This is a genomic window from Pseudomonas sp. PvP001, from assembly GCF_040546375.1.
GTDB lineage: Bacteria > Pseudomonadota > Gammaproteobacteria > Pseudomonadales > Pseudomonadaceae > Aquipseudomonas > Aquipseudomonas coleopterorum.
Window position 1 is genome coordinate 4,337,501 of record NZ_JBEPNQ010000001.1, and the last position, 114,462, is coordinate 4,451,962.

The 114,462-nt window shown below is 62.0% G+C and carries 98 protein-coding genes, 1 tRNA gene, 2 rRNA genes and 4 pseudogenes (2 of these 105 only partly in view); 56 read left to right on the plus strand and 49 right to left on the minus strand.

The annotated features are described in order from the left end of the window. Both ABMD26_RS19940 and rrf read left to right on the plus strand, forming a co-directional pair. Positions 1-1,814, plus strand: a 23S ribosomal RNA gene (locus ABMD26_RS19940); it begins 1,080 nt to the left of the window's first position. A 147-nt stretch (positions 1,815-1,961) separates the two neighbouring features. Then, positions 1,962-2,077: ribosomal RNA gene (gene rrf, locus ABMD26_RS19945) — 5S ribosomal RNA — on the plus strand. A gap of 120 nt (positions 2,078-2,197) precedes the next feature. Here the strand turns inward: rrf and queD are convergent. Then, positions 2,198-2,554, minus strand: coding sequence for a 6-carboxytetrahydropterin synthase QueD (gene queD / locus ABMD26_RS19950; protein WP_090359068.1), 357 nt, complete (start codon positions 2,552-2,554; stop codon positions 2,198-2,200). Positions 2,555-2,797: 243 nt separating this feature from the next. On the opposite strand from queD, the gene ABMD26_RS19955 reads away from it, so the two are divergent. The 6 genes from ABMD26_RS19955 to mrdA all read left to right on the plus strand — a co-directional run bounded on the left by ABMD26_RS19955 (position 2,798) and on the right by mrdA (position 8,563). Beyond that, positions 2,798-3,106: a PepSY domain-containing protein gene (locus ABMD26_RS19955; protein ID WP_049859836.1), complete on the plus strand. Its 309-nt coding sequence runs from the start codon at positions 2,798-2,800 to the stop codon at positions 3,104-3,106. Next, positions 3,106-3,417 (plus strand): PepSY domain-containing protein, encoded by a 312-nt coding sequence (locus tag ABMD26_RS19960; RefSeq protein ID WP_049859837.1) that lies wholly within the window; start codon positions 3,106-3,108, stop codon positions 3,415-3,417. The genes ABMD26_RS19955 and ABMD26_RS19960 overlap by 1 nt, the downstream gene beginning before the upstream one ends. Further along, positions 3,417-4,085: a response regulator transcription factor gene (locus ABMD26_RS19965; protein ID WP_354311370.1), complete on the plus strand. Its 669-nt coding sequence runs from the start codon at positions 3,417-3,419 to the stop codon at positions 4,083-4,085. The genes ABMD26_RS19960 and ABMD26_RS19965 overlap by 1 nt, the downstream gene beginning before the upstream one ends. Continuing rightward, positions 4,082-5,398, plus strand: coding sequence for an ATP-binding protein (locus ABMD26_RS19970; protein WP_354311372.1), 1,317 nt, complete (start codon positions 4,082-4,084; stop codon positions 5,396-5,398). Before ABMD26_RS19965 ends, ABMD26_RS19970 begins: the two co-directional genes overlap by 4 nt. Positions 5,399-5,497: 99 nt before the next feature. Continuing rightward, positions 5,498-6,571 (plus strand): AI-2E family transporter, encoded by a 1,074-nt coding sequence (locus tag ABMD26_RS19975; protein WP_049859840.1) that lies wholly within the window; start codon positions 5,498-5,500, stop codon positions 6,569-6,571. Between the two features lie 99 nt (positions 6,572-6,670). Further along, positions 6,671-8,563 (plus strand): penicillin-binding protein 2, encoded by a 1,893-nt coding sequence (mrdA, locus tag ABMD26_RS19980; RefSeq protein ID WP_090359064.1) that lies wholly within the window; start codon positions 6,671-6,673, stop codon positions 8,561-8,563. Between the two features lie 4 nt (positions 8,564-8,567). On the opposite strand, the gene ABMD26_RS19985 is transcribed toward mrdA, so the two are convergent. Then, positions 8,568-9,335, minus strand: a complete 768-nt coding sequence (locus ABMD26_RS19985) for an SDR family oxidoreductase (protein WP_354311375.1) — start codon at positions 9,333-9,335, stop codon at positions 8,568-8,570. A 25-nt stretch (positions 9,336-9,360) separates the two neighbouring features. Next, a complete protein-coding gene (locus tag ABMD26_RS19990) occupies positions 9,361-11,025 on the minus strand; it encodes an electron transfer flavoprotein-ubiquinone oxidoreductase (protein ID WP_354311377.1) in 1,665 nt (554 codons plus the stop codon). A 565-nt stretch (positions 11,026-11,590) separates the two neighbouring features. Between ABMD26_RS19990 and ABMD26_RS19995 the strand changes: the two genes are divergently transcribed. The 9 genes from ABMD26_RS19995 (at position 11,591) to ABMD26_RS20035 (ending at position 18,570) form a co-directional block, all read left to right on the plus strand. Continuing rightward, the gene (locus ABMD26_RS19995; RefSeq protein WP_049859844.1) at positions 11,591-12,340 is read left to right on the plus strand and encodes an electron transfer flavoprotein subunit beta/FixA family protein; all 750 of its coding nucleotides are present in this window, start codon (positions 11,591-11,593) and stop codon (positions 12,338-12,340) included. Continuing rightward, on the plus strand, positions 12,341-13,285 hold the full coding sequence (locus ABMD26_RS20000) for an electron transfer flavoprotein subunit alpha/FixB family protein (protein ID WP_354311380.1): 945 nt from the start codon (positions 12,341-12,343) through the stop codon (positions 13,283-13,285). It abuts the gene before it with no gap. A 123-nt stretch (positions 13,286-13,408) separates the two neighbouring features. Then, complete coding sequence (locus tag ABMD26_RS20005; RefSeq protein WP_489314544.1) at positions 13,409-14,236, plus strand: substrate-binding periplasmic protein; 828 nt, start codon at positions 13,409-13,411, stop codon at positions 14,234-14,236. A 9-nt stretch (positions 14,237-14,245) separates the two neighbouring features. Then, positions 14,246-14,599: a DUF4398 domain-containing protein gene (locus ABMD26_RS20010; protein WP_414704761.1), complete on the plus strand. Its 354-nt coding sequence runs from the start codon at positions 14,246-14,248 to the stop codon at positions 14,597-14,599. Positions 14,600-14,613: 14 nt separating this feature from the next. Further along, entirely contained in the window at positions 14,614-15,414 is an 801-nt protein-coding gene (locus tag ABMD26_RS20015; RefSeq protein ID WP_134721899.1) for an OmpA family protein, read from the plus strand. Between the two features lie 111 nt (positions 15,415-15,525). Further along, positions 15,526-16,965, plus strand: coding sequence for an aminotransferase-like domain-containing protein (locus tag ABMD26_RS20020; protein WP_056842215.1), 1,440 nt, complete (start codon positions 15,526-15,528; stop codon positions 16,963-16,965). A gap of 205 nt (positions 16,966-17,170) precedes the next feature. Continuing rightward, the gene (locus ABMD26_RS20025; RefSeq protein WP_354311382.1) at positions 17,171-17,548 is read left to right on the plus strand and encodes a translation initiation factor 2; all 378 of its coding nucleotides are present in this window, start codon (positions 17,171-17,173) and stop codon (positions 17,546-17,548) included. Positions 17,549-17,678: 130 nt separating this feature from the next. Then, positions 17,679-17,930 carry a YkgJ family cysteine cluster protein gene (locus ABMD26_RS20030; protein ID WP_049859850.1) on the plus strand — a complete coding sequence of 84 codons (252 nt, stop codon included), beginning with the start codon at positions 17,679-17,681 and terminating at the stop codon, positions 17,928-17,930. A gap of 37 nt (positions 17,931-17,967) precedes the next feature. Further along, positions 17,968-18,570, plus strand: a complete 603-nt coding sequence (locus ABMD26_RS20035) for an START domain-containing protein (protein WP_354311385.1) — start codon at positions 17,968-17,970, stop codon at positions 18,568-18,570. A 48-nt stretch (positions 18,571-18,618) separates the two neighbouring features. On the opposite strand, the gene gltA is transcribed toward ABMD26_RS20035, so the two are convergent. Beyond that, a complete protein-coding gene (gene gltA / locus ABMD26_RS20040) occupies positions 18,619-19,908 on the minus strand; it encodes a citrate synthase (protein WP_049859852.1) in 1,290 nt (429 codons plus the stop codon). A gap of 350 nt (positions 19,909-20,258) precedes the next feature. Between gltA and sdhC the strand changes: the two genes are divergently transcribed. The 11 genes and pseudogenes from sdhC (at position 20,259) to brnQ (ending at position 35,386) form a co-directional block, all read left to right on the plus strand. After that, entirely contained in the window at positions 20,259-20,645 is a 387-nt protein-coding gene (gene sdhC / locus ABMD26_RS20045) for a succinate dehydrogenase, cytochrome b556 subunit (protein ID WP_177327952.1), read from the plus strand. Continuing rightward, on the plus strand, positions 20,639-21,007 hold the full coding sequence (gene sdhD / locus ABMD26_RS20050) for a succinate dehydrogenase, hydrophobic membrane anchor protein (RefSeq protein WP_049859853.1): 369 nt from the start codon (positions 20,639-20,641) through the stop codon (positions 21,005-21,007). The genes sdhC and sdhD overlap by 7 nt, the downstream gene beginning before the upstream one ends. Before the next feature lie 3 nt (positions 21,008-21,010). Further along, entirely contained in the window at positions 21,011-22,783 is a 1,773-nt protein-coding gene (gene sdhA, locus ABMD26_RS20055) for a succinate dehydrogenase flavoprotein subunit (RefSeq protein WP_049859854.1), read from the plus strand. 11 nt (positions 22,784-22,794) lie between these two features. Then, a complete protein-coding gene (locus ABMD26_RS20060; RefSeq protein WP_043193659.1) occupies positions 22,795-23,499 on the plus strand; it encodes a succinate dehydrogenase iron-sulfur subunit in 705 nt (234 codons plus the stop codon). A 246-nt stretch (positions 23,500-23,745) separates the two neighbouring features. Further along, positions 23,746-26,578 (plus strand): annotated as a pseudogene (locus tag ABMD26_RS20065) (2-oxoglutarate dehydrogenase E1 component). A 42-nt stretch (positions 26,579-26,620) separates the two neighbouring features. Then, positions 26,621-27,869: pseudogene (gene odhB, locus ABMD26_RS20070) on the plus strand (2-oxoglutarate dehydrogenase complex dihydrolipoyllysine-residue succinyltransferase). Positions 27,870-27,969: 100 nt separating this feature from the next. Beyond that, positions 27,970-29,403: a dihydrolipoyl dehydrogenase gene (lpdA, locus tag ABMD26_RS20075; RefSeq protein WP_134721761.1), complete on the plus strand. Its 1,434-nt coding sequence runs from the start codon at positions 27,970-27,972 to the stop codon at positions 29,401-29,403. Between the two features lie 177 nt (positions 29,404-29,580). Further along, positions 29,581-30,747: an ADP-forming succinate--CoA ligase subunit beta gene (sucC, locus tag ABMD26_RS20080; protein WP_049859858.1), complete on the plus strand. Its 1,167-nt coding sequence runs from the start codon at positions 29,581-29,583 to the stop codon at positions 30,745-30,747. Then, a complete protein-coding gene (sucD, locus tag ABMD26_RS20085; protein WP_049859859.1) occupies positions 30,747-31,628 on the plus strand; it encodes a succinate--CoA ligase subunit alpha in 882 nt (293 codons plus the stop codon). Before sucC ends, sucD begins: the two co-directional genes overlap by 1 nt. A 519-nt stretch (positions 31,629-32,147) precedes the next feature. Further along, positions 32,148-33,800, plus strand: coding sequence for a malate dehydrogenase (quinone) (gene mqo, locus ABMD26_RS20090; protein WP_122743418.1), 1,653 nt, complete (start codon positions 32,148-32,150; stop codon positions 33,798-33,800). Between the two features lie 272 nt (positions 33,801-34,072). Beyond that, positions 34,073-35,386 (plus strand): branched-chain amino acid transport system II carrier protein, encoded by a 1,314-nt coding sequence (gene brnQ, locus ABMD26_RS20095; protein WP_134721762.1) that lies wholly within the window; start codon positions 34,073-34,075, stop codon positions 35,384-35,386. 58 nt (positions 35,387-35,444) lie between these two features. On the opposite strand, the gene ABMD26_RS20100 is transcribed toward brnQ, so the two are convergent. From ABMD26_RS20100 to ABMD26_RS20110, 3 genes are all read right to left on the minus strand, one after another. Next, on the minus strand, positions 35,445-35,771 hold the full coding sequence (locus ABMD26_RS20100; protein ID WP_043190613.1) for an Arc family DNA-binding protein: 327 nt from the start codon (positions 35,769-35,771) through the stop codon (positions 35,445-35,447). 383 nt (positions 35,772-36,154) lie between these two features. After that, positions 36,155-36,340 carry a PA3371 family protein gene (locus tag ABMD26_RS20105; protein ID WP_056842221.1) on the minus strand — a complete coding sequence of 62 codons (186 nt, stop codon included), beginning with the start codon at positions 36,338-36,340 and terminating at the stop codon, positions 36,155-36,157. A gap of 10 nt (positions 36,341-36,350) precedes the next feature. Continuing rightward, on the minus strand, positions 36,351-36,578 hold the full coding sequence (locus tag ABMD26_RS20110) for a hypothetical protein (RefSeq protein ID WP_354311391.1): 228 nt from the start codon (positions 36,576-36,578) through the stop codon (positions 36,351-36,353). 299 nt (positions 36,579-36,877) lie between these two features. Here ABMD26_RS20110 and ABMD26_RS20115 point away from each other — a divergent pair. After that, a tRNA-Arg gene (locus tag ABMD26_RS20115) sits at positions 36,878-36,954 on the plus strand. Between the two features lie 153 nt (positions 36,955-37,107). On the opposite strand, the gene dctA is transcribed toward ABMD26_RS20115, so the two are convergent. Together dctA and ABMD26_RS20125 are read right to left on the minus strand one after the other, a co-directional pair. Beyond that, the gene (gene dctA, locus ABMD26_RS20120) at positions 37,108-38,415 is read right to left on the minus strand and encodes a C4-dicarboxylate transporter DctA (protein WP_354311393.1); all 1,308 of its coding nucleotides are present in this window, start codon (positions 38,413-38,415) and stop codon (positions 37,108-37,110) included. 102 nt (positions 38,416-38,517) lie between these two features. Then, the gene (locus ABMD26_RS20125; RefSeq protein WP_122743414.1) at positions 38,518-39,687 is read right to left on the minus strand and encodes a mandelate racemase/muconate lactonizing enzyme family protein; all 1,170 of its coding nucleotides are present in this window, start codon (positions 39,685-39,687) and stop codon (positions 38,518-38,520) included. Between the two features lie 99 nt (positions 39,688-39,786). On the opposite strand from ABMD26_RS20125, the gene ABMD26_RS20130 reads away from it, so the two are divergent. After that, positions 39,787-40,692 (plus strand): LysR family transcriptional regulator, encoded by a 906-nt coding sequence (locus ABMD26_RS20130; protein ID WP_354311850.1) that lies wholly within the window; start codon positions 39,787-39,789, stop codon positions 40,690-40,692. On the opposite strand, the gene ABMD26_RS20135 is transcribed toward ABMD26_RS20130, so the two are convergent. Next, the gene (locus ABMD26_RS20135; RefSeq protein WP_502948349.1) at positions 40,670-41,878 is read right to left on the minus strand and encodes an MFS transporter; all 1,209 of its coding nucleotides are present in this window, start codon (positions 41,876-41,878) and stop codon (positions 40,670-40,672) included. The two genes, ABMD26_RS20130 and ABMD26_RS20135, sit on opposite strands and share 23 nt — an antisense overlap. 167 nt (positions 41,879-42,045) lie before the next feature. Here ABMD26_RS20135 and ABMD26_RS20140 point away from each other — a divergent pair, with 167 nt between their 5' ends. The 4 genes from ABMD26_RS20140 (at position 42,046) to ABMD26_RS20155 (ending at position 47,168) form a co-directional block, all read left to right on the plus strand. Then, positions 42,046-42,975 (plus strand): AraC family transcriptional regulator, encoded by a 930-nt coding sequence (locus tag ABMD26_RS20140; RefSeq protein ID WP_354311397.1) that lies wholly within the window; start codon positions 42,046-42,048, stop codon positions 42,973-42,975. A 394-nt stretch (positions 42,976-43,369) separates the two neighbouring features. Further along, on the plus strand, positions 43,370-43,945 hold the full coding sequence (locus ABMD26_RS20145) for a (2Fe-2S)-binding protein (protein ID WP_236690495.1): 576 nt from the start codon (positions 43,370-43,372) through the stop codon (positions 43,943-43,945). Then, positions 43,945-44,940 carry an FAD binding domain-containing protein gene (locus ABMD26_RS20150; protein ID WP_056842227.1) on the plus strand — a complete coding sequence of 332 codons (996 nt, stop codon included), beginning with the start codon at positions 43,945-43,947 and terminating at the stop codon, positions 44,938-44,940. The genes ABMD26_RS20145 and ABMD26_RS20150 overlap by 1 nt, the downstream gene beginning before the upstream one ends. Continuing rightward, on the plus strand, positions 44,937-47,168 hold the full coding sequence (locus ABMD26_RS20155; protein ID WP_192000462.1) for a xanthine dehydrogenase family protein molybdopterin-binding subunit: 2,232 nt from the start codon (positions 44,937-44,939) through the stop codon (positions 47,166-47,168). Before ABMD26_RS20150 ends, ABMD26_RS20155 begins: the two co-directional genes overlap by 4 nt. A gap of 55 nt (positions 47,169-47,223) precedes the next feature. On the opposite strand, the gene ABMD26_RS20160 is transcribed toward ABMD26_RS20155, so the two are convergent. Both ABMD26_RS20160 and ABMD26_RS20165 read right to left on the minus strand, forming a co-directional pair. After that, positions 47,224-47,550, minus strand: coding sequence for a hypothetical protein (locus ABMD26_RS20160; protein ID WP_354311400.1), 327 nt, complete (start codon positions 47,548-47,550; stop codon positions 47,224-47,226). A gap of 96 nt (positions 47,551-47,646) precedes the next feature. Next, positions 47,647-48,015 carry a histone-like nucleoid-structuring protein, MvaT/MvaU family gene (locus ABMD26_RS20165; RefSeq protein ID WP_049859873.1) on the minus strand — a complete coding sequence of 123 codons (369 nt, stop codon included), beginning with the start codon at positions 48,013-48,015 and terminating at the stop codon, positions 47,647-47,649. 252 nt (positions 48,016-48,267) lie between these two features. Between ABMD26_RS20165 and ABMD26_RS20170 the strand changes: the two genes are divergently transcribed. From ABMD26_RS20170 to hpxO, 3 genes are all read left to right on the plus strand, one after another. After that, positions 48,268-48,678 carry a DUF3597 domain-containing protein gene (locus ABMD26_RS20170; protein ID WP_056842230.1) on the plus strand — a complete coding sequence of 137 codons (411 nt, stop codon included), beginning with the start codon at positions 48,268-48,270 and terminating at the stop codon, positions 48,676-48,678. A 233-nt stretch (positions 48,679-48,911) separates the two neighbouring features. After that, on the plus strand, positions 48,912-50,630 hold the full coding sequence (poxB, locus tag ABMD26_RS20175) for a ubiquinone-dependent pyruvate dehydrogenase (RefSeq protein ID WP_354311402.1): 1,719 nt from the start codon (positions 48,912-48,914) through the stop codon (positions 50,628-50,630). A gap of 169 nt (positions 50,631-50,799) precedes the next feature. After that, a complete protein-coding gene (gene hpxO / locus ABMD26_RS20180) occupies positions 50,800-51,957 on the plus strand; it encodes an FAD-dependent urate hydroxylase HpxO (protein WP_354311404.1) in 1,158 nt (385 codons plus the stop codon). 17 nt (positions 51,958-51,974) lie between these two features. Here the strand turns inward: hpxO and ABMD26_RS20185 are convergent, their stop codons facing one another. Continuing rightward, the gene (locus tag ABMD26_RS20185) at positions 51,975-52,982 is read right to left on the minus strand and encodes a sensor histidine kinase (RefSeq protein WP_354311406.1); all 1,008 of its coding nucleotides are present in this window, start codon (positions 52,980-52,982) and stop codon (positions 51,975-51,977) included. Continuing rightward, positions 52,975-53,415, minus strand: coding sequence for a response regulator (locus tag ABMD26_RS20190; RefSeq protein ID WP_052393423.1), 441 nt, complete (start codon positions 53,413-53,415; stop codon positions 52,975-52,977). The genes ABMD26_RS20185 and ABMD26_RS20190 overlap by 8 nt, the downstream gene beginning before the upstream one ends. A gap of 227 nt (positions 53,416-53,642) precedes the next feature. Between ABMD26_RS20190 and glgX the strand changes: the two genes are divergently transcribed. From glgX to aroD, 3 genes are all read left to right on the plus strand, one after another. After that, the gene (gene glgX / locus ABMD26_RS20195) at positions 53,643-55,817 is read left to right on the plus strand and encodes a glycogen debranching protein GlgX (RefSeq protein ID WP_240050007.1); all 2,175 of its coding nucleotides are present in this window, start codon (positions 53,643-53,645) and stop codon (positions 55,815-55,817) included. A 262-nt stretch (positions 55,818-56,079) separates the two neighbouring features. Continuing rightward, entirely contained in the window at positions 56,080-57,627 is a 1,548-nt protein-coding gene (locus ABMD26_RS20200; RefSeq protein WP_354311409.1) for a diguanylate cyclase domain-containing protein, read from the plus strand. A gap of 94 nt (positions 57,628-57,721) precedes the next feature. Beyond that, complete coding sequence (gene aroD / locus ABMD26_RS20205; RefSeq protein ID WP_354311411.1) at positions 57,722-58,609, plus strand: type I 3-dehydroquinate dehydratase; 888 nt, start codon at positions 57,722-57,724, stop codon at positions 58,607-58,609. A gap of 50 nt (positions 58,610-58,659) precedes the next feature. On the opposite strand, the gene ABMD26_RS22285 is transcribed toward aroD, so the two are convergent. From ABMD26_RS22285 to ABMD26_RS20225, 5 genes and pseudogenes are all read right to left on the minus strand, one after another. Continuing rightward, positions 58,660-58,746 carry a small membrane protein YohP gene (locus ABMD26_RS22285; protein ID WP_442962755.1) on the minus strand — a complete coding sequence of 29 codons (87 nt, stop codon included), beginning with the start codon at positions 58,744-58,746 and terminating at the stop codon, positions 58,660-58,662. 177 nt (positions 58,747-58,923) lie between these two features. Then, positions 58,924-60,151: pseudogene (locus ABMD26_RS20210) on the minus strand (zinc-dependent alcohol dehydrogenase). A 116-nt stretch (positions 60,152-60,267) separates the two neighbouring features. After that, positions 60,268-61,839, minus strand: coding sequence for a sensor domain-containing diguanylate cyclase (locus tag ABMD26_RS20215; protein ID WP_354311413.1), 1,572 nt, complete (start codon positions 61,837-61,839; stop codon positions 60,268-60,270). Between the two features lie 259 nt (positions 61,840-62,098). Continuing rightward, positions 62,099-62,365, minus strand: a complete 267-nt coding sequence (locus ABMD26_RS20220) for a DUF6555 family protein (RefSeq protein ID WP_049859886.1) — start codon at positions 62,363-62,365, stop codon at positions 62,099-62,101. Positions 62,366-62,471: 106 nt separating this feature from the next. Beyond that, positions 62,472-62,732: a hypothetical protein gene (locus tag ABMD26_RS20225; RefSeq protein WP_134721775.1), complete on the minus strand. Its 261-nt coding sequence runs from the start codon at positions 62,730-62,732 to the stop codon at positions 62,472-62,474. A gap of 243 nt (positions 62,733-62,975) precedes the next feature. On the opposite strand from ABMD26_RS20225, the gene ABMD26_RS20230 reads away from it, so the two are divergent. From ABMD26_RS20230 to ABMD26_RS20240, 3 genes are all read left to right on the plus strand, one after another. After that, on the plus strand, positions 62,976-63,185 hold the full coding sequence (locus ABMD26_RS20230; protein ID WP_122743401.1) for a hypothetical protein: 210 nt from the start codon (positions 62,976-62,978) through the stop codon (positions 63,183-63,185). 141 nt (positions 63,186-63,326) lie between these two features. After that, positions 63,327-65,522, plus strand: a complete 2,196-nt coding sequence (locus tag ABMD26_RS20235) for a TonB-dependent receptor family protein (protein ID WP_354311416.1) — start codon at positions 63,327-63,329, stop codon at positions 65,520-65,522. Positions 65,523-65,577: 55 nt separating this feature from the next. Beyond that, positions 65,578-66,147, plus strand: a complete 570-nt coding sequence (locus tag ABMD26_RS20240; protein WP_354311418.1) for a sterol desaturase family protein — start codon at positions 65,578-65,580, stop codon at positions 66,145-66,147. Here the strand turns inward: ABMD26_RS20240 and ABMD26_RS20245 are convergent. From ABMD26_RS20245 to fni, 5 genes are read right to left on the minus strand one after another with little or no spacing between them, the layout of a single operon-like run. Then, entirely contained in the window at positions 66,029-67,027 is a 999-nt protein-coding gene (locus ABMD26_RS20245) for a phytoene/squalene synthase family protein (RefSeq protein ID WP_354311420.1), read from the minus strand. The two genes, ABMD26_RS20240 and ABMD26_RS20245, sit on opposite strands and share 119 nt — an antisense overlap. Beyond that, positions 67,024-68,514 (minus strand): phytoene desaturase, encoded by a 1,491-nt coding sequence (locus ABMD26_RS20250; RefSeq protein ID WP_056842242.1) that lies wholly within the window; start codon positions 68,512-68,514, stop codon positions 67,024-67,026. Before ABMD26_RS20250 ends, ABMD26_RS20245 begins: the two co-directional genes overlap by 4 nt. After that, positions 68,501-69,676, minus strand: coding sequence for a lycopene beta-cyclase CrtY (crtY, locus tag ABMD26_RS20255; protein ID WP_192000470.1), 1,176 nt, complete (start codon positions 69,674-69,676; stop codon positions 68,501-68,503). The genes ABMD26_RS20250 and crtY overlap by 14 nt, the downstream gene beginning before the upstream one ends. Further along, positions 69,673-70,947 carry a glycosyltransferase gene (locus tag ABMD26_RS20260; protein WP_354311423.1) on the minus strand — a complete coding sequence of 425 codons (1,275 nt, stop codon included), beginning with the start codon at positions 70,945-70,947 and terminating at the stop codon, positions 69,673-69,675. Before ABMD26_RS20260 ends, crtY begins: the two co-directional genes overlap by 4 nt. Further along, positions 70,944-71,990 carry a type 2 isopentenyl-diphosphate Delta-isomerase gene (gene fni, locus ABMD26_RS20265; RefSeq protein WP_122743396.1) on the minus strand — a complete coding sequence of 349 codons (1,047 nt, stop codon included), beginning with the start codon at positions 71,988-71,990 and terminating at the stop codon, positions 70,944-70,946. Before fni ends, ABMD26_RS20260 begins: the two co-directional genes overlap by 4 nt. Positions 71,991-72,214: 224 nt before the next feature. On the opposite strand from fni, the gene ABMD26_RS20270 reads away from it, so the two are divergent. Next, complete coding sequence (locus tag ABMD26_RS20270) at positions 72,215-73,120, plus strand: polyprenyl synthetase family protein (protein WP_134721778.1); 906 nt, start codon at positions 72,215-72,217, stop codon at positions 73,118-73,120. 87 nt (positions 73,121-73,207) lie between these two features. Here the strand turns inward: ABMD26_RS20270 and ABMD26_RS20275 are convergent, their stop codons facing one another. Further along, positions 73,208-73,486 (minus strand): hypothetical protein, encoded by a 279-nt coding sequence (locus ABMD26_RS20275; protein WP_049859895.1) that lies wholly within the window; start codon positions 73,484-73,486, stop codon positions 73,208-73,210. A gap of 225 nt (positions 73,487-73,711) precedes the next feature. Between ABMD26_RS20275 and ABMD26_RS20280 the strand changes: the two genes are divergently transcribed. After that, positions 73,712-74,569 carry an SDR family oxidoreductase gene (locus ABMD26_RS20280; RefSeq protein WP_122743394.1) on the plus strand — a complete coding sequence of 286 codons (858 nt, stop codon included), beginning with the start codon at positions 73,712-73,714 and terminating at the stop codon, positions 74,567-74,569. Between the two features lie 114 nt (positions 74,570-74,683). Here ABMD26_RS20280 and ABMD26_RS20285 read toward each other — a convergent pair whose 3' ends face one another. The 4 genes from ABMD26_RS20285 to ABMD26_RS20300 all read right to left on the minus strand — a co-directional run bounded on the left by ABMD26_RS20285 (position 74,684) and on the right by ABMD26_RS20300 (position 78,639). Next, entirely contained in the window at positions 74,684-75,397 is a 714-nt protein-coding gene (locus ABMD26_RS20285) for an ABC transporter ATP-binding protein (RefSeq protein WP_354311427.1), read from the minus strand. Beyond that, positions 75,394-76,230 (minus strand): ABC transporter permease, encoded by an 837-nt coding sequence (locus ABMD26_RS20290; protein ID WP_192000475.1) that lies wholly within the window; start codon positions 76,228-76,230, stop codon positions 75,394-75,396. Before ABMD26_RS20290 ends, ABMD26_RS20285 begins: the two co-directional genes overlap by 4 nt. 4 nt (positions 76,231-76,234) lie before the next feature. Beyond that, entirely contained in the window at positions 76,235-77,212 is a 978-nt protein-coding gene (locus ABMD26_RS20295; protein ID WP_354311429.1) for an aliphatic sulfonate ABC transporter substrate-binding protein, read from the minus strand. Between the two features lie 131 nt (positions 77,213-77,343). Further along, positions 77,344-78,639, minus strand: coding sequence for an MFS transporter (locus ABMD26_RS20300; protein ID WP_134721784.1), 1,296 nt, complete (start codon positions 78,637-78,639; stop codon positions 77,344-77,346). Positions 78,640-78,984: 345 nt separating this feature from the next. Between ABMD26_RS20300 and phnN the strand changes: the two genes are divergently transcribed. Then, a complete protein-coding gene (phnN, locus tag ABMD26_RS20305; RefSeq protein WP_134721785.1) occupies positions 78,985-80,778 on the plus strand; it encodes a phosphonate metabolism protein/1,5-bisphosphokinase (PRPP-forming) PhnN in 1,794 nt (597 codons plus the stop codon). A 163-nt stretch (positions 80,779-80,941) separates the two neighbouring features. Then, on the plus strand, positions 80,942-81,358 hold the full coding sequence (locus ABMD26_RS20310) for a response regulator (RefSeq protein WP_049859902.1): 417 nt from the start codon (positions 80,942-80,944) through the stop codon (positions 81,356-81,358). On the opposite strand, the gene ABMD26_RS20315 is transcribed toward ABMD26_RS20310, so the two are convergent. From ABMD26_RS20315 to ABMD26_RS20330, 4 genes are read right to left on the minus strand one after another with little or no spacing between them, the layout of a single operon-like run. After that, complete coding sequence (locus ABMD26_RS20315; protein ID WP_134721786.1) at positions 81,351-81,953, minus strand: PqiC family protein; 603 nt, start codon at positions 81,951-81,953, stop codon at positions 81,351-81,353. The two genes, ABMD26_RS20310 and ABMD26_RS20315, sit on opposite strands and share 8 nt — an antisense overlap. Continuing rightward, entirely contained in the window at positions 81,950-83,632 is a 1,683-nt protein-coding gene (locus tag ABMD26_RS20320) for a PqiB family protein (RefSeq protein WP_134721787.1), read from the minus strand. The genes ABMD26_RS20315 and ABMD26_RS20320 overlap by 4 nt, the downstream gene beginning before the upstream one ends. Next, positions 83,625-84,239, minus strand: coding sequence for a paraquat-inducible protein A (locus ABMD26_RS20325; RefSeq protein ID WP_122743385.1), 615 nt, complete (start codon positions 84,237-84,239; stop codon positions 83,625-83,627). The genes ABMD26_RS20320 and ABMD26_RS20325 overlap by 8 nt, the downstream gene beginning before the upstream one ends. Next, positions 84,236-84,847: a paraquat-inducible protein A gene (locus ABMD26_RS20330; RefSeq protein WP_056842256.1), complete on the minus strand. Its 612-nt coding sequence runs from the start codon at positions 84,845-84,847 to the stop codon at positions 84,236-84,238. The genes ABMD26_RS20325 and ABMD26_RS20330 overlap by 4 nt, the downstream gene beginning before the upstream one ends. Before the next feature lie 282 nt (positions 84,848-85,129). Here ABMD26_RS20330 and ABMD26_RS20335 point away from each other — a divergent pair, with 282 nt between their 5' ends. Next, entirely contained in the window at positions 85,130-86,329 is a 1,200-nt protein-coding gene (locus ABMD26_RS20335; protein WP_354311434.1) for an aminotransferase-like domain-containing protein, read from the plus strand. Positions 86,330-86,525: 196 nt separating this feature from the next. Here the strand turns inward: ABMD26_RS20335 and ABMD26_RS20340 are convergent, their stop codons facing one another. From ABMD26_RS20340 to puuE, 5 genes are all read right to left on the minus strand, one after another. After that, positions 86,526-87,314 (minus strand): outer membrane protein OmpK, encoded by a 789-nt coding sequence (locus ABMD26_RS20340; protein WP_354311437.1) that lies wholly within the window; start codon positions 87,312-87,314, stop codon positions 86,526-86,528. A 353-nt stretch (positions 87,315-87,667) separates the two neighbouring features. Beyond that, positions 87,668-88,171 (minus strand): ureidoglycolate lyase, encoded by a 504-nt coding sequence (locus ABMD26_RS20345; RefSeq protein ID WP_134721790.1) that lies wholly within the window; start codon positions 88,169-88,171, stop codon positions 87,668-87,670. 24 nt (positions 88,172-88,195) lie between these two features. Further along, entirely contained in the window at positions 88,196-89,191 is a 996-nt protein-coding gene (alc, locus tag ABMD26_RS20350) for an allantoicase (RefSeq protein WP_090358938.1), read from the minus strand. A gap of 76 nt (positions 89,192-89,267) precedes the next feature. Next, positions 89,268-89,783, minus strand: a complete 516-nt coding sequence (uraD, locus tag ABMD26_RS20355) for a 2-oxo-4-hydroxy-4-carboxy-5-ureidoimidazoline decarboxylase (protein ID WP_134721791.1) — start codon at positions 89,781-89,783, stop codon at positions 89,268-89,270. Beyond that, on the minus strand, positions 89,780-90,703 hold the full coding sequence (gene puuE / locus ABMD26_RS20360) for an allantoinase PuuE (RefSeq protein WP_134721792.1): 924 nt from the start codon (positions 90,701-90,703) through the stop codon (positions 89,780-89,782). The genes uraD and puuE overlap by 4 nt, the downstream gene beginning before the upstream one ends. A gap of 326 nt (positions 90,704-91,029) precedes the next feature. On the opposite strand from puuE, the gene uraH reads away from it, so the two are divergent. Continuing rightward, positions 91,030-91,383, plus strand: a complete 354-nt coding sequence (gene uraH, locus ABMD26_RS20365; protein ID WP_134721793.1) for a hydroxyisourate hydrolase — start codon at positions 91,030-91,032, stop codon at positions 91,381-91,383. Positions 91,384-91,388: 5 nt separating this feature from the next. Here uraH and ligD read toward each other — a convergent pair whose 3' ends face one another. Continuing rightward, the gene (gene ligD / locus ABMD26_RS20370) at positions 91,389-93,977 is read right to left on the minus strand and encodes a DNA ligase D (RefSeq protein WP_134721794.1); all 2,589 of its coding nucleotides are present in this window, start codon (positions 93,975-93,977) and stop codon (positions 91,389-91,391) included. 33 nt (positions 93,978-94,010) lie between these two features. Next, on the minus strand, positions 94,011-96,158 hold the full coding sequence (egtB, locus tag ABMD26_RS20375; RefSeq protein ID WP_354311442.1) for an ergothioneine biosynthesis protein EgtB: 2,148 nt from the start codon (positions 96,156-96,158) through the stop codon (positions 94,011-94,013). Positions 96,159-96,966: 808 nt separating this feature from the next. On the opposite strand from egtB, the gene ABMD26_RS20380 reads away from it, so the two are divergent. Then, positions 96,967-97,851 carry a LysR family transcriptional regulator gene (locus ABMD26_RS20380; protein WP_134721796.1) on the plus strand — a complete coding sequence of 295 codons (885 nt, stop codon included), beginning with the start codon at positions 96,967-96,969 and terminating at the stop codon, positions 97,849-97,851. Positions 97,852-98,057: 206 nt separating this feature from the next. Here ABMD26_RS20380 and ABMD26_RS20385 read toward each other — a convergent pair whose 3' ends face one another. The 4 genes from ABMD26_RS20385 to mexE form a co-directional block, all read right to left on the minus strand. Next, positions 98,058-98,627 carry a GNAT family N-acetyltransferase gene (locus ABMD26_RS20385; RefSeq protein WP_049859917.1) on the minus strand — a complete coding sequence of 190 codons (570 nt, stop codon included), beginning with the start codon at positions 98,625-98,627 and terminating at the stop codon, positions 98,058-98,060. A 140-nt stretch (positions 98,628-98,767) separates the two neighbouring features. Beyond that, complete coding sequence (locus tag ABMD26_RS20390) at positions 98,768-100,180, minus strand: efflux transporter outer membrane subunit (protein ID WP_134721798.1); 1,413 nt, start codon at positions 100,178-100,180, stop codon at positions 98,768-98,770. Further along, complete coding sequence (locus ABMD26_RS20395) at positions 100,177-103,356, minus strand: efflux RND transporter permease subunit (RefSeq protein WP_049859919.1); 3,180 nt, start codon at positions 103,354-103,356, stop codon at positions 100,177-100,179. Before ABMD26_RS20395 ends, ABMD26_RS20390 begins: the two co-directional genes overlap by 4 nt. A 12-nt stretch (positions 103,357-103,368) precedes the next feature. Beyond that, entirely contained in the window at positions 103,369-104,598 is a 1,230-nt protein-coding gene (gene mexE / locus ABMD26_RS20400; RefSeq protein WP_049859920.1) for a multidrug efflux RND transporter periplasmic adaptor subunit MexE, read from the minus strand. Between the two features lie 370 nt (positions 104,599-104,968). Here mexE and ABMD26_RS20405 point away from each other — a divergent pair, with 370 nt between their 5' ends. Further along, positions 104,969-106,525 carry a TerC family protein gene (locus ABMD26_RS20405; RefSeq protein WP_134721800.1) on the plus strand — a complete coding sequence of 519 codons (1,557 nt, stop codon included), beginning with the start codon at positions 104,969-104,971 and terminating at the stop codon, positions 106,523-106,525. Between the two features lie 7 nt (positions 106,526-106,532). On the opposite strand, the gene rarD is transcribed toward ABMD26_RS20405, so the two are convergent. The 3 genes from rarD to ABMD26_RS20420 form a co-directional block, all read right to left on the minus strand. Next, the gene (gene rarD, locus ABMD26_RS20410) at positions 106,533-107,417 is read right to left on the minus strand and encodes an EamA family transporter RarD (protein WP_134721801.1); all 885 of its coding nucleotides are present in this window, start codon (positions 107,415-107,417) and stop codon (positions 106,533-106,535) included. A 91-nt stretch (positions 107,418-107,508) separates the two neighbouring features. Continuing rightward, positions 107,509-109,044 carry an EAL domain-containing protein gene (locus ABMD26_RS20415; protein ID WP_354311447.1) on the minus strand — a complete coding sequence of 512 codons (1,536 nt, stop codon included), beginning with the start codon at positions 109,042-109,044 and terminating at the stop codon, positions 107,509-107,511. A gap of 87 nt (positions 109,045-109,131) precedes the next feature. Continuing rightward, complete coding sequence (locus ABMD26_RS20420) at positions 109,132-109,284, minus strand: hypothetical protein (protein WP_167649283.1); 153 nt, start codon at positions 109,282-109,284, stop codon at positions 109,132-109,134. A 140-nt stretch (positions 109,285-109,424) separates the two neighbouring features. Between ABMD26_RS20420 and xth the strand changes: the two are divergent. Beyond that, positions 109,425-110,223, plus strand: a pseudogene (gene xth / locus ABMD26_RS20425) (exodeoxyribonuclease III). A 4-nt stretch (positions 110,224-110,227) separates the two neighbouring features. On the opposite strand, the gene ABMD26_RS20430 reads toward xth, so the two are convergent. Beyond that, positions 110,228-111,325, minus strand: a complete 1,098-nt coding sequence (locus ABMD26_RS20430) for a 3-deoxy-7-phosphoheptulonate synthase (protein ID WP_192066985.1) — start codon at positions 111,323-111,325, stop codon at positions 110,228-110,230. Between the two features lie 554 nt (positions 111,326-111,879). Here ABMD26_RS20430 and ABMD26_RS20435 point away from each other — a divergent pair. Then, complete coding sequence (locus ABMD26_RS20435) at positions 111,880-112,323, plus strand: GNAT family N-acetyltransferase (protein WP_134721805.1); 444 nt, start codon at positions 111,880-111,882, stop codon at positions 112,321-112,323. Between the two features lie 22 nt (positions 112,324-112,345). On the opposite strand, the gene ABMD26_RS20440 is transcribed toward ABMD26_RS20435, so the two are convergent. Next, positions 112,346-112,567 carry a DNA-binding protein gene (locus ABMD26_RS20440; RefSeq protein ID WP_134721806.1) on the minus strand — a complete coding sequence of 74 codons (222 nt, stop codon included), beginning with the start codon at positions 112,565-112,567 and terminating at the stop codon, positions 112,346-112,348. An 81-nt stretch (positions 112,568-112,648) separates the two neighbouring features. Between ABMD26_RS20440 and ABMD26_RS20445 the strand changes: the two genes are divergently transcribed. The 3 genes from ABMD26_RS20445 to uvrC all read left to right on the plus strand — a co-directional run. Then, complete coding sequence (locus ABMD26_RS20445; protein WP_049859928.1) at positions 112,649-113,032, plus strand: helix-turn-helix domain-containing protein; 384 nt, start codon at positions 112,649-112,651, stop codon at positions 113,030-113,032. A gap of 111 nt (positions 113,033-113,143) precedes the next feature. After that, positions 113,144-113,788: a response regulator transcription factor GacA gene (gene gacA / locus ABMD26_RS20450; RefSeq protein ID WP_122743366.1), complete on the plus strand. Its 645-nt coding sequence runs from the start codon at positions 113,144-113,146 to the stop codon at positions 113,786-113,788. Positions 113,789-113,790: 2 nt separating this feature from the next. Next, positions 113,791-114,462, plus strand: partial view of an excinuclease ABC subunit UvrC gene (uvrC, locus tag ABMD26_RS20455; protein ID WP_134721807.1) — the 5' end (the start) only. Its footprint extends 1,152 nt past the window's final position; only the first 672 of its 1,824 coding nucleotides appear in the window; its start codon is at positions 113,791-113,793; its stop codon lies off the right edge, out of view.

The following is a 114,462-nucleotide window of genomic DNA, read 5'->3' on the forward strand; positions in this document are numbered from 1 at the left end:
AGCGTAATAGCTCACTAGTCGAGTCGGCCTGCGCGGAAGATGTAACGGGGCTCAAACCAGGTACCGAAGCTACGGGTATCATCTTTTGATGATGCGGTAGAGGAGCGTTCTGTAAGCCTGTGAAGGTGAGTTGAGAAGCTTGCTGGAGGTATCAGAAGTGCGAATGCTGACATGAGTAACGACAATGGGTGTGAAAAACACCCACGCCGAAAGACCAAGGTTTCCTGCGCAACGTTAATCGACGCAGGGTTAGTCGGTCCCTAAGGCGAGGCTGAAAAGCGTAGTCGATGGAAAACAGGTTAATATTCCTGTACTTCTGGTTATTGCGATGGAGGGACGGAGAAGGCTAGGCCAGCTTGGCGTTGGTTGTCCAAGTTTAAGGTGGTAGGCTGGGATCTTAGGTAAATCCGGGATTTCAAGGCCGAGAGCTGATGACGAGTTGTCTTTTAGACGACGAAGTGGTTGATGCCATGCTTCCAAGAAAAGCTTCTAAGCTTCAGGTAACCAGGAACCGTACCCCAAACCGACACAGGTGGTTGGGTAGAGAATACCAAGGCGCTTGAGAGAACTCGGGTGAAGGAACTAGGCAAAATGGCACCGTAACTTCGGGAGAAGGTGCGCCGGTGAGGGTGAAGGACTTGCTCCGTAAGCTCATGCCGGTCGAAGATACCAGGCCGCTGCGACTGTTTATTAAAAACACAGCACTCTGCAAACACGAAAGTGGACGTATAGGGTGTGACGCCTGCCCGGTGCCGGAAGGTTAATTGATGGGGTTAGCGCAAGCGAAGCTCTTGATCGAAGCCCCGGTAAACGGCGGCCGTAACTATAACGGTCCTAAGGTAGCGAAATTCCTTGTCGGGTAAGTTCCGACCTGCACGAATGGCGTAACGATGGCGGCGCTGTCTCCACCCGAGACTCAGTGAAATTGAAATCGCTGTGAAGATGCAGTGTATCCGCGGCTAGACGGAAAGACCCCGTGAACCTTTACTATAGCTTTGCACTGGACTTTGAATTTGCTTGTGTAGGATAGGTGGGAGGCTTTGAAGCGTGGACGCCAGTCTGCGTGGAGCCATCCTTGAAATACCACCCTGGCAACTTTGAGGTTCTAACTCAGGTCCGTCATCCGGATCGAGGACAGTGTATGGTGGGTAGTTTGACTGGGGCGGTCTCCTCCTAAAGAGTAACGGAGGAGTACGAAGGTGCGCTCAGACCGGTCGGAAATCGGTCGTAGAGTATAAAGGCAAAAGCGCGCTTGACTGCGAGACAGACACGTCGAGCAGGTACGAAAGTAGGTCTTAGTGATCCGGTGGTTCTGTATGGAAGGGCCATCGCTCAACGGATAAAAGGTACTCCGGGGATAACAGGCTGATACCGCCCAAGAGTTCATATCGACGGCGGTGTTTGGCACCTCGATGTCGGCTCATCACATCCTGGGGCTGAAGCCGGTCCCAAGGGTATGGCTGTTCGCCATTTAAAGTGGTACGCGAGCTGGGTTTAGAACGTCGTGAGACAGTTCGGTCCCTATCTGCCGTGGACGTTTGAGATTTGAGAGGGGCTGCTCCTAGTACGAGAGGACCGGAGTGGACGAACCTCTGGTGTTCCGGTTGTCACGCCAGTGGCATTGCCGGGTAGCTATGTTCGGAAAAGATAACCGCTGAAAGCATCTAAGCGGGAAACTTGCCTCAAGATGAGATCTCACTGGAACCTTGAGTTCCCTGAAGGGCCGTCGAAGACTACGACGTTGATAGGTGGGGTGTGTAAGCGCTGTGAGGCGTTGAGCTAACCCATACTAATTGCCCGTGAGGCTTGACCATATAACACCCAAGCAATTTGCGTCGAAGACCAGATTGCGGTGACTGTGGAGATGACACGAACCGAAAGTTCGCAGCAGGACAACCCACAAATATCACATACCCGATTCGCTGGAGTGCCTCCCAAAGGGCATCCCGGCTACAGAATTTCTTGACGACCATAGAGCATTGGAACCACCTGATCCCATCCCGAACTCAGCAGTGAAACGATGCATCGCCGATGGTAGTGTGGGGTTTCCCCATGTGAGAGTAGGTCATCGTCAAGATTCAATTCCGAAACCCCTATCTGCGCGAGCAGGTAGGGGTTTTGTCTTTCTCGAAGCAAAAAACACTGATCCGCACGCAAAAAAAACCACCCAGCAGGGTGGTTTTTCGTAGCATGCCGGTCAGTCGCCGGTGTACTCGCAGCCGCTCGTGCAGGTTTCGTGGATACGGATCTTGGACAATTCGGGCAATAGCGGTTTGAGCTCATGCCAGATCCATTTGGCGAGGTTCTCGCTGGTGGGATTCTCCAGGCCGGGAAGATCATTCAGATAGTTGTGGTCGAGACGCTCGTACAGCGGCTTGAATATCGCCTTGATTTCGGAAAAGTCTCGGATCCAGCCGGTATGGGGATCAACGTCGCCCTTAAGGTAGATCGCGACCTTGAAGGAATGGCCATGCAAGCGACCGCATTTGTGTCCCTCGGGTACGTGAGGAAGCCGATGGGCAGACTCGAAAGTGAATTCCTTGAAAATTTCCACGTTTGTTCCAATTTGTAGGCAAGTCAGTACTGCAGTTTATCAGGTGTCCACCCTGGACGGTAAGTGCGCAGGGGGAGCGTGGTGGGATTGATCCAGCCGGCTGACGCACGGTGGAGCAGAGCCTGCTGCAGCACCGCGATCATTTGAAGGCTAGCGTTGTGCCATTAAGTTTGAGTTAAGTCGCCTTCGGTATTGTGTTTCTCGTAAACCATACATACCTCACACATACACAAGGTGAACCGAATGAAAACGTTGACTGCTTTGCTTCTGGCTTCTTCCATGAGTTTCGTTGCCGTCAGTGCTCAGGCCAAAGATCTTGGCCCGGACGAAGCGCTTCGCTTGCGCGATGCTGGTACCATCCAGTCCTTCGAAAAGCTCAATGCTGCAGCATTGGCGAAACATCCAGGCGGCACTGTTCACGAGACCGAGCTGGAAGAGGAATACGGTAAATACATCTATCAAGTCGAACTGCGCGACAGCAAGGGCGTCGAGTGGGATGTAGAACTTGATGCAACTACTGGCCAAGTGCTCAAAGATCATCAGGATACCTAATGAACATACCGCCAGCGGGTCGCGCACTGATGGTCGGGCTGCTGGCGTTCTGCTCTTTGGCAGTGGCTCGGGATCTAGACCAGGATGAGGCGTTGCGACTCAGACAGGAGGGTGTGATCCTGCCCCTCGAACAACTGCTAGGCCAGGCCATGGCGCGTTATCCCGGTGCTCGTCTGCTGGAGGCTGAACTCGAAGAAAAGCAGCAGAAGCTGGTCTATGAAGTCGAGTTGCTGACCACGGCAGGTGTCGTTCGCGAGATCAAATTGGATGCGGCTACAGGTGATTTGCTCAAAGACGAGGAAGATGACTGATGCGCTTGCTGTTGGTGGAAGACAACGTTCCTCTGGCCGATGAGCTGAGCGCCAGCCTCAGTCGCCAGGGGTACGCCGTGGATTGGCTGGCGGACGGTCGAGACGCGGTCTATCAGGGGCAGTCCGAACCTTATGATTTGATCATCCTCGATCTAGGATTGCCTGGCCTGCCTGGGTTGGAGGTGTTGGCTCAGTGGCGAGCGGCGAACCTTTCCACCCCGGTGCTCATTCTGACCGCGCGTGGCTCATGGGCCGAGCGTATCGAAGGGTTGAAAGCAGGCGCCGATGACTACCTGACCAAACCTTTTCACCCTGAAGAACTTCAGTTGAGGGCCCAGGCGTTGGTGCGGCGGGCGCGAGGCCTGTCGAATATGCCGCGCCTGGAGGCGGCGGGTCTGCACCTGGACGAAGGTCGCCAATGCGTATTGCAGGCCGGGGTCGATATACAGCTCACTGCTGCCGAGTTCCGGCTGCTACGCTATTTCATGCTTCACCCCGACCAGATCCTGTCCAAGGGCCATTTGGCCGATCACCTGTATGACGGCGAAACCGAGCGCGATTCGAACGTGCTGGAAGTGCACGTCAACCATCTGCGGCGCAAACTGGGTCGCAGTGTGATCGAAACGCGGCGAGGGCAGGGTTACCGTTTTGCCGGGATCGTGCAGTGAGATCCATCCAGGCGCGATTGAGCGTCGGACTGATCAGCGTTCTGGTCGTGGTTGGCCTGGTGCTCGCGCAGTTAAGTTTGTGGCTGTTCGAAATGGGTCTGCAGCGCTATCTGGAAGCGGGGCTGCGCAACGAAAGTGAAAACCTTCTGGTGGCCATGCAGCGTGGGCCGCAGGGTTTGCAGCTGGACCAACATCGTATTTCTCCTGCCTACGAACGTCCGTTCTCCGGGCATTATTTCCGCATAGACTTTCCCGAGGGCCACTGGCGGTCCCGCTCGCTGTGGGATCTCGAGCTGCCGGTGCCCGAGCAGTCGGGGTTGTATTCAGGTTTGAAGCTGGGGCCCGAAGGTCAACTGCTGCTGGTGTTGCGGGCTGACTACCGTCGGCTCGGCCAGCCACTGTCCATCATCGTGGCCCAAGACTACACACCGGTTCGTGCCAGCTTTCAGCGGGTACGTCAGATTGGCCTGGGAATGGGTCTGGCCGCATTGATTGCGGTGCTTGTATTGCAACGCATCACGGTCAAACGCTCGCTCAAGCCACTGGAGCGAACCCGGGAGCAGATTGCCCAGTTGCAGCTCGGGCAGCGGTCGCAACTGGACAGCGAAGTTCCGGCAGAGCTTGAGCCGCTAGTGGCGCAGATCAACCACCTCTTGCTGCACACCGAAGACAGTCTCAAGCGTTCGCGTAATGCCCTGGGCAATCTTGGCCACGCGCTGAAGACGCCCATGGCGGTGCTGTTGAGTCTGGCGAGCAGTGAGCGGCTGCGCGACCATCCCGAAGTTGGTCGGCTGTTGCGTGAGCAGTTGGAGCACATCCAGTTGCGGCTGAGCCGTGAGCTCAATCGTGCGCGCTTGGCAGGCGATGCGCTGCCGGGTGTTCAGTTCGATTGCGCAGAAGAGATTCCGGGTCTGTTCGCGACCCTGGAGATGATTCATGGCGGGCATTTGAACCTGAGCTACGAGGTGGCCGCGCATGTGCGTCTACCGTGGGATCGCGAGGATGTGCTGGAGCTGTTGGGCAACCTGCTCGACAACGCCTGCAAGTGGGCGGACGCGCAGGTCTGCCTGACCATCGTCGAGCACGCACAGGGGTACAGTATCTGGGTGGACGACGACGGTCCGGGGATACCCGAGGACGCACGTCAGGCGGTGCTGGATCGCGGCTCTCGCCTGGACGAGCAGGTCGACGGGCATGGTCTGGGGCTGGGTATCGTTCGTGACATCGTGGAAAGCTGGTCGGCTCGTTTGCAGCTGTCGGGAAGTCCGCTGGGTGGGCTGCGCGTAGCGGTCGAGTTGGATAAACGCGTTTAACGCGGATTTATCTTGCCGATGACTAAACTCGCAGGCGGCTGGGAGGACTAACCCACAGGGCCGAATGACGGTTCTGTAGCTTATCGACATGGATCGGACATGAACGAAACCAACCTGCAAAACAAAACCCTGTTGTTACTGTTGATCCTCGTCACCATCGCTTTCATCTGGATTCTTCTGCCTTATTACGGCGCGGTATTCTGGGCCGTGATTCTGGGTATCGTGTTTGCGCCTTTGCAACGACTGGTGATGATGAAGTTGAACCGGCGTCGCAACATCAGTTCGCTGGTCACGCTGACCACGGCGCTGCTGATCGCGATCCTGCCGGTGATCATCATCAGCGCGCTGTTGGTGCAAGAAGGCGCGGTGCTTTACAAGAATATCGAAAGTGGCCAACTGGACGTGGCGGGTTATATCGATCAGTTCAAGCAACTGCTTCCGGCCTCCGGGCAACAATTGCTCGATCGCATGGGCATGGGCGATCTCGAAGGCGTGCGTGACAAAGTTGCCAAGGGCGCCATGCAGGGCAGTCAATATTTCGCGACTCAGGCATTCAGCTTCGGCCAGGGCACGCTGGATTTCGTGATCAGCTTCGGCATCATGCTGTACTTGCTGTTCTTCTTCCTGCGTGATGGCCCTGAGCTGTCGCGCAAGATCCGTACGGCCATTCCGCTGGCCGAACAGCAGAAGCGCCGTCTGCAGTTGAAGTTCAACCGTGTGGTGCGTGCCACGGTGAAGGGCAACCTGCTGGTGGCCGTTACGCAAGGTGCCTTGGGTGGGGTGATCTTCTGGTTCCTCGATATTCCCAGCGCGTTGCTGTGGGCTGTACTCATGGCTTTCCTGTCGCTGTTGCCTGCCGTCGGGGCCGGCATCGTCTGGGCGCCGGTAGCTGCGTACTTCCTGTTGAGCGGTTATATCTGGCAGGGGGTGACATTGACCCTGTTCGGTATTCTGGTGATCGGCATGGTCGACAACGTGTTGCGTCCGGTTCTGGTCGGCAAGGATACAAAGATGCCGGATTACCTCATTCTGGTATCGACGCTAGGTGGCTTGGCGGTGTTTGGCCTCAACGGTTTCGTGATCGGCCCGTTGATTGCGGCGCTGTTCATGTCCAGCTGGGGTATTTTCGTCAGTACCAAGCGCCAGGTGCGTCTGCCTCAGGACCGCACCTGATACACGCCTTACCCGGCTCCCTTGGTCAGCCCGAGGGAGTTGGCGCTTGAGGGCAGGGGCCTGCTTGGTTACCATCGGCGCTTTTTCAGAGCGGTCCGCATGCCCCAGCCCATTCCTCTCAAAGACCATGGCAAGGAACAAGGCCTAGTCAACCGTCGGTTGATCGCCTGCGCGTTGCTGGTGCTGGCCTTGAGCATTGCCTTGGTAGGGCGTCTGTACTTCCTGCAGGTCATCGAGTTCGCCTACAACTCCACGGTATCCGAAAACAACCGGGTGCACGTGCTGCCGATCCCGCCGGAGCGTGGGGTGATCTACGACCGCAATGGCGTGGTATTGGCCGATAACCGACCCAGTTTCAATCTGACCCTTACCCGCGAGCGCGCCGGTAATACCGCGCAGGTGCTCGATGAGGTGGTCAAGGTGCTGGAGCTGAGCGATGAAGCGCGCAAGCAGTTCGATAAGGACTTGAAGCGTGTGCGCCATCCATTCGAACCCGTCACCTTGATGTATGAGCTGAACGAGAACCAGATCGCCAAGATCGCGGTGAATCAATTTCTGCTGCCGGGCATCGATGTGGAACCTCAGTTCGTACGCGAATATCCGCGCAAGGAGCATTTCGCGCACTCGGTCGGCTACGTAGGGCGGATCAACGAGAAGGAATCCAAGACGCTCGATCAGACGCAGTACCGCGGCACGCAGTCGGTGGGTAAGACCGGTGTCGAGCGTTTCTATGAAACGGAGCTGCATGGCCAGGTGGGCTATGAAGAGGTCGAGACCAATGCTCAAGGGCGGGTGATGCGAGTGCTCAACCACCACGATCCGGTGCCGGGCAAGAACATCGTACTGAGCCTGGATGTGCACCTGCAGGAAGCCGCCGAGAAGGCACTGGGCGATCGACGTGGGGCGGTGGTGTGCATCGATCCGGAAACTGGCGACGTGCTGGCCATGGTCAGCAAGCCCAGCTTCGATCCCAATCTTTTCGTCACCGGGATCAGCTTCAAGGAATACGCGGCGTTGCGCGATTCCATCGACCGGCCGCTGTTCAATCGCGTCCTGCGGGGCCTGTACGCACCTGGCTCGACGATCAAACCGGAAGTGGCGATTGCCGGCCTGGATACGGGTGCGGTCACGCCGCAGTCTCGGGTCTTCGATCCCGGTTACTACGAACTCCCCAACTACGACCACAAGTACCGCAACTGGAACCGCACGGGCGATGGCTGGGTGGACATGGATGCCGCCATCATGCGCTCCAATGACACCTACTTCTACGATCTGGCGCACAAGCTGGGTGTGGACCGGATGCACGACTACATGACCCGCTTCGGCCTGGGTCAGAAGGTTTCGCTGGACATGTTCGAGGAAGCGCCTGGCTTGATGCCGTCGCAGCAGTGGAAACGTGCGACCCGACGTCAGGCGTGGTTCCCCGGCGAGACGCTGATCCTGGGTATTGGCCAGGGCTACATGCAGGTCACACCGTTGCAACTGGCCCAGGCCACCACGCTGATCGCCAGCAAGGGCGTGTGGCGTCGGCCGCACCTGGCTGAAACCGTAGGCGGGCTGGCGCCGGTGGACGACAATCCGATCCCCAATATCGTGCTGCGTGACAACCGCGAATGGGATCAGGTCAACCACGGCATGCAACTCGTCATGCACGATCCGCGCGGCATCGCGCGGCAGGCTGCCGCCGGTGCGCAGTATCGCATCGCGGGCAAGTCGGGTACGGCCCAGGTGGTCGCGATCAAGCAGGGTGAGCGCTACAACCGTCTCAAGACCTTGGAGCGCAACCGTGACAACGCGCTGTTCGTGGGCTTTGCGCCGGCCGACCGGCCGAAGATCGTGGTGGCGGTGATGATCGAGAACGGCGAGGCGGGCGGGCGCGTCGCAGGTCCCGTGGTGCGCGAGATCATGGATGCCTGGTTACTGGATGGCGAAGGTCACCTCAAGCCCAAGTACGCGGCGCCCGCGAAGGCGCCTACGGATCCCAAGGTCTGAGCCTTCAGCAGAGAAAACCACCGTCCACGTTCAGGGCGGTTCCTGTGGTGTAGCTGGAAGCCGAGCTGGCGAGGTACAGCACCGCCCCGGCCATTTCTTCAGGCTGGGCAACACGCTTGAGGGGAATCTGCGCGAGCGCGGTCTTGAGGATCGCCTGGTTCTCGACCAGTGCCGAAGCGAAACGGGTGTCGGTCAGGCCCGGCAGCAACGCATTGCAGCGGATGTTGAAGCCGGCGCATTCCTTGGCGAACGCCTTGGTCATGTTGATCACCGCGGCCTTGGTCATGGAATAGACGCCTTGGAACACACCGGGTGACACGCCGTTTATCGACGCCACGTTGATGATGCTGCCGCCACCGTGTTCGCGCATCAACTTGCCGGCTTCGACCGACATGAAGAAGTAACCGCGGACGTTGACGTCCACGGTCTTCTGGAAAGCGCCCAGGTCGACATCCAGGACGCTGCCGAACTGGGGGTTGGTGGCGGCATTGTTGACCAGGATGTCCAGGCGACCGAAGGTTGCGCGGATGCTCGCGAACAAGTCCTGAATCTGCTCGGTTACGCCAATGTGGCAGGCCATCGCGGTAGCCTGGTCGCCGCCAGCGTTGATGCTGTCGGCGACACGTTGGCAGCCGTCCAGCCTGCGACTGACGACGATCACATGTGCGCCCTGCTGGGCCAGCAATCGGGCAATGGACTCGCCGATCCCGCGGCTGGCGCCGGAGACCAGCGCTATTCTGCCGTCGAGGTCGAACATCGTGGTCTTGGGCATATTCGCTCCTGCCGTGGGTGAGAAGTTACATGTTCGGGTAGGTCGGTCCACCCGAGCCTTCGGGTGCTACCCAGACGATGTTCTGCGAAGGATCCTTGATGTCGCACGTCTTGCAGTGCACGCAATTCTGCGCGTTGATCTGGAAGCGCTTGGCACCGTCTTCCTGGGTGACCACTTCATAGACACCGGCCGGGCAGTAGCGCTGAGCAGGCTCGTCGTACAGCGGCAGGTTCTTGCCGATGGGAATGATCGGATCCTTGAGCTTGAGGTGGCACGGCTGCTCTTCTTCATGGTTGGTGCCTGAGATGAACACCGAACTGAGTTTGTCGAAGCTCAATTTGCCATCGGGCTTGGGGTAGTCGATGCGCTTGCTGTCCGCTGCCAGCTTCATGCAGGCGTAGTCAGGCTTGTTGTCGTGCAGGGTGAAGGGGATCTTGCCCTTGAACAGGTTCTGATCGACGAAGTTGAACGCGCCGCCGACGATGGCTCCCCACTTGTGGATGGCAGCCCCGAAATTGCGGCTGGCGAAGAGCTCTTCATACAGCCAGCTAGCCTTGAAGCCGGACACGTAGCCGTCGAGCACGTCTCCGCCTTCCGAGCCCTGGAACAGCGCGTCGGCCACCGCCTCGGCGGCGAGCATGCCGGACTTCATGGCGGTGTGGCTGCCCTTGATCTTGGAGAAGTTCATGGTGCCCAGGTCGCAGCCGATCAGCGCGCCGCCGGCGAAGACCATCTTGGGCAGCGAGTTGAAGCCACCCTTGCAGATGGCGCGGGCGCCGTAGCTGACGCGCTTGCCGCCTTCCAGATACTGCTTGAGGACCGGATGGTGCTTGAGTCGCTGGAACTCGTCGAAAGGTGACAGGAACGGGTTGGCGTAGGACAGGTCGACGATGAGGCCGACCACCACCTGATTGTTTTCCAGGTGATAGAGGAACGAGCCGCCGGTGTTCTCGGTACCCATGACCTCCAGCGGCCAGCCGGCGGTGTGGACCACCAGCCCCGGCTGGTGCTTGGCAGGATCGATGTCCCAGATCTCTTTCAAGCCGATCCCGTAATGCTGCGCGTCGGCATCGCTGTCCAGTTTGAAGCGTTCGATCAGTTGCTTGCCGATGTGACCGCGGCAGCCTTCGGCGAACAGGGTGTATTTGCCGCGCAGTTCCATGCCTGGGGTATACAGCCCTTCTTTGGGCTTGCCTTCACGATCCACACCCAGGTCGCCGGTGATGATGCCGCGCACGACGCCCGTTTCGTCGATCAGTGCTTCTTGTGCGGCAAATCCGGGGTAGATCTCGACACCCAGGTTTTCAGCCTGCTGGGCGAGCCAGCGGCACAAATTGCCCAGGGAGATGATGTAGTTGCCTTCGTTGTGCATGGTCTTGGGCACGAAGGCGTCGGGGATCTTTGTGCCACTCTCGGCGTTCTTCAGGATGAAGATGTCGTCGCGGGTGACGGGCGTGTTCAGGGGCGCACCCAGGGCCTTCCAGTCCGGGAACAGCTCGGTGAGCGCCCGCGGTTCGAAGACGGCACCGGAAAGGATGTGAGCACCGACCTCGGAGCCTTTTTCAACCACGCAGACGCTGATTTCCTGTCCGGCGTCGGCGGCTTTCTGCTTCAGTCGGCATGCGGCGGACAGGCCTGCTGGGCCTGCGCCGACGACGACGACGTCGAATTCCATGTATTCGCGTTCCACGGGTTCTCTCCTACTCAGGGCTCATCAGGCCTTTCTAATGGGTGAAGCGTCCGGAACGGTCATCCGGGGTGTCGCGGTTGGGTGCTGCGTTCATCTGCTCGTGTAGTACCGTGTCTGGACGGCTACAGGCAAGGGCATGCGCGTGCTGCAGTATATCTACACCACTTGGCCGGTCCAATACAAACGTTTGTTTGAATCTGCTCCAGCCCAGTAAAATCAAGGTGGCCAGGGGGCGTGACCGGTGAGTTCCGCGTATTGACCGGTCAGGGCTCAGCGGTCAAGATACGGCCAGCTTCAAGTTCGATGCAGCGCCTGTGTGCAGTACGGGATGCCTCGAATCTCGACCCCGGCACGGCTCATTCATCCATGTCGAACGCCCATCGGGTCGAGTTTACACGTCATACTTGTTGAAGGCTGCCCCGTTTTGTTGGTCAAGGTCTTGAAAAATCAGGTTTTTGCCAGCACTACGCAATGCTGCAAACGTTTCAATGGTGCCCTTGCCGCCCACGTCATCGTCCGGTCTGCCTGGGCGACATTCTTTTCACCGGAGAGTAACGAGGAATCCATGAAGGTTCTTGTAGCTGTCAAACGAGTGGTCGACTACAACGTCAAGGTTCGCGTCAAGGCGGATAACTCCGGCGTTGATCTTGCCAACGTCAAGATGTCGATGAACCCGTTCTGCGAAATCGCTGTTGAAGAAGCCGTCCGCCTGAAAGAGAAAGGCATCGCCAGCGAAATCGTCGTGGTCACCATCGGCCCGGCCACCGCCCAGGAGCAACTGCGCACCGCGCTGGCCCTGGGCGCCGACCGCGCCATCCTGGTCGAGCACGCCGAGGAACTGAACGCCCTGGCAGTGGCCAAGCTGCTCAAGGCGGTGGTCGACAAGGAACAGCCGCAGTTGGTGATCCTGGGCAAGCAGGCGATCGATAGCGACAACAACCAGACTGGCCAGATGCTAGCTGCGCTGAGCGGCTACGCCCAGGGCACCTTCGCTTCGAAGGTCGAAGTGGCGGGCGACAAGCTCAATGTCACCCGTGAAGTCGATGACGGTCTGCAGACCGTTGGCCTGACCCTGCCGGCCATCGTCACCACCGACCTGCGTCTGAACGAGCCGCGCTACGCCTCCCTGCCCAACATCATGAAGGCCAAGAAGAAGCCGCTCGAATCGTTCACGCCCGAGGCGCTCGGCGTGTCGTTGACCTCCACCAACAAGACCCTCAAGGTCGAGGCGCCAGCGACCCGCAGTGCCGGTGTCAAGGTCAAGTCGGTGGCCGAACTGGTCGAAAAACTGAAAAACGAAGCGAAGGTAATCTGAATGACTATCCTGGTTATCGCCGATTATGTAACCGAAGGTCAGGTGAACACTGGCGTTGCACCTTCGACCCTGAACACCGTGGCTGCCGCGCAGAAGATCGGCGGCGACATTCACGTGCTGGTCGCCGGCGTGCAGGTCGACAGCGTTGCGCAAGCCGCCGCGAAGATCGCCGGCGTGAGCAAGGTGCTGGTGGCGGACAATGCGGCCTATGCGCACCAGCTGCCTGAAAACGTGGCGCCGCTGATCGTCGGGCTGGCTTCGGGCTACAGCCACGTGCTGTCCGCTGCGACCGCCAACGGCAAGAACATCCTGCCGCGCGTTGCCGCTGCGCTGGACGTCGACCAGATCTCCGAGATCATCTCGGTCGAGTCGCCGGACACCTTCAAGCGTCCGATCTACGCCGGCAACGCCATTGCCACTGTGCAATCGAGCGCTGCGATCAAGGTCATCACCGTGCGTGCCACCGGTTTCGACGCCGTGGCTGCCGAAGGCGGTTCAGCGACTGTCGAAGCGGTAGGTGCAGCTCACGATACCGGCAAATCGAGCTTCGTTGGCGAAGAGCTGGCCAAGTCCGATCGTCCCGAGTTGACCGCGGCGAAGATCGTCGTCTCCGGCGGCCGTGGCATGCAGAACGGCGACAACTTCAAGCACCTCTACACCCTGGCCGACAAGCTGGGTGCTGCCGTGGGTGCGTCGCGTGCAGCGGTGGACGCCGGCTTCGTGCCCAACGACATGCAGGTCGGCCAGACCGGCAAGATCGTTGCGCCGCAGTTGTATATCGCGGTAGGCATTTCCGGCGCCATCCAGCATCTGGCTGGCATGAAGGACTCCAAGGTGATCGTTGCGATCAACAAGGACGAAGAGGCGCCGATCTTCCAGGTGGCCGACTATGGCCTGGTCGCTGACTTGTTCGAAGCCGTTCCCGAGTTGGAAAAGCTGGTCTGATCCAGCGCTTTGCGCTGCGGTCGAGTCAAGCCTGGTCGCCATCCGTTGCCCACAGGGCAGCGGGCGGGGACCGGGCTTTTTTGCATCTGAATTTGCGTGTGACATGGGCTGGAGAGGTTGAGCATGACCAGACAAGGCAGACTTCGCCGCGCGGGCTTTTGCATGGTCGCGGCGTTGCTACCGCTGGCAGCGCAGGGGGCGGGCAAGTGCGAGCGACTGGTTGCCAGTGGCAGCCCCGACGCGCCGCCCTATCTGTGGCGGGATCCACAGGACCCGGAGCGTCTGATCGGCGTCAATGCCGAGCTGTTGCAGCAGGTGGCGACCCAGATCGGCGTCAAGGTCGACATTCTTTATGCCGGCAAGCGTTCACAGGCGCTGGAAGAGGTGCGTAGCGGGCGAATGGACTTGCTGGTGGATGCACCCCTGAACGTCAGCGAGCTTGATTCCCTGGATTATGTGCATCCTGCCCTGGTCCCGAACGATTACCTGGTATGGACCCTGCGATCGACGCCACTGACCTACCGCAGTCTTGCCGATCTACACGGCCACGCCGGGGCGATCTCGGCCAAGGCGCGACCGACCCAGGCATTCGCCACACTGGCCGCCGAGCATCTGAAGCTGGTCAGTACGGACAATCTGATTCAGGCCTTCGACAAGCTGGTGCTTGGCCAGGTCGAATACGTGATTGCCGGACGCTATTCCGGTGCGGCCATGGCTCAGGCACAGGGCCTGGGCGATCGACTGCAAAGCAGTGAGCTGCCCGTCGACCGGCCGGGGTTGTACCTGGCGTTGTCTCACGACTCCGCGTGCAACGATCCCTGGCTGCGCGGACAGCTGGCGAAAAAAATGACAGAATTGACCGCTTCAGGCATACCTGCCGAGGTGTTTTCCCGCAATGTCGAGCGTTGGAAAGTCCAGCAATCGCTCAAGCCTGCAGTACTTCCACAGTAGGAATCTTTCGTGAACATTCAAACGATGACCGCAGGCGCGATGCTTGCGCTGCTTGCCGGTTGCGCTAACGACCCGGCGCCTACGCAGCAATTGCGTCTGGCTGACCAGACCGTCGAGCAGGCCCGCGCCGTTGGCGCCACAGACGACAACGAGGCCATGAAGATGGCAGTCGACAAACTTGCCCAGGCTCGTGCGCAAATGGTCGATGAAAACTACAAGGGTGCCCGGCTCAACGCCGAACAGGCCGAGTTGGATGCACGTCTGGCGGAAGATCAATTGTTGACTGCCAAGGGGCAGGAGCAGATCAAGGTGCTGGAGGCTCGCATCCAGCGCCTGCGTAAACAATTGGGAGACATGCAGTGAAGCAGTTGACGGGAATGCGCATGGGGCTGGTGCTGGCGGCCGGTTTGATGACAGTGGGCTGTACCGGTCAGCGCGCCAACAGCGAGGCCGTCCAGCGGGCCGAGGTTGCCTTTCAAGCGGTTCGCGATGATTCCAACGTGCTGCGCAGCGCGCCCAAGGATGTCATTCGGGCTGGCGAATCGCTGGCCCGCGCTGAGCGGCTCGCCAGCTATTGGGGCACCGGCAGCGACGCTCAGCATTATGCCTACCTGAGCCAGCGCTACAGCGAGATCGCCCGGGAGCGCAGTCAGCAGATGCTCAATCAGCAGCGCCTGACCAAGCTGCAGATGGACCAGCAGCGCCTGCAACTGGCGTTGCGTGACTCCAAGCTGGAAAGCGTGCAGCAGCAGGGCAAGTGGCTGGAAGAGCAGATTCTGGCGTTGGCCAATGTCGAGGCCGACCGCGGCCTGGTGATGACACTGGGTGACGTGCTGTTCGATACGGGGGAGGCGCAGCTCAAGCCACAGGCCAACCGTACGATTCTCAAGCTCGTGCAGTTCCTGCAACTCAATCCCAAGCGCGTGGTGCGTATCGAAGGCTACACCGATAACACTGGCGAAAAAGCCTTCAACCTGCAGCTGTCGACCGACCGGGCGCAGTCGGTAGCCGACACCCTGGTCGACCTGGGCATCGATGAGTCGCGTATCCAGGTGCAGGGTTACGGCGATGCCTATCCTGTGGATGCAAACGCTTCGGAGCGGGGCAGGGCGCAGAACCGTCGGGTCGAGATCGTCTTTTCCAACGCAAAAGGGGAAATGGCGTTGCCGCGCGGTTGATGGAGAGGTGAATCTGGACAGTGCAGTTGCAGGATCAGCTCTGCTATCCTGCCAGCTGTCCCCGTACAGTTTGCATCTGTAGGGGTCCTGTGGCACATCTGAGGTCCCGCCATGACCAACCTCTTGCTCTACCAGCGTATTGCCCAGCAGTTGGCTGATGACATCCGTCGAGGGGTCTATCAGCCAGGTGAGCGTGTGCCTTCGGTACGCAAGATGAGCGCGCAGCTCAATGTCAGCCACGCCACGGTGTTGCAGGCCTACGCCAACCTCGAAGATCAGGGGTTGATCCGCGCGCGGCCACAGTCTGGCTACTACGTGCACCAGACGCCCGCGCTGACGGCGCCGACGCCTGACATTGCACGGGTAGAGCGTCCGGGGTTGGTGACACGCAGCAGCATCATCCAGCAAGTGCTCGACGAGTCCCGGCGCGAGGGCGTGTTTCCGTTGGGGGCAGCAGTACCCCACGTCGAGTTTCTGCCGGTACGGGCATTGCACCAGCAATTGGCCAAGGTCACCCGCTTCCAGAGTCCACGCGCGTTCAGCTACATGTTCAGCCCAGGCTTCGAGCCGCTGCGCCGGCAGGTGGCGATCCGCATGCGCGATGCTGGCGTGGTGGTCGATCCTTCGGAGATCGTCATCACTCACGGTTGCGTCGACGCGTTGCAGATGAGCCTGCGCGTACTGACCCGACCCGGTGATCTGATCGCGGCCGAGTCGCCTACCTATTACGGTTTGCTGCAACTGGCGGACTTGCTCGGGCTCAAGGTGATCGAGATTCCCAGCGACCCATCCACGGGCATCAGCCTGGAGGCGCTGCAGCTGGCCGCCAATCAGTGGTCGATCAAGGCGCTGGTGCTGACGCCGCGCTTGAGCAATCCATTGGGCGGGACCATGCCCGAGGAGCGCATGAAGCAGCTGTTGCGACTGTCTTCGGACTTCGATATCCAGATCGTCGAGGACGATATCTATGGCGAATTGATGTTCGAGCAAGGCAAGAGCAAGGCGCTCAAGGCGTTCGATCGGCTGGGGCATGTCATCTACTGCTCGAGTTTCTCCAAGACGCTGTCGCCCGGTGTACGGATCGGTTGGATGATCGCCGGTAAATACCAGGCCGAGGTCCAGCGCTTGCAGACGTTCAGCACCCATTCGGCCTGCAGCGTCACGCAGATGGGCGTGGCCAGCTACCTGGAGAACGGCGGCTACGACCGGCACCTGCGTTTCATTCGTCAGGAATACCGCAAGAACCTCAGTGCCTTCCAGTTGGCCGTGCAGCAACACTTTCCCGAAGGCACGCAGATCACGCGGCCCACGGGTGGATTCATCCTCTGGGTCAGTCTGCCGGGCCGGGTCAATACCCAGGAACTGCACGTTCGCGCGCTGGAGCAGGGGATCAGCATTGCCCCGGGGCTGATCTTCAGCAATACAGAGCAGTTCAACCACTGCGTTCGGCTCAATTGCGGCGTGCCGTGGAATCGCGAGGCCGAGCGCGCCCTGGCGACGCTGGGTGTACTGGCCCGGCAATTGTGTCAGGAGTCGGGAGTTTCCTATTGAAACGGCTCAGGGGGCTTGTCAGCTCGACGCCGAACGGGGAGCATAGGGGTCTCTCCGTTGTTGCCGTGCTCTTATGAACGCCACGCGCCGTCTCGCATTGCTGGTCTTCTGCTTGAATCTGGGCGTCTTTGCAGTGCCTTGTGTTCAAGCGCAAACGGCGGACACTCCGTCTGCCGCAATGCGCGTGGCGGCGACTGAAAAGCCTGTGGTCAAAGCCGACGCTGCGGCAAAGAAGGCCGCGGCGAAAAAGCCGGCGGTTCGCAAGAAAGCGGCCAAGAGCCGTTCGCGCAAGGAGTCGGACGTCATCGCCACTCCGGTGCCGGAGGCCAAGCTGGATCTGACCTTGCCCAAGGACATCGTCAAGGACCTCAAGCCGCCTACTCAGCCTGTCAACGCTGCGGTTCAGCCGGCGCCCCTCGCCGAGCGTGCGCCCAAGCCCATTCTGCCCGCCTTCTTCAGTGACAAGGGTAACGAGGACTTCCAGCTCAATGGCCGTTTGCTGAACAACGAAATGCAACTGCAGCGGCGCGGCGACGGTCGTGAAGTCGAGGGCGCGGCGCTGGACTTCAACTTCAAGCAGTGACCACTGCCCGGTAGCGGCGTCCCCGTTACAGTCTGGCTGATCGAATTATCGCCGCGGGCATTTTCAAACGCTCGTTGGGTCACTACCATGGGGCTTCTTCAACCTTTCGTGCCTGTGAGGTCATGACGTCATGAAATGCCGCGAAGGCTGTGGCGCCTGCTGTATCGCCCCTTCCATCAGTTCGCCTATTCCTGGCATGCCTCTGGGCAAGCCGGCAGGGCAGCGCTGTGTCCAGCTGTCTCTGGATAACCTCTGCGCCCTGTTCGGCCTGCCCGAGCGGCCGGCAGTGTGCTCGGCGTTCAATGCCGATCCCGAGGTGTGCGGTGACAGCGATCAGGATGCCGTGCGCATTCTGGGTTGGTGGGAGCAGATGACCGCATAGGCAAGGGCTCCATTCTCGACAACAAGGAACAACAACAATGAGAGCGATGCATTCAATAGCGCTGGTAGCCCTGCTGGGCAGCGTCCACATGTCTGCCCAGGCGGAGCCGTGGGTGGTGGCCAAGGACGAGGAGGGGATCAAGGTCTCCTTGAGCGAGGTCGCAGGCTCCAAGTACAAGGCCTATCGTGGCGAAACCGTCATCAAGGCCAGCGTCGCGAAGCTGCGGGCGATGCAGGAAGACGTCGCGGGCGCGTGCACCTGGATTCACGAGTGCAAGGCGCAGAAGCTGCTCAAGCATCAGGGCGACCAGACCTGGACCTACACTCAGTTCAATACGCCATGGCCGGTGACGCCGAGGGATTCGGTGTTGCACATCACCACGGTGGATGGCAGCGATGGCAGCGTTACCCGCAACCTGGCCGGGGCGGCCAGCTATGTGCCGGAGGAGAAGGGCTTCGTGCGCGTGGCTCAGGTCGAAGGCTTCTGGAAGATGGTGCCTCAGGGTGCCAATCAGACCCAGGTGATCTACCAGGTGCACACCGAGCCTGGCGGCAGCGTCCCTTCCTGGCTTGCCAACAAGTTCGTCGTGGATGCGCCATTCAATACCCTCAAGGCGCTGCGTACCAAGGCGGAACAATAGAAACGCAAAAGGCCGCCCGAGGGCGGCCTTTCGTTGCCAGGTGAACGCTTAGGTGCGGTCGTCCAGCGCCGTGACGTCGCGGCTTTTCTCGCCGGTGTACAGCTGGCGTGGGCGGCCGATCTTGTACGGACTCGAGAGCATTTCCTTCCAGTGGGAAATCCAGCCAACGGTGCGCGCCAAGGCGAAGATCACCGTGAACATGCTGGTTGGAATGCCGATGGCCTTGAGGATGATGCCCGAATAGAAATCGACGTTCGGGTACAGCGAGCGTTCGATGAAGTACGGGTCGGTCAAGGCGATCTCTTCCAGCCGCATGGCCAGTTCGAGTTGCGGATCGTTCTTGATGCCCAGTTCCTTCAATACTTCGTCGCAGGTCTGCTTCATCACCGTGGCCCGTGGGTCGCGGTTCTTGTAGACGCGGTGGCCGAAGCCCATCAGCTTGAACGGATCGTTCTTGTCCTTGGCCTTGGCGATGAAGGCGTCGATGTTGGAAACATCGCCGATTTCATCGAGCATGGTCAGCACCGCTTCGTTGGCACCGCCGTGGGCAGGGCCCCACAGCGCCGCGATGCCGGCAGCGATGCAGGCGAACGGGTTGGCGCCCGAAGAGCCTGCCAGGCGTACGGTAGAGGTGGACGCATTCTGCTCGTGGTCGGCGTGCAGGATGAAGATGCGATCCATGGCCTTGGCCAGCACCGGGCTGATCGGTTTGATCTCGCACGGGGTGTTGAACATCATGTGCAGGAAGTTTTCGGCATACGAGAGGTCGTTGCGCGGGTACATCATGGGCTGGCCCATGGAGTACTTGTAGACCATGGCTGCCAGGGTCGGCATCTTGGCTACCAGGCGTACCGCCGAGATCTCGCGATGCTGGGGGTTATTGATGTCGAGCGAGTCATGGTAGAACGCGGACAGTGCGCCGACCACGCCGCACATGATGGCCATCGGGTGGGCATCGCGGCGGAAGCCGTTGAAGAAGGTCTTCAACTGCTCGTGAACCATGGTGTGGTTCTTGATGTTGCCGACGAACTTGGCCTTCTGCTCGGCAGTCGGCAATTCGCCGTTGAGCAGCAGGTAGCAGGTTTCAAGGTAGTCGGATTGTTCGGCGAGTTGCTCGATCGGATAGCCGCGGTGCAGCAGGATTCCGGCATCGCCGTCGATGTAGGTGATCTTCGACTCGCACGAAGCGGTCGACATGAAGCCTGGGTCGAAAGTGAAGCGGCCCGTGGCAGTCAAACTCCTGACGTCGATTACATCGGGACCAACGGTGCCGGTTAAAATCGGCAGCTCGACGGGGGCTGCGCCCTCGATGATCAACTGCGCTTTTTTGTCAGCCATGTGGCCTCCTATTAATGCTTGAAATCATCAGACAGACCCCCCACGCAGGGCCCGCACCACTATAGTGAGATAAATTCGAATGTCAATTTGCTTAAAGTGAGGCCCCAGAGGGCTTCGAGCGCGCTTTTTTCGCGAAATTCCGCCCCGTTCAAACCTTTTGCCCTGGCTGTGCGATCCGCCGTCCGAGGCCTGCGCGTGCGTTGTCATTAGTATCCTAACTGTCTATACTCGGCAGCCGACCGCCGGGGGCTTTTCCGAGCCATTTCGACGGGGTCGTCACTCCCTGGGTGGTGAGTACCTGACCAGTACACTTCCCTACAACTTGCCCTGCTTGCTAGGGGCTCTTCAGTGTGAAAAAAGCCGTGAATAGCCAACGACCTGTAAACCTAGACCTAAGGACCATCAAACTCCCTGTCACTGCTTACACGTCCATTCTCCATCGTATATCCGGTGTCATCCTGTTCCTGGGCATCGCTCTCATGCTGTACGCATTGGGCAAATCCCTGGGCTCCGAGGAAGGCTTCGGCGAGGTGAAGGCGTATTTGACCAGCCCGCTGGCCAAGTTTGTGATCTGGGCCCTGCTGTCCGCCTTGCTGTATCACCTGGTGGCCGGTGTGCGCCACCTGATCATGGACATGGGCATCGGTGAGACGCTGGAAGGCGGCAAGCTGGGCTCCAAAATCGTTCTCATCATCTCGGTGGTGCTGATCGTTCTGGCAGGAGTTTGGGTATGGTAACCAACGTTACGAACCTTTCGCGTTCGGGCCTCTATGACTGGATGGCACAGCGCGTGTCTGCGGTCGTTCTCGCGGCTTATTTTCTGTTTCTGATCGGGTACATCATTGCCAATCCAGGCATGGAGTACACCCAATGGCACTCGCTGTTCAGCAGCAACTGGATGCGCATCTTCAGCCTCCTGGCCCTGGTCGCCCTGGGCGCCCACGCCTGGGTCGGCATGTGGACCATCGCCACCGACTACCTGACGCCGATGTCATTCGGCAAGTCGGCCACGGCTATACGCTTCCTGTTCCAGGCGGTATGCGGCGTCGCGATGTTCGCGTACTTCGTCTGGGGTGTGCAGATTCTTTGGGGTATCTGATTCATGGCTAACATTAGTACGCTTTCCTTCGACGCCATCATCATTGGTGGTGGCGGTGCCGGCATGCGCGCAGCGCTGCAGCTGGCCCAGGGCGGTCACAAGACTGCCGTTGTCACCAAAGTCTTCCCGACTCGCTCGCACACCGTATCGGCGCAGGGCGGCATCACGTGCGCCATCGCTTCGGCCGACCCGAACGATGACTGGCGCTGGCACATGTACGATACCGTCAAGGGTTCCGACTACATCGGTGACCAGGACGCTATCGAGTACATGTGTTCGGTAGGCCCGGAGGCCGTCTTCGAGCTCGAGCACATGGGGCTGCCGTTCTCGCGTACCGAGCAGGGCCGCATCTACCAGCGTCCGTTCGGTGGCCAGTCCAAGGACTTCGGCAAGGGCGGCCAGGCGGCACGTACCTGTGCTGCTGCCGACCGTACCGGTCACGCCTTGCTGCACACCCTCTATCAGGCGAACCTGAAGGCTGGCACTGTATTCCTGAACGAATACTATGCGGTCGATCTGGTGAAGAACCAGGACGGTGCGATCGTTGGCGTGATCGCCATCTGCATCGAAACCGGCGAAACCTCTTACATCCGTGCCAACGCCACCGTATTGGCGACCGGCGGGGCCGGGCGCATCTATTCGTCCACCACCAACGCCCTGATCAACACCGGTGACGGCGTCGGCATGGCCCTGCGTGCCGGTGTGCCGGTACAGGACATCGAGATGTGGCAGTTCCACCCGACCGGCATCGCTGGCGCAGGTGTACTGGTCACCGAAGGTTGCCGCGGTGAAGGCGGTTACCTGATCAACAAGCACGGCGAGCGTTTCATGGAGCGCTACGCACCGAACGCCAAGGACCTTGCCGGTCGTGACGTGGTTGCGCGCTCCATGGTCAAGGAAATCATCGCCGGCAATGGCTGTGGTCCCGATGGCGATCACGTGATGCTCAAGCTCGATCACCTGGGCGAGGAAGTGCTGCACAGCCGCCTGCCGGGCATCATGGAGCTGTCCAAGACCTTTGCCCACGTCGATCCGGCCGCCGCGCCGATTCCTGTCGTGCCAACTTGTCATTACATGATGGGGGGTGTCGCTACCAACATCCACGGTCAGGCAATCACCCAGGATGCCAATGGCAACGATGCCATCATCCCTGGTCTGTTCGCCGTGGGCGAAGTGGCTTGCGTGTCGGTTCACGGTGCCAACCGCCTGGGTGGCAACTCGCTGCTCGACCTGGTGGTATTTGGTCGCGCCGCCGGTCTGCACCTGGAGCAGGCACTGAGCGAAGGCATCGACTACCGCCGTGCCAGCGACACCGATCTGGAAGTCGCCCTGGCGCGTCTGGACGGCCTTAACGCACGGACTACCGGCGAAGACGTCGCCAGCCTGCGCAAGGAACTGCAGAGCTGCATGCAGAACTACTTCGGTGTGTTCCGCACCGGCGAGTACATGCAGAAAGGTATCGACCAGCTGGCCGGCCTGCGCGAGCGCATCGCCAACGTCAAGATCAACGACAAGAGCCAGGGCTTCAACACCGCCCGGATCGAAGCGCTGGAATTGCAGAACCTGCTGGAAGTGGCGGAAGCCACCGCGATCGCTGCAGAGCATCGCAAAGAGTCCCGCGGCGCTCACGCCCGTGAAGACTATGAAGATCGCGACGACGAAAACTGGCTGTGCCACACCCTGTACTTCCCGGGTGAAAAACGTGTTGCCAAGCGCGCCGTGAACTTCTCGCCGAAAACCGTTCCGACTTTCGAACCGAAAATCCGGACTTATTGAGGGTGGCCGTCATGTTGCAAGTCAGTGTTTATCGCTACAACCCGGATCAGGACGCAGCGCCGTCCATGCAGGAATTCCAGGTCGACACCGGTGGCAAGGATGTGATGGTGCTGGACGTGCTGGCCTTGATCAAGGAACAGGACGAAGGCTTTTCGTATCGTCGCTCGTGCCGTGAAGGCGTGTGCGGTTCCGACGGCATGAACATCAACGGCAAGAACGGCCTGGCGTGCATCACGCCGCTGTCCGCTGTCGTAAAAGGTAACAAGTTGATCGTGCGTCCGCTGCCAGGATTGCCCGTCATCCGTGACCTGGTCGTGGATATGAGCATCTTCTACAAGCAGTACGAGAAGGTGAAGCCGTTCCTGCAGAACGACACTCCGGCTCCGGCCATCGAGCGTCTGCAGACTCCGGAAGAGCGTGAAAAGCTGGACGGTCTGTACGAGTGCATCCTGTGCGCTTGCTGCTCGACGTCCTGCCCGTCGTTCTGGTGGAACCCCGACAAGTTCCTGGGCCCGGCAGCGTTGCTGCAGGCTTATCGTTTCCTGGCCGACAGCCGCGATACCCGGACCAGCGAGCGCCTCGCATCGATGGATGACCCGTTCAGCGTATTCCGCTGCCGCGGCATCATGAACTGCGTCAGCGTCTGCCCGAAAGGCTTGAACCCCACCAAGGCTATTGGCCACGTGCGGAACATGCTGTTGTCCAACGGCGTCTGATTCAACTGCTACACCGCAAGCCGTCACAGCGCGGGATCGATCCTGCGCTGTGACGAAAACCCGAGCGCGGCTGCGTATGGCTTCGCTTTTACTTTCGAAGAAACAAGACCAGCAGGGGCTCCGGGCTGGTACCCGGACTACCAGCGTACAACTCTGAGGTGGCTTGCACGGTCGCTCTACACGGACCGCGTCAATACGCCCAAGGTGTCAGCGCCGGTGGTGTCCCCTAACCGAGGGTGACCAAGCATGCAAGAAAGCGTGATGCAGCGCATGTGGAACAGCGCCCACCTATCCGGTGGTAACGCTGCCTATGTGGAAGAGCTCTATGAGCTTTACCTGCACGACCCTAACGCTGTGCCAGAGGAATGGCGCACCTACTTTCAGAAGTTGCCTGCCGAAGGCAGCACTGCCACCGACGTTGCACACTCCACCATTCGCGATCATTTCGTCCTGCTGGCCAAAAACCAGCGCCGTGCTCAACCGGTTTCCGCCGGGAGCGTGAGCAGCGAGCACGAAAAGAAGCAGGTAGAAGTGCTGCGACTGATTCAGGCCTACCGGATGCGCGGCCACCAGGCAGCCCAACTGGACCCGTTGGGGCTGTGGCAACGGCCTGCTCCGGCAGACCTGTCAATCAACCATTACGGCATGACCAATGCCGATCTGGATACGACCTTCCGTGCCGGCGACCTGTTCATCGGCAAGGAGGAGGCGAGCCTACGTGAAATTCTCGAGGCTTTGCAGCAGACATATTGCCGCACCATCGGCGCCGAGTTCACTCACATCACCGATTCCGAGCAGCGCAGCTGGTTCCAGCAGCGCCTGGAAAGCGTGCGCGGTCGTCCTTCGTTCTCGGCCGAGATCCGCAGCCACGTGCTGGAGCGCGTCACCGCTGCCGAAGGCCTCGAGAAGTACCTGGGCACCAAGTACCCCGGCACCAAGCGTTTCGGTCTGGAAGGTGGCGAAGCCCTGATCCCGATGCTCGACGAGATGATTCAGCGCTCGGGCTCCTACGGCACCAAGGAAGTCGTGATCGGCATGGCCCACCGTGGCCGTCTCAACGTACTGGTCAACACCTTCGGCAAGAACCCTCGCGACCTGTTCGACGAGTTCGAAGGCAAGAAGAAGGTCGAGCTGGGCTCCGGTGACGTCAAGTACCACCAGGGTTTCTCGTCCAACGTGATGACCGCAGGTGGCGAAGTGCACCTGGCCATGGCGTTCAACCCGTCCCACCTGGAGATCGTTTCTCCGGTGGTCGAGGGTTCGGTACGTGCCCGCCAGGACCGTCGCAACGATGCGGTCGGCGACAAGGTGCTGCCGATCTCGCTGCACGGCGACGCTGCATTCGCCGGCCAGGGCGTGGTCATGGAAACCTTCCAGATGTCGCAGACCCGCGGTTTCAAGACCGGCGGTACCGTGCACATCGTGATCAACAACCAGGTTGGTTTCACCATCAGCAACCCGTACGACGCGCGCTCCACCGAGTACGCGACCGATGTGGCCAAGATGATCCAGGCGCCGATCCTGCACGTGAACGGCGATGATCCGGAAGCCGTGGTGTTCGTCACCCAGTTGGCCATCGACTACCGCATGCAGTTCAAGCGGGACGTGGTCATCGACCTGGTGTGCTACCGCCGTCGCGGCCACAACGAGGCCGACGAGCCAAGTGGCACTCAGCCGCTGATGTACCAGCAGATCGCCAAGCAGCGCACCACCCGCGAGCTGTATGCCGAAAGCCTGATCAAGGCCGGCGTGCTCGACGAAGGCAGCGTGCAGAGCCAGATCGACGAGTACCGCAATGCGCTGGACAACGGTCTGCACGTGGTCAAGAGCCTGGTCAAGGAACCGAACAAGGAATTGTTCGTCGACTGGCGTCCTTACCTGGGCCATGCCTGGACGGCGCGTCACGACACGCGTTTCGACCTCAAGACCCTGCAGGAGCTGTCCGCCAAGCTGCTGGAAATTCCCGAAGGCTTCGTGGTGCAGCGCCAGGTGTCCAAGATCTACGAAGATCGCCAGAAGATGCAGGCCGGTGGCTTGCCGATCAACTGGGGCTATGCCGAGACCATGGCGTACGCCACCTTGGCCTTCGAAGGTCATCCGATCCGCATGACCGGCCAGGACATCGGCCGCGGCACCTTCTCGCACCGCCATGCGGTGTTGCACAACCAGAAGGATGCGGCGACCTACATTCCGCTGCAGAACCTGTACAACGGCCAGCCGCGCTTCGATCTGTACGACTCGTTCCTGTCCGAAGAGGCGGTTCTGGCGTTCGAATACGGCTACTCGACCACCTCGCCCAACGCGTTGGTGATCTGGGAAGCGCAGTTCGGTGACTTCGCCAACGGTGCACAGGTCGTGGTCGACCAGTTCATCACCAGCGGCGAGCACAAGTGGGGCCGTCTGTGCGGTCTGACCATGCTGCTGCCGCACGGCTACGAAGGGCAGGGCCCGGAGCACTCGTCCGCGCGTCTGGAGCGTTACCTGCAGCTGTGCGCCGAGCACAACATTCAGGTGTGCGTGCCCACCACGCCTGCGCAGATCTACCATCTGCTGCGTCGTCAGGTGATCCGTCCGCTGCGCAAGCCGCTGATCGTGCTCACGCCCAAGTCGCTGCTGCGTCACAAGCTCGCGGTGTCGACCCTGGAAGATCTGGCCGAAGGTTCGTTCCAGACCGTCATCCCGGAAATCGATACCCTGGACGCCGCCAAGGTGACGCGTCTGGTGCTGTGCAGCGGCAAGGTCTACTACGACCTGCTGGAGAAGCGCCGCGCCGAAGGCCGCGAAGATGTCGCCATCGTGCGTATCGAGCAGCTGTATCCGTTCCCTGAAGACGACTTGATGGAAGCGATCGCTGCCTACACCAATCTGGAGCACGTGGTCTGGTGTCAGGAAGAACCGATGAACCAGGGTGCCTGGTACAGCAGTCAGCATCACTTGCGCCGCAGCATGAGCAATCACAAGAAGACCCTGGTCCTCGAGTATGCCGGCCGTGACGCATCGGCTGCCCCGGCTTGTGGTTACGCTTCGAATGCATGCCGAGCAGCAAGCCAAACTGCTGCAAGATGCCTTCACCGTTTAATGCCAACGCGCACCTGAAACCGAATTTAAGGAATTACTGATAATGGCTATCGAGATCAAAGCCCCTACCTTCCCGGAATCGGTCGCCGACGGCACCGTTGCGACCTGGCACAAGCAGCCGGGCGATGCGGTCAAGCGCGATGACCTGATCGTTGACATCGAGACCGACAAGGTTGTCCTGGAAGTGCTGGCCACTGCCGACGGCGTGCTGGGCGCGATCGTCAAGAACGAAGGCGACACCGTTCTGTCGGACGAAGTTCTGGGCTCCATCGAGGAGGGCGGCGCTGCCGCCGCTGCACCCGCTGCTGCACCCGCTGCTGCACCTCAGGCCGCTGCCGCGCCTCAAACCGCCGCACCACAGGCGGCTTCGGCACCTGCTGCCGGCGACGATGACGCCATCGGTGGTCCGGCTGCACGCAAGCTGGCCGAAGAAAACGGCATCAACCTGAATCAGCGTCAAGGGCACCGGCAAAGACGGTCGCGTTACCAAGGAAGACCTGGTTGCCGCCATCGAAGCCAAGAAGTCGGCACCGGCTGCCAAGCCTGCCATGCCTGCCGCTGCAGCCGCCGTGGTCCAGACCACCGGCGACCGCACCGAGAAGCGCGTGCCGATGACCCGTCTGCGCGCCAAGGTCGCTGAACGTCTGGTCGAAGCCCAGTCGAACATGGCCATGCTGACCACCTTCAACGAAGTCGACATGACCGAAGTCATGGCCTTGCGCTCCAAGTACAAGGACCTGTTCGAGAAGTCGCACAACGGCGTGCGCCTGGGCTTCATGTCGTTCTTCGTCAAGGCGGCCACCGAGGCGCTCAAGCGCTTCCCGGCTGTCAACGCCTCGATCGACGGCTCCGACATCGTCTATCACGGCTACGCCGACGTCGGTGTCGCGGTGTCCAGCGACCGAGGTCTGGTGGTTCCCGTCCTGCGCAATGCCGAGGCCATGAGCCTGGCCGAGATCGAAGGCGGCATCGCCACCTTCGGCAAGAAAGCGCGCGACGGCAAGCTGTCGATGGACGAAATGACCGGGGGTACCTTTACCATCACCAACGGTGGTACCTTCGGTTCGATGATGTCGACCCCGATCGTCAACCCGCCGCAAGCGGCCATCCTGGGCATGCACAACATTCTGCAGCGTCCCATGGCGATCAACGGCCAAGTGGTCATCCGCCCGATGATGTATCTGGCACTGTCCTATGACCACCGCCTGATCGACGGCAAGGAAGCTGTGACGTTCCTGGTGACCATCAAGAACCTGCTCGAAGATCCAGCTCGTCTGTTGCTGGATATCTGACAAGGCAGCCACAGGTAGCGGGATCCGCCATCGAGCCCACGCAGCTTGATCCGGACCCCGTTGGCTGGGCTTCAAGCATGCCGCTAATAGGAATTGTTTTATGACTCAGAAATTCGACGTGGTAGTGATTGGCGCAGGCCCCGGTGGCTACGTCGCTGCCATCAAGGCCGCACAACTGGGCCTCAAGACTGCCTGTATCGAGAAGTATCAAGACGGTGAAGGCAAGCTGGCCCTCGGCGGCACCTGCCTGAACGTGGGTTGCATTCCGTCCAAGGCATTGCTGGACAGCTCGTGGAAATTCCACGAAGCGCAGGACGGTTTCGCCGTCCACGGCATCAACCATGCCGGCGTGACCATGGACGTTCCGGCGATGATTGGCCGCAAGTCCAACATCGTCAAGAACCTGACTGGCGGCGTTGCCGGCCTGTTCAAGTCCAACGGCGTGACCGTGCTGCAAGGCCACGGCAAACTGCTGGCTGGCAAGAAAGTCGAAGTGACCGGCCCCAACGGCGTTGAAGTCGTCGAAGCCGACAACGTCATTCTGGCTTCCGGCTCGCGTCCGATCGACATTCCACCGGCGCCGGTCGACCAGAAGATCATCGTCGACTCCACCGGTGCGTTGGAATTCCAGGAAGTGCCCAAGCGTCTCGGCGTCATTGGTGCCGGCGTGATCGGCCTGGAGCTGGGTTCGGTATGGTCGCGCCTGGGCGCCCAGGTCACCGTGCTCGAAGCGCTGGACACCTTCCTCATGGCTGCCGACACCGCGGTGTCCAAGGAAGCCCTGAAGACCATGACCAAGCAAGGTCTGGACATCAAGCTCGGCGCTCGCGTGACCGGCTCCGAAGTTCAGGGCGAAGAAGTCGTGGTCAAGTACACCGATGCCAATGGCGAGCAGTCGATCACCTTCGACAAGCTGATCGTCGCCGTGGGCCGTCGTCCGGTGACCACGGACCTGCTGGCTTCGGACAGCGGCGTGGACATCGACGAGCGCGGCTTCATCTTTGTCGATGACTACTGCGCGACCAGCGTCCCTGGCGTCTATGCCATCGGTGACGTGGTCCGTGGCCTGATGCTGGCGCACAAGGCGTCCGAGGAAGGCATCATGGTCGTCGAGCGCATCAAGGGCCACAAGGCCGTGATGAACTACGACCTGATTCCATCGGTCATCTACACCCACCCGGAAATCGCATGGGTCGGCAAGACCGAGCAGGCGCTCAAGGCCGAAGGCGTTGAAGTCAACGTCGGCAGCTTCCCGTTCGCGGCCAGTGGTCGCGCGATGGCAGCCAACGATACCGGCGGTTTCGTCAAGGTCATCGCCGATGCCAAGACCGACCGCGTACTGGGTGTCCACGTGATCGGCCCGAGCGCCGCAGAACTGGTTCAGCAGGGCGCCATCGCCATGGAATTCGGCACCAGTGCCGAAGACCTGGGCATGATGGTCTTCTCGCATCCGACCCTGTCGGAAGCCCTGCACGAAGCGGCCCTGGCCGTGAATGGCGGCGCCATCCACATCGCCAACCGCAAGAAGCGTTAAACAATAAGAAACCACGGTGGATTGCCCGTCGCATGCCCTGTACGCAGGGGTGCCGCGGAACGTCCGCCGGACTCGCCTCGTCGGTCAACCGGCGAGTAGCAGTCACAGGTGGCGCGGCACTTCAATCACGAAGCGCAGCGCCGAAAAGCGCAGTACCTAACGAAGACGGTAATAAGCATGAATCTTCACGAGTATCAGGGTAAGCAGCTGTTCGCTGAATACGGCCTGCCAGTATCCAAGGGTTACGCGGTAGACACCCCCGAAGAAGCCGCAGAAGCCTGCGACAAGATCGGCGGCAGCGAGTGGGTCGTCAAGGCCCAGGTCCACGCCGGTGGCCGTGGTAAAGCTGGTGGTGTAAAGCTGGTTCGCAGCAAGGAAGACGCCAAGGCTTTCGCTCAGCAGTGGCTGGGCAAGCGTCTGGTGACTTACCAGACTGATGCCAACGGTCAGCCTGTCACCAAGATCCTGGTCGAGTCCTGCACCGATATCGCCAAAGAGCTGTATCTGGGCGCCGTAGTGGACCGCTCCAGCCGTCGCATCGTGTTCATGGCTTCCACCGAAGGTGGCGTGGACATCGAGAAGATCGCTCACGACACTCCCGAGAAGATCCTCAAGTCCACCATCGATCCGTTGGTCGGCGCTCAGCCGTTCCAGGGCCGCGAGCTGGCATTCCAGCTGGGTCTGGAAGGCAAGCAGGTTGCCCAGTTCGCCAAGATCTTCGTTGGCCTGGCCAAGCTGTTCCAGGACCATGACCTGGCCCTGCTGGAAGTCAACCCGTTGGTCATCAAGGCGGACGGCGATCTGCATTGCCTCGATGCCAAGATCAACATCGACGCCAACGCCATGTACCGTCAGCCCAAGCTGAAGGGTTTCCACGATCCTTCGCAGGACGACCCGCGTGAAGCGCACGCTGCCAAGTTCGAACTGAACTACGTGGCGCTGGAAGGCAACATCGGTTGCATGGTCAACGGTGCCGGCCTGGCCATGGGTACCATGGACATCGTCAACCTGCACGGCGGCAAGCCAGCCAACTTCCTCGACGTTGGCGGCGGTGCTACCAAGGAACGCGTAACCGAAGCGTTCAAGATCATTCTGTCCGACACCAATGTCGCGGCCGTACTGGTCAACATCTTCGGCGGCATCGTTCGTTGCGACATGATTGCCGAAGGCATCATCGGCGCGGTGAAGGAAGTCGGCGTTAAAATCCCGGTGGTTGTGCGCCTTGAAGGCAACAACGCTGAACTGGGCGCTAAAGTACTGGCGGAAAGCGGTCTGAACATCATCGCAGCCACCAGCCTGACCGACGCTGCTCAACAAGTTGTCAAAGCTGCGGAGGGCAAGTAATGAGCGTCCTGATCAATAAAGACACCAAGGTCATCTGCCAGGGCTTCACCGGCTCGCAGGGTACTTTCCACTCCGAACAAGCCATCGCCTACGGCACCAAGATGGTTGGCGGCGTGACTCCGGGCAAGGGTGGTACCACCCACCTGAACCTGCCTGTGTTCAACACCGTGAAAGAAGCCGTGGAAACCACAGGCGCTACCGCCTCGGTCATCTACGTACCGGCTCCTTTCTGCAAGGATTCCATCCTTGAAGCGGCGTTCGGCGGCATCAAGCTGATCGTCTGCATCACCGAAGGCATTCCGACCATCGACATGCTGGAAGCCAAGGTCAAGTGCGACGAGCTGGGTGTCATCCTGATCGGCCCCAACTGCCCAGGCGTGATCACTCCGGGCGAGTGCAAGATCGGCATCATGCCAGGCCACATCCACTTGCCAGGCAAGGTCGGTATCGTGTCGCGTTCCGGCACCCTGACCTATGAAGCCGTCAAGCAGACCACCGACGCCGGTTTCGGCCAGTCGACCTGCGTCGGTATCGGCGGTGACCCGATCCCGGGCTCGAACTTCATCGACATCCTGAAGCTGTTCCAGGAAGACCCACAGACCGAAGCTATCGTCATGATCGGCGAGATCGGTGGTTCGGCCGAAGAAGAAGCCGCTGCCTACATCAAGGCACACGTGACCAAGCCGGTCGTTTCCTACATCGCTGGTGTGACTGCCCCTCCAGGCAAGCGCATGGGCCATGCCGGTGCAATCATCTCGGGCGGCAAGGGCACTGCAGACGAGAAGTTTGCAGCCCTGCAGGACGCTGGTGTGAAAACCGTGCGTTCGCTGGCTGATATCGGCAAGGCCTTGGCCGAGCTGACTGGCTGGGCGGTCAAGTAAGCTTCGCTTGCCTGCACGCGTAGTCGCAAAAGCCACCTTCGGGTGGCTTTTGTGTTTCTGGAAGATGAGTTCGCGGCGACAACGAATCGAGACGATTGTTGCAGGCGCAGTACAAGCTTTCTGCGACTTTGGGATGGTTGCGTTAGCGAGCCTCATGTACTATGTCGACCCGCCAGATTGTCGCAGCTCGCTGAAACGTTAAATCGTCTCTTCCGAGCGTGGTTGACGTCTGTGTCAAGTGGGTCGAATCAAGCGGTTCAAATCAAGTTGGTGGAATTCTGTACGGCCCTGCCTCGGCAGCCGCAGGATTCAGCGTCGCTCAAGTAGCTGAAGACAATATTCAACAAGAAGAAGTCAGCGCAGGAGAGACATGAAAGTGAGACCGAGCACTGTCGTACGGTCTTGTATGTCTGCCCGTCAGTCCCTCTGAATGCCCGTTTGCGCTGGATTTGCCAATGAATGCTGGCTGTTCCGGGTCGCGACGACGGATGGATGACGTTCTATCCTAGGAATTTCTGAATGTTGAAGAAAGCGAACACAGCGCTGCTGGGTCTGGCTCTGTCCATCGGGATGGTGTCGGCACAAGCGGCCGAAGCGAAGAAAGTCGATGTCCTGCTGATCGGCGGCGGTGTCATGAGCGCCACGCTGGGCGTGCTGCTCAACGAGCTCGAGCCGAGCTGGTCGATGGAAATGGTCGAGCGCCTGGACGCTGTCGCCGAAGAAAGCTCCAATGGATGGAACAACGCGGGTACCGGACACTCGGCCCTGGCCGAGCTGAACTACACGCCGGAAGACAAGGACGGCAAGGTCCAGATCGCCAAGGCGATCGAGATCAACGAAGCCTTCCAGATTTCCCGTCAGTTCTGGGCTCACCAGGTGACGGTGGGGGTGTTGAAGAACCCACGCACGTTCATCAACTCCACGCCGCACATGAGCTTCGTCTGGGGCGACAACAACATCGAGTTCCTCAAGAAGCGCTATGAAGCGCTGAAGGCGAGCCCGCTGTTCGCCGGCATGCAGTTCTCCCAGGACCACGAGCAGATCAAGAAGTGGGTGCCGTTGATGATGGAGGGCCGCGACCCCAATCAGAAACTGGCCGTCACCTGGAGCCCGCTGGGTACCGACATGAACTTCGGTGAGATCACTCGCCAGTACGTCGGTCACCTGAAGGGCCAGAAAGGCTTCGACCTGAAGCTGTCCAGCGAAGTTGAAGACATCAAGCGCAATGACGATGGTTCATGGCGCGTGACCTACAAGAACCTGAAAGACGGCACCAAGACTGAAACCGATGCCAAGTTCGTGTTCATCGGCGCCGGTGGTGCTGCCCTGCATCTGCTGCAGGACTCGGGTATTCCAGAAGCCAAGGAATACGGTGGCTTCCCGGTAGGTGGCTCGTTCCTGGTGACCGAGAACCCGAGCGTGGCCATGCAGCACATGGCCAAGGCCTACGGCATCGCATCGACCGGCGCGCCGCCCATGTCCGTTCCGCACCTGGACACCCGTGTCCTGGACGGCAAGCGCGTGGTTCTGTTTGGCCCATTCGCCACCTTCTCGACCAAGTTCCTGAAGAACGGTTCGTACCTGGACCTGCTGACCAGCACCAACCTGCACAACGTATGGCCCATGACCAAGGTCGGCATCGAGCAGTACCCGCTGATCGAATACCTGGCCGGTCAGGTCATGCTGTCGGATGATGATCGCTACGAAGCCTTGAAGCAGTACTTCCCCAACGCCAAGAAAGAAGACTGGCGTCTGTGGCAGGCTGGCCAGCGCGTGCAGATCATCAAGCGTGACGCAGACAAGGGCGGCGTGCTGAAACTGGGTACTGAAATCGTCGTCTCCAAGGACAGCAGCATCGCCGGTTTGCTGGGTGCCTCGCCTGGCGCATCGACCGCAGCACCGATCATGATCAACGTGCTGGAAAAGGCGTTCAAGGACAAGGTCGCGACGCCCGAGTGGCAAGCCAAGCTGCGTCAGATCGTGCCTAGCTACGGTACTGCGCTGAACAACTCGCCGGAAGCCGTGCAGAAAGAGTGGAACTACACCGCCAAGATTCTGCAGCTGGCCGTTGCTCCTCCTGTGATCGACCAGGCCGCTGCCGCTGCCAACCCGATCGAAGGCCAGACGGCACCGAAAGCTGAAAGCAACCCAGCGGCCGACATGGCGCTGTAAGTCCGGGCCTCACGCCTGAGGCTTCTGGAACTAGCTGTATCGTTTCCGCTGAGTCTTGCACCGATGCGACACTCAGGTGCACTCAGCGGACACTTCGCACTGCAACAGTGCGAGGGGCGTCGAATTTCGCTACTCTACGCGCCATTTTGCCGGGCCCGCCCACAAGGCAGCTGCCTGCGCATTCAGTCTGGCCTCATCCGGTCGACCGTGTTTCCCTCAATCCATGGGGAAAACCTCTCTCAATTCCAATCTATTGACGTGGTTTCCTTCCAATGAAAGTGCTTAAAGGCCAGGATATTCTGGCGCTTGGTTTCATGACGTTCGCCTTGTTCGTAGGCGCGGGCAATATCATCTTTCCACCCTTCGTCGGCCTGCAGGCTGGGCCGAATGTCTGGATGGCGGCATTGGGCTTCCTGGTGACGGCGGTAGGTCTGCCGGTGATCACCGTGGTGGCGCTGGCCAGGGTCGGCGGTTCGATGGATGCGCTGAGCAGTCCGATCGGTAAGCTGGCGGGTGGTCTGTTGGCCGCCGTGTGCTATCTGGCGGTGGGCCCGTTGTTCGCAACGCCGCGCACCGCCACCGTGTCGTTTGCCGTAGGCCTGGCGCCCTTGACCGGTGAAACGCCGCTGGCGCTGTTTCTCTATAGCGCGGTGTACTTCCTACTGGTGTACATCGTTTCACTCTACCCCGGACGCCTGCTCGATACCGTAGGGCGATTTCTGGCCCCGCTGAAAATCATCGCTCTGGCCGTATTGGGTATTGCCGCGTTTGCCTTGCCGGTAGGTCCCAGCGGTGATGCGGTGCCCGAGTATGTCGCTGCGCCATTTTCACTCGGCTTCATCAATGGTTACCTGACCATGGATACGTTGGGTGCGCTGGTGTTCGGCATCGTCATCGTCAATGCCATTCGCTCCAGAGGCGTCGAGTCGCCCAAGCTGATCACGCGCTACGCGATCATCGCCGGGCTGATTGCCGGAGTAGGGCTGGCCCTGGTGTACATCAGTCTCTTTCGTCTTGGGTCGGGCAGCCACGCCGTCGCGGCCGGTGCTACCAACGGCGCTGCGGTTCTGCATGCCTATGTGCAGCACACCTTCGGCGGGCTGGGCAGTGGTTTCCTGGCCGTGCTGATCTCGCTGGCATGCCTGGTGACTGCTGTTGGCCTGACCTGCGCCTGCGCCGAGTATTTCAGCCGAGTCTTGCCACTGTCCTACAAGACGCTGGTGCTCTTGCTGGCGCTGTTCTCGCTGCTGGTATCCAACCTGGGCTTGACCAAGCTGATCGCTTTTTCCATCCCCGTGCTGACCGCCATCTATCCGCCCTGCATCGTGCTGGTGGCGCTGAGCTTTTGCGCCGGGTTGTGGTATTCGCAGTCGCGTATTCTTGGCCCGGTCATGCTTGTCTCGTTGCTCTTCGGCCTCATCGATGCGATCAAGGGCGCGGGCCTTTCGCAGTGGTTGCCAGCATCCTTGCTCGACCTTCCGCTGAGTGAACAAGGCCTGGCCTGGCTGGTGCCGTCGGTTGCTGTGCTGCTCGTGGCGGTGGTAGTCGATCGTGTGCTGGGCACGCGCGTTCACGCTGCGGCCTGAGCCTTTCGTCACCCACAAAAAAGCCAGCTCTAGAGCTGGCTTTTTTTTGCGGCGGTGTTCATGACGCTTCGGCTGCGGCCTCGACGTCATGGGCGATCAAGGACACCAGTGCATTTTGCTGTCGGTGCGACAGCTGACGGAAACGCTGCAGGAGCTCACGCTCATGCAAGGACAATTCCGGGCTGTCCATCTTCATGCTCAACTCTTCACCCAAGGCACCTTCCTGGATCAGGCTCTGTTCCAGGCGTGCGATGATCTCAGAGTTCATGCTGCGGTGATGGTTACGAGCCACCTCAGCAATCTGCTCACGCATCCCGTCAGGAAGACGTACTACGAATTTGTCAGCCGTGCGGCTGGAGTAAACAGCCTGTTTGAGTGGGCGCATAGTGATGACCGATAAGTTCAGGGGGAGCGGTTCTTGAAGTAGGCCGCAGGATGTCGGTTAGGACACGCCGATCGGCAAATTGTTCCAGCCTGCCGATGCGGCGCTATGATGCACTAATGCGACATAGCTTTGACGCCAATTCTGTGACAAATAATGATCCGAATCGTGGCATTTTGCCAGCCCCTCCTGCACTGTATTTTGCACAGGCTGGCCGCATCTGCCAGGACACGTTCACATACAGAGTGGAGATCTCTTCAAGAGGTGCTCTGACCCGCTTTGTGCATACTGCGCACAGCACGCGCGAGCTACCTTGGGGGGTAGCATAGTGACATCTGGGCCATTTGCTAGCATTGATTGTCGACAGGTGTCGATCTTGTGGGCGATTAGCGCAACAGGGGATCGAATTTGATCCTGCGACCTTTGATCAGCGCCAGCAACAACGCAAGACTGGCGATACCACCCATGGCTTGCAACGCGATCCCCAAGGCAGACGTGTGTTGTCCGAACGCGAACGCGCTGGTCCAACAGGCTATGGCAATCAACATGAATGCCAAGGCGTATCTCGACATCTGCAACTCCTTAAAAGGTATAGCGTTCAGTGCGCTGGGTCGTGGCGGGCTCGCTGACGCCCTTGGCGGCCGTGAGCGGCGCCTCGGTGCTGGAAGACGCAACGCGAGCGATGGGGGCGGGGATGAAGCGGGCGGCATCGACATGGACCAGCGCAGGATCAGTGGTCTGGCTGTGGAACTGAACGCCAATGAGGATGACCAATGTCATAGCGTTGAGCACCAAGAGGACGCTGTTCATTGAAATTCTCCGCAGCCTGAATGTCGAAGCGTGGTTCAACATCGGATGTAGCAGGCGGCGTGCCAACTTCAGAGATTGGGAAAAACCCAGTGATTTCAGCGGTATGCACAGTGCTCAGGGCAATTTGATATTGCATCCTGCACTGCCGAGTGCAGTTGAGTATTGCAAAATGCATGAACGCTGAAGCTGGGTTTTCCAGCGACTCAACAAGGCAAAATCCTTTCCATGCTGCATGACAAACCGGGCCTGGCTGGGTAACATGCATGCCGTTCGTCGTGCCGCCCGGTACGCCGCTGTGTGTCTCAGTAGCTCAATTGGATAGAGCATCCCCCTCCTAAGGGGAAGGTTGCAGGTTCGAACCCCGCCTGGGACACCATTTTTCACGTGCGATTGTTTATCTGTCGTCAGCCTTTCAGGGCATCCAAAAGCCAGACCGTCACGGCCTAGTGGGTTGTAACAACCTTTCTTCGGTGTACTCAACGGTCCTGCGCCATGAGTCGTGATGCCCGGACGTGGCGAGCACGGCCTCTCACTTTTGCGCCAGCAGCGCTTTTTTCGCGGCCTTTTCGTCTTTCATGGCTGCCAGTTCACGCTGGCAGGTTTCGGCGTCGAACGAGTTGTCCCACTTTGCAATCGCGATGGTGCCGATGCCGTTTCCGATCAGGTTGGTCACCGCGCGGGCTTCGTTGAGGAACCGGTCGATACCCAGCAGCAACACCAGACCCACCAGAGGAATGGAGTGAATGGTGGTCAGCGTAGCCGCCAGCGTGACGAACCCGGCACCTGCCACGCCCGCCGAGCCTTTGGATGTCAGCAGGAACACGGCCAGCAGAATCATCTGGTCGGCGAACGTCAGGGGGGTATTGGTCGCTTGGGCGATGAAGATCGCTGCCATGGTCAGGTAGATGCAAGTGCCGTCGGCGTTGAACGTGTACCCGGTAGGCAGGACCATGCCCACGACCGATTTCCTGCAACCCAGCTTCTCCAGCTTGACCATCATGCGCGGCAACACCGCCTCGGTGGAGCAGGTGCCCAGCGTGATGAGTATTTCGTCCTTGAAGTAGCGCAGAAACTGCATCAACGGCATCCCCGACCAGCGGGCTACCGCGCCCAGCACGACCACGATGAATATCAGCGTCGTGATATAGAGCGCGACCAGCAACTGGCCGAGGGACAGCAAGGTACCGATGCCGTATTTGCCGATGGTGAACGCCATGCCGGCGCCTGCGCCGAGCGGCGCCAGGCGCATGACCATGGCGACGATCTTGAACAGCCCTTGCAGGAAGAGATCGATGGTATTGATCAGCGGCTTGCTGACTTCGCCCAATTGAACCAGCGCGATGCCCATCAGTACCGACAGCAGTATGACCTGCAGCATCACGCCGTTGGAAAACGCACCGACGAAGGTGTGCGGGATGATGTTGAGGAAGAATTCGACCGTACCGCCTTGTTCGCTGGCCGCCTGGCTGTATTTGTTGATGGCACTGGCGTCGAGTGCATTGACGTTGATGTTCATGCCGACGCCGGGCTTGACGATATTGACCACGATCAAGCCTACGACCAACGCAATGGTCGAGAGGATCTCGAAGTAGATCAGGGCTTTCACGCCGATGCGGCCAACCTCCTTGATGCTGCCCATTTTTGCGATGCCGACGACGACGGTACCGAAAATGATGGGTGCCAGAAGCATTTTGATCAGCTTGATGAAACCATCGGCAAAGGGTTGAAGCTTGGCGCCGATGTTGGGGGCGAAATAGCCGATGGCGGCACCGATGACGATGCCGATCAACACTTGGACATACAGCTGGCCGTACCAGCGAGATCTGGAGACTTCCACGAGAGCACCTCATTTTATTGTTGTGATGGGCGTGTGGCGTGGCGTCGGTGTCCGACGCCGGCGTCTGCGGCCTGTTCTGGGCAGGCCGCAGAAGGGCTGCGGTCAGCCTTCGCCCAGTTCGCGCATGACGGCGTACAGGGCCGACTTGGCTTCGAAGCCGACGCCCGGAATGTCCGGTAGGCCTACATAACCGTTTTCGACCTGGATGCCGTCGGCGAAGCCGCCAAATGGCTGGAACACATCCGGGTAGGATTCGTTGCCGCCCAGGTGCAGGCCGGCGGCGATGTTCAGCGACATCTGGTGGCCACCGTGCGGCACCACCCGACGCGAAGACCAGCCCAGCTCTTCCATCACCTTCAGGGTGCGCATGTATTCCACGAGCCCGTAGGACAGCGCGCAGTCGAACTGCAGGTAGTCGCGATCGGGGCGCATGCCTCCGTGACGCAGCAGGTTGCGGGCGTCCTGATGGGAAAACAGGTTCTCGCCGGTGGCCATGGGCAGTTCGTAATGATTGGCCAGTTCGGCCTGGAGGGCGTAGTCCAGCGGATCACCGACTTCCTCATACCAGAACAGGTTGTACTGCTTGATCGCTTCGGCATAGGCGATGCCGGTCTGCAAATCGAAGCGGCCGTTGGCATCCACGGCCAGTCGACGACCATCGCCTACCACCTCGAGAACGGCTTCGATACGGCGGATGTCTTCATCCAGCGGTACGGCACCGATTTTCATCTTGACCACGTCGTAGCCGCGGTCCAGATAGCTTTGCATCTCGGCCTTGAGCTTGGTCTGGTCCTTGCCGGGATAGTAATAACCACCCGCCGCGTAGACCCAGACCTTGTCGTCCGCGACGCCATTACGGTAGCGGTCCGCCAGCAGGCGATACAGCGGCTTGCCTTCGATCTTGGCGACCGCATCCCACACCGCCATGTCCAGGGTGCCGACGGCAACCGAGCGCTCGCCATGACCGCCCGGCTTTTCGTTGGTCATGAGGGTTTTCCAGATGGCGAACGGATCGAGGTTGTCGTTTGCCGAATCGATCAGGGTGTCGGGATCGGCTTCGGCGATGCGTGCCAGGAAGCGGTCACGCATCAGCGCGCCCTGACCGTAACGACCATTGGAGTTGAAGCCATAGCCGATCACCGGCTTGCCATCGCGAATCACGTCCGTGATCACGGCCACCACCGAGCAGGTCATCTTGGAGAAGTCGATGTAGGCGTTGGCAATGGGGGAGGCAATGGAGACGGTCTTTTCACGAATGTCCACGATGCGCATGGAGGGTTCCTCTTGTTGGTTGTGGCCTCACGTTATGCTTTGCGCAGTCACCCGCCCAATGCTATTAATGCCGAACCCTATGCACAGAAGGCATGGCGCGTGGAACTCGTCTGGCTTGAAGATCTTTCGGCGCTTGCCGAATACGGCAGCTTCGTGCGCGCCGCCGAAGCACGTCACATCACCCAGCCGGCTTTCAGCCGCAGGGTCCGTTCGCTGGAAAACTGGATGGGTGTGGAATTGCTCGTGCGCACGCCCCATGGCGCAACGTTGACGGAGGCAGGGCGCAAGATTCTACCCGGCGCGCAGGAGGCGGCCCGGCACCTTTACCGGCTGCGCAACGAGGCTCAGGAAGTGGCGGGCGTGTCGGCCCGGTCACTCAAGTTCGCTGCGACCCATTCGCTGTCGTTCACGTTTTTTCCCAAGTGGCTGCGCAGCTCCGAAACCGGTGCGCCGATCGAAGCGGTCCAGCTTCATTCCGACAGCATGGCCGTCTGCGAGCAGATGCTGATACACGGCCAGGTTCAGTTTCTGCTCTGCCATCGTCACCCCGACGTCCCACCGCTGCTGGCTCCCGACCAGTTCGTCAGCAAGAAGGTGGGTGAGGATGTTCTGGTACCGCTCGCCAGTGCCGGCGTTCATGTCGGTACGTCGCCGGCGGCACTTCCTTACCTGGCCTATACCCATCAATCAGGTCTGGGGCGGATCGTTGCCCACCGCCTTCGGGGCAAGGAGGACTACCTTCATCTGCAGCCTCTGTTCAGCAGCCATCTCGCGGCCGTCCTGATGTCGATGGCGCTGGAAAGCAAAGGCGTCGCCTGGCTACCCAAGAGCCTGACGGAGCAGGAAGTTCTGGAAGGACGCCTGGTAAGGGCGCTCGGCGAAGACTGGGACATACCGCTGGAGATTCATTTGACTCGGCCAAAAGGCCATCTGGGCCAGTCGGCCGAAGCGTTCTGGGCAAGGGCGGGCAGTGATCTGGCACCTAGTCCGTTGCCGCGCGGCTGAAAGCCGATGCACGGGATGTGGCGCGTCCTGCAATCGCCGCCAGAATCGCGGCCATTGCCAGCAACGCTGCGCTGGACTCGAAGGTTGCACGGTAGCCGCTTGCGTCGAAGATCAGCCCGCCGACGATGGCGCCTGAGGCGATGGCCAACTGGATGATCGCCACCATCAGGCCGCCGCCGGCATCGGCGTCGTCTGGCAGTGTCTTCGCAAGCCAGGTCCACCAGCCCACCGGTGCGGCCGTCGCCACCAGTCCCCAAAAACCGAGCAGTACAGCGGTTACCGTCGTCGAGCTGCCGAAGGCAACCAGCGCCAGGGCCACCGCTGACATCAGCAGGGGAATGACGATCAGCGTGCGGTGCAGCCCATGCTTCAGGAAGGCCTCGATCAGGAACGTTCCGGCCAGCCCGGCCACCCCGAGCCCCAGGAGCATCAATGAGAGGGTGGAAACGCTGACGTGCGTGACCGTTTCCAGAAACGGACGCAGGTAGGTGAACAGCATGAACTGGCCCATGAAAAACACGCTGATCGCGAGCATGCCCAAGGCGACGGGTGCAGTTTTCAGCAAGGGGAGCACATTGCTGCCGCTCGATCCGCCTTGCGGTTTCATGGAGGGAAGGCTTGCCAGCAGCCATGCACAGGCCACGACGGCGATGGGGAGCAGCGACAGGAACGCGCCGCGCCAGCCGATCAGGGCGCCCAGAAAGCTGCCCAGAGGGGCCGCGACTACGGTCGCCAGTGCGTTGCCACCGTTGACGATGGCCATGGCCCGAGTGATCTGCTCTTGTGGGACCAGGCGCATGGCGGTGGCTGCCGACAAGGACCAGAATCCGCCAATCGCGACGCCGATCAGGGCCCGGCCGATCATGAATACCCAATAGTTGGGCGCGAACGCCACCACTGCGCCGGAGACGATCATCAGCACGGTGAGGGCAACCAGCAGTGGTCTGCGGTCCACTCGAGCGGCAACGGATGCGATCAAGAGGCTGGTGAACAGGGCAAACAGCCCCGATACGGAAATGCCCTGACCCGCCTGGCCCTCGGTGATGTGCAGGTCCGAGGCGATGGGGGTGAGCAGGCTGACGGGCATGAATTCCGAGGCGACCAGTACGAAGGCGGCCAATGACATGGCGAATACCGCGCCCCAGGATCGAGGGGGCTGGGTGACAGGTGTCGGAGACCTTTCCATCCGATGTTGCCTCTCCACTGAGTGTTGGGATGTGCATTCTCCTGTGCTCATGAGACGGTCTGTAGCGCATTTCACTGGATTACTTGCCTGATTCGATGAGTGTTCAGGGCGGGGCGGGACGGACAGTCGAGGGCGGGTTAAAGTCGATGCAGGAGCCCGAGGTGCATATGACCCACACAGTCGACACAGTTTTCCAGCCGGTATCGGCGCCAGAAAGGCTGGCCCGCATGATCGGTTCGCGCATTGCCAGCCCAGGTGATTACCCCACGGACATTCCCGGACTCGGGCTTTTCAGGCGTGATCATCCCGCACCGCCGGTGACCTGCATGGTGGAGCCGAGCATCATCCTGGTGGCGCAGGGCGAGAAGCGTCTGTGGGTGGGCGGGGAGGGCTACGAATACAGCACGTCGAGGTTCTTGATCACGTCTCTGGATCTGCCGGCCAACTCCGAAGTGCTCGTCGCAAGCCCCGACAAGCCCTGCCTGGGGCTGACGTTGAGGCTCGATGTGCGCATGCTCGCCGAGCTGATCGCGCTGAGCGATCTGCCCGCAGCCCGCGATCGGACTCCTGTCAGGGTCAGGGTCAGGGGCGTGGGTATCGGGTCGGTGACCGTGCAGATGCTCGGTTCGCTGGAACGTTTGCTGGCGTTGCTCGATGAGCCGGAATCCATTGCGGTACTGGCGCCGCTGATACAGCGTGAAATCCACTACCGCCTGCTGCAGAGCGATCAGACCGGACGGCTCAGGCAGATCACTTCGGTGGATGGGCAGGGGTATCGAATCGGCAGGGCCATCGATTGGTTGAAACTCAACTATACGTCGCCGCTGCGTGTCGACGAGCTGGCGGCAAAGGTTCAGATGAGCACTCCGACCTTTCATCATCACTTTCGGCAACTCACCTTGATGAGTCCGTTGCAGTATCAAAAATGGCTGCGGCTCAACGAAGCCAAGCGTTTGATGCTCAATGAACATCAGGACGTATCCAGCGCGGCGTTCAAGGTCGGCTATGAGAGTCCATCACAGTTCAGTCGCGAATACCGTCGTCTGTTCGGCGCGCCGCCCAAGCGTGACATCGCCGTCCTGCGTGGCGAGGGCTAGCCCGGCGCTGCGCGGGTATCGTTCCTTCCTTTCATTGGAATAGGCAAGAACGCGCTTCGATTGGGCAAGGGCCTTGTTGTGGCCGAATGCATACTGAAGGTCTTTGTGCTGATTGCGTTCGCAGGACTGTGACGGGCGCGGTCCCCTCGGCGGCGCGTGACGTGCGACACGCTTTGAAACCAAACCGCGAACCGACCTGACGTACGACATCAACCAATGGTGCTCTCCAGATGTCTGCACCTAGGCACAGCAAGACCGTGATTCGTGACATAAAAAAATAGATGAGGACCGCTACATGACCGATCCGACCGAAAAGACTTCCTCAGATCCCGAAGGCTCCGGCGAGCTGTTCAAGGAACTGACCACGCCGTCGCGCCGCAACTTTCTGCGGACCATGGGCATATCGGGCATGGCGGCTGCGACTGCGCCGGTCTGGGCCCAGGCCGCACAGCTGGCGCCCATCGATGACAGCGAAAAGCCGCTGGCCAAGGGCGAGCAGCGGATCACGCTCAAGGTCAACGGCCAGCCGCACACCCTCAATGTGCCTGGCAATGCCGTGCTGCTGGACGTGCTGCGCGATCGCCTGCAGCTGACCGGCACCAAGAAGGGCTGTGACCATGGCCAGTGCGGCGCCTGCACCTTGCACATCAATGGCCAGCCGGTGAACAGCTGCCTGTCCCTGGCGGCCATGCACCAAGGTGACGAAATCACCACCATCGAGGGGCTGGAGCGCAATGGTCAGCTGCACCCCATTCAGGAAGCCTTCTGGGCCCACGACGCGTTTCAGTGCGGTTACTGCACCTCGGGCCAGATGATGACGGCCGCGGCGATCATCAAGGACCCGAACATCGGTGCCGATGACGCCAGCGTGCGCGAAGCCATGAGCGGCAACATCTGCCGGTGTGGCGCGTACAAGAACATCCTTGCCGCCGTGCAGGATGCCCGTGGCAAAGTACAGGGAGCCAGCTGATGAGAGCCTTGGAATACACCCGCGCAACCAGCCCCGAACAGGCCGTTGCCACCCATGCCCGCAACGAAGCCACGGCGTTTCTGGCCGGTGGCACGACGCTGCTCGATCTGGTCAAGATCGACATCATGCAGCCCGATCGAGTGATCGATGTGCATGCCCTGGCGCTGGATCAGGTCGAGACCTTGAGTGACGGTCGCACCCGCATCGGCGCCATGGTCACCAATACCGGACTAGCCAATCATCCGCGCATCAAGAGCGACTATGCGGTGCTGTCCCAGGCGCTGCTGTCGGGAGCCACCACGCAGCTGCGCAACAAGGCCACCACGGCCGGCAATGTCATGCAGCGCGTGCGTTGCAACTACTTCCGCGACGGCGTTTCTGCCTGCAACAAACGTACACCCGGATCCGGCTGCGCTGCCATCGGCGGGCACAACCGCAGCGTGCACGCCGTACTGGGCACCAGCGATCAGTGCATTGCCACCCACCCGTCGGACATGTGCGTGGCCATGGCGGCGATCGGGGCCACCGTTCAGGTACAGGGCCCCAACGGCAAACGGGAAATCGACTTCCAGGACTTCCATCTGCTGCCTGGCGCGACGCCCTGGAAAGAACACGCCCTGCAGCCTGACGAATTGATCACGCACGTCACATTGAACGCGCCTTTGGCGGGCGGCAAATCCGCCTACCTGAAGCTGCGTGATCGTGCTTCCTACCAGTTCGCCCTGGCCTCCAGCGCGGTCATTCTGGTGATGGACGGTCAGGTCATCCGTGAGGCGCGCATTGCCCTGGGCGGCGTCGGCACCAAGCCGTGGCGTGCGCTCGAAGCCGAGCGTGCGCTGCGTGGCGCGGCGGCGACCCCGGAGAATTTTGCCAAGGCCGCGGCCATTGCCCTGCAAGGCGCCAAGCCGTATGCCCACAATGCCTACAAGATCCCGCTGGGGCAGCAGGCCATCGTGCGCAACCTCACCACACTGGGCACAGGAGCCATCGCATGAGCGAGTCAATCATGGGGGCATCCCCGCGCCGCGTCGACGGTCGCCTGAAGGTCACCGGTGCCGCGCACTATGCGGCCGACCATCAGCCCAAGGGCATGGTTTTCGCCTACGGTGTCTACAGCACCGTAGCCAGTGGCTCGATCAAGTCCCTGGACATCGACGCTGCACGGCGCTCGCCCGGCGTGCTGGAAATTCTGCACCACGGCAATTTTCCCCAGGCGTTCCATACTTCGCCCGTGCCGTTTTCCCTGGCCGGCGTGCTGTCGGGCTCGCGTACCGATGAAAAAAGGCTGCCCTTCGAAGACAACGTGGTGCGCTATGCCGGTCAGTTCGTGGCGCTGGTCGTGGCCGACACGTTCGAGCACGCCCGTGAGGCGGCCTACAAGGTCAAGGTCAGCTACAGCGAAAGTGCCGCTGCAGCCAATCTTGAGCAGGGTCTGAAGCGCAAGGCGGCTGCCGATGGTGGGCAGGGTCACAAGCGCGGCGATCCGGCCGGTGCGTTCGACGGTGGTGCACAGACGGTCGACGCCACCTACACGACGCCGGTGGAAACCCACAACCCGATGGAGATGCACGCCACCGTGGCCATGTGGGACAACGGCAAGTTGGTGGTGTACGAATCGACCCAGTCGGTAGTGGTCCATCGCAACACGCTGGCGCAGATTTTCGGCCTGCCGACCGAGCGCGTAGAAGTTCGCGCACCGTTCATTGGTTCGGGGTTCGGCGGCAAGCTGTGGATCTGGCCACACTCGGTCGCAGCCTGCGCCGCTGCCAAAGTCGTTGGCCGCCCCGTGCAGCTGGTGATTCCACGGGCGCAGATGTTTACCACCGTAGGCCATCGTCCGGAAACCCGGCAGCGCATGCGCCTGGCCGCCGATGGCAAGGGCAAGCTGGTGTCGCTGCGGCATGAATCGCTCAACACCACTGGCATCGGCGACCAGTACGTCGAAAACTGCGGGGGCATGAGCGCCAGCCTGTATTCGTGTGCCAATGTCGAGGTCACCCACGGCACGGTCCAGGTCAACCGCGGGGCACCGACCTCGATGCGTGCGCCGGGTGCGGCACCTGGTCTGTTCGCGCTGGAGTCGGCCATCGACGAGCTGGCCGAGCGCTGCAAGATGGACCCGCTGGCGTTCCGTCAGTTGAACTGGGCCGAGCAGAACGAGCAGGAAAACCTGCCCTGGTCGGGCAACCATTTGCGCGAAGCCTTGGCTCAAGGTGCGGAGCGTTTTGGCTGGGCCAATCGCAAGCCCGGTATCGGCAGCATGCGTGATGGCCACGAGATCGTCGGCTACGGCATGGCGCAGTGCAACTGGGATGCCTTCCGCACACCCTGCGAGGCGCGGGTTTCGCTGACCGCCGACGGCCGTGCCGTGGTGTATTGCGGGGGCCAGGACATCGGCACCGGTACCTACACGGTGCTCGCCCAGTGTGTCAGCGACATCACCGGTCTGCCTTTGGACAGGATCACGGTGGAGCTGGGTAATTCTTCCTATCCACCCGCGCCGGTTTCCGGCGGCTCCTGGATGACGGCCAGCGCACTGCCCGCCGTGGCCGAGGCCACCCGTGCAGCGCTTACCCAACTCAAGAGCTTTGCCGCTTCCGAGGAGGGTGGGCTGCCCAATGCCAAGGCGGAAGCGATCACGGTGAGCAACGGTCGTCTGCAGGATGGCTCGACCAGCCTGGAATTCGCCGAAGTGCTGAAGAAGCTCAAGATCGCCAGTGCCGAGGGTGAGGCCCATACCGGCATGGCCGACACCAAGAAGCACGCCTTCAGTTCGTTCGGCGCGCATTTCGTCGAGGTTCGCTGGGATCCGGGCATCTCGCGCCTGCGGGTGTCTCGTGTGGTCAGCGCCATCGACGTCGGCAAGGTCATCAACGGCAAGACCGCGCGTAATCAGGTCGAAGGGGCGATCGTCATGGCCATCGGCATGGCGTTGTTCGAGTCCACCGACTACGACGAGCGCAATGGCATGCCGGTGAACAATAACTATGCCGAATATGTAGTGCCGGTGCATGCCGACCAGCCCGAGATCGATGTGATTCTGCTCGATTACCCGGACTACAACCTCAACGAGTACGGTGCGCGTGGGGTCGGTGAGATTGGTGTGACCGGTTTGGCGGCGGCGGTGGCCAATGCGGTCTACCATGCCACTGGCAAGCGGGTGCGCAACCTGCCGATCACCCTGGAAAAGCTGATGGATGGCGTCCCAACCGTCAGCGTCTGATCGCTGTATGCCGCGCCGGGGTATTCTCGGCGCGGTCCAGCCTTGCCGTGGCGCGTTACTTCAGCGATGCCTCATCCAGCCCCGCATACCAATCCGCATAAACGGTATTGCGCGCCATGCGTCGATTCATGTCGGCGCTGCCGTCGGTCCACCACACTTCGCCCCGTTCGCCCAAGGCCTGCTTGGCGGCGTCGACCTGCGCCCGCGCCTGTTTCAGTGCCTGGGGATCTTCGGCTTGTTTGGCAGCCTTGACGGCTCGTCGGGCATCCATCAGCGCGTTGACCCAGTGCTGGCGCACGTCTTCGGGAAGGGCAGGATTGCTGCAGCGCCAAAGCCGACCGCGTACTACGAAATAGCGTCCATCGGGCGTGGTGGGATACATCGGCAATCTTCGGAAGGGAGGGTATCGGAAGGGAAGGGGCAGTCCGGCAAGCGGGCCGCATGACGCCGCCTGCCGGTGGGTGTGACTTAGGCTCCCCTAGCTCAACCAGCTTTCAACGGTGTCGGAACCGTATTCGGCTTTCCATTCTTTCAGCGTCTTGTGATTGCCGCCCTTGGTTTCGACGACTTCACCCGAATGCGGGTTTTTGTAGGTCTTCAAGGAGCGCGGCTTGCGGGTTGCCTTCTCGGGTGCGGCAGGGGCTTTGGTCGATTTGCCGCCATGCTGCGGATCGAGAATGGAGACGATGTCCTTGAGGCTTTTATTGTATTCGCCCAACAACGCACGCAACTTGGTTTCGAACTCGATTTCCTGTTCCAGACCCTTGTCGCCTTTCATGGCTTCGAGTGCGGCAAGTTGTTCGGCCAGATGACGTTCGAGTTGACGGTATTCAGCAAGTTTGGACATTGGTATCCCCAGGCATGGATCGTGGTGTGGATCGTAGATAAGAACGGTAAAGGTATCGAGGAAGGATTCTGGCGCAGTATGCGCATTCACGCCACAACTAAATAACGTGTTTTAACACTTTAAGTCACATCGCAGGGGAGGTGGGTGTGGGGAATGTCGCCGATTCGATAAAACTTTTCGGCAACCCGGGGGGTCAGGTCTTAAGTAGGCTGTCGAATCCACGGCAGCAGCCAAGAAATCTGGAGATACGAAATGAGCTTTTTTAGCAGCATCCTCGAGAAACTGGGTATCGGCAAGCACGCGGTTCCGGACGCAGACGCTTCTACGCAAACCCCTGCCGCCCCGGCGCCAGGTGCCTCTCCAACCACCACCGTGACCAACCAGCCTTCGGCTGCGCCGATTACCCAGGTGGATGTGGCTCAAAAACTCGAAGCGCTGGCCGCCAATCACGGCGAGACGCTGAACTGGCGCACTTCGATCGTCGATTTGCTGAAACTGCTGGGTCTGGACAGCAGCCTGACCGCTCGCAAGGAACTTGCCGAAGAATTGCACTACACCGGTTCGACCGATGACTCGGCGGCCATGAACACCTGGTTGCATTCGGCTGTGATGAAAAAGCTCGCCGAAAACGGCGGCACCGTGCCAGCGGAATTGCTGAACTGATAGTTCGCTCAAGCTTCGCGTAGCGCTTATTAAGAAGGCCCGACATCTGTCGGGCTTTCTTGCGTTTGGATACCCTTCTCCTTCAGGGTGACCCAGGCCTTTAGTGTCAGTGATAAAAGCTCGGTGCGGAGAAATGAACGGGCCGATCCTATATTTTTGTTAATAAATCGGTTGGAACACCGTCGGCAGGCCGGTACTCAGATCCTTGAACTTATATTTCGAAGGAGCGCCGAATGCCTACCGCAGCCGATTTCATGGTCAATACTCTCAAGCAAGCCGGCGTCAAGCGCGTCTATGGCGTCGTCGGCGATTCATTGAATGGTTTTACCGATTCGATGCGTCGGCTGGGTGGATTGGACTGGATACACATGCGCAACGAAGAAGCCGGTGCGTTCGCTGCCGGTGGCGAAGCTCACCTTACCGGTAAACTGGCGGTGTGTGCCGGCAGCTGTGGCCCGGGCAACCTGCACTTGATCAATGGCCTGTTCGATTGCCACCGCAGCGGTGTGCCGGTGCTGGCCATCGCGGCGCACATCCCCAGCAGTGAAATCGGTATCGACTACTTTCAGGCGACGCACCCGGAATCACTGTTCAAGGACTGCAGCCACTATGTCGAGCTGGTCTCGCGTGCCGAGCAATTGCCGCAGATTCTCGAGCGCGCCATGCGCGTGGCCATCAGTCGCCGCGGTGTGGCGGTGGTGGTGATTCCAGGTGACGTGGCACTGAGCCCACTTGAGGCTACGGTGAGCCAGTGGATCGCGCCACCGAAACCGGTCGTGGTGCCCGAGCCCGCCCAGATCGATGAACTCGCCCAGTTTCTCAACGGCGGCAAGCGTGTGACGCTGCTGTGCGGTGCCGGCTGCGCAGGCGCCCACAGTGAAGTCGTCGCCCTGGCCAAGCAGCTCAAGGCGCCGATCGTGCATGCGCTGCGTGGCAAGGAACATCTGGAGTACGACAACCCGTACGATGTGGGCATGACCGGTCTGATCGGCTTCGCCTCCGGCTTCAATGCCATGAAAGAGTGCGACACCCTGTTGATGCTGGGTACCAACTTCCCTTACCGGCAGTTCTTTCCCGAACATTCGCGCATCGCTCAGATCGACCTGCAGCCGGAAGCCCTGGGTAACCGCTGCCCGCTGGCCATCGGCCTGATCGGTGATATCAAGCACACCGTGCAGCAACTGCTGCCACGCCTTGAAGAACGCACCGACACCATGCACTTGAACAAGGCGCTGGCGGACTACGACAGCGCTCGAAAGGGTCTCGATGACCTGGCCGAGAGCGGTCCGAACAGCACCATCATCCATCCGCAATACGTCAGCCGACTGGTCAGTGAGCTGGCAGCCGAGGACGCTGTGTTCACCTGCGACGTGGGCACGCCCACGGCCTGGGCCGCACGCTACCTGAAGATGAACGGCAAGCGCCGTCTGATCGGCTCGTTCAACCACGGTTCGATGGCCAATGCCATGTTGCAGGCCATCGGTGCGCAGGCGGCTTACCCGCAGCGTCAGGTGGTGTCGATGTCCGGGGATGGCGGCTTCAGCATGATGATGGGGGACTTCCTGACCCTGAGCCAGGCCAACCTGCCGGTGAAGGTGATCGTGCTCAACAATGGCACCTTGGGCTTCGTTGAGATGGAGATGAAGGCCAGTGGTCTGGTGGACGTTGGCTGCGAGCTGAAGAACCCCAACTTCGCCACGTTCGCCCAAGGCATGGGCATCAAGGGTATTCGCGTAGAGAAGCCGCAGGATCTGCGCGCGGCCCTGGTCGAGGCGTTCGAGCACGATGGCCCGGTGCTGGTGGACGTGGTCAGCGAGCGTCAGGAGCTGATCATGCCGCCGGAGATCACCGCGGCCAACGTCAAGGGTTTTGGCCTGTTCATGATGCGCGCGGTGCTCGACGGGCGCGCCAAGGAGCTGGTGAACCTGGCCAAGAACAACCTCCTGCGTTGAAGCTCGGCGCTGCAAACCGGTGCGCATCCAATGATGCCGCACTGGTTTGACGCCGGTAACGTGCCGCATTCGCTGCATCAGCGGACGTGACCTCTGGTGTTGAAGGTTCCTGATCACTTGGTCAGCTTTTTGCACGGTGATTGGCAAACCCGATCTCAGCGGAGAGACCATGGAATCCTTGAACATCGTCATTGCCGGCGCCGGCATGGGCGGATTGACCGCCGCCGCTGCCTTGCAACAGGCCGGCTATCAGGTGCACCTCTACGAGCGTGCGGCAGAACTCGCTCCTGTCGGCGCAGCGATTTCCATCTGGCCCAACGGCGTCCGCGTGCTGGATGCACTGGGCCTTGGAGACTCCATCGAGCAGGCTGGCGGGCACATGCAGAGCATGAGCTACAGTGATCATCAGGGCCACTTGCTCACGCGGTTCGACCTGCAGCCTTTGTACACTTACGCTCGACGCCGGGCGTTTCCCATTGCCCGGGCGCGCCTGCAAAACATTCTGCTGGAATCGGTCGGGATGCAGAACGTGACGCTAGGCGTTGCGTGCGTGGACTATGAGGAAAACGAGACGCACGTGCAGGTCAGGTTGTCGACGGGTGAAACGGTAACGGCCGATCTGTTGATCGCTGCCAACGGTACCCATTCGTTGCTGCGCGATACCATCGCCGGGGAACCGGTTCCTAGACGCTATTGTGGCTACGTCAACTGGAACGGCAGGATCAAGGCAGCGCCGGACCTGGCGCCTGCCGATGAATGGGTTCAGTACGTGGGCGAGCACAAGCGGGTGTCGTTGATGCCCATGGGCAACGATGAACTGTATTTCTTCTTCGACGTGCCGTTGCCAGCAGGCACACCGAACGTTCGTGAGCACCATCGTGCGGAACTGGAGCAGCATTTCGCGCATTGGCCCGAGCCGGTTCAGCGTCTTTTGCAGCGTCTGGACCCCGCAGCCGTGGCCCGTGTGGAAATCCACGACACCGCGCGGGTGCCCCATCTGGTCAGTACACGGGTCGCACTGTTGGGCGACGCGGCCCATGCCATGACGCCGAACATCGGGCAGGGCGGTTGTCAGGCCATGGAGGATGCCTGGGTGCTCGCCCGCTGCATCGAGCGCGAACGCACGCCGGCGGCTGCCCTGGCGGCCTATGAGTCGGCGCGAGCCGATCGGGTGGCGAACCTGGTGACCAAGGCGCGCAAGCGGGCGGCGATCATCCATGGCGAAGTGCCTGACGAAACCCGGGAATGGTACGCACAGCTGGCAGAGAGCGATGGCAGCGACATTCTGGCCGGGCTGATCAAGACCGACGAAGGCAGCCCGTTGTAGCGGCGCCTGCAGTCGGCCTAGGGATGCGGCAAGGTCAACGTCACCACGGCGCCGCCCGCGTTGCTGCGGTGCAGGACTGCGCCGCAGCGTTTGGCCAGTGCGCCGATCAGGCCCTGGCCACTGAGCTTGGGCCGTGTTGCGCCGCTATCGCTGAGCTGCGCCGCAGCAAACCCTTGCCCACGATCCCGTACCGTCAACTGCAGCTCGCCGCTTGGCAGGCGCTTGAGTGAAAAATGGATCTGGGTCGCGTGACGATTGCCATGGCGAATGGCGTTGGCCACCAGCTCATTGACGATCAGCCCCAGGTCCGATGCCAGTTTGAAGGGCGCGTAGGCGGTGTCGGCGTCGGCGGTGAAATGAATCCTGTCATTGCTTTCCGCTTCGATCGAAGCACGGATCAGATGGGGCAGGTAATGCGCCAGGTCCACGGTGCCCGAAGCACTGCGATACAGTTCGGCCTGCACCGTACCGACCCCCTGAATACGGGCGATGGCCGATTCGAGCAACTGCCGAGCTTCGTCGCCCTGGGCGCGCAACTTCGACATCTGCAGGAACGCGATGATCAGTTGCAGGTTGTTCTTGACCCGGTGGTTGAGCTCGGACACCAGCACGTCCTGATGGGCTTCGAGTTCTTTCTGTGCGGTGATGTCGGTGCAGCTGCCGAAGTAACCGGCGAACTCGCCCTGGCGGTAGAACGGTGCGCCGTGGTCAAGGAACCAGCGGTAGACGCCGTCATGTCGGCGCAGGCGATAGGGCGTGCTGAAAGACACGCGGGCATCGAACGCCTCTTCATAGTTTCGTGTACACAGGTCCAGGTCTTCTGGGTGTATATCGTCGCTCCAGCCGTATCCGCAGAGTTGCTTCTGCGTCTTGCCGGTGAAATCGAGCCAGGGTTTGTTGAACCAGTCGCACTGCTTGTCGACACCGGCACGCCAGATCAGTACCGGCGCGTTGTCGGCCAGCTCGCGGAACTCGGTTTCACCAAGCCCTGTTCCCGGGCGCAAGAGATCCGTGGGTTCACTCATGTTTCTTTCCATATAGGCCGCGCGATTCGGTGAAGAGCTTCAAAGGCACTGGCAGCGGTCGGTTCAAGGGCAGTTCACCCTGGACCAGCGCGTGCACGATGTGGGCGCTGCGTGACAGGTCATTGGGGCTGTAGGGCTTGGACAGTAGCCCGAGCGCATAGCCACTGTTGGCCTTGGCCACATCGATCTGGCCACTGACGAACAGCGAGTGGATATTGAACTGCTCGTAGAGCGTCTGCGCCAAGCCTACACCTTCGTCGTGACCGTCCAGATTGATGTCGACGAATGCAATGTCGATGCCATGGTTTTGCGCCAGCAACAGCGCGCCAGCCACGTCATACGCGGGGCCGATGATCTCGTGGCCATCTTCCTCCAGCGCTATCTCGGCCAACAGCGCCAGGATTGGATCGTCTTCTATCAGCAGGATACGCATTGGGTTAACTCATTCTCTTCAAGGGCGCTTGCGCTCTTCTTGCAAAGCTTGTTCTAAGAGCACCATTACGCGCGTGCGTTCAATCAAGCATCAGGGCTTGCAGGAATGGGCATAAAGAGCGTCTGAAAAATATCCTGAACTGTTACGCGGCGCGCGCTTCTATCAATAGACCGTTTTGGTCGTCTACCCAAGAGCTCAGGCTCAACCTATTTCCGGAGTGTTTGATCATGTCTGATCAATCAATGAATGACAGTGCGTCGAGCCAGGAACGTCCCGCCAGCCGTGTGAGCGAGGGCTTGCCGTACCCATTGGGCGCGACCTGGGATGGGTCGGGCGTCAACTTTGCAATTTTTTCGGCCAATGCCACCAAAGTCGAGCTGTGCCTGTTCGACGCCGATGGCGTGGAAGAGATCGAACGCATCGCGTTGCCTGAATTCACCAACGAGATCTGGCACGGTTATCTGCCCGATGCGCGCCCGGGCACGTTGTATGGCTACCGTGTGCATGGTCCGTACGACCCTGCCAATGGTCACCGTTTCAATGCCAACAAGCTGCTGATCGACCCCTACGCCAAGCAGATTTCGGGCGAGCTGAAGTGGGACGACGCGCTGTTCGGCTATATCGTCGGCCACGAAGACGGCGATCTGTCGTTCGACGAGCGCGACAGCGCGCCGTTCATGCCACGCTGCCGCGTGATCGACCCGGCCTTCACTTGGGGCAGTACGGCCAAGCCGAACGTGCCGTGGGAAAAGACCATTTTCTACGAAACCCACGTGCGCGGCTTCACCATGCGTCACCCCTCGGTGCGTGAAACCGAGCGTGGCACCTTCGCTGCCTTCCACGAGAACGACGTGGTGGAATACATCCGTTCCCTGGGTGTGACGTCGGTGGAACTGATGCCAGTGCATTATTTCCTGGATGACAATCATCTGCTGGAAAAGGGCCTGCACAACTTCTGGGGCTACAACACCCTGGGCTTCTTCGCGCCCCATGCGCGCTACATGGCGGGTTCGTCGATCGGTGAATTCAAGGTCATGGTCTCGCGCTTCCACAAGGCCGGCCTGGAAGTGATTCTCGACGTGGTCTACAACCACACGGCCGAAGGCAACGAGATGGGTCCGACCCTGTCGCTCAAGGGTATCGACAACGCCAACTACTACCGCCTGATGCCGGACGATGCGCGTTACTACATCAACGACACTGGCACCGGCAACACCCTGAACATGAGCCACCCCTGCGTCCTGCAGATGGTCACCGACTCCCTGCGCTACTGGAGTTCGGAAATGGGCGTGGACGGTTTCCGGTTCGACCTGGCGACCATTCTGGGCCGCGAAGCTCACGGCTTCAGCGAAGGCGGTGGCTTCCTCGACGCCTGCCGTCAGGATCCGGTGCTGGCCAAGGTCAAGCTGGTCGCCGAGCCTTGGGACTGCGGTCCGGGCGGCTACCAGGTGGGCAACTTCCCGCCGGGCTGGATGGAATGGAACGACAAGTTCCGCGACATTTCCCGTGCGTTCTGGAAGGGCGACGACGAGATGCTCGGCGATTTTGCGAAGATCTTCCTGGGCTCGGGCGACCAGTTCAACCGTCGCGGCCGCAAGCCGGCGTCGTCGGTCAACTTCATCACCGCTCACGATGGTTTCACCTTGAACGACCTGGTGTCGTACAACGAGAAGCACAACGAAGCCAATGGCGAAGACAACCGCGACGGTCACTCCGACAACCGCTCGTGGAACTGCGGTGTCGAAGGCCCGACCGATGATCCGGAAATCGTCGCTCTGCGCTACCGCCAGATGCGCAACCTGCTGGCGACGCTGTTCCTCGCCCAAGGCACCCCGATGCTGCTGGCCGGCGACGAGTTCGCGCGTACCCAGGGTGGCAGCAACAACGCCTATTGCCAGGACAGCGAGATCGGCTGGGTGGACTGGAACATCAGCGAGCAGAGCACCGAGCTGCAGGACTTCGTCAAGTACCTGATCGAGCTGCGCAACCGCTACCCATTGCTGCGCCGCAATCGCTTCTTTACCGGTGCCTACGACGAAAGCCTGGGCATCAAGGACGTCAGCTGGATCCAGCCCAACGGCAGCGAAATGGGTGTCGAGCAGTGGCAGGACGGCAGCAACCGCTGCATGGGCATCCTGCTCGACGGTCGCACTCAGTCAAGTGGTATCCGCCGCGCCGGGGTCGACCATTCGTTGTTGATCGTGGTCAACGCGCACCATGACGTGGTCGGTTTCACCCTGCCGGAAGTACCGGAAGGCAAGCGTTGGATTCTGCAACTGGATACCAACCAGACCGACTTCGAGGCAGGCGAGTCGTTTGATTTCGGTACCGAGTACGCCGTTACCGGGCGTTCGGTGCTGATGTTCGAACTGGCCAAGCCATCGACCAAGAAGCGTCGTTAACAACGTAATACCCGAACGCCCCGATGCGGTCATCGACTGACCGCATCGGGGCGTTTGTCGTTGTGCCGTTTTGATTGCAAACGGGTGACCAGCCGCTGTAGACGCTAAGATGGCAATTTGCTAGCTTTCGAGGCAAGGGCGACTGCTCATGCAATCCGCCGCCATGCCTGTCGTAGAAAGAGCCTGTCGTGCGCCAGCATGATCTCTTCGACGATTCTCACCCTTACAGTCTGTGCACGCTTGTGCGCTGGATATTGCCACGATGTTGATCAGACGCCGCCCATCGCTCGCAGGTTTTATCGGCCTGGCGTTCGGCTTGATCGCATTCTCGGCATTTTCTCTGTTGCGCTCGGAAATCCAGCGGCAGGAAACCCGCTTTTCGGAGTACGTACAAAGCATCGCGAGCAGTGTGCGCAACCAGCTCGACACCAACGATGCGGTGCTGGCCGGGTTTGCCGCGTTCCTGCAGGCGGTCAAGCAGAGCGATACCGACGCGGCCGCTCGCTATGGCGCTGCCGTGCTGGCGGCTTATCCGCACATCTATATGCTGGAAGTGGCGCGCAGTGTGCCTCAGGACGAGCAGTGCAATTTCGCAGCCCTGCTGCGGCGCACCTGGTTGCCGGATTTCCAGCTGAAGGATTTCACACCGCCTGCGCCTGTGGTCGATTCCCGCAGTGGCATGAACACGACATGGCCGATCCTCTTCATGTCGCCGCAGTTGCCGGAGACCAATGTGATCTACGGCGTGAGGCTCGAGACCGTCCCCTATCTGAGCGACGCCTTGGTGCGTATCCACCAGAGTTCCGTGCCGGTGGCGACGCCCGTTTTCGCTCTGTACGAAGGTGGCGATGCCTACATTCTGATGAAATCGGTGTTGCGCCCCGAAGAGGATGCTCAGAACACGCTGCCCAACTTCTTCGGCAGCACGATGGTAGCCATGCTGGTGATCAGGACCGACGCGCTGCTGGGGGCGATCGTCCGCCGCAACAGCGATCCGCGAGTGGCTGTCAGCGCACGGTTGCGCAGCGATGATCACAACACCCAGGTCGTGGCCATGGAGGCAGCGCCGAGCCGTTGGTGGGACGAACTGGTCTTGCCGCGGCTGACCGATGACGTATTCGTCGACAGCCCGACGCAACCGCTGTCCTTGACCTTCCAGCGACAACTGAGCCTGGCGGATGTGCTTGGCCCCGAAGTACTGGTGATCCTCAGCGTACTCCTGGCGAGCCTGGTACTGGTACCGCTGGTGCTGGTCAGGCATTTTTCGGCCATCGAGGCGGCTGCACTCGAACACGAGCGTTCGGCGTTCCTGGCGACCCACGACGTATTGACGCAGTTGCCCAACCGCTACCTGTTGGCGGATCGCTTCGCCCAGGCGCTGAGCCAGTGGACGGAGCAGGGCATTCCCTTTGCGGTGATGTTGATCGACCTCGACCACTTCAAGCAGATCAACGATGAACGAGGTCATGCGGTGGGCGATCAGGTCTTGCAGACGTTGGCCAAGCGCATGCGCGAGGCGATTCGCGACTATGACACGGTGGCGCGCTACGGCGGCGACGAGTTCGTGGCGCTGGTCTCGGACCTGGCCAACCCGGATAGCGTGATCCTCAAAGCGCGGCAGTTGCTGCACGCAATCGAGCAGCCGATCGCCACCTGCGTAGGCCAGTTGTCGCTGTCGGGCAGCATCGGTATTTCCCTGTGTCCTGTGCATGGGGAAGACCTCGATACGTTGCTCAAGGCGGCGGACAAGGCCATGTACCACGTCAAGCTCGACGGTCGGCAGGGTGTGGCCATGGCGGGTGCGGCCTGAGCGGCAGTCTTCTTGAACCACCAGGCGGTGAGTCTCTCGAATGCTCTATTGCGCGCCTTCCAGCCTGGAAGGCCGGTGTTCTGGAGGACGTGCCTTGCAACGTCGTCGTTTTCTCGTGGGCAGCGCCGTCGCCGCTGCCAGCATGCCCTTGTCATCCGTCGCTTTCGCCGCCCAGCCCGCGACCTTGCAGGTCCCCTCGGCGACACCGGGCAGCGCTGTGCTGACCGTCAGATCGCTCCGGATCGGTGAGGGCGCACCCAAGATCATCGCGTCCATCACCGCCGCAACCGACCGTGAAGCGCTTGATCAGGCCCGTGACATCGGCGCTGCGTCACAGGTGGACATGGCTGAACTGCGTTTGGATCATCATCCACAGGGCCACCTGGGCGAACGGATGAAACCGTTGCTGGCCCGTCTGGTGGGTGTGCTGAACGACAAGCCTCTACTGGTCACCTGGCGCAGCAAGGAGGAGGGGGGTGAGCGTGAGCTGGCCGATGCCAGGTATTTCAACCTCTACGCCGAGCTGCTGCACACCGGTCATGTCGATCTGTTGGACGTGGAGATGATGAAGCCACAGGCGGCCGTCGAGAACATCGTCACGCTGGCCCATGAACGGGGTGTGGCGGTGGTGCTGTCCAACCATGATTTCAACGCGACGCCCAGCCACGATGTGATCGTCGAGCGTTTGCGTCGGCAACAGACATTAGGCGCTGACATTCTCAAGATCGCCGTGATGCCCAACAGCAAGGCGGACGTGTTGACGCTGATGGCGGCCAGTCAGCACATGCAGGCTCACCATGCCAAGCGTCCATTGCTGACCATGTCGATGGGGCCGTTGGGCGTATTGTCGCGGTTGGCGGGGCAGTTGAGCGGATCGGCCCTGACCTATGCCAGCCTGGGCCAGGCATCGGCGCCGGGACAGCTGGAGGCTGCTGCGGTACAGAACGTATTGGACGTGGTGGAGCAGGGTTCGCAGAGCTGAAAGGAGCAGCTGGGGCGGACAGGGGCGCTCGATGAGCGCCCCGGCAGGAATCAGAAGACCAGCTTGAACAGGCCGATGACCACGACCAGGCCGATCAGGAAGATGATGCCGACGGTGCTGCCAAGAAACTTCAACATAGGGATGACTCACGGTAATGGGTTGTTACAGCTCTAGACAGCGGCTCGCAGTGCTCGTTTCATTTCATGTGAACGACGGTATCTTGTGTATCGCCGCCTTTGCATCACCAAGTCAGGCCCCCACCTTGGGCCGGACAAAGCAAGGCCGAGCAGAGCTCGGCCTCGTGGTGCGATGCTTCAGAGCGCCGGAACGACACCGGCGGTGGATTCGACGACGGGCGCTTCGATGGTCGGCGAGCCCGGTGTGAGAATGACCTTGCGGCAATCCTCTTCCTTCTTGTCGAAGATCTTGTAGCCTTCGACTGCCTGTTCCAGGGACATGCGGTGGGTGATGATCGTCTCGGGCGTCAAGCGGCCCGCTTCGATGTGCTCCAGCAGCTCGGGCAGGTAGCGCTGAACGTGGGTCTGGCCCATGCGGAAGGTCAGGCCCTTGTCGAACGCATCGCCGAACAGGAAGCCGTGGATGAAGCCGGCGTACACGCCCGGCACGCTGACCACGCCGCCACGGCGCACGGCCGCGATGCACTGGCGCAACGCCTTGCCGCTGCTGCCTTCAAGCTTGAGGGCGGCAAGCACGGTTTCGGTGGTGCTGCCCTTGGCTTCGAAGCCCACAGCATCCACGACGCCATCCACGCCGCGCGAGCCTGGCGTCTGACGGATGATGGTGTCGGCCGGATCGTCGTCTTCATCGAAGTTGATCGGGATCACCCCATAGGCCTGTTGCGCATAGGCCAGGCGGTAGGGGTGGTGGTCGACCATGAAGATGCGCTCAGCGCCCAGCATGCGTGCGACGGCAGCGCACAGCAGACCGACCGGGCCAGCGCCGTAGATGGCGATGCTCGAACCCTTGCCGATCTCGGTGTTTTTCACCGCCTGGAACGCGGTGGGCAGAATGTCCGAAAGGAACAGCACCTTCTCGTCCGACAGGGTGCCAGGCACCTTGAACGGGCCGGTATTGGCCTTGGGGACACGCACGTATTCGGCCTGGCCGCCGGGCACGCCGCCGTACAGGTGACTGAAGCCGAACAGCGCTGCGCCCGATGGAATCGACTTCTTGTTGAGGATCGCACCGCGGCCGGTGTTGGTGGTTTCGCAGGCAGCGAACAGATCGATGTTGCAGAAGAAGCAGCTGCCGCAGGCGATGACGAAAGGAATGACCACGCGATCGCCCGGGCTGACCGCGGTCACCGCTGAGCCAACTTCTTCGACGATGCCCATGAATTCGTGGCCGAAGATGTCGCCGTGTTCGACCGTGGGAATCTTCCCTCGGTATAGGTGCAGGGTCCGAGCCGCAGATGGCAGTGGCCGTGACTCGCAGGATGATGTCGTCGGCATCCTGAAGCTCTGGATCGGGAACCGTGTCGACTTTGACGTCGTGAGCGCCGTGGTAGGTGAGTGCTCTCATTGTTCGCGTAGCCTCTTGATCGGAATCGGGGGGGTGTTAGTAGCAGAGGTATACGAAACACGGGAAGTTCAAGCCGATGTGTCCAATGGGTTCGCGGGATCGGGTCGAGGCGCTCGTCACGTTCCGCCCTGAGTGGCGCAGGCGTGCCAGCGATTGCGGCCCTTGTGTTTGGCGGTGTACAGGCAGGCATCGGCGGTTATCAGCATTTGCGCGGCCGTGACCCATTCCACTGCCGGCTGGGCAGCGGTGATGCCGGCGCTGACCGTGACGTGCCCCGCAGGATGATCCAGGTGTTCGACGCCCAGGTCGCGAATGGCCTGCAGGATCGCCTCGGCAACCACGCCCGCGCCTTCCAGATCGGTACCCGGGAGCAGCACGGTGAATTCTTCGCCACCATAGCGCACGGCCAGGTCGGTAGGGCGCTTGAGCACCTTCACGATGGCGTCGGCCACCTGGCGCAGGCAGCGGTCGCCGGCTGCATGGCCATAGCGATCGTTGTAGCGCTTGAAGTAGTCGACATCGAGCATGATCAGCGCCAGCCAGCCGTGCTGTCGGCGAGCGCGGCCGATTTCGGCCCCCAGGGCCATGTCCAGCCGCCGCCGATTGCCCAGGCCGCTGAGGCTGTCGGTCAGCGCCATGTCACGCATGATCTGATGGGCCTGGCGCAGTTCCTCCTCGATGGCGATGCGTTCGCGCAGCTGCTTGAGCACGATCATGCCGAAGCCGCTCAAACCGGCGATCAGCACCAGCAGCACCAGGCCGGTCTTGAGCAGGTCGCGCCGCCAGGGGCCGATGTAGGATTCACGCGACAGCCCGGCTTCCACTACCAGCGGATAGCTGCTCAATGCGCGGTAGGCATACAGGCGGTAGGTGTTGTCGACCACCGCCTTGACCTCGACCACGCCTTCGTCGGCCACCGGCAGATAGCGTTTGAAGATCTCGCTGTCTTCCAGGGTCTTGCCCAGCACCGGCGCAAGGAACGGACGCCGCACCAGGATCCGGCCGTTGCGCAGCGCCAGGACCAGCGCGCCGCGATCGTCGATCTTGAAGTCGCCGTAATAGTCGACGAAGTAGCTGACCCGAATCGTTCCCAGCAGCACCCCGGCGAAGCTGCCGTCCGGGTTATTCAATCGGCGCGAGATCGGCAGGATGTATTCGTCCGTGGAACGGCTGCGCACCACGTCGCTGATGCGCACGTTCGGATCGGTGTGGGTGCGGTGGTAGTTGAAGTAGTCGCGGTCGGCGTTGTTGGCCGCCTCCGGCGTACCGGTCTTGTCGGTCACCACCCATTGTCCGCTGGCGTCGTAGATGAACAGCCCATGCAACTGCGGCATGATCCGCGCCTGTTGCTGCATCAGCGCATGAATGCGCGGCACGTCCATGTTCTGCAGGCCGTCACCTTGCACGCGCTCGGCCAGGGCGTCGGTCAGTACGTCGACCTGGCGAATCGCATCTTCGGCATGCTGGGCCGTGGCACGGGCCAGGTTGGTGACCGAATCGCGTGCGGTGGCGAACGCCTGCTGATAGTCGCGCCAGGCGCGCCAGCCTTCGACGCCCGTGAAGGTGAAGATGACCAGCACGATGAACGTGACGGTGAGACGAAACAGGGCCGAATTGCGCCCTGCGTGCCGAGACAATGGCTCGGCGCTTTCGTCGCTCGTGGCATGTAGCGGATTGCGTCCTGGCATGAAAGGCCTCATGGCTGCGCCGTGTCGCGGCGCGAGGTGTCCTGTGCGGCATTTTCGACAATGCGGCAAATGAGCGTGTCAGTGGCAGACTAGCTCAGCGGTATCGAGGTCGGAAGGCTGGGAGGGTTCAATGGTGCAAACGATGGACGAGTAAGACTCTTCCGGGAGACTGAGGAGGGCTGCGTGGGCAAACCCCCCTACAGGGTCATGCAGATGCGGCTGAGACGGCAGGCGCGCGGCGAAGCGGAGATCGTGCGACTCAATGCGCTGCTTCGGTCCCTGCTTCTTCGCGCGCCTGTTGACCGGACGGCCTCCAGCGCACATCGGTAATCCCATACTGCTCGGCTTTGGGCTTGCTGACCTTCTGCACCCGTTCGCGGCCGAACTTGGGGATGACACCGACCCCTGCGTCACAGCTCGCCCAATGCCAGGCATCGGCATTGTTCAGCGTGGGTAGACGAATGATGAACGACTTTTCCGCTCCATGGAGCCTGTAGTCAATGATGAACAGCGTTGGGTTCGGCATGGTGATCTCCTGCGTTGACTCATCATTGAGTTGTGACACGCAGGAAAGATTCAGAAAATGTGCAGGACGGCGACGAGTTGCCGCATACCTGGCAAGCCCTCTGCAATCAGGTGCGGGCGGCCCATTCGATATCGGGCATGACTTCCAGCGGCGCATGGGAACCCTTGCCGCGAATTTCGTTGACCGCATGCAGCACCAGCAGCCGAAACAGAATGATGTCTTCGTATTCACGCGGCGAAAGACTGCGCTCTACATGGGCTGGAACGTTGGGGTCGGTCAGCGTCAGTTTCAGCAGGCCATCGTGGAGTTCGGTTTCGTGTTTCAGGGGCGGGTCAAGCCCGGCGAGTACCGCTTCGATGGAAGCCATGGAATCACCCTTGACGGACGGTGTTGAGGAGGCAGCGAGGAACCGGCAAAACGCCCGGGGCTGTAAGAGCTATAGCTGATAGTGGCTGAAAGCGCCTGTTCATTGCCATTAGTTTTTCAACTTCCCTTTACGCATTTTCATCGCTACACCGTTGGACATCCAGAAGTGTTTTTCGATGCCTTGGCCGATGCTTTTGAGTAAGCTGGCCGCACTTGCAACGGACGCAATGGAGGCTGGGCGCTGATGACCGAAGACCAGGCCAACTACAAGCGGTTGCTGACGCTGATAGAGTGCGCCGAGTGGCAAGCCTTCACCAGTGAAGACGGCTTTGCGCTGCGCGCCCTGCTGCTGGTCGGCTATATCGTGACCACGGTGACCGGAGACGGCCGCACGCGGCTGGCCCTTACCGTCAAGGGCACGCATTACCTCAAGGTGCTGCGCAGCGAGTCGTGATCGGCGCGGGCCTTTTCGCTCGTCGATGTGCTCAATGCGCTCGCGGGAACGTCAATCCTCCCCAATGGCCACCACAGATGTGGCCACGCTATCTGCCAGACCCGGAACGCCTGGGCGTACCGCTTTTCAAGGATGTGTTCCATGCCGCAACCGTCTGCCCCCCGTCTTCGCGTCCGGGGCCGTCTGCATTGCCTTTCCACCTGTACCACGCCTCGCGCGCCGGCATGGCCGGTTCTGGGCCTGGCCGCCTTGTTTGGCGCCCCCAGCGCCGCCCTGGCGGCGCAGGTGATGGAATTGCAGGCCGTGGAAGTCAACGAGGCGCGCCTGAGCGAGATCGACGAAGCCGACCTGGCACTGCGTTCGGTGCCAGGCGCCAGCAACCTCATCGACACCGCAGCGGTCGGGCGCGGCAGGCTCTCGGGCAACGAGGATCTGTTCAGCAACCAGGCAGGTATCTACGCCCGCGCCGCCAACAACGAGGGCGCGAAGATTTCCATCCGCGGTTCGGGTATCAACCGTGGGCCGGGGGCGCATTCGTCAGGGTTGTACCAGATGTTCGATGGCCTGCCGCTGACCGGTCCGGGTGGCACGCCCTACGAATTGCTGGAGCCCTTGTGGCTGAGCCGCGTGGAAGTGCTGCGCGGGGCCAATGGCTTCGATCGCGGCGCGCTGGCCTTGGGCGGTGCCATCAACTACGTGACGCACACCGGTTACGATGCGGCCAAGTTGCAGCTGCGCTACGAGGTCGGCACTCATGGCTACAGCAAGCGCCAGATCAGCTCCGGCCAGGTGCTGGGCGATGCCGATTACTATTTCAGCGTGACCGATTCCAGCTACGACGGCTTCCAGGACCAAAGCGCGGGTGGCAGCCGTGGTGCGGCAGGCAACTTCGGCTACCGTTTCAGTCCGCAGTTGGAAACGCGCTTCTTCTTCCGCTATCGCGAGACCGACAACGACACCCCGGGCAAGCTGACGCGGGCGCAGATCGTCCATGATCCCCGCGCGGCCAACGCCTTGAACCTGGCACGCGATTCCAAGCGCATTCAACCGGGCAGTACCTGGCTGGCCAACAAGACCACCTGGCACCTGGACGACGATGCCCGCCTGGAAGCCGGTCTGGTCTATCACGACTATCCCATGGACCTGCGCGAAGGCACCAACCGCATGAAGGTGGCCTACACCGATGTCAGCGGTACCTTGAACTATGTGCGCCAGGACGTGCTGCTCGGCCATGCCAGCAAAACTACCGTGGGGTGGCGCAGCACCAAGGCATTGCCCAACTCCGGCGTGTCGGAATTCGTCCGGGTACCGGTCGGCAACACGGCCGGGTATGCGCCCGGCACCCGCACCCGGGACTACAGCTATCAAGGCTCCGACCATACGGTGTATGTCAGCAACGAGCTGGAACTGGTGCCCGATCTCTGGCTCACCACCGGGCTCGCCGCGCTCTACACCCGTCGCGAGACGGAGGTCAGCTACCCGGTGACCCATGACCGGGTCAGCCAGCACGCCTGGGACTACGCACCGCGCCTGGGTCTGCGCTACGACTACAGCCCGAAGGTGCAGGTGTTCGGCAACCTCAGCCGTTCGGTGGAACCGCCACACCCCTGGTCGATGATCTGGGGCTCCAACCGCTACTTCGCGCCGGGCAGCGGCGCGGCGACGGGTTTGCAGAGCAATGGCGTGGAGCTCGACAACCAGAGCGCGACCACCCTGGAGCTGGGTGGGCGTGGCGATGCCTGGTTCGGCCGCTGGGATCTGGCCTGGTATTACTCGCAGGTACGCCATGAGCTGCTCAGTGTCGAAACCCAGGCTGCCACGGCCACCACCTCGCAGGTGATCGGCGAGGCGAACGCCAGCCCGACGGTTCATCAAGGCGTCGAACTGGCCCTGGACAGCCCGCTGTGGGTGGGGCAGCAGGCCGGACGCCTGGGTTTGCGCCAGACCTATACCTACAGCGATTTCCACTACCGTGACGACGCGCGCTTCGGCGACAACCGGCTGCCTGGCCTGCCTCGACATTACTATCAGGCCGAACTGCGCTACGACCACCCCAGCGGCGTCTACACCGGTTTCAACGTGCAGCACGCCTCGCGCATCGCCGTGGACTACGCCAACTCCTACCATGCGGCGGCCTACACACTGTTCGGCGCCAGCGTGGGCTACTCGGCGCCGGACGAGAGCTGGCAGACCTGGCTGGACCTGCGCAACCTGACCAACAAGCGCTACGCCAGCACGGTCACCCCCGGCTACGACGACCAGGGCCGCGACGTTGCGCGTTCCACGCCCGGCGATGGCCGGGGTGTCTATGCCGGCGTCTCGTGGAGCCTGCGCTGAGCAGCCGATGAGCAGCCGGCCGGCGTGACGCCACGGGTGGGCTGGTTGCGTTAAGATGGCGGTCTATCCGTCTTGGCAGAGCGCAGCAGTGATTCTCAACAGCCTGGTTTTCTTCATCACTCTGGCGGCCATGGAAGGCGTCGCCTACCTGGCCCACAAGTACCTCATGCATGGCTGGGGCTGGGGCTGGCACCGCTCCCACCACGAGCCGCGCACCGGCTGGTTCGAGAAGAACGACCTGTATGCGGTGGTGTTCGCGGGGCTGGCGATCGTGCTGATTGCCCTGGGGACCCAAGGTCTGCATCCGCTGGAATGGATCGGCGCTGGCATGACCGCCTACGGCGCGTTGTACTTCGTCGTCCATGACGGCCTGGTGCACCGGCGCTGGCCGTTCCATCTGGTGCCGCGTCGGGGTTACCTCAAGCGCCTCTACCAGGCGCACCTGATGCACCATGCGGTCGAGGGCAAGGACCGCTGCGTGTCCTTCGGCTTTCTGTTCGCGCCGTCTACGACGCGCTTGCGCGCTCAGTTGCGGGCGTTGCACCAAGGGCCTCTGCGCAAGACGGACGAGGCCGGTTCCACAGCTGAGTCGAACGCTTCGGCCACTGCCGCCAGCGAGCGCTGACCGCACGCCACCATCCCTGGCTGACCGCTGCCAGCTTTTCGGCCTTGGAGGTCGAGACACGGGTATCCCAGGCATGACTGCCTGCCGCAACCACCTTGACGCCGATCTGCCGGTACACGGCCGCCGCAGTCGCCACGGCCCAGGCCGAACGCCAGGGCAGGGCGGCCAGGCCCGCCTGGGCGCTGGCGTAGTAGGGCTCGGCCAGGTCGACCAGACGCCTTGCCAACATCGCCACCGCCGGCCGATGCTCGGGCGCCGCCAGGTCCTGCAGGGGAATGTTCAGTTCTTCCAGCCACTGCGCCGGCAGATAACAGCGACCGATGCGTGCATCCTCGACGATATCGCGGGCGATGTTGGTCAACTGGAACGCCAGCCCCAGGTCGCAGGCGCGATCCAGGGTGCGCGGGTCATGGCTGCCCATGACCCGCGCCATCATCAGACCGACGACGCCTGCGACGTGGTAGCAATACTGCAGCGTGTCGTCCTGAGTGTGATAACGGCGGTCCAGCACGTCCATTTCGAAACCGGCCAGATGCTCCAGGGCATTGTGCTCGGGAATGTCGTGCTCGCGCACCACTTCGGCGAACGCGGCAAAGGCCGGCTCGCTCGCGGGCACGCCTGCATAGACCGCATGGGTCTGGGCCTGCAGCAGCGCCAGGCGGCGCTGTGCCTCCTGCGGGGTGATCGACACGGCGTCGTGACCGGCCTGCTGACCATCGATCACGTCGTCGCAATGGCGACACCAGGCGTACAGCATCACCGCGCTGCGCCGGGTGCGTTCGTCGAACAGCTTGGCGGCTGCGGCGAAGCTTTTCGAGCCTACCGCGATGCTCTGTTCGGCATGCTCGCGCAGCGCCGGATCCGGCGCCGAGGTGCTCATGGATGCAGGTCCGCGATCATGAGACCGGCGGTCGCCTTGGCCGAACCGATCACGCCCGGTACGCCGGCGCCGGGGTGGGTGCCGGCACCGACCAGGTAGACGTTGTTCAACTGCGCGTCGCGGTTGTGCGGGCGGAACCAGGCACTCTGCTGCAGCACCGGCTCCAGGGAAAACGCCGAGCCCAGGTGCGCGTTGAGCTCGGTCTGGAAATCATCCGGGGTGAAGATACGGCAGGTCACCAGATCCTCGCGCAAGCCAGGAATGTAATGCTCTTCCAGGTATTCGAAAATGCGGTCGCGGTACAGCGGCCCCTGCACCGACCAGTCGATGGCGGCGTTGCCCAAGTGCGGTACCGGCGACAACACGTAGTGGCTGGAACAGCCCGGCGGCGCCAGGCTGGGATCCGTCACACAGGGCGCGTGCAAATACAGCGAGAAGTCCGAGGCCAGTTCGGCGCCGTTGAAGATTTCGTGGATCAGCGCCTGATAGCGCGCACCGAAGCACACCGTGTGGTGCTGCAACTGCGGCTGCGGGCGTTTGAGGCCGAAATGGATGACGAACAGCGAGTTGCTGAAACGCTTGCCCTTGAGGCGCTTGCCCTCGCGTTTACCGCGCGGGTGTTTGCCCAGCAGGTCGGCGTAGGTGTGCACCACGTCGGCGTTGGAGGCCAGGCAATCGGCGCGCCAGCTGCGACCGTCACGGGCATGCACCGCCGTGGCCCGATCGTTCTCTACGTCGATGCCGGCCACTTCCGCATTCAACTCCAGGGTGCCGCCCAGGTCCTGGAACAGCTTCACCATGCCTTGCACCAGTGCCCCCGTCCCGCCCTTGGGAAACCACACACCCCATTCGCGCTCCAGCGCATGGATCAAGGTGTAGATCGAGGAGGTGGCAAACGGATTGCCGCCCACCAGCAAGGAGTGAAACGAGAACGCCTGGCGCAACTGGTCGTGTTCGATGAAGCTCGACACCATCGAATACACGCTGCGCCAGGCCTGCAGGCGTGCCAGTTGCGGCCCGGCCTGAAGCATGTCGCGAAACGACAGGAACGGTACCGCACCCAGCTTGAGGTAGCCTTCCTTGAACACCGCCTGGGAGTAGGCCAGAAAGCGCTGGTAGCCGGCCACGTCCGGTGGGTTCAGGGCATGGATCTGGCGGTCCAGTTCGGCCTGGTCGTTGGCATAGTCGAACTTCGTGCCGTCTTCCCAGCACAGGCGGTAGAACGGCTTGACCGGCAGCAGGTCGACGTAGTCGGCCATGCGCTTGCCACTGAGGGTGAACAGCTCTTCGATGGCCGTGGGGTCGGTGATCACCGTCGGGCCGGCATCGAAGGTGAAGCCCTGGTCGCGATACACATAGGCTCGGCCCCCGGGCTGGTCGCGCTTCTCCAGCAGGGTGGTGTGGATGCCGGCGGCCTGCAGGCGGATCGCCAGGGCCAGGCCGCCGAAGCCTGCGCCGATGACGATGGCGGTTTTAGCTGGATTCATGTGGGTTCTCGAACTGCCGGGGAGAAGATCTGAGGGCGGCGCGCACGGCCTCGTCGACGGGCACGGGCGGCTTGCCGACGAGAATGCGGGCGCGGTCACGCCAGTGGTTTTGGCCTGCGTAGAAACGGCTGATCAACGCGGGCGACAAACGATAGAAGCGCTGCATGACCCGCCAGCGGTCCTGGGGCCTTCCGGCGAGGAACAACATGCGGTTGAGCAGACGGTAGAAACCTTGGTCGTTCCACTGCTGGCGGGCGTGGTCGCGGATGCCCGAGAACAGGCGATCGGCGTCCATGACCGGCTGTTGCGCCAGCCACTGGGCCAGGCGCACCGCGTGGGGCAACGAATAGCCGGTGGTGCAGTGAAACAGGCCGGCGCGCAGGCCGGAGAGCGGCTGGCCAGACGCTTGCTGCCAGAACGCCTCGAAGTCGCCGGCCAGGGTAATCGGCAGCACGCCCTGTTCTTCGCGCAGGCACTCGGCGACCGTCCAGCCTTGCCAGCGCACGTACTCGCCGATGTGCTCGCGCAGCTGCTCGGTGCTCAGGGTGTGGCGATCTACATAGTGAGTGTCTTCCACCAGCACGGTATCGGCCGAAAAGGGCAGTACATAGACGAAGCGGTAGCCATCACCCTGATCCACCCGGGCGTCCATGATGATCGGCCCGAGCAACCCGTGCGGCTGCTCCAGTCGCAGCAATTGGCCGACGAACGCCTGCTGGCCGAGCACGAGGTGTGGGCTGGGCCGTACCCCGCGACCGTCGATGACCGCACCGGCTTGCAGCGTCTCGCCGCTGGCCAGGCGCACGTGGCGCGGGCCCAGTTCGGTGATGGTTTCACCCAGGCGCAGTCGGTCGCCCAACGCCTGGGTGATGACCTCGGCGAAGCGCTCGCTGGTGATGCTGGCGTAGCCACTGTCGAGCACCCGAGAAACCTGGGGAAAATGTACCTGGTAGCTGGGCCAGCGCTTGACCACCAGCGGCTCGATCCAGTGATGCTGTTCGGCGGTGAGGTCGCCGTCGTGAAAGGACCAGGTATGGTTGCCCCCCAGACTCTGCTGCGCATCGATGCACAGGATGTTCAGCTCCGGACGCGCCTGGCGCAGGCGCCAGGCGATCAGGCCATTGGCCAGGCCGGCGCCGGCCAGGATCAGGTCGTACGTCATGCCAAGGCTCCGGCCAATACGGGCTGTCGTGTGTTTATTGCGGTTTCGACGATGTCGGCTGCCTTCAGCGTGCCGCCTGCGCTGGCCAGTTCCGCGCTCAAGCGGGCAAAGGGCTGGGTCGACAGGGCGAGGACCTCACGCAGCGCCTGGGCGATGCGCGGCGAGCGGGCGCGACGGTGCAATTGCAGGCCCAGGCCATGATGGCGGACCCGCGCGGCCACGCCGGGCTGGTCGAAGGCGATGGGCATCACCAGCATCGGGGTAGCGCTGGCGATGGCATCCATCACGGTGTTCAGTCCGCCGTGGGTGACCACTGCATCGGCCTGTTCCAAGGCCCACTGTTGCGGGGCGAAATCGGTGACCCAGGTAGTGCCGAGCGCAGCCAGGCGTTTTTCGGTCGCTGCATCGAGCAAGCCGCAGTGGGCGATCAGCAGTTGGGCGTCGAGTTGCCGGCAGGCCTTGGCGATCTGCTCGAACATGCCCAGACGCTGGCCCTGCAGGGTGCCCAGGCTGGCGAAGACGAACGGGCGCCTTGGGTTGATCGACCAACTGCCTCGGGTGGCCGCAGTGGCGTTGCGCAACGGACCGACCGCGTGCAGATGCGGGGGCGCAGCCTGGCGCGGGAAGTCGAAGCCCGCCAGGGTCTGGCTGATCTGCGCCAACGGCGAAAGGCACTCGTGCAGAGCGCTGCGCGGTGCCAGTCCGAGGGCTTTCGCGGCGCCCTGGATGGCCCGGGCATGGGGCTTCATCAGCCAGTCGTAGACCTGCGTACTGCCGCGGTACATGTGCAGGCTGCGCTCGTCGATGCCGTAGGCGAACGGCATCACCGGCAGCGGCAGGCCCGGCTCGCGGTTGACCGGCAGGGCGCAGGCGATCGAGACGAAGGGCAGCCCCAGGCTTTCCGCGACCAGGCCACCGCCCGCTTCCATTTGATCGCACAGCAGCGCGTCGACACCGTGCTGCTCCAGTGCAGCCGGCAGTTCGTCGCAGAACATGCGTGTGGTGGCCGCCAACTGCTCAATGATCTGTCGCAGGCCCCAGGGTGTGCCGGGGTTGGCCGCCAGGCGCAGACTGCGTTGCAGGCTGCCGCGCGGGTGGCTGGCTGCGCCCAGCACGCAATAGCCGATACCGGGGGCCGTGACCCAGCGCGCGGCGTCGGCCTGGTGAAAGAAGGTGACTCGATGACCGCGCTGCATCAGCTCTTGGGCCAGCGCCTGCAATGCGTGAAAATGACTGTAGTAGGCGGGCGCGACAACGCCGAAATGACTCATCGAGACAGTGCCTGCGAATCGAGCAGGCGGGCATGGCGCAGCCCTGCCAGATTGGCCGAACCGGTGCAGAAACAGGCCACGCGAAGCTGGCGAATGACCACTTCGAAGTGTTCGATCACAGCTTCCGTGGACAGCGTGGCGCCCGGCAACACACTGGCGGCCTGACCGACGAGGTCGGCGCCGAGGCGGATGGCCTTGGCTGCATCGACGCCATCGCGAACGCCGCCCGAAGCGATCAAGCGTACGTCGGGCAGCGCCTGACGGACCGTCTGCACGCAGGTGGCGGTTGGAATGCCCCAGCCGGCGAAGGCCATGGCCACCGCGCGGTCCGCTGCCTGGGTTGCGCGTTCGCCTTCGACCGCAGCCCAACTCGTCCCGCCCGCGCCAGCCACATCGATGACCTGCACGCCAGCCTCGACCAGGGTTTGCGCCACGCTGGCGGAGAGCCCGGCACCGACTTCCTTGATCACCACCGGCACCTTGAGCACCGTCACCGCCCGGGCGATCTGCGCGAGCACGCCGCGCCAGTGACGGTCACCTTCGGGCTGAACGGCTTCCTGCAGCGGGTTGAGATGGATGATCAAACCGCTGGCTTCCAGGGTGTCGACCGCGCGCTGGGCCAGGTCCATGCCACCGTTCTCGAGCAACTGCGCTGCGCCGATATTGGCCAGCAGCGGGATGTCCGGGGCGATGCGCCGCAGCTCGCGGGTGAGTCCCTGGTCGTTGCCGGTCTGCAGGCTGACCCGCTGGGAACCCACGCCCATGGCGATGCCCAGGGCCTGCGCCGCTTCGGCCAGGTGCCGATTGATCGCAACGGCGCGAAAGGCGCCGCCGGTCATGGAGCTGATCAGCAACGGCGCCTGCAAGTCGATGCCGAGCAGGGAACTGCGCAAATCGATGTCCGCCAGATCCAGCTCAGGCAAGGCACAGTGCTCGAACTGAATAGTGTCCCAACCCGCGCCCATGCGCGTGGTCGCCCTGAGCGGATCGAGGACGATGTCCAGATGGTCATCCTTGCGTCGACTCAACTCGTCGGGCTTCATGTCAGCTCCATTGCTCAGGATCATTTACGGCTGCCTGCGGTCTGTCCATGGTAGAGAGTTGTACGGCGCGCTCATATTCGCATAACGTATGTCCATCTTCACAGGCTCAGGCACCGGCGGTGAGCAGTCGTTCCTTGTTTGCGAACGTTTCCGCCCGGGCCCAACCCTGCCGAAACCTCGTCCCCGGCTGCCCCGCAGGACTCGAAACAACAATAGAGGGAACGATGACAGCTGATACGCCCGCGACCAGCGATACTGGTTTTACCGAGCACATGGCTTTGCTGCGCTGCACCATCGAAGCGCGGCTGGACGCCTTGCTGCCCGTGGCGTGCAACGAGCGCGATCTGGTGGCCACGGCGATGCGCGACGGTGCCTTGGCGCCGGGCAAACGGATGCGTCCGATCCTGTTGATCCTGGCCTCGAACGGGCTGGGCGCCAGCGACCAGGCGGCGCTGGACTTGGGCTGCGCCGTGGAGATGGTGCACGCCGCGTCCCTGGTGCTCGACGACATGCCGTGCATGGATGACGCGAAGCTGCGACGCGGTCGCGTCACCACGCACCTGGCCTTTGGAGAAGACGTCGCCATTCTGGCCGCCGTGGCCCTGCTGTCACGGGCCTTTGCGGTGGTGGCGGGGATCGAGGGGCTGAAGCCGTTGATTCGCACGCAACTGGTGGAGATCCTGGCCAACGCCATCGGTGCCCATGGCCTGGCCCGTGGTCAGTTGCAGGATCTGCGTGACGGGCTGCATCCGCGCACTGCCGAAGAGATCGCCGCCACCAACAATCTGAAAACGGGCGTGCTGTTCAGCGCAATCATGGACATGGCCTATCTGATCAGCGATGCGCCACCGCCCACGCGTGCCGTGCTGCAATGTTTCGCCCTGGAGTTGGGGCAGGCGTTCCAGCTCTACGACGATCTGCACGATCGCAGCCCGGACACGGCGAAAGACCTGGGCAAGGACGATGGCAAGTCGACCTTCATGGCCCTGTGCGGGGAAGATGAAGTGAAGAGGCGTCTGCAGGAGCATCTGGACAAGGCCCGCGCGTGCCTGGCCGATGCCTATGCGCAGGATCATCACATCAGCCGTTTTCTGCAGCTGATTTTCGTCAAGGCCGCGACCTGCGCCTGAGCGTTCGCCTTTCGGCAGCGTCGCTTTTCCAAATCACGAATGAAAAGGGCATCAAGCTGACTTGATGCCCTCTGCAATCACGCCCTTCTACGAGGCGGCGTGCGGATTGCTGCCTTTCTCCGCGTCGTGTTTCTTCGCGGCTTCAACACCCGAGCTGCTGAGCTTGATCGGGTATTCCAGCGCCGGTTCATGGTCCTCGACCGTCACCGGCTTGCCCTGGATCAGACCTCTTTCCTGCAGCGTCTTGATCATCCCCGCGACGGCCTTTTCACCGCGATAGTTGTCGAGGATTTCCTTGCCCAGGCCATGGGGATGCGCGTGCAGCAAACGGGTGAGTACTTCGTGCTCGAGTTCGACGTTGCTCATGAATGCCTCTCTGGCTGCTGAATGAAAATGCATCGCTTACAGGGTTGTGACTCAGCCTGGCGCGAGAGATTCCTTGCGTCTGCACGGGGCACGGTGAATTAGCTGGGCGAAAAATCAAACTTTTGCGCCGGCAGGGAAGTCGACTTTCCACACTGTGTCGTTTCGGCAACGAGGTACAGCCTCTGTCGAATCGGCCAAGGTTTTCCGTCAACTTTCGAGGTACACATGGCCAACTATCCAACTCCGCCGTTCGAGCCGCAGCAGCAATCGGTGCCGGGCACGCAGTCGAAGATGAATCCGCTGCCCGACTGTGGCGAAACCAGCTACAAGGGCTCGGGCCGGATGGCCAACAAGGTCGCCCTGATCACGGGCGGTGACAGCGGTATCGGTCGCGCTGTGGCCATTGCCTACGCCCGTGAAGGCGCCGACGTGGTGATCTCCTACCTCGACGAGCACGAGGACGCCAAGGACACGGCACGCTACGTCGAGGAAGCCGGACGCCAGTGCCTGCTGTTGCCGGGCGACCTGGCCGAGCGGGAACAGTGTCTGGCGATCGTCGAGAAGACGGTCGAGCGTTTCGGTCGCATCGACGTGCTGGTCAACAATGCCGCGTTCCAGATGAGCCACGAATCCCTGGACGAAATTCCGGACGAGGAGTGGGTGCGCACCTTCGATATCAACATCACGGCGATGTTTCGCATCTGCAAGGCCGCAGTGCCGCACATGCCGTCGGGCGGCTCGATCATCAACACCAGCTCGGTCAATTCGGACATGCCCAAGCCGACCTTGCTGCCCTATGCGACCACCAAGGGCGCGATTGCCAACTTCACCGCCGGGCTGGCGCAGTTGCTGGGCAAGAAGAACATTCGTGTGAACAGCGTGGCACCGGGCCCGATCTGGACGCCGCTGATCCCGGCGACCATGCCGCCGGAAGCGGTGAAGACCTTTGGCGAGGAGACACCACTGGGTCGTCCGGGCCAGCCGGTCGAGGTGTCGCCGATCTATGTGCTGCTGGGGTCGGATGAGAGCAGCTACATCTCCGGATCGCGCTATGCGGTGACTGGGGGCAAGCCTATTCTGTAAGGCAGTGGCGGCCTCTTCGCGGGCAGAGCCCGCTCCCACAAGAATCCAGAGCGCACTCGGTCCTTGTGGGAGCGGGCTCTGCCCGCGAAGAGGCACTCAAGCCATACACAAAGATCAAACCACATGCGCCGCATGCAGCTGTGTCAACGCCTGCACCTTCAATCTCGCCAACACCGGATCCCGCCGATCCCTCGGCTGCGCCAGATCCACATCGATCCCACCGCCTATCCCACTGGCCCGATGCCCCATCACCAGCACCCGGTCACTCAGGTACAGCGCCTCGTCCACATCATGGGTGACCAACAGCAGCGCAATGTCATGCCGTCGTGCCAGATCCAGCAACAGATCCTGCAGCTTCATCCGGGTAAACGCATCCACTGCACTGAACGGCTCGTCCAGCAGCAGCACCTTTGGCCTGGAATAAAGGCCCCGCGCAATCGCCACCCGCTGTGCCATGCCGCCGGACAATGCCTTGGGCAGCGCCTCGGCAAATCCGCTCAGGCCCACTTCCTCGATCAGCTGCCGTACCCAGGCCTGGTCATAGTGCCCATCATCGTGAAAGCCGATGTTGCGCGCCACGCTCAACCAAGGCATCAGCCGCGGCTCCTGGAAAACGAATGCCACCGACTCGCCTGCGTTGCTCAGCTCGCCGCTGTAGTCCCGATCCAGGCCCGCAGCGATGCGCAGCAGAGTGCTTTTGCCGCAACCGCTGGGACCCAGCAGGCTGACGACCTCGCCGGGTTGCAACTGCAACTCCACGTCCTTGAGCACCAGGGTTTCGCCGAACGTCTTGCGCCGGACGTGAATGCTCAGCAAGGCATCGTTCATGATCGGTTCCCCGTGGCCTCGCCGGTGAAGGTGTCGCGCCAACTGACGCAGCGCCTTTCGACGGCCGCGAGCACGCCGTCGCTGAGCTTGCCCAGCACCGCCAGGGCCAGGATCGCCGCCAGCACGATGTCGGGCCGCGAGGTTTCGCGGCCATCGCTGAGCAGGTAACCCAAGCCTTTGGTGGCAGCAATCAGTTCGGCGGCGACCAGAAACATCCAGGCCATGCTCAACCCGCTGCGCAAGCCGGTGAACAGGCCCGGCATGGCGGCCGGCAGCAGAATGCGCAGGGTCAGCCGACGTGCGCTGAAGCCATACATCTGCCCGACCTCCACCAACTTGCGGTCAATGTTGCGAATCGCGGCCACGCCGTTGACGTACACCGGAAAGAACGCGCCGATGGCGATCAACACGATCTTGGACGTCTCGTCGATGCCCAGCCACAGTAGCAGCAACGGCACCCAGGCCAGGCTGGGTATGGCACGCAGACCGGCGAAGGTGGGTTCCAAGTAGGCCTCGGCTTCCCGGCTCAGGCCGACCCAGGCGGCAAATACCAGGGCCAGGGACGCACCGATGACGAAACCTGCAAGCACGCGACCGACGCTGGCCAGCACGTGCTTGCCCAGCGCGCCTTGCGCCAGCTCGACCAGCGTCAGCGCGATATCGCTGGGCGCCGGCATCTGGTAGGCCGGAATCCAGCCGACTCGCACCACGATCTCAAGCACGATCACGATCAGACACGGCAGCAACCAGCCCTTGGCCCCGCGCCGCCAGGCGGGTGAAGCGCGCCGTGGGGCCGGCGCTGCCTTGGGTAGGGTGTTTTCCGACGCGCTCATGAAGTCACTGCTTCCCGATGACTTGGGCGCCGAAGCGTGGCTCGATCAGCTGATCGACCACGTCGTTGACGTCCACGCCTTTGCGCACCAAGCCTTCGGCGATAAGGATCGGCGCAGCGGCCTTGAGCGCCTGAATCTGCTTGGCGCCTGGCTGCGAATCGCTGAAGTCGGTCCGCGAGAGCTGCAGCTTGGCCACATCCAGGGGCAGCCCCGATTCCTTGGCCAACAGCGCCGCCAGATCGTCCGGGTGTTCCCGCGCCCAGCTACGGGCCTGCTCGTAGGCCTTGATGACCTGCGCGACAGTGTCGGCATGTTCGGCTGCGAATTTTTCCGTGACGCTGATCACCCCATAGCTGTTGAATTCGATGTTGCGGTACAGCAACGTCGAGCCGGCTTGCAGCTGACTGGCTGCCAGCAGCGGATCGAGGCCGGCCCAGGCATCCACGTCGCCTCTTTCCAACGCGGTGCGACCGTCGGCGTGCTGCAGGTGAACCAGCTCCACATCATCCTTGCTCAGCCCAGCCTGTTGCAGGCTGCGCAGGGTGAACAGGAAAGGGTCGGTGCCTTTGGTGGCAGCGATCTTCTTGCCTTTGAGGTCGGCAACGGTCTTGATCGGCGAATCCTTGCGCACCGCCAGGGCAGTCCATTCCGGGCGGCTGGCGATGTACACGGTCTTGATCGGGCTGCCATTGGCGCGGCTCAGCACCGCTGCAAGGCCGGCCGTGGAGGCGAAGTCGATGCTGCCGCCGTTGAGGTATTCCAGCGAGCGGTTGCTGCCCTGGCTGAGCACCCAGTCGACCTTGGTGCCGGGCAGGGCTTTTTCCAGCCAGCCGAAATGGCGCAGGACCAGGCTGGTGGGCGAGTAGTAGGCGTAGTCCAGGCGAACCTCGGCAGGGGTGGCTGCCTGGGCGACGCTGGCGAAGCTGGCAAGCAGCACGGTGGCGGCCAGCAGCGGTGTGGACAGGCGGGAAAACAGGGTCATGAAGATCAGTCCTCGGCAAGGGAGAGCCGGCTGGCACGCCGGATCCCAATGCTAAATGATCTAAAAAACCAACTATAAATACCTTTTGGATCTGAGCTTAGATTGCCAGTACGCGCCACGACTCAGGCCGTTCACCGATTGACTGTCCTGGCCGGCAACGCCAGTACCAGCAGGCAGCTGAGCAGCAGGCAGGCGGCAAAAATCCACAGGGCGATCTGCGGGCTGTGGAAGCGGTCCATGACCACGCCCATCAGGGAATTGCTGACCAGCCCGGCGATGTTGGCCAGCGAACAGGCCAGGGCAAAACCGGTGGCCGCCGCAGTCCCTTTGAGAAAGGTCGCCGGGAGACTGAAGAACACCGGCACCGCACCGATGATGGCCAACGAGGCCACCGAGAACAGCAAGACGGTGACCGCCACGTTCTGGGTGAAGAAGGTGCTGAGGAACATGGCCGCCGCGCCGACGATGAATGGCACGATGATGTGCCAGCGCCGCTCGCGGTGCTTGTCGGAACTGGCGCCGATGGCCAGCATCCCGATCAGTCCGGCGAGGCTGGGTATGGCCACCAGCAGGCCGATGTCGCCGGGGTTGCCGACCCCGGCGTTGCGGATGAAGGTGGGCAGCCAGAACCCCAAGGCATAGGCACTCAACAGAATCGAGAAATCGATACCGCCCAGCATCCATACCTTGATGTCGAAAAAGCCGGCACGAAACGAGTGGCCGCCTCGGTTCTCGCTCTCGTCCCGAGCCAGCACGGTTTGCAGTTCGGTTTTCTCGCGCTCGGTGAGCCAGCTGGCATCGGCAATGCCATTGGGCAGGATGGCCAGACACAACGCGCCCAGCACCACGGTCGGTATGGCTTCGAGGAGGAACAGCCACTGCCAGTTGTGCAGGCCGCTGACACCGTCGAAATTGCCCATGATCCAGCCCGACAGCGGTCCGCCGATCAGGCTCGACAGCGGCAGGCCGATCATGAACAGGGCAATGATGCGGCTGCGTCGGTACGACGGAAACCACTGGCTCAGGTAGAACAGCACCCCTGGCAGAAACCCGGCCTCGGCTGCGCCGAGCAGAAAGCGCAGCAGGTAGAAGTGCCACTCGGTGGTGACGAACATGGTCAACCCGGAGAGCACGCCCCAGCTGATCATGATGCGAGCGATCCACAGGCGTGCACCGACCTTCTGCAATACCAGATTGCTGGGCACCTCGAACAGGATGTAACCGACGAAGAACAACCCGGCGCCCAGACCGTAGGCGGTTTCACTCATGTGCAGGGTGTCGAGCATCTGCAGTTTGGCGAAGCCGACGTTGATGCGATCCAGGTAAGACGCCAGGTAGCAGAAGCACAGAAACGGAATCAACCGCCAGACGATCTTGCGATACGTGTCAGCGCTGGCGTGCTCGGTCAGGCCGGAAGTGGGCGACATGCAAGAACTCCTGGAGCGTTGAAGACAGGGTGATGATCCGCCACAAACCCCGTAGGAGCGGTCCGTGGCCGCGAAAGCTGCACTGCGGTGTGCCTGAAGCACTGCGGCGCCGGCTTCGCGGCCGATGACCGCTCCTACGCAGATGAAAGCGTCCCATGGGATGCAGGCGCGGGGATGATAATCGCTGCGCTCGATCCATGCAGCATGGGTGCCAGCACTGACGTGCAAATAATGGCGTAGACTGCCGGCTTCGGTGTGCGGGGGGCGCACCGTGTCGCGTTCATTCACACGCTCGATCCGGCCAGACGCCGGTCGGCATCGGCCCGGGCAAGGCGGAGCATATTCATGGCGCAGGGTATTTTCTTCTTCGTGGTCGGGCCGAGCGGGGCGGGCAAGGACTCGCTCATCGAAGGCGCGCGCGCCGACCTGGGCACTTCCGGCCGCTACCTGTTCGCCCGTCGCACCATCACGCGCCCCAGCGGAGCGCCGGGGGAAGACCACGCGGGCGTGACCCCCGAACAGTTTCAAGCCAACGTCGCGGCAGGGGCGTTCCTGCTCAGCTGGCATGCTCACGGCTTGAGCTATGGCTTGTCCGCCGAGCTGTTGCAAGTGCTGGAGGAGGGCCGTCATGTCATCGCCAACGGCTCGCGCAAGATGATCCGGGAGGCGGCCACTCGTGTGCCGCATCTGGTGGTGATCGAAATCACCGCCTCGCCAGAGGTCCTGGCCGCGCGCATTCTGGGGCGCGGTCGGGAGACCGCCGAGCAGGCCCGTGCCCGCGTGCTGCGTCAGGTCGACGCGCTGCCTGCCGACATCGAAACCCTGCGCGTCGACAACGACGGCACCTTGGCCGAGGGCATCGGTCGCTTCGTCGATGCGGTCGAAACCGTTGCCCAGCGCCACGCGCCGCTGCCGAGCAGTCATCCGCTGCTGCTGCGCAAGCTGCAGGGGCATGAACTGAACGAGGTCCAGTACGAGCAGGTGCTGGGCGACATCATTGCCGGCGGCTATGTCGACAGCGAGATCCGCGCGTTTCTGGTGAGTGCCAGCCAGCACCTGTCGGATGCCGAAGTGGTAGCCCTGGCGCGCGTGCGGACGCGGTTTTCCCCGATCATGCGCTGGGATCGACCGATTGTGGTCGACAAGCATTCGATGGGGGGCGTGCCTGGCAGCCGGATCACCTTGATTGTGGTACCGATCGTCGCGGCGCAAGGTCTGCTCATGCCCAAGACCTCGTCCCGGGCGATTACCTCCGCGGCCGGCACCGCCGATGCCATGGAGGTGCTGGCCGAGGTGGAACTGACGCCTGAAGAGGTGCAGCACTGCATTGCCCAGACGGGCGCCTGCATCGCCTGGAATGGCCGCCTCAACCACTCCCATCTGGACGAGGTGATGAACGCCATCACCCGACCGCTGGGTATCGACTCCACGCGCTGGGCAGTGGCGTCCATCCTCTCGAAAAAGCTCACCGCTGGCTCGACCCACGTCATCGTCGATCTGCCATTTGGGCCGCGGACCAAATTGGCGACCGCAGAGCAGGCGCACACACTGGGCAAACTGTTCGAGGAAGTTGGCGCTTTGTTGGGCCTTACCGTCGCGGCCGTTGCCACCGACGGCTCGCGACCGGTCGGGCGCGGCATCGGCCCGGCCCTGGAAGTGCGCGACGTACGCTGGGTGCTCGAAGGCTCCGCAGAAGCGCCTGCCGACCTGCGCGAGAAGGCGCTGTCGTTTGCCGCACGCATCCTGGCCTGGGACCCACGCATCGGCAGTGTCGAAGCCGGGCGCGAACGTGCCGAGTACCTGCTGGACGGTGGCCAGGCCCTGGCGGCTTTTGAACGCATCATCGAGGTTCAGGGACGCAGGGAGCCAGTCGTGCCCAGTCCGTCGACCTGGGCCGTGTGCGCCCCCTGCTCGGGCCGGGTCGCACGGCTCGACGGCTGGCGACTGGCGGAACTCGCCCGCTACGCAGGGGCACCTGGGGACAAGGCTGCAGGCATGGATCTGAAGGTCAATTTAGGCACCCAGGTGGCGCAGGGCGACGTACTTTACCTCCTCCATGCATCAAGCGCAGAAGGCCTGGAACACGCTGCTGAGCAGGCCCGGATCGAGAGCGGCATCATCTTGGATGAGCAGGCCTGATCCACGCTGACCCCGCAACGCCGCCTCGCCCGATTACCGTTCGTCGGCGCAACCTCGACAAATGGAATTCACAAGCTTTTCCGCTCTCCTAACCTGAGTGTGGGAGTCGCCATCGCGGCGGTAACTTTCCTCAATCAATTCAAGTACACAGAAGGATTTGGCAATGACTGATTCGCCGCGCATCGACAGTGCTTCCAAGGGAGCGAATCTGGTTCTGGTGGTCGAAGACGAAGCGCTGATTCGAGAGTTCGTCTGCGAACTGCTGGGCGAAGAAGGTTGGAAGACCGAGGGTGTCGAATCTGCGGACCACGCGCTCGAATTCCTGAACAAGCGTTCCAACGAAGTCGGTCTGTTGCTGACGGATATCCTGATGCCCGGCAGCATGAACGGCGCAGGGCTGGCGAACTACTCGGCGCAAACCTGGCCGGAAATTCCGATCATGATCATGTCGGGTCACGAAACGCCCGAGAGTTCTGGTGTCACCATTCCGGTGAGCTTCGTGCGCAAGCCGTGGACCCTGGGCCAGTTGCTCGACGGCGTCGAGAAGGCCCTGGGCACCGTGCCGCGCGCCGTCAGCTAGGACAGGCGCCGTTGCCTTGAGCCCATTGGCGGGCGGTGGTTGCAATCTGCTTCGCCAATTGATCGATCACCCGCTGATGTGCCACCACCAAGCTGCTCAGTTCAACTCCCGCCGTTTCACGGATCTGGCTTGCACAGGTCAATGTACGGCGCGGCTGCGCACCGCCGCGCATTCCCAGACTCCACACCACGTCGACCAGCGCATACTGACCCGGTAGCGAATCGAAACGTCGTACGTCGGTTTGGACGGACAGCACGGGCTTTTGCGCATCCTTGGGCAACCCAGCCAGGTCACGCGTCCCCAACTGGCGTTCCAAACGATCGGTCAGAGCGTCGTGAAACTCATCGGCCAGCGGCGCGCTCCAGCGATCGTTCTCCAGAATCGTCAGATTGCCGCGGTCCTGACGCACCACCAACTGCGGCTGGTCGACCTGCACAGGCATGCGTACCGCGAGCATTTCGAACTGGAACGACGGCGCAGCCAGGCGCGAGGGTGCGCTCGGCGCAGTGTCCTGCAGCGTGTAGTAGTGGGTGACCGGCGAACTGCAGGCACCCAGGCCCAGGCCTGCGGCCAGTATCAGGCTGCGTTTGATCATGGTTGAGCTTCCGGTTGGATTTCACGTGAAGTCTTGCCCGGGCTGCGGAAGGCGTCCGGTTCACCCTGTTTGGTACGGCCGCGAATCAGCGCTTCGGGGTTGCGGCTGAGAAAATCGGTCAGCACCCGTACCGAACGGGCGGTGCGCTGGACTTCGTCCATGGCCTGGCTCAGCTGCTGGCGCTCCGGCGAGTCGTCGGCGAAGGTGGAGTTGGCCGCGGCCAAGGTCTTCTGGGTCTGTTGCAGGGTGCCACGCATCTGCGGCAGGACCTCGGCGTTGACTTGGCGCAGGGTCTTCTGCATTTCGCTCAGGCTGCCGTTGAGGTTGTTGGCGATTTCATCCAGCGGCAATTTGCTGATCTTGTCGACCACGCCCTGCAACTGCTCCTGCACCTTGTCCAGACTGCCGGGCACGGTGGGAATGCGCAAAGGGCGGGCGGCGACGTCGAAAGCCACTGGCGCTGCGTTGGGCAAAAAGCTCAGGGAAATGTACAACTGCCCGGTAATCAGGTTGGCACTGCGTGCCTGGGCCCGCAGACCCTGTTTGACGAATGCCGACATCAGCTTCGCCGAGCGCTCATCGTCCTCGGTACCCATTTCCTTGAGCAGTTTTTCGTGGGCCTTGCCCAGACGATCCGGGTAGATCACTGCGCCGACCACACTGGGAAAGCTCTTGGTCTTGGCGTCATAGTCCAGGTTCACCGATACCACACGGCCGATGTTCACGCCCAGGAACTCCACCGGGGCGTTGACCGCCAGGCCGCGCAGCGACTGGTTGAAGCTCATGCTGATGTAGCGCGGTTCGCCATCGGGCGGCGCCAGGGCGGTTTCCTGATCGGCGAACAGGTCGAAGCGCGAGCGCTCGGTGGCCGGAGTCGCGTTGGGGCTGTACTTGGGTTCGACGAAGGCGACACCACCGGCGAGGATGGTCGAGAGCGACTCGGTGTTGACCTTCAGCCCACTGGCACCGACGGTCAGGTCGATACCGCTGGCGTTCCAGAAGCGCGTGTCGGTGGTCACGAACTTGTCGTTGGGGGCATGGACGAAGATTTCCACATCGACACCCTTGCCGTCTTCGGCCAACTGGTAGGACACCACCTGGCCGACTTCGATGCGGCGGTAGTAGACCGGCGAACCGATGTCCAGCGAACCCAGGTCCTCGGTGTGCAGGGTGAAGCGCTTGCCTTGCTCGCCGTAGGTGATCGCCGGCGGTGTTTCCTTGCCGACGAACTGCCGCTTGCGCTCTTCGGAGCTGCCGGCGTCGGCGCCGATGAAGGCGCCGGAGAGCAGCGTATCCACGCCGGAAATGCCGTTGGCGCCGATGCGTGGGCGCACCACCCAGAACACCGAGTCCTCGGCGGTGAAGCCTTCGGCGGACTTGTTCAGGTCCACTGTGGCGACCACGTGGCTGCGGTCGTCGCTGAGGGCAATGGCGGTCACCTGCCCGATGACCACGTTCTTGTATTTGACCTGGGTCTTGTTGGCCTCCAGGCCCATGGCGGTCTCGAAGCTGATTTCGATCTGCGGCCCGGCATTGAGGCCATTGCTGATCAGCATCGAGGCGCCTACCAGCGCCGCGATGATCGGCACGATCCACACCAGCGAGACATTGAAACGACGCGTCTTGACCGCCGGTGCAGCGGCAGGGGACGCGGGAGTGGAACCTGGACGATCAGACATCTTCAACCTCTACATCCCAGATGAGCCGGGGATCGAAACTCATGGCGGCAAGCATGGTGAGTACCACCACCAGACCGAAAAACACGATACCCAGTAATGGGTCGATGGAACTCAGCGAGCGAAATTGCACCAGCGCGGCGACCAGTGCCACCACCAGCACGTCGAGCATCGACCAGTAGCCGATCAGCTCGATGAAGCGATACAGGCGGGCCCGCTCGCGCATGGCCCAGTGGCTCTTGCGCTGACAGGTTACCAGCAGCATGCCCAGGATCAGGAACTTCATGCAGGGCACGACCACGCTGGCGAAGAAGATCAGCACGGCGATGTCCCAGGAGCCGCCATGCCAGAACTCGATGACGCCACTCATGATGGTGTTTTCGCTGGCGTTGCCGAACATGTTGGTGCGCATCACCGGCAGCAGGTTGGCCGGGATGTAGAAGATCAATGCTGCGATCAGCAGCGCCCAGGTCCGGGCGATGCTGTCGGGTTTGCGCGCATGGACGGTGGAGTGACAGCGCGGGCAATGGTGCTCGCCTGCCTGGCACACATGCCCGCAGGTGTGGCACAGCACCAGGCCCAGTTGCCGCGCGTAGACCGGTTCGCTCATCGCAGCTGGCCTTCCAGATCGTCCCAGAGTCGGCGGATGCCCTTGCCGGAAATGAGGATCAACAGCACCGTGACCATACCCAGTGCCCAAAGGCCGAAGCCGGGGTGTACGTCGAGCATACCCGCCAGTTTGATGATGGCGACCAGAATGCCCAGCAGGCAGACTTCCAGCATGCTCCAGGGACGCAGGTGTTCCAGCGCGCGCATGCAGGTACGAAAGCCGGGCGCGGCGCGGCCGGCGGTGGCGAAGCCGAGCAGCCAGCACAGCAGGCAGATCTGCAAGAGGGGCGCGAGAATGATGGTCAACCCGGTCACCGCGGCCATCGGCGTGATGCGGCCCTGGGCCAGGGCTTCCACCGAGGCGAGCAGGGTGGCCTGATTGCTCAGCCCTTCCATGCTGATGCTGATCACCGGAAAGGCGTTGGCCAGAATGAACAGCATGGCTGCGGTCAGCGCCAGGGCGAACAGCGCCTGGATGCTCAGGCGCTGGCCACGTTCGAGCACCGCGCCACAGCGCGTGCATTCGGCTTTCTGACCATGCGTCAGGGCCACCGATTCGAACAGCGAATCGCAGTGTTCACAAATGATCGAGCGGGAAGAGGTGTTCATTCGACAATGGGCATAGATGAAAGCCTGAGGTCAGGGGCGCGCATTTCCCCAGATTAGACACGAACTGTCTAGTCCAGTGGCGCGGTGCCATGAGTATCTGAGTCATGATAAAGGCGTGCGTTCCGTCTGGCGATAGCTATAGAAGCCAGGTCATTCGCGGCCTGTGGTTTGCGGGCGTGGACCCTGTCAGCACCCAATGGCATGACATCTGGAAATAATCTCGCTTGTGAGCGGCGTTCGCCAGACTCGATACTTTCGGCACATTCGCCGTCGAGCACCGTCATGGCCCTGGATTACCGATTCACGCCTGCCTTCGAAAACCCCACCGGCTCGGCCATACGCGAGCTGTTCAAGTACCTGTCGGTGCCGGGCATGATTTCCTTCGCCGGTGGCTATCCGGCGTCGGCGTTCTTCGACGAGTCCGGCCTGCGCGAAGCCGCGGAGCAGGCCATGCGCGAAGCCCCCCTGGACTGTTTGCAATACGCCGCCACCGAAGGCTTGCCGGCGCTGCTCGAACAGTTGGTGAGTCTGATGGCGCGGCGTGGCGTGGCCGTTGGGGCGGACGAGTTGATAGTGACGACCGGTTCGCAACAAGGCTTCGACCTGTTGCTCAAGGTGTTGCTGGCCCCCGGCTCGTCGGTACTGGTGGAATGCCCGACGTATCCGGCGGCGCTCCAGGCGTTGCGCCTGGCCGGGGCGCAGGTGCTCAGCGCGGCCACCGATGCCGACGGTCTGGACACCGATGCCTTGGCGCAGCAGCTGGCAGGGCGTGCGCGTGGCGATGTCGCGATGGTTTATTGCGTGCCCACCTTCGCCAACCCCACCGGCGCCTGTCTGCCCCTGGCGCGGCGTCTGGCGCTGCTGAAGCTGGCAGTCGCGCACGATTTTCTGGTGGTCGAAGACGATCCTTACGGTGCGCTGCGCTTTGCCGGCGAGGAAGTGCCTTCGCTGTTGGCGTTGAGTCTGCAGGTGGAGGGCGCCGAAGGGCGGGTGATCCATCTGTCCAGCCTGTCCAAGGTGCTCGCGCCAGGGCTGCGCGTGGGCTGGATGGTGGCGCCTGCGGCGGTCCGCCAGCGCTGCCTGGTGGCCAAGCAGACCGTGGACCTGTGCACCTCGCCCTGGGCGCAGCGCATCGCCGCCAATTACCTCGCGGCAGGGGCGCTGGAACGGGCGCTGCCGGGTCTGGCGCAGGGCTATCGGGAGAAGTGCGAGCGCATGCTGGCTGGGTTGCAGCCGTTGGCGGAGTATCTGCAGGTGAGTGCGCCGGCAGGCGGCATGTTCGTCTGGGGCCGTTGCCTGCATGGCCTCGACGCCAAGGCATTGCTGCCACGGGCGATCGAGCAGAAGGTGCTGTTCGTGCCCGGCAGCGCCTTCTACGGCCAGGACCCGGACCCCAGCAGCATCCGTCTGTCGTTCGCCGCCCCCGGGTTGGCTGATATCGACGAAGGCCTGCACAGGCTCCGCCGCGCGTTCGAGCACTAGGGTTCGCGGCGAGGCCGGAACAGGGGCACGCGGTCAGTGTAGCAGCGGCGCAAGCCGCGTCGGCGGTGCGTGCGGTATGCCTGGATGAACGCGGTGAGGCCAGAACTGGGCTACGCGGTCGTTGTAGCAGCGGCGCGAGCCGCGTCGGCGATGCACGCGGTCTCGACCCATCACTGGCCCAACTTCCAACGCCCGATCAGAAGAACACTTTCACCAACAAACTCGCCGTATTCTGATTGGTATCGAAATAACGACTGTCCTTGATCCCATACTTGTTGTCCCAATAATCGTATTCAAACCCTACATACACTTGCTGCGCGCCTTGACCCAAGGCCTTGCCAAGGTCGTATTTGACCTGCGGGTTGAAATGCAGATTGGCGTGGTACTCGCCATGCTTGTTCGAATCGTTGCCCACCACCCAGTCGGCGAAGCCGTCGATGAGAATGTCCGAACGACCGACCGGCAGGGTATAGGACCACACCGGTGTGATCTGCCAGACATTGTCCCCGGCGCGGCTGCCTTCGGTTTGACGGTTATAGAAATTCAACTGGAAATAATCGAACCCCGGCAGATCCAGGTCGACGGCCGGACCGATCAGATATGACTCGTTATCCCCTTCGCCAAACTCATAGGTCATGGCCAACAGCACATCCTTGATCGGACCGAAGCGGAACGTGCGATCGAAGATCTTGTTCATCGACAGGCGCGGGCTGAACTCACCGTAATAGGTGTTGTTGCCGTTGGCACCATCGGCTTCGCCATTGTAGAAAATCTTGTCGACGAACAGAAAGTTGTCTCCGTACTTCCAGGCATCGGCATGTTCGTAGGTCACGGTCTGCTGGTGGCTGGGGTTGACGGTGTAGTCCTTGCCCACCAGGTAGGTCAGGCTGTTGCTCTGCCACTGCAGCCAGTCGCCAGCGGCCATCGCGGTGCCGGCATGGGCCAGGCCGGCAGCCAGAAACAGGCTCGGTAGTGTGGTTTTCATTCAATCGCTCTCAGGTCAAATAAGTGTGGTAGTTGTGTGGGCACTCTAGTGGCGCCTCTTTTTTTGTCCCGAAGGTCAACTTGTAGTTGCCGCCGAACGCGCGCAACGCGTCCGCGGACTGGTCATCCGAGTTAGCCAGTTTTCGTCCGGGCGGATAGATTCGTCAGTGTTCAGTGATGCAGCAATTAACGCGGTTCAGCCACTTCGCACGCCGCGCCTTCCAGCGGCGGCGCAGGGTAGGGGTTTGCGTAGCCACTGGCAAGCCGCATTGGTTTTATGGTTTCAGTCTTGATCAGGGCAACTAAGCCAGCCGTCCTTATAATGGTTAGGCGCCCTGTGTCATGCCCCGGAAGTTACAATGACGGGTCGAGCGACAATAAGTCGCACGCCTCGAAGAAGAACTCGTCGCAGTTGTTGCCCGGGCCTTTGCGATCCACGATGAGAAAGTCATCCTGATCGTGCAGCGCCAATACCGGGTGATGCCAGACACCCTTATGGTAATTGATGCCCTGACGACCATCGCTGATGAACGCGTGCACGTCTTCGCTGCGCGGGACGTCGCCGGCTGGTGCCACCACGATCAGAAAGGCGTTGCCCAACAACGGAATGAACGCCTGACTGCCTAGTGGATGACGTTCGAGCATGCGTACGGTGAGCGGCATCGGCAAGGTGCGGGCGCGGAAAATGCTGATCACGGCCTGATCCTGCTCGGTGCCCAGCTGCACGTCCGCCAGGCGATCGAAGCGTTGGGTCGAACCGTTGTTGATCAGGAAGTGTGCGCTGCCCTCGGTTTCGATCACGTCGCCAAACGGGGCAAACGCGGCCTTGGTCAAGGGTTCGATCGGTAATGTACGCATGCTGGGTCCTATTATGAAGTGATGCTATCGGGCCAGAGTGCCCAGCACTCGCAGTCGGCTCACACCGCCGTCGGGGAAGACGTTGAGCCGGATGTGCGTGATCGGCCCCAGTGCCTTGATCTGCTCCGCGAAGCTGTGCTCCTGGTGCATCTGCAGCTTCTGGCTGGGCAGCAGTTCACGCCAGAAGAGGCTCTGGGTCTCGATCTGGCTGTCGGTCCCGCCCTTGACGAACGCACCCTGGATCGAACAGCTGTCCGGGTAGTTACCCTTGAAGTGCAGGGTGTCGACGATCACCTGCTGCACCACGCCAGGATGCCCCAGGGCCACGATGACCCAGTCGTTGCCAGGCGTACGTCGCCGTGCGGTTTCCCAGCCGTCGCCCATGTTGATGCCACGGCCGGGATTGAGCAGGTTGCTCATGCTCCCGTAGTGTTCGTCCGAGCAGGCCAGCGCGCGTCCGCCGTTGAGAGCGCTGGCGAGGTCGATCTGCTCCTCGTCGCTGGTGCTCGACCAGCTGCGGAACGGCACGCCATACACGCGCAGGCGGGCCACACCGCCGTCCGGGTAGATATTGAAGCGCAGATGGCTGAACGCGCTGTCGTTGTCGATGCTGTGGTAGTGATGGCTATTGCCCTGCAGCTCGACCGCGCTGAGGATTTCGACCCACGGGGTCTGGTCGTCGGGTTCGCCTTCGCTGATGAAACAGGCTTCCAGTGACGCCGAAGGAGGGAAGTTGCCGGTGAAGAACGAAGTGTCGATGTCCACGCCCTTGATCGAGCCCGGCGCGCCAAGGCGGATCACTGCGCTGTCATAGCCTTCGAAGCGCTTGCGCCGCGATTCCCAGCCATCCATCCACTTGCCGTTGTCGTCGAAGACGCCTTCCTTCCACACCGCCGGGGTGGGCTGGAACAGCCGGTTGACGTCGGCGAACCAATCGTCGGTCACTGAAATGGCCCGGGTACCGAGGCGGGCATCGGCCAGGTTGACGTACTTCTGGAACGGTGCGGCGTAGGCTTTCATGAATACGGATCTGCCTTGAACGAGGGTTGATGAACAGTCGGTCCGTCACCGCGGGTGCGGCGGCGGGGCTATGGGGTTACAGGGCTTGCAGGCGAAACAGGGCAATCTTGTCGATCTCGCGTAGGGCGCAGGCAAATTCGTCTTCGGGGGAATGATCGATCCGCGTTTCGAACGCCGCCAGGATCTGCCGTCGATCGCTGCCCTTGACCGCCATGATGAAAGGGAAACCAAAGCGGGCCCGATACGCATCGTTGAGCCGGGTAAAGCGCTGGAACTCGTCGGGCGTGCACTGGCTGATGCCGGCGCCGGCCTGCTCCTGAGTACTCGCTGCGGTGAGCTCACCCTGCACTGCGGCCTTGCCGGCCAGGTCGGGGTGGGCATTGATCAATGCCAGCAGGGTGGTGCGGTCGGCGTCGGCCACCACCTGGCTCATGCAGGCATGCACTGCCTCGATGTCGTCGCGCTGATCCGGCGCCAGCCGCTCGAATGCCTGTTCGGCAACCCACGGCGAGTGCTCGTAGATGTCGTCCAGCGCTGCGACGAACTCGGCGCGGTTGAGTCGGGAAGGCTGCAGAGTACGAAAGTGGCTCATGGGCGCGGGCTGCCTGGGAAAGGATGAACCTGCTGCCAGTGCCTGGCGATATCGACCCGGCGCGCGAACCAGACCTGCTCGTGGCCCTGGACGTAGTCGATGAAACGCTTGAGCGAGGCCAGACGTCCGGGTCGGCCGATGAGTCGGCAATGCAGGCCGATGGAAAGCATCTTGGGCGCCTCCGCGCCTTCGGCGTACAGCACGTCGAACGCGTCCTTGAGGTAGTCGAAGAAATCGTCGCCCTTGTTGAAGCCCTGCACCTGGGTGAAGCGCATGTCGTTGGTGTCCAGGGTGTAGGGGATCACCAGGTGGGGGCGATCCACGCCGGGTTGCCAGTAGGGCAGGTCATCGTCGTAGGCGTCGCTGTCGTAGAGGAAGCCGCCTTCCTCCATCACCAGGCGACGGGTATTGGGCCCGGTGCGCCCGGTGTACCAGCCCAGCGGCCGCTGGCCGGTGATGTCGGTGAGGATGCGGATGGCGTCGAGCAGGTGCTCGCGTTCCACCGCTTCATCGACGTTCTGATAGTCGATCCAGCGGTAGCCATGGCTGCATATTTCGTGGCCGTCAGCGACCATGGCGCGGATAACCTCTGGGTGTCGCTGCGCGGCCATGGCCACCGCGAAGACCGTCAAGGGGATCTCGGCTTGGCGAAACAGCTTGAGAATGCGCCACACACCGGCACGGCTGCCGTACTCGTACAGCGATTCCATGCTCATGTTGCGCTGGCCCTGCAACGGCTGCGCCGCGACCATCTCCGACAGGAACGCCTCGGACTCGCTGTCGCCGTGCAGCACGTTACGCTCGCCGCCTTCTTCATAGTTGAGGACGAACGACACGGCGATACGGGCATTGCCCGGCCAGTGCGGATGGGGCGGTTGGTCACCGTAGCCGATCAGGTCGCGGGGGTAGTCGAGGCTCACCGAAGATTTCCTTTTATACGTGGCAGAACGCGCTCGAAAAGGCGCCATGGGAAGGCGTTTTCGGGCTTGAATCGATTGTATACAACGGCATGGACAATTTGTAAGCTCGAGTCTCGGGCCGTTGGATGGCCGTATCCTTGCACACACTGTGATGCAGGCTCTTGCAAAGAACCTGCCCAATCGGTCAGCAATCTGCATCGACGCGTGTTTTGCGGCTTTTGTTTTTGCGACGTGTCAGGTGCCACGCCCCATTGCGGCGCGTACCGCACGCTTGCGCTCCACCACGGTGCGCCGTTGGCGCGCCCCCTGAACAGGTGAAATCAACCATGGGACGCTTGACCACGCACGTTTTGGACGCCGCACATGGGTGTCCCGGTAACGGCATTCGAGTGCGTCTGTACCGCGTCGACGGGGAACAGCTGGAACTGCTGGTAACGGCCGTGACCAATTCCGACGGGCGTTGCGATGTGCCGCTGCTGGAGGGTGAGCACTACCGTTCGGGTGTGTATCAGCTGCACTTCGGTGCAGGTGACTACTATCGCAGCCGCGGTATTGTCACCACGGCGCCGGCGTTTCTCGACGAAATCGTCCTGCGGTTCGGCATCGATGTAACTCAGGAGCACTACCATGTGCCCCTGTTGCTTTCACCGTACAGCTACTCCACCTACCGTGGCAGTTGATGGGTTCATTTGAGCCCGAGCTTCTTGCGCATAGCGACGGTGATGCTTTGGCGGGTGCTGAAGAAATCTGCCCAGGGATCGTCTTCAAGCTCCGCCAGGCGTTCGAGTACGCTGTCGATGTCCCACTGGTCGCCGCCCTTGATCTGCGCCACTTCCTCCCGGGTGACCGGCACCGAGACCGGCAAGCCATCCCGCGCTCGCGCCGCATAGGCGCAGGCCGTGGTTGCGCCCAGACCGTTGCGCAGGTAGTCGATGAAGATCCGACCGACCCGGTTTTTCGGGCCGGAGACGGCCGTGAAGCGTTCCGGCATCAGCTTGGCCATGTGTTCCACCACCGCGCGGCTGAATGCCTTGACCTCGTCCCAGCCCAGCTTGCGCGTGATCGGTACCACCACATGCATGCCCTTGCCACCACTGGTCTTGAGGAACGATGCAAGGCCCAGTTCGTCGAGCAGGGTCTGAGTCAGTTGAGTGGCTTCGACCATGCTTTTCCAAGGCAAGGCAGGGTCCGGGTCCAGGTCGAGTACGAAGCGGTCGGGATGTTCGAAATCCTTCGCGGTCGCGTTCCAGGTGTGCAGTTCCACGGTACCCATCTGCACCGCGCCGAGCAGTGCCTGACCATCGTTGATGACCATGGCAGCCTGGCCCGCCTGGTCCTTGTCGAAGGTGAGAATGTGTGGGATCGCCAGGTGGCCGGCGTGCTTCTGGAAGAACAGCTCGCCACCGACGCCGTCGGGCGCCCGCACCAACGCCACGGGGCGTTGCTTGAGGTGCGGCAGCAACCACGGGGCGATGCGCCCGTAGTATTCGGCCAGCTGCATCTTGGTGGTGCCGCTGTTGGCATCGATGACCCGCTCGGGGTGCGTAATGCGCATCTGCCCGACCAGGTCGGCGTCGTCGGCCTTGGTGGCTGCCTTGCGCGGCTTCCGTTCTGACTTGCTTGCCGATTTGGCGGACGTGCCGGATTTGGCCGCTGGCATTTCGGGGGTGATCTCCTTGGCGGGCTTGTCAGTGCGCAAGCCATGGAAAACGGCATGGCGCACGGCGCCGTCGCGTGTCATTTCGGCATAGGCCACTTCCGCCAACAGCGTGGGCTTGAGCCAATGCACGCCACGGGCTTGAGCGCCCGTGGGAGGATTGGCGAGCGCCGGGCGGGCAGTCTCCAACCCCTGCAACTGCGCGAGCAGGGTGCGCAAGGTGGCTTCACTGAAGCCGGTACCGACCTTGCCGGCGAATCGCAACTCGCCGCTGTCGGCATCGTGCAAGCCCAGCAACAGGGCGCCGAACGCGCTGCGGCTGCCCTTGGGCTCGGTGTAGCCGACGATGACGAACTCCTGGCGGCGCTTGCATTTGAGCTTGATCCAGTCGCTGCTGCGCCGCGACACATAGGGGCTGCCGACACGCTTGCCGATCAGGCCTTCCATATCCATCTGGCAAGCGCTTTCGAGCAACGAGTCAGCTGATCCGGCAAGGTCGTCGGAGCACTTCAGCGCGTCATCCGTGTTGGTTTCCAGTACCTTGGCCAAGGCACTGCGACGCTGCTCCAAAGGCACGGCGCGCAGGTCCATACCGTTGAGGTAGGGCAGGTCGAACAGGTAGAAAACGATGTCGCCGCTGCGCTCGTTCTCGAATGCGTTCTGCAAGGCCTGGAAGTCCGGCACCCCGTGCTCGTTGGCCACCACCACTTCGCCATCCAGCCACGCCGACTGCAAGCCCAGGGCAGCGAGCGCCTTGGCCTGGCGCGGCATCTTCGCTGTCCAGTCGTGGCCGTTGCGGGTGAAGAGGTTGATTTGATCGCCGTCGATGCGAGCGACGATGCGGTAGCCGTCGAACTTGATCTCGTAGCGCCAGTCGCCTTCGGGTGCAGAGTCCACCAGTGTGGCCAATTCGGGCTTGAGACTGGCGGGCAAGGCGGCCGCCTTGGCGCCTTCCAGCTGGATGGCTTTGCTTTTGGCGCTTTTGGACGTGGCTTTGGCCGCAGGTTTGGGTACCGGTTTCGCCGCTGCTTTGGTGGTGCGCTTGCGCGGCACCAGGGTGCGCTCGCTGATGACGCTGTCGGGTTCGGCGACGAGCACGTCGTAGTCGGCCAACGGGCGTGCGGCATCGTCCTTGGATTTGATCAGAAACCACTGCTCGCGTTTGCCGGGCATATGAGTCTTGACCAGGTTCCAGGTGCCGCCCAGCTTCTCGCCTTGCAGGACGAACTTGAGCTTGCCTTTTTCATAGGCCTGGCGGGGATCGCCTTCGGGAATCCAGGTGCCGCGGTCCCAGACGATCACGTCCCCGGCGCCGTAGTGCCCGTCGGGAATGTTGCCCTCGAAGCTGGCGTAGTCCAGCGGATGATCTTCGACATGCACCGCCAGGCGCCGAGCCTTGGGGTCCAGTGACGGTCCCTTGGGCACTGCCCAGCTCTTGAGGGTGCCGTCCAGTTCCAGGCGGAAGTCGTAGTGCAGGTGGCTGGCATCGTGTTTCTGAATGCAGAACTGCAATGCCCGCGCCGCCTTGCCGCGTTTGCCACTGCACCCGGCGCCAGAAGGCTCCGGGGTGGCGTCGAAGTCACGCTTGCGGTTGTATTCCTCCAGAGCCTTGGTCATGGTGTTCCTCACTCATGATGCGCTGCCGATGTGTCAGCGCAGGCAGAACAGCGCCACCTGCGGGGCTTCGCCTATCCACTGATGGCTGACGTCCCAGCCGGCCGCAGCCGCCAGTTCGGTGAAGGACTGCACGGTGAACTTGTGCGAGTTCTCGGTGTGCAGCCGTTCTCCGGGTTTGAAAGCGAAGGTGCGACCGGCCACCCGGACCTGTTGGGCTTTCTGGCTGACCAAATGCATTTCGATCCGCTCGTACTCGGGGTTCCACAGCGCCAGGTGGTCGAATGCCGCCTCGTCGAAATCGCCGTCGAGTTCGCGGTTCATGCGCGTCAGCAGGTTCTTGTTGAAGCGTGCGGTAACTCCGGCCGCGTCGTCATAGGCGGCTTCCAGGGTGGCCGCATCCTTGACCATGTCCACGCCGATGATGAAGCGCGCATCGGGCCCCAGCAGCTCGCGCGCCGAACGCAGGAAGCGTACGGCCTGCGGACGGGTGAAATTGCCCAGCGTCGAGCCCGGAAAGAAGCCCACGCGCGGATGACCCTGAGTCTCGGCCGGCAGGTGCAGGGCACGGGTAAAATCGTCCACCAGCGGCGCGATGCGCAGGGCAGGGTAGCGTTGGCGCAGCCGGGCGCTCGCGCTTTCCAGCGCATTGCTGCAGATGTCGATGGGCACGTACAGCGCAATCTGCGGCACCGCATCCAGCAACAGACGCACCTTGTCGCAGGCGCCGGCGCCGAACTCCACCAGCGCCGCATCGTCGGCGACCCACTCGGCCAACTGCGGCGCGATGTCGGTCAGCAGCGCCGTTTCGGCACGGGTCGGGTAGTACTCGGGCAGGGTACAGATGGCTTCGAACAGCTGCGAGCCCTCGGCATCGTAGAAGTACTTCGGCGAGATGGATTTCTGTGCTGCCGACAGTCCGGTGATCACATCGCGGGCGAACTCATCGCTGCCGTCGTTGCGGATGCTGTAGGGCGACACGTCGCGCGCCAGACGCACGCCGGAAAACATCCAGCGGCAGCCGGGGCCGAAGAAGTTGCGGTAGGTGGGGCGGGTGTGTCCAACCGGGGTGATACTGGCGCCGCCACGCAACACCATCTGGTTGATCATGAACTTGCCGTTGTATTCACCGACCGCGCTGACCGCAGGCTGGAAGCCGGGGTAGGCACTGTAGGCGCTCTGCGTCCACTGCCAGGCTACATCGTCGAGTTGCTGCAGTTCTCCGCTGCCAGCGGCGATTTCCCATTCCGCTTCGGTGGGCAGGCGTGCGCCGGCCCATTGCGCGAAGGCAGCCGCTTCGTAGTAGCTGATGTGCACCACGGGTGCGTCGAGTTGCAGCGGTTGCAGCCCGCGCAGGCTCATCTCGTGCCAGGCACCGGCGCGGTCCTGCTGCCAGTAGAACGGGGCATACCAGCCTTCGCTCTGAACCGTGGCCCAACCGTCGGCCAGCCACAGGCCGGCCTGGGTGTAGCCGCCGGCTTCGATGAATTCCAGCCATTCACCGTTGGTGACCAGACGGTCGGCGATTTCGAAGGCCTGGGCGAAGACTTTGTGGCGTGGGCCTTCGTTGTCGAAGGCGAAGCCGTGACCGTCATGGCCGATCTCGACCAGACCGCCGGCCTGGCCAATGAAGCGGCCCCGGCGACCGGCCGTGTCGGCTGGCCAGGCCGGGTCGTACGCCGGCTTGAGCGCCGAGACGCTGAACAGGTGCAGGATGTCCATCAGCAACAGCTCTTGATGCTGTTGCTCGTGGGACAGACCCAATTCGATGAGCGATTGGGCTTCAGTGTCCAGATCGCCGCTGAGCAGGGCTTCCATGTGCCGATCGACATGCGCGCGATAGGCCAGCACGCGGTCCAGTCCCGGACGCGTCATCAAACCGCGCTGAGGACGCGGCTGGCGCGGGCCGACCGCTTCGTAGTAGGAATTGAAGAGGTAGCAGAAATCCGGGTCGAACGGGGCGTAGTGCGGCACTTGTTCAGCGAGCAGGAAGGTTTCGAAGAACCAGCTGGTGTGAGCCAGGTGCCATTTGGCCGGGCTCGCGTCGGGCATCGACTGCGCGCCCATGTCTTCGGCGCTGAGCGGGCTGGCCAGGTGTTCGCTGTGGCGGCGTACCTGTTGGAAGCGCTGCAGCAGGTCGTGCGTAGGGGTAACAGGCACGGCCTGCTGGGAAAGACTGTTCATCAAGAGGCTGCTCCGACGGCTCCGTCGAGGGTGACGGTGGGAAACGGGGGCAGAAGCGCTTTTCTATCGCTTTCCGCACGACCGACGGTGGGCTTCAGCGCCGGACTAAAGGGTGTGACTGTGCAACCGGGAGCAGGTTCGCCCGCTGATCGAAATCCTTGCGCTCGATGCGCCGTTTCACCCTTTCTCTGGCTCGTTTTTCCAGGCCCACCGCGTTGCCCGCCGACGCGGCTCGCGCCGCTGCTACAGGGTTTCCTGCAGTGTTCCGGGGCCACGGAGTGCAGGGGTGCCAATGCGGTGTGCACGGATGCGGATTGCCATGGTGCCAATGGTGTGTGCCCGGACGCGGATTGCCATGGTGCCAATGGGGTGTGCCCGGACGGGGATTGCGGTGGTGCCAACGGGGTGCGCCCGGACGCGGATTGCGGTGGTGCCAATGCGGTGTGCCCGGACGCGGATTGCGGTGGTGCCAATGGGTGTGCCCGGATGCGGATTGCGGTGGTGCCAATGCGGTGTGCCCGGACGCGGATTGCGGTGGTGCCAATGGGTGTGCCCGGATGCGGATTGCGGTGGTGCCAATGCGGTGTGCCCGGACGCGGATTGCCATGGTGCCAATGGTGTGTGCCCGGGCACGGATTGCCACGGTGCCAATGGTGTGTTCCCGGACGCGGATTGCCACTGTGCCACTGCGACGTTCCCACAGGCGCAATGCGGTCCCTGTAGCAGCGGCGCGAGCCGCGTCCGGGGGCGCTGCGGTTGTATGGGCGCTGCGCCTGACCCACAATGCATTGTCAACCAAGGAGTGACGATGAACGCGTTCGAAGACATGCGGCTTTTCGTGCAGGTGCTGGACTCGCGCAGCTTCACGGCCGCCGCCGAGCAATTGGGGGTTTCCAAGCAATACATCAGTCGCCGCTTGATGCAGCTGGAAAATCGCCTGGGCGCACGCCTGCTCAATCGCTCCACTCGCCGCCTGGACGTCACGGCCCTTGGCCAGAGCTATTACGACTCTGCCGTGCGTCTGCTGGCTGAAGTGGAACAAGTCGAGCAGGGCATTGCTGGCCAAGCCGCCGAACCCCGCGGCACGTTGCGGGTGAGTGCGCCGCTGTCGTTCGCCATGGCGCAATTGAGCGCGCTCATGCCTCGATTCCTGCAACGCTACCCTCAGGTCCAGGTCGAAATCGACCTCAGCGATCGCCCCGTCGACCTGCTCGGCGAAGGCTACGATCTGGTCCTGCGCATCGGCACGCTGGAAGACTCGTCGCTGATCGCCCGGCGCATCGCTTCCATCGCCCGCGTGTACTGCGCAAGCCCGGACTATCTGGCCGCGCGCGGCCTACCCACCACGCCTCAGGAACTGACCACCCACGACTGTCTGCCCTACGGCCACGCGCGGCAGGTGCAATGGCGCTTCGAAATGGGCGGCAAGCCGCTGGTGATCGGTGTGAGCGGGCGCATGCGCGCCAACAACGGCGAGTTGCTATGCGAGGCAGCGGTGGCCGGTATGGGAATCGCCTACCTGCCCCGATTCATCGTTCAACACGCACTGGCGTCAGGGCAACTGCAAACCGTACTGGATGAGTTCGTTACCGAGCCCCTGGCCCTCTCGGCCGTGTATCCGCAGCATCGGCAGACGTCACGACCGGTGCAGGTCCTGGTCGACTTCCTGCGCGAACATCTGAGCAATCTCTGAGCATGGCCCGCCGAGTGCGAGCAGCACTCAAACGTGGCTCAGCGCAATTCCGAACGAAACGACGATCATGCAGCACAGGGTCAGGTTGATATTCATCGGTACAAATCCTAGGGGAAATAATGGGACCTATAGTGCTGATCCCGCCCCCTCAGGAAAAATTCCGTTTTTCGATAGCGATCATCGACTTCCGTGATGCAAGTAACGATTCAGCTTCTACGCCGCGGCCGGGACACCACCGACTCGATGTTCTTGCGCCCGATCAATCGAGTCGGCGCTGCGGGCTCTTCGGCCAGCCACTTGTACATCACCAGGCAATCGACCAGCCCCAGGTGAGCATGCCGATAGGCGCGCGGCAGGCGCCCCACGGTCTCGAAACCCAGCTTGTGCCACAAGGCCACCGCCACTTCGTTACTGGCCACCACCGAATTGAACTGCATGGCCAGAAAACCGCTGTCGCGCGCCACCTGCTGCGAGTGCTCGCACATCAGCCGCGCCACGCCTCGACCGCGCGCCGCTTCGCTGACCATGTAGCCGCAGTTGCACACGTGGTTGCCGGGACCCGCCGCGTTGGCCTTGAGGTAGTAACTGCCCAGCAACTGACCCTGTTCATCTTCGGCAACGAAAGTGTGCAGGGGCACCTTCAACCAGGTGTGTTCGGCGGCTTCGCGGTCCATGGCCGGATCGTAGGCGTACGTCTGCTGGCCCTGAACCACCGCATCGAAGGTGGGCCAGAAACGGTCGAAATCGGAAGAGGTCATGGGGCGAATGGTGATCATGGGGCGCTCGCTGCGGATCGGGATCGGCTGCCGAAGACGGTCGCCTGGCACGCACGCCCGGCAACCGCCCCGTGAGACCGGGACGGCGCCTATCCTATCATTCGCCGCAGGCTTTGCAGCCGTTGCACCGGCGCTGCTGGCTAGCGCTGCGCCAGCGTATCGGGCTGCCAGCCGCCGCCCAAGGCCTTGTAGATCGCAACGATGCCGCGATACAACTCGGTTTCACCCTGGGCCTGGGCGTCTTCGGCGCTCAAGCGTTCACGCTCGGCGTCGAGCAGCACCAGGTAATCCGCCGTGCCCTCGCGGTACTGGATCGAGGCCAGCGCTGCCGCCGCGCGACTCGACTCGCTCTGGCGCATCAAGGCCTGCACGCGCTGCTGGCGTTTGCCGTAGTCACTGAAGGCATTTTCCGACTCTTCCAGCGCCAGCAACACATCCTGTTCATAGCTGGCCAGCGCGCCTTCGGCATCGGCGTTGGCTGCACGGATCTGCGCCCGCACGCTGCCCAGGTCGAACGCGGCCCAAGTGATGCTTGGCCCCAGTCCCCAGGCATTGGCGGCGGACGAGCCGATCTGCGAACCGCGGGCCGCGGTGAAGCCCAGGAAACCGCTGAGGCTGACCCGGGGGAACAGATCGGCCGTGGCCACGCCGATCTGCGCGGTGGAGGCGGCCAGTCGCCGTTCGGCACTGCGGATGTCCGGCCGGCGTCGTAGCAGCTGAGTCGGATCACCGATCGGCAAGGCCTTGGCAATGGCCGGCAACTGCGCCGGGCTCAGGTCCACACTCAATTGGTCCGGCCGCTGGCCGAGCAGGGTAGCGATGCGGTTGCGCGCACGCACCTGTTCGGCCTGCAACTGCGGCACGGTCGCTTCGACTGCCGCGAGCCGCGCGTCGGCCCGCACCACGTCCAGTTGATTGCCCACACCGGCTTCCTGCAGGCTGCGGGTGATACCCCGCGAATCCTGCTGGTTCTTCAGGTTGGCCAGGGCGATCTTCTCGCGCAGTTGTGCGCCGCGCAGTTGCCCGTAGGCATCCACCAGGTCGGCGATCAGGGTGACCTGCAACTGCTGCAGGTCGGCCGCCGCTTCGCCTTGCTGCGCGTCACTGACCTCCAACTGCCGCTGGATGCGCCCGAACAGGTCGATTTCCCAGGCCATGTCCAGGCCCAGGTCGTAGCGCTCGGTATTGACCCGGTCACTGGTCTGGCCGGGAATCTGGCTCTTGCCGATCTCGCTGCTGGCGCGGCTGGTCACCACCGGGAAGCGATCGTTGGCCACGTCGTCGCGGATGGCCCGAGCCGCCTTGAGGCGGGCGAAGGCCACGCGCAGCTCACGGTTGCCCTGCAGCGATTCGTTGACCAGGCGGTTGAGGGTCGGGTCGTCGAACTGCTGCCACCACACCGCATCGAACGCCTCGGCGCGGTAGTAGCGAGTGTCCTGGGCCGCCGCCACGCTCGCCTGCAGATCCTGCGGCGCGCGATAGTCCGGGCCCACCGCGCAAGCGGCCAGGGCCAGCACCAGCAAGCTGGGCAGTAGGGGTTTCAAATGACTCATGGTTGTACCTCAAGCGTGAGCGCACGATCCGCCTTGCGGGCCTCGCGACGCTCGACATGGCGACGGATCAGCACGAAGAACACCGGTGTCAGCAGCAAGCCGAAGAAGGTCACCCCCAGCATGCCGGAGAACACCGCCACGCCCATGGCATGACGCATCTCGGCGCCGGCGCCGGACGACAGCACCAGAGGCACCACGCCCATGATGAAGGCGAACGAAGTCATCAGGATCGGCCGCAGCCGCAAGCGGCATGCCTCCAGTACGGCGGCCAGCGGATCCAGGCCTTCCTCCTGTTTGTCCTTGGCGAACTCGACGATCAGAATGGCGTTCTTGCACGCCAGACCGACCAGCACGATCAAGCCGATCTGGGTGAAGATGTTGTTGTCGCTGCCCGCGATCATCACCCCGGCAATCGCCGAGAGCAGGGTCATGGGCACGATCAGGATCACCGCCAGCGGCAGGCTCCAGCTTTCGTACTGCGCGGCCAGCACCAGGAAGGCCAGCAGCACGCACAGCGGGAACACGAACAGCGCAGTGTTGCCCGCCAGAATCTGCTGGTAGGTCAGCTCGGTCCATTCATAGGCCATGCCGTTGGGCAACTCTTCCTTGAGCAGCTTCTCCACCGCTGCCTGGGCCTGGCCCGAGCTGTAGCCCGGCGCTGCGGCACCGTTGATCTCGGCCGTGACGAAACCGTTGTAATGCATCACCCGGTCCGGGCCGGCGGTGTCGCTGACCTTGATGAAGGTCGCCAGCGGGATCATCTCGCCCCGATCGTTGCGCACCTTGAGCTGGCCGATCTGCTCGGCTTCCAGGCGGAACTGCTGCTCGGCCTGGACGTTGACCTGATAGGTGCGCCCGAAGCGGTTGAAGTCGTTGGCATACAGCGAACCCAGGTACACCTGCAGGGTGTCGAAGATATCGCTGATGGCCACGCCGTGGGTCTTGGCCTTTTCCCGGTCGATCGCTGCATCCACCTGAGGCACGTTCACCGTGTAGCTGGTGAACAGCCCGGCCAGCTCCGGCACGCTGCGACTCTTGGCGATGATGTTCTGGGTCTGCTTGTACAACTCGTCATAGCCCAGGTTGCCGCGGTCTTCGATCTGCAGCCGGAAGCCGCCGATGGTGCCCAGGCCCATCACCGGTGGCGGTGGGAAGATCGCCATGTAGGCGTCCTGGATACCGGCGAACTTGCCGTTGAGCTCGGCGGCGATGGCGTTGGCCGACAGGCTGGCGTCCTTGCGCTGATCGAAGTCCTTGAGCGCGACGAAGACGATGCCGTTGTTGGGGCTGTTGGTGAAGCCGTTGATCGACAGCCCCGGGAAGGCGATGGCGTTCTCCACGCCGGGCTGCTTCAAGGCGATGTCCGACATGCGCTTGATCACATCTTCGGTGCGGTCCAGGCTGGCGGCGTCCGGCAACTGGGCGAAGGCGACCAGGTACTGCTTGTCCTGCGAGGGCACGAAGCCGGTCGGCGTGTTGGCGAAACCGAACCAGGTCAGCACCATGAAGCCTGCGTACAGCAGCATGGCGATGCCGCTGCTGCGGATCACCCGCGCGACGGTGCCGACATAGCCGTGGCTGGCCTTTTCGAAGAAGCGGTTGAAGGGCCGGAACAGCCAGCCACCCAGCAGCTTGTCGAGGAACCGGGAGAAACGGTCCTTGGGCGCGTCGTGCCCCTTGAGCAGCACCGCCGCCAGTGCCGGCGACAAGGTCAGCGAGTTGAACGCCGAAATGACCGTGGAAATGGCGATGGTCAGGGCGAACTGCTTGTAGAACTGCCCCGTGAGGCCGGAAATGAACGCTGCCGGCACGAACACCGCGCACAGCACCAGGGCCGTGGCGATGATCGGCCCGGTGACCTCGCGCATGGCCCGCTCGGTGGCGGCCACCGGTTCCAGGCCCAGCTCGATGTTACGCTCGACGTTCTCCACCACCACGATGGCGTCGTCCACCACGATACCGATGGCCAGCACCAGGCCGAACAGTGACAGCGCGTTGAGCGAGAAGCCGAACATGTGCATCACCGCAAAGGTGCCGATCAGCGACACCGGTACCGCCACCAGCGGAATGATCGACGCCCGCCAGGTCTGCAGGAACAGGATCACCACCAGCACGACCAGGATCAGCGCTTCGAACAGGGTATGCACCACCGCTTCGATCGAACCGCGCACGAAAATGGTCGGGTCGTAGACGATGCTGTAGTCCATGCCTTCAGGGAACGACTGTTTCAGTTCGGCCATCTTGGCCCGAACCTGATTGGACACGTCGATGGCGTTGGAGCCAGGCCGCTGGAAGATTGGCAGGGCCACCGCCGGCTGGTTGTTCAACAGCGAACGTAGGGCGTATTGGCTGGAGCCCAGCTCCACCCGGGCGATGTCTTTGAGACGGGTGATCTCGCCGTCGTCGGCGGCGCGCACGACGATGTTCTCGAACTCTTCCTCGGTGACCAGGCGGCCCTGGGTGTTGACCGACAGCTGGAAACTGCTGGCATTGGGCGCAGGCGGGGCGCCCAGCTGGCCCGCAGCGACCTGGCGGTTCTGTTCGCGAATGGCGGTGACCACGTCGGTGGCCGTCAGGTTGCGCGAAGCGGTCTTGTTCGGGTCCAGCCAGACACGCAGCGAATAGTCGCCCATGCCGAACAGCTGCACGTCGCCGATACCGTTGAGCCTGGCCAGTTCGTCCTTGATGTTCAATGTGGCGTAGTTGGACAGGTAGAGCATGTCGTAGCGCTGGTCCGGGGACGTCAGGTGGACCACCATGGTCAGGTCCGGCGAGGCCTTGTCCACGGTGATGCCGATCCGGGTTACCTCTTCAGGCAGCTTTGGCTGAGTGCGGGTCACACGGTTCTGCACTTGCACCTGGGCGTTGTCCAGGTCGGTGCCCAGAGCGAAGGTCAGGGTCAGGGTCAGCTTGCCGTCGGCGGTGGACTGCGAGGACATGTACAGCATGTTCTCCACACCGGTGATGGCCTGCTCAAGCGGCGCGGCCACCGTCTCACCGATGACCTTGGGGTTGGCACCGGGGAAACTGGCACGCACCACCACGGTCGGCGGCACCACTTCGGGGTACTCGCTGATTGGCAGCTGGAACAGCGAGATAGCGCCGGCGATCAAGATGATCAGCGACAGCACGGCGGCGAAGATCGGCCGCTTGATGAAGAATTGAGAGAAGTTCATCGCAGTGATCCCTTAACCGCGTGGAGTCGAAACGCTGGCAACCTTGACCGGCGTTGCGGGCGTGTTGCTGGCTTCCAGGGCCTGACGCTGTTCGGCGAGGGCGGCGAGGGTGGCGGGGCTGGCCATCTGCGCCACCTCGGGATCGACCTGGGCACCGGGCCGGACACGCTGCAGACCATTGATGACGATGCGGTCACCCTTGTTCAGGCCGCTGCGCACGATGCGCAGGCCTTCCAATTTGGGCCCCAGCTCGATGCTGCGGTAGGCGGCCTTGTTGTCCGGGTCCATCACCAGCACGAATTTCTTGCCCAGGTCGGTGCCCACCGCTTCGTCCTTGATCAGCACGGCCGAGTAGGTGGCGCTGCCCACCAGTTTCAGGCGGGCGTACAAACCAGGGGTGAAGCTGCCGTCCTTGTTGTCGAACACGGCGCGACCGCGAATGGTGCCGGTCTTGGGGTTGACCTGGTTGTCGACGAAGTTCATGTGCCCCAGGTGCGGGTTGCCGGGCTCGTTGGAGAGGCCCAGGTAGACCGGGGTGGTCTGGCCACGCTGACCTTGCCGGGCCAGTTGGGTGTACTTGAGGTACACCCGCTCGTCGGCGTCGAAGTAGGCGTACACCTTGTCGGTGGAAACCACGCTGGTCAGCGGAGTGACGTCGGCGGTGACGATATTGCCGGCGGTGATCTCGGCGCGGCTGACGCGGCCGCTGATCGGCGCTGTCACGCGGGTGAAGCTCAGGTTCAGGCGGGCCAGGTCCAGCTGCGCCTGAATGCCAGCCAGCGCGGCGCGCGATTCCTGCGCGGCGCTGCTGCGGGTCTCGGCCAGCTCGGCGGAGATGGCGTTGCTCGCCTGCAGGCGCTGACCGCGCTGGGCTTCGTTGTCGCTGCGCACGGAATTGGCGCGGGCCTGTTGCAGCTGCGCTTCCAGGCGCCGCACTTCGGCCTGGAACGGCCGCGGATCGATCTGGAACAGCAGGTCGCCCTTGTTCACCAGGGCGCCCTCGGTGAAGGCTACCTGGTCAATCTGGCCCGACACGCGTGGACGGATCTCGACGGTTTCCGGCGCTTCCAGGCGTCCGGTGAACTCGTCCCATTCATTGACCGGCTGTTCCAGCACCTGAGCCACGGTGACCTTGGGAGCAGGCGGGGCCTGGGCAACGTCTGGCGTTTTGCCGCAGGCGCTGATCACCATCAGCGCAAGGGCCGCCAACGGGAAACGCAACGGAGTGAGTGACTGGTGCATGTGCAGATCCGCCAATTGAGTTAAGGGAGCATTAACGATGGGGCGGATGATGCGGCGCGGGCGCGACCATCGACGAATCGAATGGTTCGAAGGTAACTATCAGCGTGAATGATGAACACTGCACAAAGTGCTTGATTTTCAGGTAGATACTAAGCTTGCTATCGATCTCGTCGATAGAGGCCCGACGGCGGGTTGGGCGCGGACGGCACAGGTATACAATCTTTGAAATACTTTCCCGCTGTAGGAATTTGTTCTGGCAACGGTAGGATCAGATTCCGAAACTACTCAAGACCTCTATGAACCCCCTCCCGGAACCCTGCAGTCCCGCGCTCCCCGCAACATCCTTCTCCTGCCTGACGAGTAACCTTCCATGGAATGGCTAGCCGACCCCACGGCCTGGCTCGGCCTGGCGACCCTGATCGTCCTGGAACTGGTTCTGGGCATCGACAACCTGGTATTCATCGCGATTCTCGCCGACAAACTGCCGCCCCATCAGCGCGATCGCGCGCGGGTGATCGGCCTGTCCCTGGCGTTGATCATGCGCCTGGGCCTGCTGGCCAGTATTTCCTGGATGGTGACCCTGACCGAGCCGCTGTTCGAGGTGTTCGGCAAGACGTTCTCCGGGCGTGACCTGATCATGCTGTTCGGCGGTGTCTTCCTGCTGTTCAAGGCCACCATGGAGTTGCACGAACGCCTCGAAGGGCATGTCGCGCAGCGGGCCGGCGTCAAGACCTACGCGCTGTTCTGGCCCATCGTTGCGCAGATCGTCGTGCTCGATGCGGTGTTCTCCCTGGATGCGGTCATCACCGCCGTGGGCATGGTGGATGAACTGTCGATCATGATGATCGCGGTGATCTTCTCCATCGGCCTGATGATCGTCGCCAGCAAGCCGTTGACCCGTTTCGTCAACAGCCACCCGACCGTGATCATGCTGTGCCTGGGCTTCCTGATGATGATCGGCTTCGCGCTGACCGCCGAAGGCCTGGGCTTCCACATTCCCAAGGGCTACCTGTACGCCGCGATCGGTTTCTCGATCCTGATCGAGGTGTTCAACCAGATCGCGCGGGCACGGCGCAAACACAAGCACCAGGACCGACCGATGCGCGAGCGCACAGCCCACGCCGTGTTGCGCCTGCTCGGCGGTCGCCGTCCGGCCAGCGAAGCCATGGACGAGGAGATCGAAGACCTGGTGGGCGAGGAGCCGAGCGAAGCGCTGTTCGATCGCCGCGAGCGGGTGATGATCAGCGGCGTGTTGAACCTGGCCGAAAAGCCCATCCGAAGCATCATGACCGTGCGTGCCCAGGTCGACTGTCTGGATTTGGACGCGTCGCGGGAAGTCACCGAGCAGACCCTGATGCAGTCGTCCTACTCACGCCTGCCATTGATCGCTCAGGGTCAGGTCGACGAGCCGCTGGGCTTCGTCCACAAGAAAGAGTTGCTCAAGCAATTGCTGGCCGGTGAGGCACCGGACTTGGCCAGCCTGGCGCGCCAGCCGATCAACCTGCTCGAAAGCTTCAGCATCCTCAACGCCCTGGAGCAGATGCGCGCTCAGTCCACGCACATCGCGTTCGTGGTCAACGAGTTCGGTGGGTTCATCGGGATTCTGACCATGACCGACATTCTCGAATCGATCGCAGGCGAGCTGCCCGACGCCAGCGAAGTGCAGGCGCCGGACATCGTCGAGCAGGACGATGGCTATCGCGTCAGCGCGGCGCTGGACCTCAGGCAGATCCAGACACGCATAGGCTTCGACGCGCCGCCGACCAATGACTACCAGACCCTGGCAGGCATGGTCATGAGCCTGCTCGACCGCTTGCCCAAACAGGGCGACACCCTGCAATGGGAGCACTGGAGCCTGACCGTGCTCGCCGTCGAGGAGCGTCGGGTCAAGCAGGTGCTCCTGCGTAAGCAGCCAGTAGACGTCTAGCGCGGTATCACACCGCGCGACGCGAGCGGGCCAGATGTTTGGCCCCCTCGAACATCAACACCAGCACCGCCAGCCAGATCGGCAAGTAGGTCAGCCACTGGTCTGGCGCGATGCTCTCGCCCAGCAACAGTGCCACACCCACCAACAACACCGGCTCCACATAGCTGAGCAGCCCGAACAGGCTGAACGGCAGCAAGCGGCTGGCCATCACGTAACAGATCAATGCCGAGGCGCTGATCACCCCCAGCACCGGGATCAACACGTACAGCAGCGGCCGTGTGTCCATATCCGCCGATGACAGATGCCCTTGCACGATGAACAACAGCGCCGCCGGCAGCATCAGGCACATGTCCGTCCACAGCCCGCCCAGGTGATCGTTGCGGCACGCGCGTCGCAGCACGAAATACACCGGGTAGCCGGCCGCCACCAGCAGTGTTTCCCAGGCGAAGCGGCCGTGCTGGAACAATTCGTGGCCTACACCACAGGCGGCGCAGAGCACCGCCAGTTTCTGCAGGTGCGAGAGCTGTTCGCCATACACTACACGCCCGGTCAGCACCATGGTCAGCGGCAGCAGGAAATACCCCAACGACACTTCCAGGCTGCGCCCGTGCAGCGGCGCCCACAGAAACAGCCACAACTGCACGCCCATCAGCGCCGAGGTACCGATCGATCCGAGCAGCAGTGCCGGGCGCTGGGCAATGCGACGCCAGACCTTGCCGATCAGCGGCAGATCGCCGCTGAGCCACATGAACAGGGTCACGCAGGGCAGGGTCAGCAGCATGCGCCAGCCGAACATCTCTTCGCCGCTCAGGGGCGCCAGCAACGAGGTATAGAAATACATCACGGCGAACAGGGTCGACGCCGTGACTGATGTGATGATGCCTTTGGACAAGGGAGCCTCGAAACGCAAAAAACCTGACTGAGCCGACAATGATCTCAGGCGGTCGAGCAGGGTACAACCTGTGCGTTCAGAGGCCGTGCTTTCAACCCTGCCGCAGCGCTCGCTCGAAATCCGTCGGCGGCATGGGTCGGGCAAACAGATACCCCTGCAGGTACTTCACATCGCGTGCCGCCAGGTAGGCACGCTGCTCCTCGGTTTCCACGCCCTCGGCCACCACTTGCAATCCGAGCTTGGCCGACAGCTCGATGATGCTGTCCAGCACATGCCGAGAAAGGGTGTTGACGCCGATCATGGCCACGAAGCTCTGGTCGATCTTGAGGAGGTCGACCTTGAATTGCTGCAGATAGCTCAGACTCGACTGACCGGTACCGAAATCGTCGATCGCAATGCTCACGCCTAGTCCACGCAGACGGTCGAACAGCCCGTGGATCTCGGCGCAGGGCTGGATCAGCTCACGTTCGGTCAGCTCCAGGGTCAAGGCGACCCGGCCTTGCGGAAACGCCTCCAGGAACGCCTTGCAGTCGTCGAACAGTGCCGGGTCCTGGCAATGCCGCGCGGTGATATTGATGCCGACATGGAAACCCACCGGCAGGTGATCCAGGCAGGCCGCCAGCTGCTGCGCCGTGCGCTTCATCAGCAGGCGGGTCATGGGCACGATCAATCCACAGTCTTCGGCATAGGGGATGAACAGGTCCGGACGGACCAGGCCTTCGCGCGGGTGCTGCCAGCGCATCAACACCTCCACACCGGCCCAGGCGGCACCCTGGCTGAACACGATGGGCTGGAAGAAGGGCACGAATTCCCCGGCATCCAGAGCGCGTTGCAGTTCCTGGTAGCGCGATGGGGAGCGGCTCATGGCCCACCGGCAGAGCCCACCGGCGACCGCCGCTATCAGCAGCAGCAGGGAGAACATCCCGATGTACTGTTCACGAATCAAGGTCCAGCGAGCCCCGGCCGGGAAGCCACTGACGACGCTGAACGGATAACGCGCAGACTTCAACTGCGTGTGGGCCACCGCCGACACGGGCGCAGTGCCTTGATGCACCTTGCCATTGGCCTCGATCCAGTTCGGACCCACCTGCAGGGTGATTGCGTTGGCCGAGCCCATCATTCGCAAGGCGTTGGACAAGTGATAGCCGTCGACGGTGCTCAATACGCTGGCCTGGCCACGGGTGGCACGATAGATCAGCAAGCCGCGGTCAGGCGTGACCGGATTGCCCGCCAGCAGCCACAACTGTCCATCGACGTAGTCGAGCGGGTCCACTGCTTCGCTGACATTGCCGGACAGGGAGCTGCAATACAGTGTGCCAGCGTCGATCAGGTTCACCGACCGTACGAAGGGTCGCCGGGTCACCTGATCGAGCAGGGCCGGTTGCACCTGGGCGCACGGCTGGCGGGACAGCGGCAGGACTGCATCGGCGGCAGCCGCCACGTTGTCGAGGATGAGCTCGAATTGCTCGATTGCCAGCTGGCTGGTGCGGACCGCCGCCGTATTGAGCGAGCGGTCGGCTTCCCAGCTCAAGATGATCGCGCCACACACTAGCGGCACTGCTGCCGCCAACCAGGGCAGCAGCAGGCGCGAGTTGCGGCGTTTGGAGGCGGCAAGTTGCAACGGCATGAGGGCAACAATCCTTGTGCGCAGAGTAAGCGGACGGGGAAGTCGTCATCATTTCATGAAAGCGCCCGCACGGGCAGGCGCGGGCGCTTATTTATCCTTGGATTGATCCGGTTTCTGCATTTGCACCGAGGACGGTGTGCCGTCGTTGTTGCCTTTGGTGGTGCTTTTGTCGGCGCTGTCGAAACAGCCTTGCAGCAGCGCCAGGCATAGCACCAGGCCGGTATAGGGAAGGACTTTCATGGTGATCTCCGATGTTCGAGGCGTGCAGGTTGGACTCGGACCTATCCATTTGGTTGCCTGCCGTACGCTGTCGTCCCGCGACCTATTGCGACTGCGCAGGGTCACATGCAAGGCCAGTCAGCCAAGGGAGCCCGGCACGGATGAAAAAACTCAAGATCGCCACCTTCAACGTCAACGGCATCCGTGCGCATCAGGCCAACCTGATCGCCTGGCTGGAACGCGATCAGCCGGACATCGTGTGTCTGCAGGAGCTCAAGGCAGCCGACAAGGACTTCCCCGCCAGTGCGCTGGAAGCCGTAGGGTACGGTGCCCTCTGGCACGGGCAGTCGTCATGGAATGGCGTTGCCATCCTGGCGCGAGACGCGCAACCCCTGGAGAGTCGCCGTGGCCTGCCTGGCGATCCGGACGAGCAGCAGAGCCGCTACCTGGAAGCGGCCGTGCACGGTGTACTGGTCGGCTGCCTGTACCTGCCCAACGGCAACCCTCAGCCAGGCCCCAAGTTCGACTACAAACTGGCCTGGTTCGAACGCCTCATCGAGCATGCCAGGACGCTGCAATCCAGCGATCATCCTGTGGTGCTGGCGGGTGACTACAATGTGGTGCCCACCGACCAGGACATCTACAGCCCCAAGTCCTGGCTCAAGGACGCCTTGCTGCAACCAGAAAGTCGGGAAGCCTATGCACGGCTCCTCGAGCAAGGCTGGACCGATGCGCTACGCGCGCTGTACCCCGAGGAGCGCATCTTACACCTTCTGGGATTACTTTCGCCAGCACTGGCAGAAGAATTCAGGATTGCGTATCGATCACCTGCTGCTCAACCCGGCACTGGCGCCGTACCTGACGGACGCCGGCGTGGATGCCTGGGTGCGCAACGAGGCACACGCCAGCGACCATGCGCCGACCTGGATCCAGATCGGCACACGCAAGCGCAAGCGCTGATGCTTCAGGCGTCGGCCACCCCGCGCAGGCGCTGGGCACCCTTGCGCAGCAACTGCTCGGTGGCCGCCCAGCCCAGGCAGCCATCGGTGACCGATACGCCATAGCGCATGTGCCCACTGATTGGCTGATTGCCTTCCTGCAAGTGGCTTTCCAACATGACCGCCACCAACGAACGATCGCCGTCCAGGCGCTGCTGCAGCACATCGTCGAACACCGCTGGCTGACGCAAAGGGTCCTTGCCACTGTTGGCATGACTGCAGTCGACCATGATCCGCGCTTTCACACCTGCCTTGGCCAGGTCGTGGTGGACTTGGGCGACACTCTGCCGGTCGTAGTTCGGGCCTCGGTGGCCGCCACGCAACACCAGATGGGTATCGGGATTGCCGGTGGTGTCGATCATCGCCGGATGCCCTTGCGGATCGATACCGAAGTGGCGATGAGCATGCGCCGCACTGCGCATGGCATCGCATGCCACGCCTACACTGCCGTCGGTGCCGTTCTTGAAGCCCACCGGGATGCCCAGGCCACTGGCCAGTTCGCGATGGATCTGCGATTCGGTGGTACGCGCGCCGATTGCGACCCAGCTCAACAGGTCATCGAAGTAGCCCGCTGCCATTGGCTGCAGCACTTCGCTGGCCAGCGGCAGGCCCAGGGTCAGCATTTCGCGCATCAGGTCGCGGCACAGGGTCAGGCCGCCCGCCATGTCGTCGGTGCCGTCCAGGTAAGGATCGTACGCCAGGCCTTTCCAGCCCACCGTGGTGCGTGGCTTTTCCACGTAGGCGCGCATCACCAGCAGCATTTCGCCCTTGAGCTCATGGGCCAGCTGGCTCAGGTTGCGGGCGTACTCGAGCGCGGACTTCGGATCGTGCAGGGAGCAGGGGCCGACCACCACCAGCAGGCGTGGGTCACGGCCTTCGAGAATGGCGCGGATGGCAAGACGGTGGTTCTGCACTTGGGCTGCGAGTGGGTCCGGTACGGGCAACTGCTGCTTGAGCGCGAAGTGACTGGGCAGGCGATGGGTTGCCGATGTATTGGCAGCGTCCTTCACCGCATGGGGCTGGACGAGGGTGGTGCGAGGCAGAGCGGTCAGGCTGTTGTTCATGATCAAGGTCCTGGACAGCGGCGGGGTGGTTGCCCGCTTGCGCTGTCCTGTCAAGGTGTTCGACAAAGTGCCGGGGAATCTGGACTGAGGGTCATGCCACCCATGAACGACCGGTCGGAGGCGGCAGGCTGGCCCGAACGGAGGTTGCTAAATCGCCAGAAGTCGCAGGTGTCGAAACGGTAATAGGTGAAGTAGGTCATGAAGCGTTCCTCGATTCGTGGCGAAAGTGCCGGTTGAAACAGAATGTGCTGAAAAACGTGAAGCCCTGAAAAGCAAAAACCCCCGGTCGGGGAGCCGACCGGGGGTTGAGAATTCTCTGTCAGGCGACCCCTACGAAATGGGCGCCGAGATGGGTATCAGGCGCGCCAGTGGCTAAACCAATACCCAAAATAAAAGCTTACCGGTGCACGCACAGCCGTCATTGCTGCGCAGGTCGCAGGCAAGGATGCAGGGCTGAGGGTGTTGTGCGACATTGAGCGTCTCCGATAGATGGCTGGAGCTTACTTCAGCCGTGGCGAAGGATTCAAGCCCATTCTTGCAGTGGAGACTATTCGATGACTCTGTACCTACGGCCTGCAGCCAACGCCGATCTGCGGTTCGCCCGGGACCTCACTCGGCAGGCGATGCTGCCTTACTACGCTCGGCACGACCTGCTCTGGCTCGACGCCGGCTTCGACCAGGCCTGGCACTGGCGCGATAACCGAGTGATCTGCCGCGATACGGTATCGCTGGGCTACATCAGCCTTTCCAGAGATACCCAGGCCCTGTTCATTCGCGAGTTGCATCTGTTGCCGGCGCATCGGGGTCAGGGCGTCGGTCAATGGGTGCTCGAACAGGTCGCATTGCTGGCCCGCAGCGAGCGCCTGCCCCGAATACGACTGATGGTGTTCAAGGACAATCCCGCGCAGCGACTCTACAGCCGCCACGGGTTCGAAGTGGTGGGCGAGCAGGACAGCTTCCTGCGCATGGAGCATGTCCTGCCCCGGCTCGGTGGCTGACAGCGTTTCTGGTGGCGTCCCGTCAGCGTTGGCCTTGCTCCAGAGGAACAGTGGTGATACCCAGTTTCATGCCCAACAGCACGGCGACCCTGTGTGCCTCGCCACGCCTTCCTTTCTTGCGTCCGGCCAACACCTGATAGGTGGTAGCGGGATCCACGCCATGCTCACGCGCAAACTCTTGTACCGATTTCCCTTGCTGATCGAGCCAGGCCCTGGCTTGTGCGGCAGTCCGTATACCATGCATAGTTCAAGTCCGTTTTAGATGGTTCAAAGTGGTATTTTTCAGCACCGTTTCGGGTGTTTCGATAAAGGATTATACATTCAAATGACTGGAATCGGTCCCCGACTAAGGGAAGAGCGCGAGCGTCTGGAGCTCACGCAACGAGAGTTTGGCCAAGTGGGCGGGGTGGAACCCAATGCCCAGGGCAAGTATGAAAATGGTGAAAGATCCCCCAGAGCCGACTACTTGGCGGCTGTTTCGACGATAGGCGTCGACGTTCTGTATGTTGTGCTGGGACGCCGGACACCGCTCGCCGAGCAGGCACTCAGCGGCGGCGAGGAAAAAGTCCTAGAGACATATCGGATACTTCCTACATCCGGGCAAGCAGCGCTGAGCAATCTGGCCAACAGCATGGCCGAGATGGCGGCGAACTATTCGGTACGCGGCAGGGTCCAGAAAAAAATAGCGCCTGCAAAGCGTCCGGATTGATTGTCGCATCGACGTGCAACCCCATATCCATGACGCTTTGAGCTAGGTCCAAAGGAGCAATGTTTGCTACTGTGGCGGCATTCCCCGAGACCACTATTACGAGGTGTCCGTTTGATTCGGGTTCTAGTAGTCGACGATCACGACCTGGTCCGCACCGGTATCACCCGGATGCTCGCCGATATAGACGACCTGCAGGTCGTGGGCCAGGCGGAGTCGGGCGAGGGGGCACTGCAGTCTGCCCGCGAGCTCAAGCCGGACGTGGTCCTGATGGACGTCAAGATGCCCGGCATCGGTGGTCTCGAAGCCACGCGAAAACTGTTGCGCAGCCACCCCGACATAAAGGTGGTGGCCGTGACCGTCTGCGAGGAAGACCCATTTCCCACGCGCCTGCTGCAAGCAGGTGCGGCGGGGTACCTGACCAAGGGCGCAGGGCTGGCGGAAATGGTTCAGGCCATTCGCCTGGTCTTCGCCGGTCAGCGCTACATCAGCCCACAGATTGCCCAACAGCTGGCGCTGAAGTCGTTTCAGCCACAGACCAGCCATTCGCCGTTCGACCTGTTGTCCGAACGGGAAATCCAGATTGCCTTGATGATCGTTGGCTGCCAGAAGGTCCAGATCATCTCAGATAAGCTCTGCCTGTCGCCAAAGACGGTCAACACCTACCGCTACCGGATCTTCGAGAAGCTCTCCGTGACCAGTGATGTGGAATTGACCTTGCTGGCGGTCCGGCATGGCATGGTAGACACCAACCTTTGACCATGACCGCTCCATTCGATCCCAGTGCCTTTCTTGCCACCTGCAGCGGACGTCCGGGCGTGTACCGGATGTTCGACGACGCCATGCGCCTGCTGTACGTGGGCAAGGCCAAGAACCTCAAGAAGCGTCTTGCCAGCTATTTCCGCAAGACCGGCCAGGCGCCCAAGACGGCCGCGCTGGTGGGCAAGATCCACCAGATCGAAACCACCATCACCGCCAACGAGACCGAGGCGCTGCTGCTCGAGCAGACCCTGATCAAGGAATGGCGGCCGCCCTACAACATTCTGCTGCGTGACGATAAGTCCTACCCATATGTGTTTCTGTCCGACGGCGAATTTCCACGGCTGAGCATTCACCGGGGCGCCAAGAAAGCCAAGGGTCGATACTTCGGCCCGTACCCAAGCGCCGGGGCGATCCGTGAAAGCCTGAGCCTGCTGCAGAAAACCTTCTTCGTGCGCCAGTGCGAGGACAGCTATTTCAGGAATCGCACGCGGCCCTGTCTGCAGCACCAGATCAAACGCTGCAAGGCGCCGTGCGTCAGGTTGGTGGAAGCGCCCGAATACGCCGAGGACGTGCGCCATTCGGTGATGTTCCTGGAAGGACGCAGCAACCAGCTGACCAATGAGCTGTCGGCCAGCATGGAGAAGGCGGCGATGGACCTGCAGTTCGAGGAG

Bases quoted from the DNA above. Each gene is read 5' to 3' on its own strand.
- ABMD26_RS19955 (WP_049859836.1), top strand. From the start codon at position 2,798: ATGAAAACGTTGACTGCTTTGCTTCTGGCTTCTTCCATGAGTTTCGTT.
- ABMD26_RS19960 (WP_049859837.1), top strand. From the start codon at position 3,106: ATGAACATACCGCCAGCGGGTCGCGCACTGATGGTCGGGCTGCTGGCG.
- ABMD26_RS19965 (WP_354311370.1), top strand. From the start codon at position 3,417: ATGCGCTTGCTGTTGGTGGAAGACAACGTTCCTCTGGCCGATGAGCTG.
- ABMD26_RS19975 (WP_049859840.1), top strand. From the start codon at position 5,498: ATGAACGAAACCAACCTGCAAAACAAAACCCTGTTGTTACTGTTGATC.
- mrdA (WP_090359064.1), top strand. From the start codon at position 6,671: ATGCCCCAGCCCATTCCTCTCAAAGACCATGGCAAGGAACAAGGCCTA.
- ABMD26_RS19985 (WP_354311375.1), bottom strand. From the start codon at position 9,335: ATGCCCAAGACCACGATGTTCGACCTCGACGGCAGAATAGCGCTGGTC.
- ABMD26_RS19995 (WP_049859844.1), top strand. From the start codon at position 11,591: ATGAAGGTTCTTGTAGCTGTCAAACGAGTGGTCGACTACAACGTCAAG.
- ABMD26_RS20000 (WP_354311380.1), top strand. From the start codon at position 12,341: ATGACTATCCTGGTTATCGCCGATTATGTAACCGAAGGTCAGGTGAAC.
- ABMD26_RS20005 (WP_489314544.1), top strand. From the start codon at position 13,409: ATGACCAGACAAGGCAGACTTCGCCGCGCGGGCTTTTGCATGGTCGCG.
- ABMD26_RS20015 (WP_134721899.1), top strand. From the start codon at position 14,614: ATGCGCATGGGGCTGGTGCTGGCGGCCGGTTTGATGACAGTGGGCTGT.
- ABMD26_RS20020 (WP_056842215.1), top strand. From the start codon at position 15,526: ATGACCAACCTCTTGCTCTACCAGCGTATTGCCCAGCAGTTGGCTGAT.
- ABMD26_RS20030 (WP_049859850.1), top strand. From the start codon at position 17,679: ATGAAATGCCGCGAAGGCTGTGGCGCCTGCTGTATCGCCCCTTCCATC.
- ABMD26_RS20035 (WP_354311385.1), top strand. From the start codon at position 17,968: ATGAGAGCGATGCATTCAATAGCGCTGGTAGCCCTGCTGGGCAGCGTC.
- gltA (WP_049859852.1), bottom strand. From the start codon at position 19,908: ATGGCTGACAAAAAAGCGCAGTTGATCATCGAGGGCGCAGCCCCCGTC.
- sdhD (WP_049859853.1), top strand. From the start codon at position 20,639: ATGGTAACCAACGTTACGAACCTTTCGCGTTCGGGCCTCTATGACTGG.
- sdhA (WP_049859854.1), top strand. From the start codon at position 21,011: ATGGCTAACATTAGTACGCTTTCCTTCGACGCCATCATCATTGGTGGT.
- ABMD26_RS20060 (WP_043193659.1), top strand. From the start codon at position 22,795: ATGTTGCAAGTCAGTGTTTATCGCTACAACCCGGATCAGGACGCAGCG.
- lpdA (WP_134721761.1), top strand. From the start codon at position 27,970: ATGACTCAGAAATTCGACGTGGTAGTGATTGGCGCAGGCCCCGGTGGC.
- sucC (WP_049859858.1), top strand. From the start codon at position 29,581: ATGAATCTTCACGAGTATCAGGGTAAGCAGCTGTTCGCTGAATACGGC.
- sucD (WP_049859859.1), top strand. From the start codon at position 30,747: ATGAGCGTCCTGATCAATAAAGACACCAAGGTCATCTGCCAGGGCTTC.
- mqo (WP_122743418.1), top strand. From the start codon at position 32,148: ATGTTGAAGAAAGCGAACACAGCGCTGCTGGGTCTGGCTCTGTCCATC.
- brnQ (WP_134721762.1), top strand. From the start codon at position 34,073: ATGAAAGTGCTTAAAGGCCAGGATATTCTGGCGCTTGGTTTCATGACG.
- ABMD26_RS20100 (WP_043190613.1), bottom strand. From the start codon at position 35,771: ATGCGCCCACTCAAACAGGCTGTTTACTCCAGCCGCACGGCTGACAAA.
- ABMD26_RS20105 (WP_056842221.1), bottom strand. From the start codon at position 36,340: ATGTCGAGATACGCCTTGGCATTCATGTTGATTGCCATAGCCTGTTGG.
- ABMD26_RS20110 (WP_354311391.1), bottom strand. From the start codon at position 36,578: ATGAACAGCGTCCTCTTGGTGCTCAACGCTATGACATTGGTCATCCTC.
- ABMD26_RS20125 (WP_122743414.1), bottom strand. From the start codon at position 39,687: ATGCGCATCGTGGACATTCGTGAAAAGACCGTCTCCATTGCCTCCCCC.
- ABMD26_RS20135 (WP_502948349.1), bottom strand. From the start codon at position 41,878: ATGGAAAGGTCTCCGACACCTGTCACCCAGCCCCCTCGATCCTGGGGC.
- ABMD26_RS20140 (WP_354311397.1), top strand. From the start codon at position 42,046: ATGACCCACACAGTCGACACAGTTTTCCAGCCGGTATCGGCGCCAGAA.
- ABMD26_RS20145 (WP_236690495.1), top strand. From the start codon at position 43,370: ATGGGCATATCGGGCATGGCGGCTGCGACTGCGCCGGTCTGGGCCCAG.
- ABMD26_RS20150 (WP_056842227.1), top strand. From the start codon at position 43,945: ATGAGAGCCTTGGAATACACCCGCGCAACCAGCCCCGAACAGGCCGTT.
- ABMD26_RS20155 (WP_192000462.1), top strand. From the start codon at position 44,937: ATGAGCGAGTCAATCATGGGGGCATCCCCGCGCCGCGTCGACGGTCGC.
- ABMD26_RS20160 (WP_354311400.1), bottom strand. From the start codon at position 47,550: ATGTATCCCACCACGCCCGATGGACGCTATTTCGTAGTACGCGGTCGG.
- ABMD26_RS20165 (WP_049859873.1), bottom strand. From the start codon at position 48,015: ATGTCCAAACTTGCTGAATACCGTCAACTCGAACGTCATCTGGCCGAA.
- ABMD26_RS20170 (WP_056842230.1), top strand. From the start codon at position 48,268: ATGAGCTTTTTTAGCAGCATCCTCGAGAAACTGGGTATCGGCAAGCAC.
- poxB (WP_354311402.1), top strand. From the start codon at position 48,912: ATGCCTACCGCAGCCGATTTCATGGTCAATACTCTCAAGCAAGCCGGC.
- hpxO (WP_354311404.1), top strand. From the start codon at position 50,800: ATGGAATCCTTGAACATCGTCATTGCCGGCGCCGGCATGGGCGGATTG.
- ABMD26_RS20185 (WP_354311406.1), bottom strand. From the start codon at position 52,982: ATGAGTGAACCCACGGATCTCTTGCGCCCGGGAACAGGGCTTGGTGAA.
- ABMD26_RS20190 (WP_052393423.1), bottom strand. From the start codon at position 53,415: ATGCGTATCCTGCTGATAGAAGACGATCCAATCCTGGCGCTGTTGGCC.
- glgX (WP_240050007.1), top strand. From the start codon at position 53,643: ATGTCTGATCAATCAATGAATGACAGTGCGTCGAGCCAGGAACGTCCC.
- ABMD26_RS20200 (WP_354311409.1), top strand. From the start codon at position 56,080: ATGTTGATCAGACGCCGCCCATCGCTCGCAGGTTTTATCGGCCTGGCG.
- ABMD26_RS22285 (WP_442962755.1), bottom strand. From the start codon at position 58,746: ATGTTGAAGTTTCTTGGCAGCACCGTCGGCATCATCTTCCTGATCGGC.
- ABMD26_RS20215 (WP_354311413.1), bottom strand. From the start codon at position 61,839: ATGCCAGGACGCAATCCGCTACATGCCACGAGCGACGAAAGCGCCGAG.
- ABMD26_RS20220 (WP_049859886.1), bottom strand. From the start codon at position 62,365: ATGCCGAACCCAACGCTGTTCATCATTGACTACAGGCTCCATGGAGCG.
- ABMD26_RS20225 (WP_134721775.1), bottom strand. From the start codon at position 62,732: ATGGCTTCCATCGAAGCGGTACTCGCCGGGCTTGACCCGCCCCTGAAA.
- ABMD26_RS20230 (WP_122743401.1), top strand. From the start codon at position 62,976: ATGACCGAAGACCAGGCCAACTACAAGCGGTTGCTGACGCTGATAGAG.
- ABMD26_RS20235 (WP_354311416.1), top strand. From the start codon at position 63,327: ATGCCGCAACCGTCTGCCCCCCGTCTTCGCGTCCGGGGCCGTCTGCAT.
- ABMD26_RS20240 (WP_354311418.1), top strand. From the start codon at position 65,578: ATGGCGGTCTATCCGTCTTGGCAGAGCGCAGCAGTGATTCTCAACAGC.
- ABMD26_RS20245 (WP_354311420.1), bottom strand. From the start codon at position 67,027: ATGAGCACCTCGGCGCCGGATCCGGCGCTGCGCGAGCATGCCGAACAG.
- ABMD26_RS20250 (WP_056842242.1), bottom strand. From the start codon at position 68,514: ATGAATCCAGCTAAAACCGCCATCGTCATCGGCGCAGGCTTCGGCGGC.
- crtY (WP_192000470.1), bottom strand. From the start codon at position 69,676: ATGACGTACGACCTGATCCTGGCCGGCGCCGGCCTGGCCAATGGCCTG.
- ABMD26_RS20260 (WP_354311423.1), bottom strand. From the start codon at position 70,947: ATGAGTCATTTCGGCGTTGTCGCGCCCGCCTACTACAGTCATTTTCAC.
- fni (WP_122743396.1), bottom strand. From the start codon at position 71,990: ATGAAGCCCGACGAGTTGAGTCGACGCAAGGATGACCATCTGGACATC.
- ABMD26_RS20270 (WP_134721778.1), top strand. From the start codon at position 72,215: ATGACAGCTGATACGCCCGCGACCAGCGATACTGGTTTTACCGAGCAC.
- ABMD26_RS20275 (WP_049859895.1), bottom strand. From the start codon at position 73,486: ATGAGCAACGTCGAACTCGAGCACGAAGTACTCACCCGTTTGCTGCAC.
- ABMD26_RS20280 (WP_122743394.1), top strand. From the start codon at position 73,712: ATGGCCAACTATCCAACTCCGCCGTTCGAGCCGCAGCAGCAATCGGTG.
- ABMD26_RS20285 (WP_354311427.1), bottom strand. From the start codon at position 75,397: ATGAACGATGCCTTGCTGAGCATTCACGTCCGGCGCAAGACGTTCGGC.
- ABMD26_RS20290 (WP_192000475.1), bottom strand. From the start codon at position 76,230: ATGAGCGCGTCGGAAAACACCCTACCCAAGGCAGCGCCGGCCCCACGG.
- ABMD26_RS20295 (WP_354311429.1), bottom strand. From the start codon at position 77,212: ATGACCCTGTTTTCCCGCCTGTCCACACCGCTGCTGGCCGCCACCGTG.
- ABMD26_RS20300 (WP_134721784.1), bottom strand. From the start codon at position 78,639: ATGTCGCCCACTTCCGGCCTGACCGAGCACGCCAGCGCTGACACGTAT.
- phnN (WP_134721785.1), top strand. From the start codon at position 78,985: ATGGCGCAGGGTATTTTCTTCTTCGTGGTCGGGCCGAGCGGGGCGGGC.
- ABMD26_RS20310 (WP_049859902.1), top strand. From the start codon at position 80,942: ATGACTGATTCGCCGCGCATCGACAGTGCTTCCAAGGGAGCGAATCTG.
- ABMD26_RS20315 (WP_134721786.1), bottom strand. From the start codon at position 81,953: ATGATCAAACGCAGCCTGATACTGGCCGCAGGCCTGGGCCTGGGTGCC.
- ABMD26_RS20320 (WP_134721787.1), bottom strand. From the start codon at position 83,632: ATGTCTGATCGTCCAGGTTCCACTCCCGCGTCCCCTGCCGCTGCACCG.
- ABMD26_RS20325 (WP_122743385.1), bottom strand. From the start codon at position 84,239: ATGAGCGAACCGGTCTACGCGCGGCAACTGGGCCTGGTGCTGTGCCAC.
- ABMD26_RS20330 (WP_056842256.1), bottom strand. From the start codon at position 84,847: ATGAACACCTCTTCCCGCTCGATCATTTGTGAACACTGCGATTCGCTG.
- ABMD26_RS20335 (WP_354311434.1), top strand. From the start codon at position 85,130: ATGGCCCTGGATTACCGATTCACGCCTGCCTTCGAAAACCCCACCGGC.
- ABMD26_RS20340 (WP_354311437.1), bottom strand. From the start codon at position 87,314: ATGAAAACCACACTACCGAGCCTGTTTCTGGCTGCCGGCCTGGCCCAT.
- ABMD26_RS20345 (WP_134721790.1), bottom strand. From the start codon at position 88,171: ATGCGTACATTACCGATCGAACCCTTGACCAAGGCCGCGTTTGCCCCG.
- alc (WP_090358938.1), bottom strand. From the start codon at position 89,191: ATGAAAGCCTACGCCGCACCGTTCCAGAAGTACGTCAACCTGGCCGAT.
- uraD (WP_134721791.1), bottom strand. From the start codon at position 89,783: ATGAGCCACTTTCGTACTCTGCAGCCTTCCCGACTCAACCGCGCCGAG.
- uraH (WP_134721793.1), top strand. From the start codon at position 91,030: ATGGGACGCTTGACCACGCACGTTTTGGACGCCGCACATGGGTGTCCC.
- ligD (WP_134721794.1), bottom strand. From the start codon at position 93,977: ATGACCAAGGCTCTGGAGGAATACAACCGCAAGCGTGACTTCGACGCC.
- egtB (WP_354311442.1), bottom strand. From the start codon at position 96,158: ATGAACAGTCTTTCCCAGCAGGCCGTGCCTGTTACCCCTACGCACGAC.
- ABMD26_RS20380 (WP_134721796.1), top strand. From the start codon at position 96,967: ATGAACGCGTTCGAAGACATGCGGCTTTTCGTGCAGGTGCTGGACTCG.
- ABMD26_RS20385 (WP_049859917.1), bottom strand. From the start codon at position 98,627: ATGATCACCATTCGCCCCATGACCTCTTCCGATTTCGACCGTTTCTGG.
- ABMD26_RS20390 (WP_134721798.1), bottom strand. From the start codon at position 100,180: ATGAGTCATTTGAAACCCCTACTGCCCAGCTTGCTGGTGCTGGCCCTG.
- ABMD26_RS20395 (WP_049859919.1), bottom strand. From the start codon at position 103,356: ATGAACTTCTCTCAATTCTTCATCAAGCGGCCGATCTTCGCCGCCGTG.
- mexE (WP_049859920.1), bottom strand. From the start codon at position 104,598: ATGCACCAGTCACTCACTCCGTTGCGTTTCCCGTTGGCGGCCCTTGCG.
- ABMD26_RS20405 (WP_134721800.1), top strand. From the start codon at position 104,969: ATGGAATGGCTAGCCGACCCCACGGCCTGGCTCGGCCTGGCGACCCTG.
- ABMD26_RS20415 (WP_354311447.1), bottom strand. From the start codon at position 109,044: ATGCCGTTGCAACTTGCCGCCTCCAAACGCCGCAACTCGCGCCTGCTG.
- ABMD26_RS20420 (WP_167649283.1), bottom strand. From the start codon at position 109,284: ATGAAAGTCCTTCCCTATACCGGCCTGGTGCTATGCCTGGCGCTGCTG.
- ABMD26_RS20430 (WP_192066985.1), bottom strand. From the start codon at position 111,325: ATGAACAACAGCCTGACCGCTCTGCCTCGCACCACCCTCGTCCAGCCC.
- ABMD26_RS20435 (WP_134721805.1), top strand. From the start codon at position 111,880: ATGACTCTGTACCTACGGCCTGCAGCCAACGCCGATCTGCGGTTCGCC.
- ABMD26_RS20440 (WP_134721806.1), bottom strand. From the start codon at position 112,567: ATGCATGGTATACGGACTGCCGCACAAGCCAGGGCCTGGCTCGATCAG.
- ABMD26_RS20445 (WP_049859928.1), top strand. From the start codon at position 112,649: ATGACTGGAATCGGTCCCCGACTAAGGGAAGAGCGCGAGCGTCTGGAG.